Genomic DNA, 115,343 nt, shown 5'->3' with positions numbered 1-115,343 from the left:
TGTATGTTGATTTTGTCATCGCCATTGTTGTTTCCTTACTTGCTTTCACCGTGCGTCATTGCGGTGTAGAACACCCAGCTCACCAATAGGATGATCAGGAAGTAGATGATCGAGAATGCCGCAGCCGGACCAATATCAAACTGACCAATCGCCATTTTGGTGAGTGTCTGACTGAGGAATGTGGTTGAGTTACCAGGGCCACCGCCAGTTAAAACAAACGGTTCGGTGTAAATCATGAAGCTGTCCATAAATCGGATCAGAATGCCGATCAGAAGAACGCTCTTTAACTTAGGTAGCTGAATGTAACGGATGATTGACCATGTCGAGGCTCGGTCGATATTCGCAGCTTGATAGTACGCATCCGGAATCGCGCGCAGCCCCGAATAACACAGGAGTGCTATCAATGAAGTCCAGTGCCAGACATCCATCAGAATCACGGTCAACCACGCATCAATTGGATTGCCTGCGTAGTTGTAATCCACCCCCATACCATTGAGAGCCCAACCAAACAGACCGATGTCTGCACGGCCAAAGATCTGCCAAATGGTCCCTACCACGTTAAGCGGGATCAGCAGAGGAATGGCCAGCACAATTAAGCAAAAAGCAGACCAGCGACCTTTGGTTGGCATGGTCAAAGCAACGATGATACCTAGCGGTACTTCGATGAGCAGAATGGTAAAAGTGAATCCAAACTGGCGCAAAAGTGCACCGTGCAACCTTTCATCATTGAGAATCTCACGATACCACTCCGTGCCGACGAAATAAGCCGTATTGGCGTCAAAGATATCTTGTAGCGAGTAGTTCACTACGGTCATAAGAGGAACAATGGCACTGAAAGCCACCAGCGCAAACACTGGCAGGACAAGAAACCATGCTTTATTGTTTGAAACCTTATCCATTACTCTTCCCCTACATTGACTAAAAATTCATCGACATACAGCATGGTCCATTGCTCTGGGAAGCTGATATAAGCGTGTTTATCAGGCACTGGCTGATCTTCTTGTAAGCGTGCTTTGATCTGCTTAGAACCCAATTGCAAGGTGACGATTTTGTAGGTACCAAGATCTTCGACATGGAGCACTTCACAGCTCAACGCCGACTCATTACCTTTCTCCCATACGTGGACAAACTCAGGTCGAATGCCGATTTTGATGTTATCGCTCCCTGCCTGAGAGATAGCGTGGCGGTAAGATTCAGATAGTGGCACTTCTACATCATCAAACCGAACGCCATTTCCCGTTGGAGTGACTTCCATTAAGTTCATCCCCGGGCTACCAATGAAGTAACCAACGAAGGTGTGATTTGGTCGTTCAAACAACTCACGCGGCGTTCCAAACTGAACAATCTGACCGTTGTACATCACGGCAATTTCATCAGCGAAAGTGGACGCCTCAAGTTGGTCATGAGTCACGTAGACCATGGTGATATTGAACTGCTGATGAATCTGTTTGAGCTTGCGGCGCAGCTTCCATTTCAGTTGTGGATCGATAACCGTTAACGGTTCATCAAACAGAATCGCCGAAACATCATCTCGAACTAAACCACGCCCCATAGAGACTTTCTGTTTTTCATCCGCCGTGAGATGCTGGGCTTTTTTAGACAACACATTAGTCAGCTCCAGAATCTCTGCGATTTCAGTCACCTTGGAATGTATTTTGGCTTTATGAACCTTCATATTGCGCAGTGGGAATGCAAGGTTGTCGTACACCGTCATGGTGTCGTAAATCACCGGAAACTGAAAAACCTGAGCAATATTGCGATCTTGAGGACGAAGTTCGTTCACCCTCACATCATCAAACATCACATCCCCTTGAGATGGGCTCATTAAGCCAGAAATGATGTTGAGCAAAGTGGATTTACCACAACCAGAAGGCCCTAGTAACGCGTAGGCTCCTCCTTGTTTCCAAACATGGTTCATCTCTTTGATGGCATAAGTCGAAGAAGACGTGGGCTTCTTATCATAGGTGTGAGCCAGTGAATTAAGTGTAATTTGAACCATGAACGCTATCCCCTAACATCACGAATCGGGGCATGGATGAGATTGTTATCCATACCGAAGACATAAAATTTGTGGATTGGAATGTAGATTTTGATCGTCTCATCAACGTCGTAGCTATGAACGCCCGGTAAATGCAGTACCATATCGAGATGAACGTTGCGCACGTGAAGGAAGGTTTCAGAGCCACTGATTTCCGCCACTTCAACCTGAACGGTGAGCTCAACATCATCATCATTTTTAGGCAGCAAGCTCAGATGACTTGGCCGAATCCCAAACTGGTAATGACCCATTTCCAATTTACTTAGTGACTGATTTAACGGGAAATGTGCACTTTGATCGAACGTCACTTCGTTCGAGGTTATTTCCCCAGCAATAAGATTGATCGGCGGTTCACTAAATAGGGTCGCGGAGTCCACATTGTCTGGGTGATGGTAAACAGAAGCGGTTGGACCAGACTGAATCACTTTTCCTTCATGAAGAATGGTCGTCGTACCTCCTAGTGCTAGTGCCTCGTTCGGTTCGGTCGTCGCGTAGATAGCAATCGTATGTCTGGTCTGAAATAGCTCGCGCATCTCCTGACGTAACTCTTCACGCAATTTGTAGTCAAGATTTACTAATGGCTCATCGAACAGAATGATCTCTGCATCTTTTACCAAAGCTCTTGCCATAGCCGTACGCTGTTGCTGACCACCTGATAGCTCTAGTGGGTACTTGTTTAAGTGTTCAGTTATGCGCAACATTTCTGCTGTCGCATAAACGCGTTCCTGAATCTCTTTATCTGCCATCCCTGCAAGTCTTAGAGGCGAAGCCACGTTCTCAAACACAGTCAGGTTGGGATAATTAATAAACTGTTGGTAAACCATTGAGATGTTACGGTCGCGTACCGACACGCCCGTCACATCAATACCATTGACTAAAATCTTCCCAGAAGTCGGACGATCCAGCCCTGCAATGAGCCTCATTAAAGAGGTCTTACCCGCTAACGTACGTCCGAGCAACACGTTAAACGAGCCCGGCTCAAAAGTGAGGTTGACATCAGAGATATGCATATCTCCGTCAACATATTTGCTTACCTGCTCAAGTGTTAATGACACTAAAAACTCCTTACCATTCGAACAACAATCTTTTTCGATATTGCTCACTACAGCGAGAGTCGTGCCAACTTAAACAAATAAGCAACAAAAAATTCACATATCGTCTTACAGCCCTTTAAACATAAAGATATTTTGATGAACAAGTCAGTAAGGCACTTGGTTTATTAGCAATTTCGCATATGAGACCCCTGTAACATTTGTTAATAAAATGTGTTCAGTTGATGTTCAATGTGTTCATGGAAGTGATATGTTAGATGAGCGTTTGTGATCATTAACGTTCACATACGAACAATTAGAATAATGACTTAATTCAGGCCAATTTAACGCTGCAAGTGGTCAAGACTATGGACAAAACACATCTATCTATGATTGAGCGATCCTGGCAAAGGTGCCGGGAGGCGGGGCTCGTTCACAATAGTCATCCAATAATTGAAATGGAGACCGGTCAGGCCTTTAGCCATACCCTTGAAGAGCATTCAGGGCTATTAACCACTACCCAGCAAAAGGTATTGCCCTTCTATGACAGCTTACTCGCCAACAGCAACTGCCTGATCACATTAGCGAACACCAATGGACAAGTGTTGAACAGTTGGGGTGAACAGCGTTTCTTCTCGCAACGGCAGCCTCAAGTCTTTCAGAATGGCGTTAACTGGCAGGAAAACCTGATTGGCACCAACGCAATTGGTACAGCACTAGAGACAGGTTCCATTGTTCAAGTGTTTCACGATGAACACTTCTTAACGTCTAACCGCTTTATGACGGGCTCCGCTGCCCCATTATTTGATGCAGACAGAAAAATGGCCGGAGTGCTCTCGATATCCAGTGACGCCTACATGCCAACCGCTCACACTCTAGGTATGGTAAAGCTGATGTCACAGGCGATTGAAAATCAACTAATTGCGTCCAAGTTTCAAGCAGAACACTATCTTTTGTGGTTTAACACTTCAGCGGAAAATATTGATAGCCAGTGGTCTTCCCTCTTGGTGTTCAATGAACAAGGTGTGATCATTTCTGCCAACCGTCGAGCCGAAGTGGTCTTAGGGCAAGATCTGGCACTTCAGCGTTTAGATCAGATCTTTGATATAAGACTGGAGCAGTTACTATCCCACCCGCCTTTTAATCCAGCAGCAATCACAACCCACTCTCGCTTTAGCTTTTTTGGCATTATTACACCGCCTAAAGTGCCTAAAGGACGTCAACTCGATTATCGTAAATCGGCTGCCAAAAGCGATCTTAAAAACGCCAAAGCACCTCTAGACTTAGAGCGACTCAACATGGGCGATCCAAGGCTGGCGAAAGCCATCGCTCAATCGAGCCGTATTCTCAATACCGACATCCCTATCTTGATTCATGGCGAAACGGGCGTCGGCAAAGAAGTATTCGTCAATGCGCTTCACTTATCCAGCGAACGTAAACATGCTCCGATGATTGCAGTTAACTGTGCCGCAATTCCTGCCGAGTTAGTCGAATCAGAACTGTTTGGCTATGAGAAAGGCGCCTTCACGGGAGCGAACAATAAGGGCTATATAGGCCTGATCCGCAAAGCGGATAAAGGGACACTGTTTTTAGATGAGTTGGGCGATATGCCTATGAATGTTCAGGCGCGCCTGTTGCGGGTTCTTCAAGAGCGTAAGGTAACACCTCTTGGTTCTACGACCTCTTATCCTGTCGACTTCAAACTGGTCTCTGCCACTAACCGCAACCTCAAACAAGATGTTGAAAGAGGCACTTTCCGACAAGATCTCTACTACCGAGTCACCGGATTGAACCTCTCATTGCCTTCACTAAGAGAGCGAACAGACAAAGAAGCCCTAGTGAAGTTTTTACTGGCTAAATACGCCCTAGATGGTGAGGCACCTAACATCAGTCTCGAAGTGTTGTCGATGTTCAAATCCCACCCTTGGCCAGGAAATATTCGCCAGATGGTTAGTGTCATTCAGATTGCGCTGGCGATGGCTGGCGATGAAACCATTAGCGTAGAACATCTTCCTGATGATTTCTTACAAGATTTGCAACCGTCTCAGCCCGAAGTATTTTCTCCACCAGACCATCACATCGGTCTGCCTTCTAGTCGCAGCCAAGAAACCATAATCAGCGAAGATTGGATGGCGGTTTATGAACAAAACGGTCGCAATGTCTCTGCGACCGCTAAGGATTTGAACATTAGCCGCAATACTTTGTATAAGCGGCTAAGAGAGCAAGGAGTACGTTAATCAGTGGGAGACCAAACCTAATGCGTGACTCACTGGTTTGTAGAAAGCGAGGTATCTTAGTGCAACATAGCCAACGACAACTGTTGCAACCACCAGCTCTAAACCCGCAAGCCAGTGAATTTGGGCAACATACTCACTGGCGATACCGACGCTCTCCATCCACACACTGAGTTTAAATAGAGCGGTAGAACCAATCACCATTGGGAAGGTGAACGCGGCATAACCTGGACTAAATGGCAGTCTAAGTAGTTTGATAAATGCCAGATAGATAATCGCTGTCATCAAGACTGCAATACCAAACAAAAGACCAATGATAACGGGTGATGGCTCAGCCGTGACCGTCAAGTAACCCGCAAGTGAAAGGCTGGCAGGTGCTGCCATAATCGCCATGGTTGGTTTCGCAGCATCAGGAATTTCATGCGTGAACATCAAACGATAGATCATTAGAGGTAGCATAATCGCATATGCCAACATACCAAAGATAAGCGCACCCATAGCAATTTGAGTCAATGCTGGATTGCCCGAAAAAGAGACATCAGCAACGATGATTCCCACGGGTGGAACGAACCAGCTTGGTACCATATGGTGAAGCTCAAAATCCTGCATGCGATGGTAAGCAAAGCTGGTAAGAAACACGATATGTAGCCCTACTGCAAATAGCCATAACATGTCGCCCGCTAGTGGAATAAAATGCCCCAAAGAGTTCGATACCACCATAGTCGCCATCGCGAAGGTAGGTACCACACTGCCCACAACTGGGTGAGCAAGATCTTCACGTAATAGGTGGCGATGAAACAAGAATTTTACCGCGAGGACCAACAACAATACGCTGGCAATTAAGGCTCCAGACCACTGCGCGTAACCGTTAAAAGGGGCGGCATTTTCCCAACACCAACCTAAACTGGCAATCCCTAGAGCTAAGCCCGCCATAGGAGTAGGCGCACCCATCACTTTTGCTTTTGCTGCTTTAATCATTCTTGCCTCACAATCTCTTTAATTCGAGGTCAGTTTACGCTTGCCAAATGTTCGAAACTATCTAATTATTTAGAACACACGTTCAGATAAACTAAACACAAAATTATGGCCGCTAACATCTCTCTGAAACAACTAAAGGTCTTCATCGCCATCACTCAGCATGACACCCTGACGGCAGCATCTGAAGCGCTGTTTTTGTCTAAAGCGGCCGTAAGCATGGCACTCTCTGAACTTGAAAAACAGATCGGTCATTCACTATTTGATCGAGTAAATAATCGACTTATCCTCAATCAAGAGGGGCAGAAACTACTGCCTTTAGCGGATGAAATCATTGAGCGTGCGCAAGATATTGAACAGCTGTTCGATAATAATCAGGCATTGTCAGGCCAATTAAGAATTGGAGCCAGTGACACCATAGGCAACCAACTTGCCCCGTATCTACTCAGCGACTTTCGCCGCGAAACCCATCACCTTGCACAAAGCCTATTTATCTCCAACTCAGCACTCATCTGTGAAAAACTGGTCGACTATGAACTCGATCTGGCACTGATTGAAGGGAAAACACTGCATCCTCAGTTAATTTCAACTCAGTTCAGCGACGATGAAATGTGCGTCATTTGTGCACCGAATATGCCTTTTGCACAGCAAGGAGTCATTACCGTTGGTGAGCTAGAGAATAGCCATTGGATCCTACGCGAGCCAGGATCCGGTTCCCGTGAGTTTTTTCTACGAGCCATCGCCCCAAGAATTGAACATTGGCAGGAATCATTCCAACTCAACACCACAGAAGCCTTGATCAATAGCGTCTCTGCTGGATTGGGATTAGGTTGCCTCTCCAAACTGGCTGCAGAGCCAGCATTAAAAGATGGTCGCGTGGTGGAACTCCAGTTACCTCTCGATATGAAGCGCCGCTTCTGGCTACTGGTTCACAAAGAAAAATACCAAAGTCCCCTGCTGAAAACCTTTATTGAGTATTGTCATCAATGGCGCAAAGACTAGCCACTTGGATCTCAGAATTGGTCAGTAACCTAGACTTAATCGGTTAAAAACTGTATAAACAGACAGTAAATATTTTCAATAATTTGAGTTAGAGGACCAACCATGGCTGTAATCGTCAAGTACGTGGTAGAACGCAACGGAGAAGAGAAAATGACTTTTACCTCTAAAGCGGAAGCTGACGCATATGACAAGATGCTCGATATGGCTGATGAGCTTTTTGAGCTATTGGGTAAAAGTGAACTGCTAGAAGATGATGGCAAGCAAGAAGACTTGGCCATGTTCCTAGCACAAAACAAAGAAGAAGTGCTCTATGCACTTGGTGCAAAGCGTAAACCAACACCAAAGCAATCAAAAAAGATTGAAGCTGTTGAAGATAGCGAAGAAGCGCAAGACGACGCAGCGTAACCAAGCAATTCCGATTTGAAACCTCAGCCTCAAGCTGGGGTTTTGTTTTTTAAGGGGAAGTAAAAACTTCCACGTTTACCCTAATATGTTGCAATGGCACTGCTAAAATGACCTTACCTTTCCAAATGAGCAACAGCCATGAAATACCATATCGAAGTCTGCATTGATAATTTAGAATCCCTCCATTACGCCATCAATGGCGGTGCTACCCGCATTGAGCTCTGCTCATCACTCGCTTTGGGTGGTCTCACGCCTAGTTTCGGCCTGATGAATAAAGCGGCTCAAATAGCCTCGATTCCGGTTTACGCTATGATTCGCCCTCGACAAGGAGACTTTGTTTACGAGCAAGATGATATTGACTCTATGTTGCTGGATATCGAAGCCGCCGCAGAAGCAGGATTACAAGGAGTGGTTCTTGGAGTCCTAACTCCTGAAGGCAAGATCGATATGCTCGCGGCTCAGCAATTAACCGACAAAGCGAAAATCTATGGGCTCGGAATCACTTTCCATCGTGCTATCGACCAATGCGTTGATTGGCAACAAGCGATAGAAGACATTGTTTCACTAGGCTGTGAACGTATTCTCACCTCAGGTTTGGCAGCCAATGCCGAACTTGGAATCGACGTTTTAAAACAGATGGTAACCCTGGCTGATGGGCGTATTTCCATCATGGCTGGCGCTGGGCTAAACGCAGAAAATGCGCAATCCATCGTAATGCAAACCCGAGTTAGAGAAGTCCACCTATCCGGAAAAGCGACTCGCCCTAGCAAAATGCAAACCCAGAACAATCAGACCAAAATGGGCAATCAAGATACCGATGATTACCTTATTCCCGTCACAAGTAGCGAAGCTATTGAAAAGGTAGTGAAAGTTCTCAGTTCTTAGCCATATCACTCTCATCCAGATAAAACTAATGCTAACCTTTTGATAACAAAGGAGTGCATTATGGGCGACGGTAAACTAACTAAAAAATACTACGAGAACGAACTTCAACGATTGCAAATCGAGTTAGTCAAACTGCAAGAGTGGGTTAAGCAGGAAGGACTCAAGGTCGTGGTTATCTTTGAAGGTCGAGATGCTGCAGGGAAAGGCGGCGTGATAAAACGCATCACTGAGAAACTCAATCCTAGGGTATGTCGGGTTGTCGCCCTACCGGCCCCTACAGAAAAGGAAAAAACTCAGTGGTATTTTCAACGCTACGTTGCCCATCTGCCAGCGGCAGGCGAAATCACTCTGTTTGATCGAAGCTGGTACAACCGAGCGGGGGTTGAAAAGGTGATGGGGTTTTGTACTCCCGAGCAGTATGAAGAGTTTCTAAGATCTTGCCCTGAGTTTGAACGCATGCTGCAACGTTCGGGCATTATTCTACTCAAATACTGGTTCTCTGTTTCCGATGAAGAGCAAGAGAAACGCTTTTTAGGACGTATAAATACGCCTATCAAACGCTGGAAATTTAGTCCAATGGATCTCGAGTCTCGCAATCGATGGGCAGAGTATTCAGAAGCAAAGGATCAGATGTTCGCTTACACTGATACCAAGCAGTGCCCTTGGTGGGTAGTCCCTTCAGATGATAAGAAGCGAGCGCGACTTAACTGTATCAGCCACTTGCTTGAACAAATTGAGTATCAGGAAATTTCCTACCCAAAAGTCGAACTACCAGAACTCAACAAAGAAGGCTATATTCGAGCTCCACTTGAAGAGCAAACCTTCGTTCCACAGAAATACTAGGGCAGAAAATGGCAAAGGATCTGTTTTACAGCTTAGATTTAAACCTGTTACGGACATTTCTAGTTCTTTCTCAAGAACTCAACATGCGTAAAGCTTCACAACGCCTGTTTGTCTCCCAGCCTGCCATCAGTCAAGCCCTGCAAAAACTACGTAACCATTTTGATGATGAGCTGTTTGTCAAAGTCCCTAAAGGGCTGGAGCCGACACCATTTGCCCATCAGTTGGCAAACTCAATCACTCCACATCTTGATGGACTGGCAAAGGCGCTTAATCAGGTCGATACGTTTGATCCCAAAACGCTCTCTGGTTCCATTAAAATTGCCGTAGCGCCTATTGTATTAACTTGCCTCTCTGGTGCGCTGTTTCTACGTTTGAGAGAGCAAGCTCCCAATTGCACTATTGAATTGATCGGCTGGCAACGCTCTACTTTTGAAGAAATTATAAAGGGTGAAATACTGCTCGGAGTCAATCTCGAAAGCGAAGCGCAACAAAATATACATCAACAAAAACTGGTTGAACTAACAGGAAAAATCATCGTTCGAAAAGACCACCCAGTAACCAAAAAACAAGTCACGTCACATGACATGGCTCCCTACCCTATCGCTTCAGTTATCACCCCTGGTTGGAACGACAATTTTGTTTATGCCGCTGAGCTGATGAAACAAGAAGGGGTAGCTCCTGAAGTCGGATTCCGATCAGAATTTGTCATGGCGGTGGTAGACGTCATTCAACATAGTGACTTTTTCTTGCCTCACTCTAACTTATTTCCGATACAAAGCTACCCAACCCTCAAAGCGCTTGATGTCACAGTGCAAGGCCAGCCCTATCTTCACAATGTATACAGTTTTTACCACTGTAAATACCGCCAAACACCATTGATTGAGTGGCTCCACCAGCAAATTCAACATGTGCTTAACCAGCAACTCGCCAACCCGATATAATGAAAAGCCTCGATCATAATCTGTCTATCACGCTCTATTCTCCTTCATTACTCCATCTCACTTCGAAAAACGTCATTCAAATTTTTATTGGCCACAAGTAAGAAGCAATGCTTATCAGATTAATAAGAGATACTAATTAGTACCTATCTGGCTTAGTGCTTAACATTTCCTCACTAGAGCAAAGATACCAAGGATGGACAAGCATTACTGCGCTTCAGTTTTAGAGGCCATTGCTCCAAATTACGGCAAAATCTTTGGTACCTATCATGAAAAAACAACTGTTAACTCTGGCTCTCTTGGCTCCGATGACGGCTAGTGCGACTGGCTTACATATATCACCTGAAATAAAAATGGGTCCCTACCTTGCGGCGGGGATCTCTGGAGGAGGACTGCAGCTCGGATTAACTGATATCGTAGGGCTTGATGCCTTGTATCTCAGCTATTCACATACCTCAGCGGAGATTTTGCTCGATAAAGATCGTTTCAAGACCTACCGCGTCGGCGGCCAATATCAATTTATCGATCACCCAATGAAGATGGCGCTGCAACTTGAAGGGGGAGTTGTTGAGTATCAAGGCACTCGTGATTACATCTGGTCGAGTGAAGCTAAGTATAAAGAGGCCACTGGAGCCACTGTTTCAGCAGCTTGGGTAGTATTTGTTAATGACAATATCGGCTTTAGAGTTGGCAGTGACGTCCACTATATTGATCAGAGCAAAACACTGTTGGGGACGCACTGGTCAGCCACTTTTTCCACTGGGGTCGTTTTACACTTTTAACGCAATGCGTCATCAATGCTTTGTTCGCCCAAGTGGCGAACATCTTTGCCTTTCACAAAGTAAATAATGTATTCACAGATGTTCTGGCATCGATCGCCAACCCGTTCTATTGCACGCGCAGACCACATAACTTGCAAAATGCTTGGAATATTTTTGGGGTCTTCCATCATGTAAGTCATTAACTGACGAATGACCGCTTCATATTCCGCGTCAAGTTTATCATCGAGCTTGTACACTTCTGCTGCCGCATCAACGTCCATACGGGCGAAAGCATCCAACACTTGGTGCAACATACTAATTGCGTGGCGGCAAAGAGGTTCTAATGAGACATGAAACTGACGTTCTTTCGTCGTTGGCGATTTAATGGCCGCATGCGCAATTTTAGCCGCTACGTCACCGATACGTTCGAGATCTGTAATGGTTTTGATGATCGCCATAACAAGACGCAAATCTTTCGCGGTTGGCTGGCGCTTAGCAATGATGCGAGTACAAGCTTCATCAATCGACACTTCCATCGCATTAACTTTGTGATCATCTCGAACCACTTGTCTTGCGAGTTCAATATCATCTTTGTACAGAGCTTGCATAGCAAAAGAGAGCTGCTGCTCAACCAAGCCGCCCATAGTTAAAACATGAGTTCGGATCGATTCTAACTCGACATTAAACTGACCTGAAATATGACGTCCAAAATTCATAGAATCTCCGTTAAAACTGCTTAACCATATCGACCAGTAATGTAGTCTTCGGTCTGTTTTTTCAATGGTGAAGTGAAGATAGAATCCGTATCAGAATACTCAATCAATTTTCCCATATGAATAAATGCGGTGTGATCACTCACTCGCGCGGCTTGTTGCATGTTATGTGTGACGATGACAACGGTATATTGAGTTTTCAGCTCGTTAATCAACTCCTCTATCGTCAACGTAGAGATGGGATCGAGCGCCGATGTCGGCTCATCAAGTAGCAATACTTCCGGTTCAATCGCAATGGCTCTAGCAATCACCAGTCGCTGCTGCTGACCACCAGATAGTCCAAATGCATTCTCGTGTAAACGATCTTTCACTTCATCCCAAAGCGCTGATGCTCTAAGAGCTCTTTCTACCGCATCATCAAGTGAGCGGCTATTTTTAACACCTTGCAGACGCAGACCGTAAACCACATTCTCGTATATTGATTTAGGAAATGGGTTGGGTCTTTGGAAAACCATCCCTACACGGCGACGTAAGGTTGCAACGTCTACATCTGGATCATAGACGTTTTTTCCATGAAGTCTGACTTGCCCCTGCACTTGGCAGCCTTCAACCAAGTCATTCATTCGGTTTATACAGCGCAGAAGCGTGGATTTCCCACATCCTGACGGACCTATGAATGCAGTGACTTGCCCCTTTGGGATTCGCATCGAGACACCACTCAATGCCTGCGAACTCTTGTAGAACAAGTTTAAATCCTCGATCGCAATCGCCGTTTGCTCATCGCTCAAATTGTTCACATCTAACGGCGCGTGGTAGCCGAGTGTTTGATTGACAGAAAACATGTTTAATCTTGTCCTAATGTTCGATATTTTTCGCGCAAATTATTACGAATACTAATCGCAGTGAGGTTCAGCCCTACAATCACTGTTACTAATAAAAAAGAGGTCGCATAAACCAGCGGTCTTGCACTTTCAATATTTGTGGTCTGAAAGCCAACGTCATAAATGTGAAAACCTAAGTGCATGAATTTACGTTCTAAATGCAAAAATGGGAACTGATTATCAACCGGCAAACTCGAAGCTAGTTTCACGACCCCGACTAACATCAAAGGAGCGACTTCTCCTGCCGCCCGCGCCACCGCCAGAATCAGACCTGTGATGATTGCGGGACTCGCCATCGGCAATACAATTCGCCACATGGTTTCAAATTGCGTTGCGCCTAACGCCAATGAACCATGACGAACTGAGTTCGGAATTCGAGTTAAACCTTCTTCCGTTGCAACAATCACAACCGGTAGCGTTAACACGGCCAAGGTCAGTGCAGACCATAGTAGCCCAGGCGTACCAAATGTCGGTGCTGGCAAACGCTCTTGGTAAAAGAGTGCGTCTATTGAACCACCTAAGCTATAAACAAAGAACCCAAGGCCAAAAACACCATACACAATGGATGGTACCCCAGCGAGGTTAATCACCGCGACTCGAATCAAGCGAGTGAAGGCATTGTTCTTAGCATACTCATGAAGGTATATCGCTGCAATGACACCAAGCGGCATAACGATAACAGACATGATCAGTACCAATAACACGGTTCCGAACATTGCGGGAAAAACCCCTCCTTCCGAGTTTGAATCACGAGGGTCTTCTGACAAGAACTTCCATACCTGCTTAGCCCAACGAGCTAGCTTTTCCAAAGTACTCATCTGATTCGGATACCAAATATCTAAGACTTGGTTCAGCGGTATCATCACTTGTTGTCCGGTCATGTCTTCGACAATCATCCCCTGATTTGCCAACTGACCGCGCAAGTAATCGAGTTTATTTTCTGCTGCCGCTAGAGCTTCAACATAACGACCACTCTGAGTTTCATAAAGCGCTTCAAACTCATCATCTAGCTTTCCATTCAGAGTGCGTTTGCGCTTTTCAAGTCTCAGTCTCTCCGCTTGAGCACTGATCACTCGGACATCGCCTTCAATTAGACGTTCAATCTCTTCGCGTAACTCATTGGCAAAATCCAAGCGGTCGCGAATCTCACTGGTTAAATCCGTTGATATTGTTCCATCTGGGTATAGATAGCCGATAGGATTCGCATAAAAATCACCATCGCGAACTCTCTCGATGACAGCCCACTTAGCGGGTGTTGTTGGCTCTTCAAGATCAATAGAAAGCAACGAAACAAAATCCGCATCGTAGAGATCGCGGTTAGCCACCTTAATGTTCAAGCGCTTCACCAACCCCTTATCGATCGCTTCCTGGGGCAGTGTAACGTTCATCTCGGTTAAGTGACTAACTGGCACATATTCAGTCGCATAGATTTGCCCAACTAGAGTATTCCCCTGTGAAGTCTGCCACTGATACAAAGGCGCAGGCCAGAAATAGGAAAGTCCTTTCCAACCAATCAGCAGCAATAGCCCTAACACAGAAAGCAGGCTGACGCTAACTGCACCACCTGTTAACCATATCCATGGAGAGCCTGATTTAAACCACTTAATCACGTTGAACACTTCCTAAATTTTGACCGTTAAAGTGAGCGATACTTTTCACGTAAACGTTGACGAACATATTCTGCTAAAGAGTTCACCGCAAAGGTAAATACCAACAATATCAGCGCAGCTAAGAACAACAAGCGATAGTGCGAACTACCGACTTCAGACTCCGGCATCTCAACGGCAATTGTTGCTGATAACGTACGCATCCCTTCTAAAATATTCCAATCCATGATTGGCGTATTACCTGTCGCCATCAACACAATCATGGTTTCACCTACCGCGCGCCCTAGCCCCATCATAATGGCAGAAAAAATACCTGGGCTGGCGGTCAATAACACAACATATATCAGTGTTTGCCATGATGTCGCCCCCAGTGCCAAAGAGCCATCGGATAGATGTTTAGGTACAGAGAAAATCGCATCTTCCGCAATAGTAAATATGGTCGGAATCACCGCAAAACCCATCGCGAATCCCACCACGAGTGCATTTCGCTGGTCAAAATCGATTCCATGCTCGGCAAGATAAACTCTGACATCACCAGAAAACAGTAACGCCTCGATGCTGCCACTTTGAGACAGAATAACCGCAGTAACGATAACAATCGCGGGCATTAAAATTGCGGCATGCCATCCATTAGAGAATCGTCCAGTCAACGCTTTGGGAAGACCATGCCAGACCAAACCAATCACTACCGTCGATAGCGGTAAGAAAAGCATCAGGGCAACGACTGCGGCTAAGTGACTTTCGACAATAGGAGCAAACCACAAGCCAGCAAGGAAACCGATAATAACCGTCGGCAATGCTTCCATCAGTTCGATCGACGGCTTAACGACTCTACGCATTCTAGGTGTCATGAAATACGCAGTATAGATGGCCCCTAATACTGCAATCGGCACAGCAAATAGCATCGCAAAAGCGGCGGCCTTCAGCGTCCCAAATGCAATCGGAACCAGACTAAATTTCGCTTCAAACTCTTCACTCGCCGACGTGGTTTGCCAAACAAACTCCGGTTGCGCATAACTTTCATACCAGACTTGCTGCCAAAGTGACGATAACGAAATTTCAGGATAAGGATTATCCACTACCGCAAGATCTAATGAACCGTCTGTCAGCGCAATGAGATAAGTCTCATTGTTTGACATCGCTGCTATTTGCGGAGCTTTTTGATATGCACGCTCAAACATCACGAGCTTTTCGCTGGTCGTGTAGTGGCTCTGAACCGTGCCGTTTATATAGAAGCTATAAAACCCTTTGCGATAACTGTCTGGCAGAAGAAATTGCAATTCTGAGGCAAGATTGAACTGACGAATAAAGGTAAGTGAACGCTTACCTTCATTGATAACGTCAAACCATTGAGAGACCAAGCCATCGCGGTAAGTAACCAGCAACGAGTATGCCCCAGAAAGTAAGTCAATATTCATTACTGAATGTTGGGGATTTCCCTGACTCAAGTCGACCACTTCACGCACGGCAAAATTTTGTGACTGACGAACCGCCACAATCAATTCGGAGCCAGAACGGAGGTAAAGAGTTTTACCATCTGGCGTTAGTATCAACTGTTCAAGGCTGGATATAGGCGATAGAAACGTAAACGACTTAACCTCGCTGCCATCTTGCCATCGGACCATAACCGTTTGGTCATCGTACCAACCCGCCAAGGTAAGGTCGTCACTATTGGCGAAGGCAAACTTTTTAAGATCATTCCCTTCGCGGTAAAGATTGAAGGGTAGAGACAACTCCGTCACGCTTGGTGAGAATTTACGGTTACCTTTTTGCAGCTCAAAATCTAAGTTAGGCTTGAACAGAGTCACTTCCCCTTGCTGGGAAGCATAAGCAAACCACCCAAGCACAGGGATGGTTTTAGCAAACAGATCACCCGAACGACCAAGTTGTTCCGATAGCACAGGCTTGCGTTCAGGATCGGTTAACGACCAGAAATTGAGCTTACCTTGTGACGACAGGACAAAAGCATTTTCACCATAATCATCGACACCCGCCGCAAGAGCTTGCGTTGCTTGTATCTTTATCGAACGTACATTAGGTGTGAATTTTGCGTCACTAAACAGTGGCAAAACCATCATGGCGAGATAGACAAAAATCAACACCAACGCGGCAAGAACACCAACGCCACCAGCAGATACAGTGAAACGAACCAATCGATCTTTTATCAATCGCTTTCGATCACGTTCTCGCAAAGAAAATTCTGCCTGTGTCATTCCTGTCTCTTACCTATTTTTGCCCTAGGGTATAATATTTCTATAAGGTGACAATTATATTACAGTTCCCATTAAACAACTGAAAACAATGCAATAAAATTTGCAATAAAAATGTCATATAAACCCCTTAAGTTGCTATCCAAAGTGAGTGAGGAGGAGCTTCACTCGAGTCCGTCAAGTAGGTCATAGGGTAAGATCATGAGCACAGAGAAGCTGTATATTGAAAAGGAATTAAGTTGGCTTTCTTTTAACGAACGGGTCTTGCAAGAGGCGGCCGACAAACATGTCCCACTGATCGAACGAATTCGATTTCTTGGTATATTTTCCAATAACTTAGATGAGTTCTATAAAGTACGATTTGCCGATGTCAAACGCCGAATTTTGATCAACCAAGAACGTGGTGGCAATGACAACTCCAAACATCTATTGACCAAAATGCAAACCAAAGCGCTGCGCCTTAATGAGCGCTTTGATGAGCTCTACGCGGACTTGATTCGTGATATGGCCCGAAGACGCATATTTCTTGTTAACGAAACCCAACTCAGTGAAGCGCAGCAAGTTTGGGTACGAAAATATTTTCGTCATCAGGTTCTGCCCCACATCACGCCCTTGATGCTTCGTGATGATATTGACGTTTTGCAGTTTCTCAAAGATGAATATGCCTATATCGCCGTTGAACTCGAACAACAGGAGTTCAACCAATACGCACTGATCGAAATCCCAACCGATCACCTGCCACGTTTTGTGATGGTACCTGAGCAGAAAGGAAAACGACGTAAAACAATCATCTTGCTCGATAACATCATCCGATATTGTCTAGATGAGCTTTTTAGCGGATTTTTTGAATATCAGAGCCTAAATGGCTACGCGATGAAAATGACACGCGATGCAGAGTACGACTTGAGTCACGAGGTTGAATACAGCCTACTTGAACAGATGTCAGAAGGCGTAAGCCAACGTTTAACCGCTATGCCTGTGCGCTTCGTTTACGAAAGAGAGATGCCTAAGGAAATGCTCGATTTCTTATGCGAAAAGCTCAAAATATCAAACTACGACAGTTTGATTCCTGGTGGTCGTTATCACAACTTTAAAGACTTTATTGCTTTTCCTAACGTCGGCCGAGACTACTTAGAAAACAAGCCGTTACCGCCAATGGAGTGTGCGGACTTTGAAGGGTACGCCAACAAATTTGACGCCATCAAGGCGCAAGATATTTTGCTCCACTACCCTTACCATACCTTTGAACATATCAGTGAATTGGTACGTCAAGCATCGTTCGACCCGAAAGTGCTAAGTATAAAAATCAATATTTATCGCGTCGCCAAAGACTCGCGTTTAATGAACTCACTTATCGACGCCGTACACAATGGAAAAAGCGTTACGGTAGTCGTCGAACTTCAAGCACGTTTTGATGAAGAAGCGAATATCGAATGGTCACGCGTTTTGACGGAAGCTGGCGTAGAAGTGCTCTTTGGTGTTCCAGGCCTTAAAATTCACTCCAAACTGCTACTGATAAGTCGTCGAGAAGAGGACGACATTGTGCGTTATGCGCATATTGGTACGGGTAACTTTCACGAGAAAACCGCACGAATCTACACCGATTTTTCGCTATTAACCGCTGATCCAGAACTCACCAATGAAGTGAGTAAAGTCTTTGGCTACATTGAGAACCCCTACCGACCTATTAGGTTTAATCACCTCATCGTTTCGCCAAGGAACTCCCGTAAACAGCTCTATCGCCTCATTGATACCGAGATAACCAACGCTCAAGAGGGCAAAAAGGCTGCGATTACGCTCAAAGTCAACAATCTGGTAGACAAAGGCTTAGTCAATAGACTCTACGAAGCCAGTTCAGCAGGCGTTGAAATTAAAATGATCATCCGCGGAATGTGTTCACTTGTTCCTGGTGTCGAAGGAGTCAGCGACAATATCAAAATCATTAGTATCGTTGATCGATTCCTTGAGCACCCTCGAGTGCTGATCACCCATAACGCTGGTGATCCTCAGGTCTATATCTCATCCGCTGACTGGATGACGCGAAATATTGATTATCGTATAGAGGTCACAGCGCCAGTCCGTGACCAACGACTTAAACAGCGCATTATTGATATCATTAACATCCATTTTACCGATACAGTAAAAGCGAGATGGATCGATAAAGAGATGAGCAATCACTATGTGCCGCGTGGAAACCGCAAGAAAGTACGCTCGCAGATTGCCATTTACGACTATCTTAAACAGGTAGAAAGACAAACTAGGAATCAGAAACGCAAAGCACAGTTACATACCCAACTTGAGCAGTAGCTTTGCTGATGTTGGTAAGGGTCCCATCACTCTATACACGCAGTGAAGGGGGTAAGCGCCAAGTGTGTACGCGACTTATTTAGGTTGGAATAGAATGACTCAGAATCCGGAAATACGAGATGTTGCTGCCATTGACTTAGGCTCAAACAGCTTTCATATGGTCGTGGCAAGAGTAGTTGAACAGGATTTGCAATTAGTCAGCCGCCACAAGCAAAGAGTTAGACTTGCAGCTGGGTTAGACGCACTTAAAAACTTAGATAACGCCTCAATGCAACGCGGATTAGAATGCCTCGCAATGTTCTCTGAACGTATCCAAGGCTTTGATCCTGATAACGTTCGAATTGCCGCCACTCATACTCTGCGCCAAGCCAACAACGCACATATTTTTCTTCAACGAGCTCGAGATGTTCTGCCCTTCCCAATTGAGATCATTCCTGGTGTTGAAGAAGCGCGTTTGATTTATCTGGGGGTGGCTCACACTCAACCAGAATCAGACTCCAAACTCGTGGTTGATATTGGTGGTGGCAGTACAGAGTTGGTTATTGGTAAGGGGTTTGAACCCGAACTGATCAACAGTAAACAAATGGGCTGCGTCAGCTATACCAAACGCTTTTTCACAGATGATAAGTTATCCAGTAGCAATTTCACCAAAGCGACGCTGTTGGCTGAGCAAAAGCTTGAATCTATCGCTCATCGTTACCGCCGCACGGGCTGGGAAGTCGCGTTCGGATCTTCAGGAACCATCAAAGCGATCAAAGAGGTTCTGATTGGTCTTGGTCATGAAGATGGCATCATTACCAGCAAGCGTCTATCAAAACTGACTGAAACATTGTGCCAGTGGGAAACCATCGAAGAGATCGAACTATCAGGGTTAACACCTGAAAGAAAACCCGTTTTCGCCGCAGGTGTGGCAATACTTAGCGCTGTCTTCCAAAGTCTGAAGATCAATGAAATGCACTTCTCAGAGGGTGCACTACGTGAAGGTTTGCTCTTTGAGATGGAAGATAGTTTTAAACGCTCAGATATTCGCATGCGCACAACGGAAAATCTCGCCAGTAAACATCTGGTTGATCTCGAACACGCGGCTAAAATTAAAGGCCACGCGAGTGAGTTTCTCCAGCAAGTACACAAACAGCTCGGCATAAAGAAAAGCAGCGAGTTGTTTGACCTACTCCAATGGAGCGCACTACTGCATGAAGTGGGATTAAGCATCAGCCTACAAGCTTTTCATCGTCACTCAGCATACATTCTACGCAACACTTACATGCCTGGTTTCAACCAAGAACAGCAGCGTGTTCTCGCCACTCTGGTACGTTTTCAGCGTAAATCGCTCAAGCTAAATGAGATGGAAGAGTTCACTCTGTTTAAGAAAAAGCACATTGTAGGTCTGATTCGTATCCTCCGTCTCGCCATTTTGCTCAATGGTCAACGAAACGACGATCCCCTGCCGAACCTTTCGATCACGATTGATGGAGAGCAATGGAAAATTTCTTCCACTAATGATCAATGGCTTGAAGAGAATAAACTGCTACACGCGGATTTACTGACCGAACAAGATTATTGGACGAGTGCAGGATGGGAACTAGTTTTCTAAACCTACTTTAGCAAGCTCTTTTTTGGCTATCTGTGGTGAAATCGGCACATAGCCTTCTTTTTCAACTAAAGCTTGCCCCTGACTGGAGAACATGAAACGAACAAATTCTCGTTCAATGGGGCTCAACGGTTTGAAAGGGTGCTTGTTTACATATACATAGAGGTAGCGCGAAAGTGGGTACTTACCAGAAAGAATGTTTTCTTGGCTCGCCTCTATGTAGTTGTCACCCGATTTAGCGATCGGTAATAGTTTCACACGCGAGACTTTGTAACCCACTCCCGAGTAACCAATGGTATTGATTGCCGAGCCGACAGACTGTACTACCGATGCCGAACCGGGTTGCTCGTTGACGCTATTTTTAAAATCGCCACCACACAAAGCATTCTTTTTGAAATATCCATAAGTCCCTGATACAGAGTTACGTCCAAACATCTGCATCCCTCGCTTACTCCACTGGTAATCCAGTCCTAAGTCAGCCCAAGTTGAGACCGACTCAGTCGCCCCACAGCGCAGCGTGGCAGAAAAAATACTATCGAGCTGATAAAAGTTCAGCCCTTTGATTGGGTTGTCACGATGAACAAAGATGCCGATGGCATCGATCGCGACTCTCAGTTCTGTTGGCTTATAACCATTTTCACGTTCGAAGGCCTCGATTTCCCGCTTTAACATCGGTCGACTCATCGGGCCAAACTGAGCAATGCGCTCTGTCAATGCTGGAGGGGCAGTTGAAGAGCCGGATGCCTGCACCTGACCATTGACACTGGGGTAGAGCGATTTAAATTCTTCAACCCATGACGTGGTCATTCCGGCCAAAGTATCAGAGCCAACCGTCGTCAGTTCACCGGTAATTCCAGCCACCTTATTGTAATTAGGTAAAGCCGTACTCCCAGCCCAGCTAGGTACTGAACTGAGTAATGAAAGCCATGCAACGACAAGTAAGCTTCTCATCGTTTAACCACTAAACGCGATGGCAGAGTGAAAGAAAACTTACTGCCAACCCCAACCTCACTGCTGATTTCCAAATGCGAATCATGGTGGCTCAAGGCATGCTTCACAATCGCAAGGCCAAGACCACTGCCGCCAGTATCACGTGACCGCGCCTTATCTACTCGATAGAAACGTTCAGTCAATCGGTGTAAATGTTGAGGTTCGATACCATCTCCACTGTCTTCAACTTCAAGGTGAGCTCCTTGAGATGTCTTGTACCAACGAACATGAATATCCGCGCCCGCGGGGGTATACTTGACGGCGTTGTAGACCAAGTTAGAGATGGCACTGCGTAGCTGATCATCGTCACCAAGCACGTGTAATTCACTGTCAACGTCAAAAGAGAGCTTATGCCCGAGGTCACCGCTTAAACTAGCGGCCTCTTTTTCTAGAACTTCCAGCATCGCCGGAACGTTGACCACATCTTCAAGTTCAAGTGTCGAAGAGGCTTCAATTTTTGACAGAGTCAGTAACTGATTAACAAGAGTATTCATCCGATTCAACTGCTCAGTCATAACTCCATGGGCTTTGCTCCACATAGGACCGGCAACAATATCCGGATCTTCCGTCATTTCCAGATAGCCCTGTAGCACTGTCATCGGGGTACGCAACTCATGGGAAACATTAGCAAAAAAGTTGCGACGCATACCTTCTAACTGCTGCAACTGAGTAATGTCACGCACCACCATCAGATGCTCCCCTTCCATATATGGCACGATACGTAGTTCGATCATACGATCCACATTAAGCGGTGAGCGCATCTCTAATGGTTCAGAATAATCTTGCTTGTTAAGATAATGAATGAAGTCTGGTGTTCGGACTAAGTTAGAAATGGGTTGTCCTGAATCATCAGGCCAACGAAAACCAAGTAAATGTTGTGCAAGCTTGTTGCACCATACAATGTTGCCTTCACTACGAAAAACAACTACCGCATCAGGTAATGACTCAGCACCATTACGGAAACGACGGATTAATTTGGTCAGCTCTTTACGCTTTTTACGCTGCCGCTGTTGTAAGCGATAGATGCCGTTAAACAAAGATTCCCAGTTGCCTGTACCGGAGGGCGGTGTCAGACGTTTTTCATCCCACAGCCATGCCGATAAACGCATTTGATTGTTTAAATGCCATACAAGCTGCAAAACCGTGGCTGCAAAAAGCAACCACGGCATATAACCGAAAATCCAGCCGACAATCACCCAAGGGGTGTAAAGGAAAACCAACTGCCAAGCTAATTTTTTCCACGTTAACCGTTCTACCACCTACATCTCCACCGGTATTGTATTTTACGCCTTAGTCGAGAATCGATAGCCAGCGCCACGTACTGTCTGAATCAACTTGTCATGCCCTGCACTTTCCAAAGCTTTACGCAGTCTACGGATATGAACATCAACGGTACGGTCTTCAACGTAGACATTGGTACCCCATACGTTATTAAGTAGCTGTTCACGGCTGTAAACTCGCTCTTGATGGGTCATAAAGAAGTGCAGCATCTTAAACTCGGTAGGCCCCATATCAAGCGCTTGATCGTTAGCCATAACACGGTGGGATACGGGATCCAATTTCAGACCTTGGACATCAATAACATCTTCAAGCGCCGTCGGCGTAACACGTCGAATTACCGCTTTCAGTCTGGCAACCAACTCTTTAGGTGAGAATGGCTTAGTGATGTAATCATCGGCTCCAACTTCTAGACCACGCACCTTATCTTCTTCTTCACCGCGCGCTGTCAGCATCACCACAGGAATATTACGCGTTAACTCTTCACGCTTCATATGCTTGATGAAGTTGATGCCGCTGCCGCCTGGAAGCATCCAGTCAAGCAGGACGAGATCTGGGAAGGGTTCTGCTAGTTTAGTTACCGCAGTTTCGTAATCTTGCGCTTCGACTGTTTGGTAACCTTTCTGTTCAAGGACAAAGCAGAGCATTTCACGGATCGGTGCTTCATCTTCGACAACTAGAATCCTTCTAGACATAACTGTATAACCTTATATTAGTTGAGCTTTCTCAATAAGTAAGGCAGTGAAACCGCCTTCTGATGCATAGGCATTATTACTAGCAATTATGACACTTTTGTGACCTTTGAAAACTAATTTTCATATAACTTTCATTCCACTATTGCGTGTTTGCTGTAAGACAAACAAAGCAAAAGTCTTTATGATGAGCCGTCAAATTTAGGTATAGAGAAAAAGTATGTGGTTTAAGAACTGTCTAGTTTACCGATTTAATCGTGAAATCGAATTCAACGCTGACCAACTAGAGAAACAACTTCAAGAGTTTCGCTTTACTCCATGTGGCAGTCAGGACAAAACCAAATTTGGTTGGGTTACTGCGATGGGTAAACATGGCGATATGATGACGCATGTCTCTGAAAACCGTATTCTTATCTGCGCAAAGAAAGAAGAGAAAATGCTGCCAGCTTCTGTGATTAAAGATTCACTGAATGCCAAAATTGAAGCAATGGAAGCTCAGGAAGGCCGCCCTCTCAAGAAGAAAGAAAAGGATAACCTCAAGGAAGACATCGTCATAGATTTGCTACCGCGCGCTTTCAGTCGCAGCAACTATACCAATGTCGTTATTTTGCCTAATGAAGGTTTTATTCTTGTTGATGCTAGTAGCTACAAAAAAGCAGAAGATGTCCTTGCTCTATTGCGTAAAACGATGGGCAGCTTACCTGTCGTCCCAGCCATTCCTGAGACCGCAGTAGAAACGACGTTAACAGAGTGGGTAAAAACAGGTAACACTCCAGCTGGCATTCAGATGCTGGATGAGGCCGAGCTTAAATCTGTGCTTGAAGAAGGCGGTGTCATTCGCTGTAAGAAGCAAGAACTTACCGCAGATGAAATTCGCAGCCATATCGATGCTGGTAAGGTAGTAACCAAACTGGCTTTATGGTGGCAAGAGCGCCTTGAATTCATTTTAGCGGAAGATGGCAGCATCAAACGCCTCAAGTTCTCAGATGAGCTAAAAGACCAAAACGACGATATTCCTCGTGAAGATCAAGCGGCACGTTTCGATGCCGATTTTTCACTGATGTGCGGCGAGCTAAGCGCTTTCCTACCCAACCTCTATGAATGCTTAGGTGGCTTACCTCACCCTAACGCATAACGTACTTTCTATAAACGCCCGACTCACAGGGCGTTTTTTAATTGCCTTTCTGAAAGCTTTTCCTAGTCACAAGTCACGTTTTGACGTAAAATTTGCGCCCCTTTACTTCCACTAGGTGGGAGTAACCTGACTTGAGATCAGACTAGAGAAAAAGACAATGACTACTGAGAAAGCATTCGTACCAGAGCTACTGTCACCAGCAGGCAGCCTAAAAAACATGCGCTACGCATTTGCCTATGGCGCAGACGCAGTGTATGCAGGTCAACCTCGCTACAGCCTTCGTGTACGTAACAACGAATTCAACCACGAGAACCTAAAAATAGGTATCGATGAAGCCCATGCCCTAGGCAAAAAGCTTTACGTGGTATGTAACATCCAACCGCACAACTCTAAGCTAAAAACCTTCATCCGCGACCTTAAACCAGTGGTCGAAATGGGCCCTGACGCACTTATCATGTCAGACCCTGGCCTAATCATGATGGTTCGTGAAGCCTTCCCTGAAATGCCAATTCACCTGTCTGTACAGGCGAACGCAGTAAACTGGGCAACAGTTAAATTCTGGGCGGCGAACGGCGTTGAGCGTGTGATTGTTTCTCGTGAGCTTTCTCTAGAAGAGATCGAAGAGATCCGCGAACACTGTCCTGAAACGGAACTAGAAGTTTTCGTTCACGGTGCACTGTGTATGGCTTACTCTGGCCGCTGCCTACTGTCTGGCTACATCAACAAACGTGATCCTAACCAAGGTACATGTACGAACGCATGTCGTTGGGAATACAAGGTTGAGCAAGGCAAAGAGAACGACACTGGCGATATCGTTGAGAAGTTCGACCCTGCTCAAGCACAAGCGGTTGAAGTCCAAGACGAGCGTCCAGAAACGACCATTGGTCGTGGCAAACCAACCGATGAAGTTGTGTTACTGTCTGAAGCGCACCGTCCAGAAGAAAAGATGGCCGCGTATGAAGATGAGCACGGCACTTACATCATGAACTCGAAAGACCTACGTGCGGTTCAACACGTAGAGCGTCTGACGAAGATGGGTGTTCACTCACTTAAAATCGAAGGTCGTACTAAGTCTTTCTACTACTGTGCACGTACTGCTCAGGTTTACCGCAAAGCGATCGATGACGCTGTTGCTGGCAAACCATTTGATGAGAGCCTAATGGGTACACTAGAGAGCTTGGCACACCGTGGTTACACAGAAGGCTTCCTACGTCGTCACACTCATGATGCATACCAAAACTATGACTACGGTTACTCGGTATCTGACGCTCAGCAGTTCGTGGGAGAGTTCACAGGTAAACGTCGTGGTGACCTTGCAGAAGTAGAAGTGAAGAACAAATTCGTTGTTGGTGACAGCTTAGAGCTAATGACACCAAAAGGTAACGTTATCTTCACGCTTGAAGCGATGGAAAACCGTAAATCCGAGCAAATCGAAGACGCAAAAGGAAATGGCCATTTCGTATTCATTCCAGTTCCACAAGATATGGATTTGGAATACGGCCTGTTAATGCGTAACCTAAATGCAGGTCAGGATACCCGTAACCCAACGGGTAAGTAATCATGGCGTTGCTCATTACTGACAAGTGCATTAACTGCGATATGTGTGACCCTGAGTGCCCAAATGGTGCTATTTCTATGGGTGACTCTATCTTTGAAATCGATCCTGATTTATGTACTGAATGTAAAGGCCACTACGAAAAGCCTACGTGTCAGTCAGTATGCCCGATAACAAAGTGTATCATTACTGACCCTAATCATGTTGAAACCGAAGAAGAGTTACTAGAGAAATTCGTGATTATTCAAGGTTTAGCTTAATTAGAAACGCCGCTCACTGAGCGGCGTTTTCATTTCTGGTCGATTATTTATAGCTCAGCTCTGTCGCTTTACCTTTAAAGATCCGATAGACCGCAAAGGTGTAGAGTAAAATCATCGGCATAACGATCATCACACCATACCCGACAATCATCAAAGTAGCGGGCGACGAAGCCGCCTCCTTCGCGGTCATGACACCTGGAACCACTTCAGGGAAAAAGCTGTACGCCAAACCAAGGAAACTAAGGGCGAAAATCAGCGTAACACCAAAGAAGGGCCAGCGAACACCAAGGTCATTTACCATAGGTACTTGACGCAAATAACGGTCGACAAGAAAGATGGTCGCTAATACCACAAGTGGAATCGGAGCAAGCAGCAGCACCTCAGGGAAGCTAAACCATCGCAAAGCGACTTGTTCACTCACCACTGGATTGACAACACTCACCACTAAAATCCCTAGAGCAGCAAGCCAACCCGCACGTCTCGACCAACGAGCCGATCGGATCTGTAACTCCCCTTCCGTTTTAAGTACCAACCAAGCTCCACCAATGTACACGTAGGCTGCGGTTACACATAATGCGCTTAACCATGCAAAACCCAACGCTTCTGTGCTTTGTTCAAAGCCCATAATGTAACGGCCGACCATATAACCTTGGGTCAGCGAAGTCACCAATGAGCCAATCCTAAAACACCAATCCCAACGACTTTTGTGGTCAGCATTGGCTTTGGCTCTAAAGTCAAACGAAACGCCACGCATGATAAGAGCAATCAACATGATCGCTGTTGGCAAATAGAGCTCGGTAAGAATCAAACTGTGAGCGGCAGGGAACGCGATCAACAAAATACCGACCGCTAGCACCAACCATGTTTCATTGGCATCCCAAAATGGCCCTATTGATGCAATCATACGATCGCGTTGAACTTCATTATCGCTCGGCAGAAGAATCCCAACGCCTAAATCGTAGCCATCTAATACAGCATACATAAAGACTGAAAAACCCAGCAACAAAAGATAAATTTCCGGTAAATAGTCGAGCATGATTAAGCCTCTTTAGCCGTGAGTGATACTTGGTGTGCTGCCACATCTTTACGTGCCAGATAAAACAGAGTATGAATGTACGCGACCAGCAATAACGCATAGATCACCAAGTACATTGCCAGTGAGATCATGACACTACTACTTTCAACCGTCGTGACCGCTTCGGATGTTCGCAACACACCACTCACTAACCAAGGCTGTCTGCCAATCTCAGTCACGTACCAACCTGCCAATGTGGCAATCCAACCGGAAAATGTCATCGCTAGCACGGTAAACAAATAAGGTTTCGGCAGCGCTTTTTTTCGCACCAGTTTGACCGTTCCAAACCAACTAACCAGCAACATAAGAACGCCGACACCAACCATGATTCTAAAACCAAAGAACAATGGTTGGACGGGAGGATGATCAGGAGCAAACTCATTGAGGCCGACGATTTCCCCATCTAAATCGTGGGTCAATATCAGGCTGGCAAGCTTAGGAATCCCGACAGCAAAATCATTGCTTCGCGTCTCTTCATTTGGCATCGCAAACAGCAGCAAAGGCGCGCCTTTTTCGGTTTCCCAAACACCTTCCATCGCAGCTATCTTGGCAGGTTGGTGCTCTAGGGTATTGAGCCCATGGAGATCGCCAACCAATATTTGCAGTGGAATGAAGCCTGCTGCTGCAAACAGAGACACTTTCAAGCCCAACTTGGCCGCTCGATGGTTCGGCTGCTTTAGCACTTGGTAAGCAGAAATGCCTGCGATGAGGAAACTGGCGGTCAATGCTGAAGCAAGCAAAGTATGCGCAAAACGGTAAGGCAATGAAGGATTGAGGATCACTTCTTTCCAACTGGTGACATGCACAATGCCATCAATCACTTCATAGCCACTTGGCGTGTGCATCCAACTGTTCAGGACAAGAATCCAAAATGCTGACATGCTGGTTCCTATCGCAACTAAAACCGTTGCAAGTGTGTGGAACCAATCAGGGACTCGACCACGACCAAACAACATCACACCGAGGAAGGTCGCCTCCATAAAGAACGCTGTCATCACTTCATAGCCAAGCAGCGGCCCTGCAACATTGCCAACTCGCTCCATAAATCCAGGCCAGTTGGTACCAAACTGGAAGCTCATCGTGATGCCTGACACAACGCCTAATGCAAACGTCAAGGCAAAGACCTTAACCCAGAAGTAATAGACATCCAGCCAAACGGGGGCCTGAGTGCGGTTATAGCGCCACTTAAAAAACACCAGCATCCAAGCTAGAGCAATCGTGATGGTGGGAAAAAGAATATGAAAACTGATATTTGCTGCGAACTGGATTCGAGACAGCATGAGGGTATCTAACATCTTGGGTCCTCAAAGACTCGTCGTACATTTTAGAGTATTAAGCTGTAATTTAATTACGTAAAAATCGACGAATTGGATTCATTCAAAGAGAAAAGCCGTGAAATGGCCCATCTCTGACAATGATTTATATCAAGTTGAGGAAGGAAATGAGTGGAGTAAATTATCTCAAAAGTCGACAAAAAGCCGCTAAAGGTATCAATAAGAAAGCAAATGTAACCATTGGGATGAGTGAAAGTGGACTCTTCGAGTATTCCTAACTTTGACTATGGTATATGTGAAATAAAATTACAAAAACTAGATAAAATATAGGGTTATTAATATGTCAGCTCCCTATACTTTCCAACAGCTCAACACACTGACTGGGAAGCACCTTAGGTTTCTTCTCTTTGGGTTTGCTACTGCTCACTTTAGGGGCTGCGGGTTTAGGCTGCGGCTTCCAACTCATTAGCTCGGCACCACAACCATCACCTTTAGGCGGCTCAGCTTGAGGTTTGCAGTTCTGGCTCCCTTCAGGACAGTTCAAGCGTACGTGCATATGGTAATGATGCCCCCACCATGGACGAACTTTTCGCAGCCACTCTCGCTCGCTGCTTTGTTCAGTTGCGCATAATTTCTCTTTGATCACTGGATGGACAAAGATACGCGCTACCTGCTCATCGCTGGCAGCAAACTTCACTAATTCGAAATGACGTTCATCCCAGTTGTGTTTGAGTAGTTGATACTGCTCTAAGTTGACTACGCTGTGAGGCGTCGGCTTCGCTAACTGTGGCTCAGAAAGTGGCGTATCCGCAAACTTAAGCCAAATATCGATATCTAACCCAGTTTGGTGGCTAGAATGCCCTGATGAAAAACGCCCACCTTGTGGCAAGGAGATATCACCGATCAAGATATTAGTTTTTAGCTCATTACGTGACAGTTCAGCTAAACGCTCAATAAAACCGATCGCATTAGGGTGACCATAGTAACGCTCACGTTGACTACGGATAACTTGATAGCCCTCCCCTTGTAGCGGTAAAGCTGCGCCACCGGACAAACAGCCATTGGCGTAGCTGCCAATGGCTTGAGGTGAACCATTTGAAGGGGCGTCTATATTCTCCCACGGCGTCGCGGCTACCGAGGAAGCAAAAGGTAAAGAAGAGCATAACAAAAGCAGTTTACGCCATGTGTCTAGACTAACCTGCATTGTTTTCTCCTCTTACTTGAAATGATTAATTGAGCGAATTAGTAATGCTCGCCATTGTCGTAATAGCCTTTGGCGTCAAGCGCTGTAAAAATCACCGCGACATCGACATCTTCACCAATCACACCACGAATCTGCGACGTCACCGCTTTAGCGACGGCATCCTGAACTTCTTGGCCACGATCAAACCACAACACCTCAACAAACGGATAAGCACTGCTCACCTCCCCTTCGTGGAAGAATGTTGAATAGATATATTCAAAGGTAAAATCTTCACGAGGGCAGTCCATCAAAGGCTGAAGCTCATCAATTAGCGGCTTAGATAGCGTTTGTACTGTCTGCGGCTCTACTGCTCGAAAACGTAAGTGTGGCATAATTTGCTTCCTATTGATTATTTTCACTCATCATAGCAAGTTATTACTCTAAGTCTGTAGCCTCTATTTTAAGTGTGCGACAAGATCGCACAATATTCACCTAATACCTTTACTCTGCTCAATCACGAGACATAAAACGCAATGAAATGATCTCACCATCACTGATTAACTCAGCACTCCACAGCGAAGATTGCCATACCAGTTTCCTCGGTGCGTTTTGAGGGTAACGATTGATAAATTGTACTAACGCTGCGTTGACCTCGCTAACTGAAGGTTGAGAGCTCTGTTGCGAGATATCAAAGCGTTCGCCCATGATGTCTACGCTCAGTAAAGAAAAGCCATCACTACGCAGGTTGAGTTGCAGCTGAGATAACTGGTGAGTAGAGAATTCACTAAATAGCTCAATCTCAAGCTCAGACTGCGACACTACCGCCTCGGCAAAGTAACTTCCTCGATAATAAGCGAGCTTATCCTCACACCACGTTTGCTCATCACACTCTTGCCATGAGTCGCGAATGTTTTGTGCAAGGGTATTGGGATGACTGGATAGCGTTAAAGTATTTGCTGATACATTAAGGACAACCAAGGCAATAAAAGCCGTAAACCATCGCATTCATAACTCCGTTAAAACAACAAAGCCGCTGAATAACAGCGGCTTTGATTAAGATCTTTGACTCAATACCTTATGGCATCTCATCAAACTCTGCACCCTCTTTTTCTACTTGAGGTGGCATTAAGTGTTCTTTGGTAATACCCAGTTTCAATGCCAGCGCCGAAGCAACGTAGATTGAAGAGTAAGTACCAACCGTAATACCTAGTAGAAGAGCGGTTGCGAAACCGTGGATCATAGCCCCACCCTGTACAAACAGAGCGATAACTACAAAGAGTGTAGTACCAGAGGTAATCAAGGTACGGCTCAATGTTTGTGTAATTGAGCTGTTCATGATCTCTGATGGTTCACCCTTACGTATCTTGCGGAAGTTTTCACGGATACGGTCGAATACAACGATAGTATCGTTGAGCGAGTAACCGACAACCGTCAGCAAGGCTGCAACGATAGTCAGGTCAACCTCGATCTGCATCATCGAGAATACGCCAAGGGTAATGATAACGTCATGAGCCAGTGCCATTACCGCACCAGCAGCGAGACGCCATTCAAAACGCACTGAAACGTAAATCAGGATACAGATAAGCGAAACTAAAATCGCCAGACCACCAGCTTCCGTGAGTTCATCACCCACGTTTGGACCAACGAATTCGATACGACGCATCTCAACGTCTTCGCCAGTGCCCTGCTTGATCGCAGAGATAATCTGGTTGCCCAGAGTCTCACCTGCCATATCATCACGAGGACGTAAACGAACCATAACGTCACGTGCACTACCAAAGTTCTGAACCGTTGCATCGCCAAAGCCTTTTGCTTCCAGCGCACTGCGGATATCTTCAAGGTTCGCAGGCTGTTCAAAACCTACTTCGATTAGAGTACCGCCCGTAAAATCTAGACCCCAGTTCAACCATTTGGTTGATAGAGTGAAGATTGAAGCACCAATCATCAAAATAGAGAACAAGAATGCGAATTTTGACCAACGCATAAAGTCGATCGTTTTCTCTGCTTTTAGAATCTGAAACATACTAATTCCCAGCCTTAGATCGACAGTTTGTTGATACGTTTACCACCGTAAGCCAGATTCACGATACAACGTGTTCCAACAATGGCTGTAAACATAGAAGTTAAGATACCGATAGACAGAGTCACAGCGAAACCTTTGATTGCGCCGGTACCGACAGCAAACAGAATAATCGCAGTAATCAAGGTCGTGATGTTCGCATCGGCAATCGTACTGAATGCGTTAGCGTAACCTTGGTGAATCGCTTGCTGCGGGCTGCGACCATCACGTAACTCTTCGCGAATACGCTCAAAGATCAGTACGTTCGCATCGACGGCCATACCGACAGTCAGAACGATACCGGCAATACCTGGTAAGGTCATGGTTGCACCTGGGATCATCGACATAACGCCGATAATCAACACAAGGTTTGCCATTAAAGCGACGTTAGCAATCAGACCAAACTTACGGTAGTACATCAGAGTAAAGAGCATAACTGCCACCATACCCCAAATCATTGCTTGGATACCCATGTCGATGTTCTGCTGACCCATTGAAGGACCAATAGTACGCTCTTCGACAATAGAAATAGGCGCGATTAGGGCACCCGCACGTAGTAATAGTGCTAGGTTATGTGCTTCAGCCGCAGAATCAATACCAGTAATACGGAAGTTACGGCCTAGCGCAGATTGAATCGTCGCTTGGTTAATCACTTCTTCATACTTAGTCAGAATCACTTTGCCTTCAGGAGTACGACGACCACTGTCTTTGTACTCAGCAAACACGGTCGCCATTAGCTTACCAATGTTCTGACGAGAGAAAGCCGACATCTTGTTACCACCTTCGCTATCTAGCGAGATGTTAACCTGAGGGCGACCGTACTCATCAACACTTGAGCTTGCATCCGTGATGCTCGAACCGCCTAAGATGACGCGTTTCTTCAGCACCACAGGACGGCCGTCACGATCTTGTTTGATTTCACTGCCTGCTGGCGCGCGACCACTAGCCGCCGCAGCCAAATCAGCTTTAGCATCAACTTCACGGAACTCTAACGTTGCCGTCGCACCAAGAATCTCTTTCGCTCGAGCTGTATCTTGAACACCTGGAAGCTCAACAACGATGCGGCTTGCACCTTGACGTTGAACCAATGGCTCTGCAACACCAAGTTCGTTAACACGGTTACGCAGAATCGTGATGTTCTGCTCGACAGCGTAGTTGCGAATTTCAGTTAGGCGTTGCTCAGTAAAAGTAGCAATGAGAGCAAAACGACCCTCAGACACGGAATCAGTAAAGAGCATGTCTGGGTGGTTTTGCTCAAGAATGCGCTGAGCTTCGGCTAGTTGTTCTTCATTGCGCAGTAGTACTTCAACCGCGTTCTTGCCTGAAGGGCGAATCGAACGATAGCGTACTTTTTCTTCGCGAAGTTCACTGCGGAAGGCTTCTTCCTGCTGACCAATCAGCTTTTCCATCGCAGCGTCCATATCCACTTCCATCAAGAAGTGAACACCACCACGTAGGTCAAGGCCTAGCTTCATCGGCGCAGCGCCAATGGATTCAAGCCAGTCTGGCGTTGCAGGAGCGAGGTTAAGAGCAACAATTATATCGTTGCCCATCGCTTCGCTGATAACATCACGAGCACTAATTTGTGTGTCAGTGTTATTGAAGCGAACAAGGATGGATCCATTTTCTAGAGCAATGGATTTATGAGATAAGCCCTGTTTATCAAGAGCTTGAGTGACAGAATCCAGCGTCGACATATCTACAGAGGCGCCACGCGCCCCTGTAACTTGAATTGCCGGATCTTCACCGTAGATATTCGGAAGTGCATACAATGCTGCGATAGCGATGGTAAACACCACCATCAGGTACTTCCACAACGGATAGCGGTTAAGCACAGCGAGGATCCTTAAGCTGTTTTATAGAGATTTCAGCGTACCTTTTGGTAGCACTGCTGTAACGAAGTCTTTTTTGATAACAACTTCGTTATTGGTGTTTAGCTCGATCGAGATGTAGTCGTTGTCTTCAGCGATCTTAGTAATTTTACCGACTAGACCACCGCTGGTTAGAACTTCATCACCTTTACCCATCGACGCCATTAGGCTTTTATGCTCTTTTACACGCTTAGCTTGTGGACGGTAGATCATGAAGTAGAAGATCACCGCAAACATACCTAGCATGATTAGCATTTCAAAACCGCCACCTGCTGGTGCACCTTCAGCTGCTGCGTGAGCTTGAGAAATAAACATTAAAATATCCTCTATTATTATTTATTAATATCCAAGTTGGGCATTCGCGATTTAGTTTCAAGTCTGAGAGTAACCAATAGCGATCACTCTCTCAAAAATAGCTTGCGTTTGCCTACTTTATTAGCAAAAGCCTCTGGCGTAATGCCAAAGGCTTTAATTCATTAAATCTGTCGATTACTGCTCTTTTGCTAGTGGCGGAACTTCACGGCCACGACGCTCATAGAACTCTTTCACGAACTCATCAAAACGATCTTCATCAATCGCGTTACGGATGCTTTCCATCAGACGCTGGTAGTAACGAAGGTTGTGGATCGTGTTTAGACGCGCACCCAGAATTTCGTTACAACGCTCTAGGTGGTGAAGGTACGACTTAGAGTAATTCTGACAAGTGTAACAGTCACAGTGCGGATCTAACGCAGTTGTATCTGTTTTGTGTTTCGCATTACGGATCTTGATCACACCGCCAGTCACAAATAGGTGACCATTACGTGCGTTACGCGTTGGCATTACACAGTCAAACATATCGATACCACGGCGCACACCTTCAACTAAGTCTTCCGGTTTACCTACACCCATCAGGTAACGAGGCTTGTCTTCTGGTAGTTGAGGACATGTGTGCTCAAGAATACGGTGCATGTCTTCTTTAGGTTCACCTACTGCCAAACCGCCTACTGCATAACCATCAAAACCGATTTCAGTCAGGCCTTTAACCGACACATCACGTAGGTCTTCGTAAACACCGCCCTGAACGATACCAAACAGGTTGTTCGGGTTCTCTAGTTTATCGAAGTGATCACGTGAACGTTGTGCCCAGCGTAGCGACATTTCCATCGACTTTTTCGCTTCGTCATGTGTCGCTGGGTATGGCGTACACTCGTCGAAGATCATAACAATGTCTGAACCTAGGTCTTTTTGGATTTCCATCGACTTTTCAGCGTCCATGAAAATCTTGTCACCGTTTACTGGGTTACGGAAGTGAACACCTTGCTCAGTGATGGTACGCATCTTACCTAAGCTGAATACTTGGAAACCGCCTGAATCAGTAAGAATAGGACCTTGCCAGTTCATAAAATCGTGCAGATCGCCGTGCATTTTCATCACTTCCTGACCAGGACGTAGCCATAGGTGGAAAGTGTTACCTAGCAGGATTTCAGCACCAGTGCCTTTTACTTCTTCCGGCGTCATACCTTTAACAGTACCGTAAGTACCTACTGGCATAAATGCAGGTGTTTGAACTGTGCCACGTTCAAAGGTCAGTTGACCACGACGCGCAACACCGTCTTTCTTTTTAAGATCGAATTTTAACTTCACGAAGCCTCCGGTTGTCAGAGAAACAGTCTGACATTAAGTTCAGAGCATTAAGCTCTATGAGGAGCGGTCGCCTTCCATGCGAGAGACAAAGCATCCTTCTGCTTTGCTTCCTAGCTTACTGCTAGCACTCGTAAATTGTTTAAGTCTCTAGATTTCAGTTTCTAGCGACTAGGAACTCGTAGCTAGTTTCTTTTTTATAAACATCGAATCACCGTAAGAGAAGAAGCGATACTTGTTCTCCACCGCGTGCTTATAAGCGTTCATTGTATTCTCGTAACCTGCGAACGCACTGACCAACATAATCAGTGTCGACTCTGGCAGGTGGAAGTTAGTAATTAAACAATCAACTAACTGATATTGGTAACCTGGATAAATAAAAATCTCAGTATCACCGAAGAAAGGAACCAGTTCAGTACCATTCTTAAGTGCATCTTGCGCCGCGCTTTCTAGTGAACGAACCGATGTCGTACCTACCGCAATAATTCGACCACCACGAGCTTTAGCTGCATTGATCGCATCAACCACTTCTTGCGGTACTTCAACGTACTCCGCATGCATGTGGTGATCATGAATATCATCAACTTTCACTGGCTGGAATGTACCTGCGCCCACATGGAGAGTCACGTAAGCAAACTCCGCACCTTTCGCTTTGATTCTATCCAGCAATGGTTGATCGAAATGCAGACCCGCCGTTGGCGCGGCTACAGCCCCCGGCTTTTGGTTATAAACCGTCTGGTAACGCTCTTTGTCAGAGTCTTCATCTGGGCGATCGATATAAGGAGGAAGAGGCATATGACCAATCTCTTCCAATACCGCTAGAACATTTTGCTCTGAATTGAACTTCAACTCAAACAACGCATCATGACGCGCGACCATCTGCGCTGAAAACTCATCATTCTCACCAACAAAAATAGTACTTCCCGGCTTCGGTGACTTTGAACAACGCACATGAGCCAGAATGCTTTTCTCATCGATAACCCGTTCAACCAACACCTCAAGCTTGCCACCTGATTCTTTGCGGCCAAACATGCGCGCAGGAATCACTCGAGTGTTGTTGAAAACCACTAAATCACCAGGTAGTACTTGCTCCAGTACATCGGTAAATGTGCCATCAACAAGCTCACCCGTATTACCATCCATTTGTAGTAAACGGCTCGCAGTGCGTTCTGGCTGAGGATAACGAGCAATAAGCTCATCCGGTAAGTCAAAATGGAAATCTGATACTTGCATGTTACTAATCTTTTGTCGTGGGTTCTTTATGTGAGTCGAACTGATTCTGTCACAAACAGACGACGAGTTTTTCGCAGCCGAATAGTATATTCCGCATCAGAGCAATATCAAGAAAAGAGATGTGAATTATTGTAATCATTTACGTAATTACAGCTTCTGAGAGTGTTATTTTCGTGCTGAGTTATTCAATAATTGATTTACCACAAAAAAAGCAAGGTTATGACAATAAAGCGCGATTAGCTCTCATACTCACAGCGAGAAAATTACTATATTTATAAGGTAAAGAACAACTTCAGGAGGCAGCCATGATTAAAGTAGAAGACATGATGACGCGTAGTCCCCATACGCTTCTTCGCTCACATAATCTTGCTGATGCTAAAAGCATGATGGAAGCACTTGATATTCGTCATATCCCCATCATAGACGCAGACAGAAAACTACTCGGAGTCATCTCTCAACGTGACGTGCTCGCCGCTCAAGAATCCAGCTTGCAACAGATTCCAGAAAATCAGTCATTCACTCTTAACACACCACTTTACGAAGTCATGAAAACCGGTGTGATGACCGTTGCGCCACAAGCGGGATTAAAAGAGAGCGCTATCTACATGCAAAAACACAAAGTGGGCTGTTTACCCGTGGTAGAAAAAGGTCAACTAGTCGGAATTATCACCGACAGTGACTTTGTCGCTATCGCAATTAACTTACTTGAATTACAAGAAGAAGTTGAACCTGAAGAGATGGAATAATCGCCCTTTATGCTCAACACTTTCCGGTGCTTACTCTCTGAGAGTAGGCACCTGATGCTACATCCTCTTTGGCTTACCGCTAATTCAGAGCAGGCTACATCTATCTGCCATTGAAAAACACCACATTCACAAACTGAAACTGACTTGTGCAGCACCGCTATACAGGGTTCGAAAAAGGGTACTTGAAACGAGGAATGTAGAAATTACAGGCAAAAAAAAGAGCGGTCTGCACCGCTCAAAAGCATGTCAAAGTTTATGCCTAAACAGAATATCTATACCCAAAGGCTAGTGAGTCAAAGCCTGCATTTCTGACTCACTAGGCTGGGTATTAATGGCTAAGGGATTAAAATTGGTCTTCTTCTGTTGAACCTGTCAATGCTGTTACAGAAGAATTACCACCTTGAATTGTGTTGGTCATCTTATCGAAGTAGCCTGTACCCACTTCTTGTTGGTGAGCCACGAATGTGTAGCCTTTCTCAGCAGCTTGGAACTCTGGACGCTGTACTTTCTCAACGTAGTGACGCATGCCTTCGCCTTTCGCGTAGTCGTGAGCAAGTTCGAACATGTTGAACCACATGTTGTGAATACCTGCCAGCGTAATGAACTGGTACTTGTAGCCCATGTCAGAAAGCTCTTGCTGGAATTTCGCAATGGTTTCTGCATCTAGGTTCTTCTCCCAGTTGAACGATGGAGAACAGTTGTACGCAAGTAGCTGCTCTGGGTACTCAGCATGAATCGCTTCTGCGAACTTACGCGCTTCTTCTAGACATGGCGTTGCTGTTTCACACCAAATTAAGTCTGCGTATGGCGCGTAAGCTAGACCACGAGAAATCGCTTGGTCAATCCCTGCACGTACACGGTAGAAACCTTCCTGAGTACGCTCACCAACGATAAAGTCTTTGTCGTATGAATCACAGTCAGACGTTAGTAGGTCAGCAGCGTTCGCATCTGTACGAGCGATAACGAGTGTTGTTGTACCAGCAACGTCTGCCGCTAGACGAGCCGCAACCAGTTTTTGAACCGCTTCTTGAGTAGGAACAAGAACTTTACCGCCCATGTGACCACATTTCTTAACAGAAGCAAGTTGGTCTTCAAAGTGAACACCCGCAGCGCCCGCTTCGATCATCGACTTCATCAGTTCGTATGCGTTTAATACGCCACCAAAGCCCGCTTCTGCGTCAGCAACGATTGGTAGGAAGTAATCAACAGCACCTTCATCGGCTGGTGATTTACCGTTAGACCATTGGATTTGGTCCGCACGACGGAATGAGTTGTTAATACGCTTAACGACTGATGGTACAGAGTCTACTGGGTATAGCGATTGGTCTGGGTACATTGTTGATGCAGTGTTGTTGTCTGCAGCAACCTGCCAGCCTGAAAGGTAAATCGCTTCAATACCTGCTTTCGCTTGCTGAACGGCTTGACCGCCAGTCAGTGCGCCCAGACAGTTTACGTAACCCTTCTTAGCATCACCGTTCACCAGTGACCATAGTTTGTCAGCACCACGCTGGGCGATGGTATTTGCAGGTACCATTGAGCCACGTAGTTCAACAACCTCTTCAGCAGTGTAAGGACGTTTTACGTTTTTCCAGCGTGGATTGGTTGCCCAATCTTTTTCTAGAGCTTCAATTTGTTGGCGGCGAGTTAAGTTAGTCATCGGTCTATCCCTCTATTGATGAGCGCTTCTTATGTTGAGTTAACGGGCGCTGTGTTTTCCTTTTTCTTTGGCAGTACATCCATCTCTGCCTTAGAACATTCACGTTATTGTTGTGGAGTTTGTTTCTAATCCAGGTAGTCGTAACCTGGAATGGTTAAGAAATTGGTTAGTTGGTCACTGGTTGTGAGCTCAGTCATCAAGTCCGCAGCTTCTTCGAAGCGACCCGCTTGGTAACGCTCCTCACCCACTTCTTGTTTAACAACGTCAATCTCTTCACTCAGATACTGTTTGAACAGCTCGTTGGTGACGGTTTGCCCGTTGTCCAGCGATTTACCATGTTGAATCCATTGCCAAATCGAAGCACGCGAGATTTCTGCGGTCGCGGCATCTTCCATCAATCCGTAGATAGGCACACAACCGTTACCTGAGATCCACGCTTCGATGTACTGCAAAGCAACACGAATGTTATGGCGCATACCTTGTTCTGTGATGTCACCTTCACACGGTGCAAGAAGGTCTGCCGCTGTCACTGGTGCATCTTGTTCACGAGATACATTGAGCTGATTTGTTCTTGGTCCCAATGCTTGGTCAAATACAGCCAATGCCGTGTCAGCTAATCCAGGGTGTGCAACCCAAGTACCGTCATGACCATTGTTGGCTTCTAGTGATTTGTCGTTATAGACCTTATCCAGCACTTGCTGATTAGTTTGTGGGTCTTTCGCTGGGATAAAGGCGGCCATACCTCCCATAGCGAAAGCACCACGTTTATGACAAGTACGGACAAGTAAACGGGAGTAAGCGTTTAGGAACGGCTTGTCCATTGTCACTACCTGACGGTCAGGAAGAACGCGGTCAGGGTGTTTTTTCAGTGTTTTGATGTAGCTGAAGATGTAGTCCCAGCGACCGCAGTTAAGACCAACGATATGTTCTTTTAGTGAAAATAGAATTTCATCCATCTCGAACACAGCGGGTAACGTCTCGATAAGTACGGTTGCCTTGATAGTTCCAGTGTCGAGACCGAAGTATTCTTCCGTAAAGTGGAACACTTCACTCCACCATTTTGCTTCCGTGTGAGACTGAAGCTTTGGAATGTAAAAATAAGGGCCGCTGCCTTTTCTCAACAGACTGGTATAGTTGTTGTAAAAGTAAAGCGCAAAGTCAAACAGGGCCCCAGGGATAATCTGACCGTTGAAAGTAACGTGCTTTTCTTTGAGATGTAGTCCACGTACACGGCAGATAAGAACCGCAGGATCGTCTTCCAACTGGTAGAGCTTGCCATTAACTGGATTGGTGTAGCTAATATCACCATTTACCGCATCACGTAAGTTGACTTGGCCATCAAGCACTTTGTCCCACGCTGGAGCTAATGAGTCTTCAAAGTCAGCCATAAACACTTTTACGTTAGCGTTTAGAGCGTTTATCACCATTTTTCGGTCTGTAGGACCTGTGATTTCAACGCGGCGGTCTTGAAGATCTTTAGGGATCCCTTGGATTTTCCAGCTTCCTTCTCTGATATCTTGCGTATCTGTTAGGAAGTCCGGCAGTTCACCAGCGTCAATGCGTGCCTGCTTCTCCTCACGAGCAGCGAGCAGTTCATCAACTCGACCAGCGAACTTTTCACACAGTAGAGATAAGAAGGTTTGGGCTTCAACAGGGAAAATCGCCTGATGCTCTGGTGAAAGGGTACCAGCGACATCAAGCATGCCTTCTTTTAGTAGGGTTTCTTGGGCTTCTACTGTTGTTTTATCTCTTTCTGGTGTGTTGGCAAGCATAATTTCTTCCTTAATATCCTGCTGTATATGAAACCGTCACTGGTTAGCAGCACTTATCTGACACTGCGAACACTTCTGCCGAGCTCGTCACTGTCATTGCCAGCCCACCTCTGTATCGGGTCATTTCGATTCACGAACGCCCCAATTACATTTGTAACTATCAAACAACAATCAAACTTCCTAACTGATCATTCTCTGAAGAGGTTTCTTGTTCTGTTGGCTGTTAGATTGAATCAGTAAAACATTCATTTCAATCTAGACATAAGTCTTACTGAGCCTTTATTTAACCTATACCAAACATGACTAGAGTAAAAGTACTAAAGTAAACAAAACGTTAAATTCGAAGTTTTATTCCGCACGCACAAAAGTGGTGTTCGCACTCACAAAAACGTAACCAGTTACGTAATTTAATTACAGTGAAATTAACGATGTAAAATCGTTTCAAACGCGCGTTTAATTCTATGCAGTGGGGATAAATCCTTTTTATCACTAGAGGTGAAGGGAATATGCAATCGGATTATCAAACAATGGAAAATCGTAGGGTTGTAAAATTCACACTGTGAAATTTCACAATTTAATGAAAGCTTCATCAAAATTTACTTGTAAAATTTTACAAGATAAAGTTTACCGGCAGGATAAAATGCTAAAAAGCACACCAAAACCAGTGTGCTTTTTGATAGGAAATCGATTTCTTCAACTAATACTTATCGCTAAAGTAGCTCTGACACTACATCCGCTAATTGTTTAAAAGTATTTACCCGGGATGAACTTGGTCGCCAAACCAGACCTATATCACGATGAGCTTGCTGCCCGGGGGCATCAATCACAACTAAGTTCTGGTTATCTATCAAACCATGATCAATCGCCATTTGAGGTATAAAGGTCGTTCCCATCCCATTGGCAACCATCTGTACCAAGGTATGCAAACTTGTGGCGGAGAAAGGGTTAATCTTCTCTTTGTCTGTTAACTGACAGGCAGAAACCGCGTGCTCGGTTAAACAATGCTCTTTCTCTAAAAGAAAGACAAACTCATTGGGTAAGTCCGCATACTTAATTGGCGTTTGAATCGCATCAGCTTGATTGCGACTAATGATCATACGGAATGGATCACTCCCCACAATGCGGCTTTCCATACCTAATATGTCGACTGGCAAAGCTAAAATCAGCACATCCAATTCTCCATGGCGCAACGCATCGAGCAAATTGGTCGTCGTATCTTCTCTTAATAACAGATTCAGTTGAGGAAAGCGGCGATTCACCTCCTGAACCAAATCACACAATAAGAAGGGAGCGATAGTAGGGATGCAACCAAGGCGCAGTTGCCCTTCCATTTCTCCACCTTGGCACAAACGCCCAAGTTCAACGAGATCTTGTCCTTTTGCCAATAACTCTCGCCCCTGCTGCACCACTTGCTCGCCAGCCAAGGTAAAAACCAAAGGGCTTTTCTTGTCTTTCTTTTCGTATAAAGGGCACCCAATCAGCTCTTCGAGATTCTGGATACCTTTACTTAAGGTAGATTGACTGACAAAGCACTTTTCAGCGGCATCGCTAAAATGACGTGTTTCGTGCAAGGTAATTAGATAGTGTAACTGTTTGAGGCTGGGCCACTTATTCATAGATTTATCTATAACTTCCGACTGGATATTGACCAAGTTAATAAAATCAAACTTATCGCTTTTTTCGATTAACTTAATCTATTTAATTCGCTTTTTTACATACTACAATGTGTACTATAGTTTGTCCCGTACAAACACGGACCAAAGCGGAACAGACGTTTTGCATTGGAACTAACCAAATATTTTAGGAGCAAAAAAATGGTACTAGTAGGTCGTCAAGCCCCAGATTTTACTGCTGCAGCTGTTCTAGGTAACGGTGAAATCGTTGATAACTTCAACTTTGCAGAGTTCACCAAAGGTAAGAAAGCAGTTGTTTTCTTCTACCCACTAGATTTCACTTTCGTTTGCCCATCAGAGCTAATCGCTTTTGACAACCGTTTTGAAGATTTCAAAGCTAAAGGCGTTGAAGTTATCGGTGTTTCTATCGATTCTCAATTCTCTCACAACGCATGGCGTAACACTGCGATCGAAAACGGCGGTATCGGTCAAGTAAAATACCCTCTAATTGCTGACGTTAAGCACGAAATCTGTAAAGCTTACGACGTTGAGCACCCAGAAGCAGGTGTTGCGTTCCGTGGTTCTTTCCTAATCGACGAAGACGGTCTTGTACGTCACCAAGTTGTTAACGACCTACCTCTAGGCCGTAACATCGATGAAATGCTACGCATGGTTGACGCACTAAACTTCCACCAAAAACACGGTGAAGTATGTCCTGCACAGTGGGAAGAAGGTAAAGCAGGTATGGACGCATCTCCTAAGGGTGTTGCAGCGTTCCTATCTGAGCACGCAGACGACCTAAGCAAGTAATTGCTTACTATACCCAAGCTCAACGGGTATATGGTTGGTAAGTATATAAAAGCACATAGCGCATAAGCGCAACGCCAATCAGTTCTAAGTAAAGTCTTAATCAAAGCCCGAAGCACTGCTTCGGGCTTTTTTATTTCACTACCAACGTCGAAATATTGATAAAAAGACAATATATCGCTAAAGAGACAAAAAATATCGTCTTACAGACTTTCTCGGATTCAGCCCTTTAAAGTCTGCATAGCTCTCTTTATGATGAATTTAACTTAATTTGAGACTGAGCATCATTGCTCTTTCTGGATGAATATAAACATGGAGATTTAAAATGGCTTACTTTTCTCTAGCCTTTGGTACAGCAACTAAAAACCGCGATGGAAAAATCATTGAAGCATTTTTTCCAAACCCAGTTCTAAACCCATCAGATGCACTGGTTGAAGCCGTTGCTAAAGTTGCAGGTTATGAGCAAGGTAACCAAGCTATCGAAATCTCTGCAGCTCAAAGTGCTGAGTTAGTTAGTGCCTTTGAAGCAAACGGGGATACAGCGAATGCTTCTTTCGCTGCAAAAGCGGCAGAGTCTTCTCAACCTCTGGTTGTTGTGGTTCTAGCAACAGATGAGAAACCTGAGTCCGTTGCTGAAGGTTTCCTTAAACTGCAACTTATCTCTAACCGCCTAGTTCAACCACACGGTACTGTCCTAGATGGTATCTTCGGTCTGCTGCATAACATTGCATGGACTAACGAAGGTCCAATCGACTTGCCTGAGCTGGCTGACCGTCAAATTGAAGCGCGTCTTGCTGGCCGCTCACTGTCTGTTGACTGTGTCGACAAATTTCCAAAAATGGTCGATTACGTTGTTCCAGCTGGTATTCGTATTGCTGATACATCTCGCGTGCGCCTTGGTGCTCATGTGGGTGAAGGCACCACAGTTATGCACGAAGGTTTCATCAACTTCAACGCTGGTACTACAGGCGTGAGCATGGTTGAAGGTCGTATCTCTGCGGGTGTTGTTGTCGGCAATGGCTCTGACATCGGTGGTGGCGCTTCTATCATGGGTACACTATCAGGCGGCGGTACAGTAGTGGTATCAATTGGTGAAAACTCACTACTAGGTGCGAATGCGGGTCTTGGTTTCCCTCTAGGCGATCGTTGTACTGTTGAATCTGGTCTATATGTGACGGCAGGTTCTAAAGTACGCATGTTAGATTCATCTGGCCAAGAAGTTGAAGTAGTGAAAGCTCGCGATCTAGCTGGTGTATCTGATCTACTGTTCCGTCGCAACTCAGTGACAGGCCAAATCGAATGTCTTGCAAACAAGTCTGCGGTAGAGCTGAACTCAGAGCTACACAGCAACAACTAAGCCAAGGCGAGTTGATAAAGCCGAGTTTCAATGCTCGGCTTTTTTGTTTTCACCTGATGACCTTTCTGCTCGTTTTATCGCGCTGCGGACGCTCGCTAATGCAATCACTTTGTGAAAAGGAACAATCACCAGTAGATAACCGTAGCCTATCCAGGTGTGGGGATTGACCAAAGTCGATAAGGTAAACTGGCCTTCCCCGCTTTTGAGTACCGACAAGCTCACCTGCATGTGCCTGTCCTGCGTAGTGCAGATTATTTCCTCATCTGATAGCCACTCGACCTGATGAAGTCCGTCCGATGTCCCTTGCTCCAACAGTTCTACGCTCAGCACCTCTGGCTCAGACGAAACGGCAAAGCCTAACGGCCGTACAAGCCGGTTTCTTAACGCCATCATAGCGGTAACAGCAGCTGGTAACTGACCAAATATATTCACATACACTTGCGCTGGGCTCAGATTCGGATCGTCAAGTGAAAAGCTCAGGCTGTCGCTAAAGCTTCTTTTGCTTAGGCGACCACTGAGTTGGCTATGGGCAGGCACTCCTCCACAAACCACCTTACTCATATCAGCTCCTTGATCATCTGTTTTAGTGCACTTCGTACTTCTTTACCGCCAATAACGGCTAAAAAGGCCAATGCGCCGGGAATCAAGATCATCATAAGCAACGGCCGTAACAAGTAAGAGAAACAAAAAAGCCCGGGGATAAATACCAGCCAACGACATAACTGAATGATGGGAGTTCGAATTATACTTTCCATAGCAGACCTTAACATTCACAAAAATAAATGAGCACGCTCAATTTTATAAATGAGCATGCTCAGTTTGTCAAATTATCTGCCAAAGCGTATGATTCACAGGTAAGGTTTAAAGCTGAGATAATGATGAGTAAACGAGAGCAAACAAGACAAAAGATTCTCACCGCAGCATGGCAACTATTTGAAAAGCAAGGTTATCAAGAAACATCCACTCGTCAGATAGCTCGGCATGCAGGGGTGGCTGACGGCACAGTATTTAGTCACTTTGACACCAAACTCGCTATTCTGCGTGAAGGAATGTTGAGCCAACTCGCAGAGCTTTCACAACAAACATTAAGCTCACCTTCTCAGGATGCTCTTGAGCTAGGTATGCAGTTTGCGCGAACTTACTACGGCTATTACTTTGCGAATATCAATCTCAGCCGAGCATTACTTAAAGAAGTAATCTGGGACATGGGTTACTACCAATCTTTCAATCTGTCTCTGTTCGAGACCACCATCCTTCCCGCTTCAGTGATCAATAAAATGCCAGTTATCCTAGATTGTTACTTCATGACTCTAATCAGTCACTTAAGCAAAGAGGTGCCTGATATGGAGCTTGCGCTGGAAGAGCTTGAGTACAAATATCGAGTGTTACTGGGCGAGTCTTAACAATCCATAATCGGCTTTCGAACGAACAGTTTTTTCCGTTTCGCAGCGAGATACTTCACACCGACTCGCTGTTTCAGATAACATTTCATTGACATTTTTATGCTCAAACACTCATTTTTAGTGCTCGTTTATTTTCGAATTCGCCTATTTATGCAAAATTACTCTGCGTAAATAGGGAATACACCAATCTGCTGCTGCCACACATCGAACTCGCTCAAACGATAAGCAAGCCAAGATTAGCTAAAATAGTAATAATAAGACAAAAGGATTCTTACCATGACTGAGCAAAAGTACATTGTTGCCCTAGACCAAGGCACAACAAGCTCTCGCGCGGTGATACTGGACCACGATGCCAATATTGTTAGCATCTCTCAACGTGAGTTCACCCAAATTTACCCTCAGTCTGGGTGGGTCGAGCACGATCCTCTTGAAATTTGGGCGACACAAAGTTCAACTCTCATCGAAACTCTCGCCAAGTCAGGAATCAGTAGCGACCAGCTTGCGGCCATTGGTATCACCAACCAACGTGAAACCACCATTGTATGGAACAAAGAAACTGGCAAACCTGTCTACAACGCCATTGTGTGGCAATGTCGTCGCACTGCAGAAATTTGTGAAGAGCTCAAAGCACGTGGCCTAGAAGAGTATGTCCGCGAAAACACCGGATTAGTACTCGACCCATACTTTTCCGGCACTAAGATTAAGTGGATTCTGGATAATGTCGAAGGCGCACGTGAAGACGCAGAAGCAGGCAAATTGTTGTTTGGTACTGTCGATACTTGGCTGGTATGGAAAATGACCCAAGGCCGAGTACACGTCACAGACTATACCAATGCTTCTCGCACCATGCTCTTCAATATCAATAATTTAAGCTGGGATCAAAAACTGCTCGACGAACTAGGAATCCCAGCCTCAATGATGCCTGAAGTGAAGCGTTCTTCGGAAGTTTACGGTCAGACCAACATCGGTGGTAAAGGCGGTACTCGTATTCCTATCGCAGGTATTGCCGGAGACCAACAAGCTGCGCTTTACGGTCAAATGTGTGTTGAGGCTGGACAAGCGAAAAACACCTATGGCACAGGTTGCTTCTTACTTATGAACACCGGCCAAGAGAAAGTAACATCAACTCACGGTCTTTTGACCACGCTAGCCTGTGGTCCAAATGGCGAGCCTGCCTATGCACTAGAAGGCGCGGTATTTATGGGAGGCGCTTCAATTCAATGGCTACGCGATGAGATGAAGCTACTCGCAGATGCCAAAGACTCAGAGTACTTTGCGACCAAAGTTGACTCTTCCAACGGTGTTTACGTTGTACCTGCCTTTACTGGCCTTGGTGCTCCTTATTGGGATGCTTGGGCGCGTGGGACCATTGTCGGTCTGACGCGTGGCGTCAGCTCAAACCACATTATCCGAGCCACGCTTGAAGGTATTGCCTACCAAACTCGCGACGTTTTGGATGCAATGCAAGCGGACTCCAACATTAACTTGGCTAGCTTAAGAGTCGACGGTGGAGCGGTGGCAAACAATTTCTTAATGCAGTTCCAATCTGATGTTCTAGATACAGAAGTTCACCGCCCTAAAGTCACGGAAGTTACCGCCTTAGGTGCAGCCTACCTAGCAGGTCTTGCCGTTGGGTACTGGAATAGTATTGATGAGCTGAAAGACAAAGCCGAGCTCGATCGCACCTTCCTACCTCATCATGATGAAGAAAAACGTAATCGCCGCTACAAGGGATGGAAGCGCGCCGTTAAGTGTGCGCAGGTTTGGGCAGAAATGCATAACGAGGAAGATTAAAGTCACAAACTCCTATTCAAGAGCGCCGATTATGGCGCTCTTTTTGCGTTATATCCCCTATTCCTTACATCGTTCTCTTCTCACAATGCGCTAATTCGAGCACAATAACGCGAGTTATTATTTTCGAAAATCAGTGTAATGAGCATATTGGCTCAATGCACAGGGAGCTGCCCGTGAAACAAATTCCAAGACATCAGCAAATAATTGCGTTGGTTCAAAAGCAAGGCTATGTCAGCACCGATGAGCTGGTAGAGAAATTTAATGTCAGTCCACAGACCATCAGACGCGATCTCAACGAACTTGCCGATGACAATAAAATTCGCCGTTACCATGGTGGTGCAACCATTCCACTGAGTTCAGAAAACACCTCGTACACCGCGCGCAAGAGCATGAATTTCAACGAGAAGGATGTTATTGCAGAAGAAGTGGTTAAACACATTCCCGATGGGGCGACCTTGTTTATTGATATTGGTACCACTCCAGAGGCCATTGCACGAGCACTAAACAAAAATCACAAGCAACTACGTGTGGTTACTAACAATATTAATGTCGCAACCATCTTGCTGCAAAACCCAGAGTTTAAAGTCATCCTTGCTGGTGGAGAAGTACGCAACCGTGATGGCGGTATCGTCGGTGAAGCCACTCTTGATTTCGTGAAACAGTTCCGACTTGATTTCGGCATCTTGGGGATTAGCGGTATCGACTATGACGGTTCACTGCTTGACTTCGACTACCATGAGGTTCGTGTAAAGCAAGCCATTATCGAGAATAGCCGGAGTGTTTTTCTTGCTGTTGATCACTCTAAATTTGGCCGTAATGCGATGGTCAAGCTGGGCAATATCTCTCAACTCCATATGCTGTTTACTGACAAACAACCGCCAAAAGAAATACTGTCTATCCTCAAAGAACACTCAATTCCACTTGAAGTAATTAACGACAGTAAATAGTCACAGTAATTTCAATCAAATTTAACCTTCAAGAAACCTTTATTCCCTAATAAAGGTTTTTTTGTGCATAAATCACACAAACGAGCGCAAACGAAAATAAATAATGATCTAAAACGAAAGCTGCGTTAGGATTCTTTTATGGTCAAAAATGCTCGTTCGCTCAACAAAAGGTTAAATTCATGAGTATTTCAGCTAATGCTGCACAATCAGACAAAACGTTAGACATAATCATAGTTGGTGGTGGCATTAATGGTGCAGGCATCGCTGCTGATGCTGCTGGCCGAGGCTTATCTGTCGGTTTATATGAAGCCCAAGACTTCGCCTCTGCAACCTCATCTGCCAGCTCAAAACTCATTCACGGTGGGTTGCGCTATCTCGAACACTATGAGTTTCGCTTAGTTTCGGAAGCGCTCGCTGAACGTGAGGTGCTGCTGAAAAAAGCGCCACATATCGCGCAACCAATGCGCTTTCGACTCCCACACCGCCCTTTCTTACGTCCAGCATGGATGATTCGCTGCGGTTTATTCCTCTACGACAACCTAGGCAAAAGAACGACGCTGCCGGCAAGTGAAAGCATCGACTTGGCTCAATCTGGCTTGCTCAAACCGGAAATGAAAAAAGGCTTCGAGTACTCTGATTGTTGGGTAGATGATGCGCGATTAGTATTGCTAAACGTGTTGGCTGCAAAAGAAAATAATGCTGAAATTCGTAACTACTGCCATGTAGAAGGCGCAATACGCGAAGGCGATATCTGGCGCGTGACCATTCGCGATGTCATGACAGGAGAAACCTTTGAGCGTAAATCGAAAGCGCTAGTGAACGCCGCAGGGCCTTGGGTCAAGCAGTTCTTTGATCAAGGGTTAGAAAACCTTTCACCACGTAATATACGTCTAATCAAAGGATCTCATATTGTGATTCCTCGCATTCACGATGAGCCACAAGCATATATCCTGCAAAACAAAGATCATCGAATCGTGTTTATGATCCCTTATTTGGATCAGTTTTCGATAATAGGTACGACCGATGTTGAATATAAAGGAGATCCAAGAGAAGTGGCGATCTCAGATCAAGAGGTGGATTATCTGATCGATATCGTCAATCAGCACTTTGTCCAGCAACTTTCACGTGAGGATGTCATCTGGAGTTATAGTGGCGTGCGACCTCTTTGTGATGATGAATCTGACTCTCCACAAGCCATCACACGAGACTACACTCTGGAACTTGAATCTGAGTACGATCAAGCTCCTCTGCTATCAATTTTTGGCGGAAAATTAACCACATACCGTAAACTTGGTGAAGCGGCATTGGCAAAGCTCGCCCCATATTTACCTAATATGGGGACACCATGGACAGCCAACCACGCCCTGCCAGGTGGTAACTTTAGTTGCACCAGGGAACAACTGGCTGCAACGATCCATGCTCAGTACCCTTGGCTATCACAAGCGTTGCTACTGCGCTATGTCACTCAGTTTGGTACTTATACGTGGAAGCTACTTCAAGGGGTAACAAGTATTGAAGGTATGGGTGTCCCATTCTCTGACTCTGCGCAAGGCGTTTATCAGCAAGAGATTGATTATCTAATTGAACATGAAATGGCTCTCACAGCCGATGATCTGCTGTGGCGTCGAACCAAACTTGGTCTCTACCTCAATCAGGACGAGATTGAAGCTGTCACCAAGTACATTTCAGGGAAACAACCTCAGCAGGTGATCAGCCTGTCTGAAGCTGGCTAACCACCTAAGTAAGGCAATTTATCATTAAAAGGCTTGGTTACGACACCAAGCCTTTTTAGCTCTAATCGAAACTGGCAATCAACCAGGATGACCATCGACCCTTGGGGTGACTAGCATTTTTCCAAACAGACCGACATACATGACAAAAGCGAATATCCACAACGCTGCACTGATGTTTAGCGCAGAAATCAGATACTGAGGGAAGAACGCCCCCCCTATCCCACGTACAATTGCAGCCAATACCAAAGCACCGAAAGCTAGGTTCATATTTGGACCTTGGTAAATCGCACGACCAGTATGCCCCATTGTCACGCGAGCGATCATCGCCAAAATCACACCGCCAATGGCCCCAATCGCAAATAAATGCAACATGTTGTGGCTGGCAAATGGATTATCCAGCAAACCACGTAATAGCAAGCTCACTGGGATGCACAGGTAAGTAGCATGCAGTGACCAAACCAAAGGTTCGCTCAAAGTAAGCCACGGTTTCCAGCGTATGATTCGGATCAGATGCGCCACACCGGCTAACAACATCAATGGTTGACCAAGTTGAGCAAAGGTCATCGGGAAAAAGCTTAGTATAAATAAGCCGACCAGAGGTAGGTTTGCTAACCAGTCCAACCAGACTATTGGCTGAGGTTTTTCAAAGTTAAAACGACGAGCGGTAAAAAATGGGATAACACGGCTGCCCATAACAGAGAGCAGCAAAGTAAACCACCAAAGCATCGCCTGCCAAACCGCTGAAGCGGGAAATGGCGGCATACCTTTTACCGCCGCATAACTGGCAAAATTAGCCACGATAGCCAACAAAAATAACGGAATAAAAAACAGATTACGCCAACCTTTCGCTTTGACAACTCGGCTGCCGACTTCGTAGGCGACAAAAGCTAAAAACAAGGCTTCAAGGCTAGAAACCAGCCAAAGCGGCGTTGGAGTCCATAGCAACAATCGCGGCAACAGCCACAGTGCCACTATCGCAGCTAAACGGTGATGCTTTGTACCATTAATTCCCGTCCAGTTCTGAACCGCGGTTAAGACAAATCCAGCCACAATCGCCATGGCAAAACCAAACAACATCTCATGGACGTGCCACCATAATGCAGGCACTTGAAGCATCGCGGGTTGTCCGCTTTGGAACATCCAAACCCATAAGCCAATAGCAATAACCGCGTAGATGGATCCTAATAGGAAGAAAGGTCTAAAACCTAAACGTAAAACGGCTGGGATCGCTTCTTCTACTTTTTTATCAGTAATATTGAGCACTAAGTGACTCCTAAAAGTTATAAAAAACTGAAATCTTCCTAGGCTATCGCAAGAAATGTTCCAACCCTTGTAACTCCTTTATCTCAAAGGCTTAGTGATATTAACAAGCCAAAAAAGAAGTCAAATTAACCCAATTTAAAAATGTCAAAAAGACACGATAGATACGATATGAACGACTTTCAATTCTCAGTGAAACTGGTTAGTTTAACGAATACTCCTATTTCACATCCAAGATGAGGTGACAACAGTGGCAAACTATATCTTCGGTTATGGCAGTCTGATGAATTCCGCATCACGCCAATTAACAGGGCAAACTTCGGCGGCAACCACCGCAACCGTAGAGGGGTTTAAACGCTATTGGGGCAAAGTGGATGAGAGTTATACGCTCTCACCCTTGGTGGTCGATAAAGGACACGGGTACGTTAATGGTGTTTTACTCGAAGTAAGTCAATGCGGTCTTAAAGAATTCGATATTCGTGAACGAGGCTACCATCGCGTTCAAGTCCAAGTGAATCAAGTTGAGTCACAGTTGCCACTTAGCGACAACGATCAAGTTTGGGTTTACATCAAAGACAATCCTGAGCCACCTTGTACACTCAGTCCAATAATGCAAACTTATGTGGATACTGTTCTCGTTGGGTGTCTAGAAATATCGGAACAGTTTGCCAAACAGTTTATTGAGCAAACGATAGGCTGGCATTTTCCGCTCGAAAATGATCGCCATGAACCAAAATATGGCAACCTAGCAGGAGTAAAACCAGAGCACCACAAGCAAATTGATGCTCTGGTGGCTGAAGTAAGAGCCTGAAAACCCTCAGCCAAAAAGAGATAAGTTAAATGGAGCACCAAGCCTTCGAGCTTGGTGTCTACCTTTAGACAATACGAATACCAGCTGGCATCGAACGCTCAGGAGTCAGCAGTACACTTTCCGATTCATCATCTGTTTCTGCACACAGCAGCATGCACTCTGATGTTTCACCGCGCATCTTGGCTTTTTCCAGATTGCACAGCACAACCACCTCTTTCCCCATCAGCTGTTGTTCTGTGTAATAAGGCACAAGGCTGGTCACAGTTTGTAGTGTTTTATCACCAACATCAATTTGCACAATGTATAGCTTATCCGCGTTCTCATGGCGGACAACCTCGATGATTTTTCCTGTACGAATTTCCAATTTAGCGAAATCTGAATAAGCGACTTTTTCCATGTTAAGATACCAGTAAAATTTTACTAAAAGACAACGTTTACACTATCAGCAATCACTTATATTGCAAGTGGTAAAGATCTCAATTTAAAAATGTATTCATAACAGTATTTGCCTTATTTACATCAACAAGGTTAAATAACTCCATTCGTATTTTTCGAGGTCAAATATGGCAACCATAAAAGATGTCGCCAAGGAAGCTGGCGTATCGATTGCTACAGTATCCAGAGTGATCAATAAGTCTCCTAAAGCGAGCAAAGCATCGATAGAATCGGTCTCAAAAGCGATGGCAAAACTAGGCTACCGACCCAATGCCGCCGCCAAAGCGCTTGTTAGCCAGAGCAGCAATACCGTTGGCGTATTGGTTGGTGATGTGTCCGATCCCTTTTTCGGAGCCCTCGTCAAAGCAGTGGACAATGTCGCTCACGAGCATGGTAAACATATACTGATCGGAAATGGTTACCATGATGCTGAAGAAGAACGCAAAGCGATTGAACTGCTTATCAACAATCGCTGTGAGGCTCTGGTCATCCACTCAAAAGGCTTATCTGATCAAGAGCTCATCGGCTACGCGAAAGAAGTCAAAGGTCTGGTGCTCATAAACCGATTTATTGAAGAAATTGCGGAACGCTGCATCGCACTCGATAACTTCAAAGGGGCTTATCTAGCGACTGAATACCTGATCCGTCATGGACACACTAAAATTGCTTGTGTAGCGTCAGCTCACGAAATAGAAGACTCTTCGCAACGAGTTGCAGGGTATCTCGCGGCGCTAAAAGACAACAATATTGAACTGCCTAGCAGCTATATCGAACGTGGTGAGCCAAACAACGATGGAGGTGAAGTTGCTATGACCACCTTACTCACCAAATCACTCGATATCACTGGTGTGGTCGCCTATAACGATTACATGGCTGCGGGAGCACTGTCTGTACTCGATGAAAATGGCATCAAAGTGCCAGATCAAATCTCTATGATGGGATTCGATGACGGTCTGATTGCTCGTTACATCAGCCCTCGATTGACGACGATTCGTTACCCTATCGCTATGATGGCAGAGCGCGCTGCGCGACTAGCATTGAATCTCGCCAAACAAGAAGCAACTAACAACGAAGCCATCATGTTTACACCAACGTTAGTACGTCGTAACTCGGTTGCAAAAATTGCCAAGTAGCCAATAAGCGTAACGGTATTTAGGGGGCTCAAACTAGAGCCCTCTTTTGATACAGGTAGTTACGCGACACCATGACCTTTCGATGCAACCCAGATGCGGTACCACTGTTCATGTGTCAACTCCAGCTGTAATGCGCCAACCGCTGTCTTCACGCGCTGGATGTTACCGCTACCAATGATAGGAACTGGGCGCGCAGGCATTCTCATCACCCAAGCAAAAATGACTTGGTCAATACAGTCGGCTCCAATTTCTTGGCCAACTTCAGATAATGTGTCACGTAGACGGCATGCCTGTTCACTGCTATCGCTAAATATTCGACCACCAGCAAGACATGACCAAGCCATCGGCTGAACTCGCAGCTTTTGTAACTGCTCCAGCGTACCATCTTCCGTCACTTGTAAGTTCACCGGATTAATTTCAATCTGATTGGTGATAAGTGGTACATCAAGGCGAGATTGAAGTAACGCGAACTGAGCTGGGGTAAAGTTAGACACACCAAAATGCTTTACTTTACCAGCACTGTTTAACTGTGCGAACGCTTCGGCGGCTTCATCGGCATCCATCAGCAGATCTGGACGGTGCAATAGCAAGACGTCGAGATGATCGGTATTCAAACGGCGAAGAGATTGTTCAGTCGATTCGATAATCGCAGCCTTGCTACTGTTGTAGTGATTGACCTGCTTGCCTTCACCACGGTAAATACCACATTTTGAAACGATCTGAATCTGGTCACGCAAGCGACTATCGAGTGCCAGCACCTGACCAAACATTTTCTCACATGCAGAGTCTGGTCCATACACTGGAGCATGATCAACCGTGGTGATACCCAACTCAAGATGTTGCTGTACAAACGCATGCTGTTGCTGAGTATTCATACCCCACTCTGCCATGCGCCAGTAACCTTGGATCATCGGTGAAAAAACCGGGTGTGACTTGTTCATATTTGTCCCCTGAAAGATGCAATTTATCAGCGATACTTGCGCTGTTCTGGATTCAGTATACTGCCAGCCAGCAGGACGATTAAGACCATAAAGACGAAAAGATAATTCGGTATAACGCACAATTAACTTACTTTAATTTTCTATATTGAACGATATAATCAACAACAGATTTCGAATTATAGGTTTGTGTTGATGCATAAAATGCACAAGCGTTTCGAGCGCTACGCACTATTTGGCGAGGTAGCCAAACAACTTAGCTTTTCTAAAGCCGCAGATAATCTCGGCATTTCGAGGAGCTATCTCTCATCGCAAATACTCCAGCTAGAGCAGGAGCTAGAAACCAGCTTATTAATCCGCTCTACGCGCAGTGTTCGCTTAACAGCCGCAGGGGAAAAGATTCTAGCAAAAATGCAAGGTATCAATGCGTCAATCCTTGAGTTAGAAAAGGAACTCGATCACACCAAGAGTACCGTCGGCGGACTGCTACGAATTACCGCCCCCACCATTTTCAGCCACCGCTTTCTGATCGAGATTTGCCATCAATTTCAACTGCTGCACCCTGACATCGAATTTGACTTAGACATTGGCTATACCAGAGAAGACCTCACCAAAAGCAACTTCGACCTAGCCATCCGTGCGACCAATACCCCACCAGAGAATATGGTGGCGAAAAAACTGATGCCGTACCAACACATTTGCTGCGCCTCACCAGACTATTTGGCTCAAAACGGCATCCCGACTCATCCGCAAGATCTCACTAAACACAACTGTTTATCTGATCCAAATCTACGTAAATGGCCATTTTCCACAAACGATAATCAGATGATTGAAGTGGCAACAGATGGCGATATGCTCATCAACGATAACCTTCTACTGCTTGATGCGGCGTTGAAAGGCAAAGGGGTGATCAAGATGCCCTGTTATTTAGTCAAGCCCGCGCTGGATAGCGGCAAACTGTTGCAAGTCTTACCTGACTATGTAATGACTCAAAGCAACATCTACCTGATCTTCCCTCCTCAGCTTCGTCGTAGCACCAAGCTGTCAGCCTTCATCGATTTTGTCCAACATTGGTTTGAGGAACACTAAGGCATGTTGTCCATCACTCTCAACAGTTTCGTCCACCGTGTTGCAGACAAAACAACGGTGATCAAGTGTGCCAACCAGCATGGTTGTCAGTTAAAGCGAATTCGACGTTCAAGGCATTGGCAGTTGAGCGGACACGAACAGCAATTGCGCTCATTGATAGAGACTCTAAAAGATGAGGATCAACAGTGGATAGTTGCAGCGATTGGCAAATCCTTGCCCGAACCTGACGTCGATTTGTCTCAAATACTGCTCAGCAATCCCACCATGACCGTTAGTCAACTCGTGCAAGAAACAGGTTGCTCGATGAGTGAAGCTCGCGTTGCAATTGACCAGCATGAAGGATTCTAAACGGCGTAGCTGACGCTTCCTTAAATAATAAAAAGCCAGTCGTGTGACTGGCTTTTTCTATCTGGCGATTATCGCGAGCGGGAGAATTGGAATGTCGTTTGATAACGATATTCCTCTCCCGGACGTAGAATGACACCTGACTGCGGCCATTGTGGGTGATTGGGCGAGTCCGGCAAAAACTGCGTTTCTAGGGCTAATCCCGCATAATCTGCATACTCTTTTCCCGCTCTCGCTGGCGTACCCGCTAACCAATTGCCGCAATAAAGTTGCATCGCGGGTTTGTCAGTTATCACCGAAAGAGACACTTGCTGATCCTGACTGGTCAACGTCGCTACAGGCACACTGGTATCACGTTGTGGATCAAACCAGTAGCTGTGATCATATCCCTTAGCGGCTTGTTGTTGCTCATCCGCTAATAAGTCTTGAGCGACACTTTTGACGCTACGGAAATCAAAACCAGTACCTTGGACACTGACCAAATCGTCAAGTGGGATACCATTCTCATTTGTCGGCAAGTAGTAATCCGCTTCGATTTGCAGTTGATGTGAACGGGCATCCAACTCACTCTCTGTACCATTGAGATTAAAATAAGCATGATTGGTCAAATTTATCGGCGTCGCTTTGTCACAATGAGCGATGTATTCAATATCGAATCGTCCATCATCATGGAGCTGATAGCGCAGTTGAACATCAAGATTCCCAGGGAAACCTTGATCCCCATCGGCTGAACTCAAGCCAAAAATAATGGTATTGGTTTGCTGTTCGACCACTTGCCAGCGCCGCTTATCAAAACCCGAGATGCCACCATGCAAGCAGTTACCAGCCTGGTTCACAGACAACTGATATGACTGCCCATCAAGCGTAAAAAGCCCATTGGCAATGCGGTTCGCATAGCGGCCAACCGTTACCCCCATGTAACTAGGCTGACGCTCAAAGTCTGCCATGGTCCCTACACCTAACAAAACTTCGCGCAGCTCACCACACGCCAAAGGCAAACGACAACTGAGCCATGTTGCTCCGATGTCCATCAACACAATGCGAACCCCACTCACATTGGTTAATTCAAATAACTGAGCGGGCTGACCGTCATAGGCAAGCTGCTCAGTCATGGTGCGAAAGAGAGAATTTTCCATCAACAGTCCTTAGCACATTTCAATCAGGCCGGCGCCATCTTTGGCCTGACAAACGTAGATAGACTCTTTTAATCCGGTTGCGACTTGATATTGCTCAGCAACAGCTGCTTTGACTGGCTCGACAAGTTCAGGCGGCATTACTGCAACAATACAACCACCAAAGCCGCCCCCCGTCATACGTACACCGCCTTGCTCGCCGATAACCGCTTTAACAATATCCACTAAGGTGTCAATCTCTTTGACGGTAATTTCAAAATCGTCACGCATAGAAATGTGCGATTGTGCCATTAACTGCCCCATACGCTTGAGATCGTTTGCACGCAATGCTTGAGCGGCTGCAAGTGTTCGCTCATTTTCGGTGATTACGTGACGAGCACGCTTAGCGACCACTTCATCAAGCTGATCTGCTTTCGCTTCAAATTCAGTCATAGTGACATCACGTAACGCTTTAACACCAAAGAGACTGGCCGCTTGCTCGCATTGTTGACGGCGAGTGTTGTACTCACTGTCCACCAGACCGCGTTTTTTATTGGAGTTGATGATCACAACGGACATATCAGCAGGCATAGAGACAGATTCGGTTTCCAAGCTTCGACAATCTAGCAACATTGCATGATTTTCTTTGCCTTCAGCGGAAATCATCTGATCCATAATGCCGCAATTACAGCCAACAAATTCGTTTTCTGCCTGTTGACCATTGAGCGCAATCTCCGCCTGAGAAATCTCTAGCTGATAAAGCACTTTAAAAGTTTGACCTATCACGACTTCTAGCGCAGCAGAAGAACTCAAGCCCGCGCCTTGCGGTACGTTACCACTCACAGAAATATCTGCACCGCCAAACTCATAGCCTCGGGCGAGCAAGCACTTGACCACACCGCGGATGTAGTTGGCCCACATTTTATCCTTAACAAAAGTGATCTCTTGGCTGATATCAAACTCATCGGTTTGGTTTTCGTAATCAACGGCAACAACTCGCACAATACTATCGTTACGTTTCGCCGCAGCAACGACCGTTTGATAGTCGATCGCACATGGCAATACAAAACCATCGTTGTAGTCGGTGTGTTCACCAATAAGATTGACGCGCCCTGGAGCCTGAATGATATGGCTCGCTGCGTAGCCAAGTACTTGGCTAAATGATGCTTTCACACTGTTGATTAGTTCTGACATAAAGCCCTCTAGAATTCTGTTAAATTTTTCATGCCAGCGCTTGCACTGCATTGCTGGCTAAAATGGTTGGTTACTTCTGTTCTTTGTAATGAACATCACTCAAGTCACGAAGACGTTGTGCAGCTTGTTCTGCGGTGAGATCACGTTGGCTTTCGGCCAACATTTCGTAACCAACCATAAATTTTCGTACTGTGGCACTGCGCAAAAGTGGTGGATAGAACAGTGCATGAAGCTGCCAATGTTCAATATCCGTCCCCTGTTCAAAGAAGGGGGCATAATGCCAGCCCATTGAGTAAGGGAATGAGCATTGGAACAAGTTGTCATAACGGCTGGTCAACTTCTTGATCGCCACGGCAAGATCATCGCGTTGTTCGTCAGTCAATTCACTCATACGGCGAATATGCGTTTTAGGCAGTAACAGGGTTTCAAATGGCCATGCCGCCCAATATGGCACCAAAGCTACCCAATGCTCGGTTTCCACCACAACTCGTGAACCGTCTTTCAATTCAGCATTCACATAGTCCACCAGCAAATTGCTGCCGTGTTGTTGGTAGTAGGCTTTAAGATTCTGCTCTTTGCGTTCGATTTCATTCGGTAGGAAACTGTTCGCCCAAATCTGACCGTGTGGGTGAGGCTGAGAACAGCCCATGGTTTCCCCCTTATTTTCGAATGCCTGAACCCAGATGTAGTGCTCACCTAACTCTTCGATCTGACGGTTCCAAGTATCTATTACACCGCGGATCTGAGTCACAGAGAGTTCTGGCAAGGTTTTGCTGTGATCAGGAGAAAAACAGATAACTCGACTCAGCCCTCGAACGCCTTGTGTTTTGAACAATGGATTGTCTGATTCAGGTGCATCTGGTGAATCTGGCATTAATGCAGCAAAGTCATTACTAAACACATAAGTGCCCTGATAATCTGGGTTCACATCCCCCGAAATACGTTGGTTTGTTGGACATAGAAAACAATCTGCTTGATATTCAGGTAGTTCATCTACAGCCGCTTTCTCATCAGCGCCACTCCAAGGTCGCTTGGCTCGATGTGGCGATACAAGAATCCACTGCCCAGTTAATGGGTTGAATCGGCGGTGTGGATGATCCACAGGGTTAAACTCAATCTTCGACATCGTACTTACTCAACTACTTAAACTATTTTCAAATCAAATATGGTGTTAGGCGGAATAACCCTGAGGGTTGTTTGACTGCCAATTCCAAGTATCGGCTGTCATTTCATCGATACTGCGCAGCGCGCGCCATCCCAACTCTTTTTCAGCCTTTTCAGTGCTTGCCCAGCACTCAGCAATATCACCAGCTCTACGAGGGCATATTTGGTAAGGAACGGCATGTCCACAGGCACGACTAAACGCCTCCACCATCTGCAATACACTCGATCCTTTCCCCGTACCTAGGTTGTAGACATGCAAACCATGTTGACTCCCCACAGAGTTCAGTGCCGCGATATGCCCGTCAGCGAGATCCATGACATGTATATAGTCGCGGATACCGGTACCATCTTGTGTAGGATAATCGTCACCAAAAATAGACAAGCGCTCACGTCTCCCAACAGCAACCTGAGCAATGAATGGCATCAAGTTATTTGGAATACCTTGGGGATCTTCCCCCATCGTTCCAGAAGGGTGTGCTCCAACAGGATTAAAGTAGCGTAACAACGTGATGCTCCAGTCCTGCTCAGCAGCAAACAGATCACTGAGGCACTGTTCAACCATATATTTGCTGCGACCATAAGGGTTTGTCGTCGCTCCAGTTGGCGACTCTTCGGTGATAGGAACTTGTTGAGGATCGCCATAAACAGTGGCAGAAGAGCTGAAAACAAGGCTTTTGACACCCGCTTTACGCATCGAACGAGCAAGAACCACTGTGCCATTAACATTGTTGTCATAGTATTCGAGGGGCTTTTCAACAGATTCACCAACCGCTTTTAGCCCAGCAAAGTGGATCACCGACGTGATGTCATGTTTCGAAAATACAGAATCGAGAAATGCTTCATCACGGATGTCACCGACGTAAAACGTCGGTGTTTTACCAGTCAGAGCATCGATACGAGTAAGCACCTCTTCTTTGGCGTTGCAAAGATTATCTACAATAATGGGGTCAATACCTGCTTCAATCATCTGCACACAAGTATGACTGCCTATGTATCCCATACCGCCGGTAACAAGAACTTTCACTATTCGATCTCCATCAATCGGTGAGCAATACCATGCTCAAATCTCTTCGATGGCAAAAGTCTATCAATCAACGACGTCCAAGATCCGTGATCAATTTCGCGTTATGTAAACGTTTCCACAAAATTAACCATAAATGACCTTCAAGATTAGTGTGATAAATGGTTTAGTTAATCAAAGTTGATGACCGATTGGCCGTAGTAAACAAGATTTCCGTTGAAGCTTTTTCCATTCAGCATTCGAATAGATAACAATGTTTGCTATTTTTTACTAAAAATCGGTACTTGATCGGTGTGATTGTTTACAATACTTGGCATAGTTAGATTGCCTACGTAAGCGCAACAAGTAATAAAGGGACGTAATAATTAATGGCAACATTGAAAGATATTGCGACGGAAGCGGGGGTTTCCTTAGCTACCGTATCAAGGGTACTTAACGACGATCCAACATTAAGTGTTAAAGAAGAGACTAAGCACCGCATTTTTGAGATCGCAGAAAAGCTAGAGTATAAAACCAGTAGCTCCAAGAAAGCGGCGCTAGCTAGAAAACAAAATCATCACTTTATGGCGGTATACAACTACCCTCAGGAAGCGGAAGTCAACGACCCCTATTACCTTTCTATCCGCCACGGCATCGAAACTCAATGCGATAAACTAAACATTGAGCTAACAAATTGTTATAACAATGAAATCGTCGCAGCAAGCAATAAGATAACGGGTGTTCTTTTGGTTGGACGAAGCAATCCGACCACCTTAGCCCAGTTGACTAAGATGACTGACAATATTTGCTATGTCGACTTCAGTGACTGTGACTCTGAATTCGATTCTGTCGACATTGACCTCAAACGAATCAGCAAACAAATCACCGATTTTTTCATCGACCAGGGCTTTAAACGTATTGGTTTTATTGGGGGTCAGGATAAACCCAATTGTGCCGACATTCGTGAAATTGCCTTCGCTGAATATGGGCAACTTAAAGGCGTAGTGTCACTTGATGATATCTATCGTGGCGAGTTCACCAGCTCATCTGGGTATAAGCTTGCTAAAGAAATGCTGGCAAAACCGGACTTCCCTAGAGCGTTATTTATTGCCTCGGATTCAATTGCGATTGGGGTGTTAAGAGCCATTCATGAGCACGGGCTTAATATCCCTGAAGACATTTCGCTTATTAGTGTGAACGATATTCCTACCGCAAAGTTTACGTTCCCATCCCTGTCTACGGTGCGAATTCACTCAGAGATGATGGGAATTCAAGGCGTTAACCTTCTCATTGAAAAAGTTCGTGATGGTCGCGCCCTACCATTACAGGTTTATGTTCCGAGCAAGCTAAAACTAAGAGGCACCACTCAATGACTCCAGAGCAGTGGCTAGCCATTCTCACTCCGCATCTTGAACAACGATTCAAATAAAATCAATCAAACAGCATCTCTAAGGCACTGAATTTCAGTGCCTTTTTTATTACTTAAAACTCAAATCCATGCTGCTACTCCCCCCTCACCCAGCAATAAAATGTGGTTAAACATTATTCTTTAATCGTGATCACAGCTTTCACCTACCGACTCGAATAAATCGTGATCCAGTTAAAGTAAAACGTTTTCACTAATTTATTTTAGTAAAAGTTTTACTAATATCTTTCCCATAAGCTCACTGAGCATTTTTTAACAGAACGTCGGCAGTCATCGGACGCTTTAAGCCGAGGGAGAGCAATCGTGAACAATTGGGAAAACTTCCTACACTTACATGAGAACCGCATGGCACCACGTGCCTATTTTTTCTCATACGACTCCGTCAACAGCGCACAAACTTTTCAACGCGAGCTCAGCAACCACTTTATGCTGCTAAGCGGACAGTGGCGTTTTAACTACTTCACAAACCCGCTCTTGGTTCCTGAGGAGTTTTACACTGACAAGATGGAACAGTGGGGCCAGATTACGGTTCCAAATATGTGGCAAATGGAAGGCCATGGCGATCTTCAATACACTGATGAAGGTTTTCCTTTCCCAATTGATGTTCCTTTTGTGCCAAGCGATAACCCAACTGGCGCTTATCAGCGTAATTTCACTCTGAGCGAGAGTTGGAATGATCAACAAACCATCATCAAATTTGATGGTGTGGAAACCTACTTTGAAGTCTATGTAAATGGTCAATATGTCGGTTTTAGCAAAGGGAGCAGACTTACCGCCGAATTCGACATTTCAAAATACGTAGTACAAGGCGATAACCTTCTGTCAGTGCGCGTGATGCAGTGGGCTGACTCTACCTACATCGAAGATCAGGATATGTGGTGGACCGCCGGCATCTTCCGTGATGTTTACCTTGTGGGTAGACCACAAACCCATGTGCAAGATTTTACCGTCCGCACTGACTTTGCCGACGACTACGTCGCAGCAACGCTCTCTTGTCAGGTGGAACTTGAGAACCTTAGTAACCAGCAAGCGCATGGCTACTCACTAGACTACGCTCTGATGGATAAAGGTCAGGTTATTGCTCAAGGCTCATGCAGTAACCTGACTATCGACCAATCTGCTCAGGCTCGCTTTAACATCGAGATGACCCACCCAGTTCACTGGACCGCTGAAAATCCTTACCTTTATCAACTTCTGATCACTCTGCGTGATAATCAAGGCAACATCTTGGAAGTGATCCCACAACGAGTTGGCTTCCGTGACATTAAAGTGCGTGATGGCCTGTTTTACATCAACAATCAATATGTAATGCTCCACGGGGTTAACCGTCACGACAACGATCATCTAAAGGGTCGCGCTGTGGGAATGGATCGCGTCGAGAAAGACATCGTGTTGATGAAGCAACACAATATTAACTCTGTGCGTACAGCTCACTACCCTAATGACCCTCGCTTCTATGAACTGTGTGATATCTATGGTCTGTTCGTTATGGCGGAAACCGATGTAGAAACTCATGGTTTTGCCAACGTGGGAGATTTGAGCCGAATCACGAATGATGCCGCGTGGGAAGCTGTGTTTGTCGAGCGCGCCGAACGCCACATCCACGCACAAAAAAACCATCCATCCATCATCATGTGGTCGATGGGCAACGAATCAGGCTACGGCTGTAACATCCGCGCGATGTGCGCGGCAACCAAAGCGATTGATGACACTCGTCTCGTCCACTATGAAGAAGACCGTGACGCGGAGGTTGTTGATGTCATTTCAACCATGTACTCACGTGCACAATTTATGAACTATTTCGGCGAGTTCCCGCACGAAAAACCGCGCATCATCTGTGAATACGCCCACGCTATGGGTAATGGCCCAGGTGGTCTGACTGAATATCAAAATGTGTTCTACAAACATGATCACATCCAAGGTCATTATGTTTGGGAATGGTGTGACCATGGCATTTTAGCCCACGATGAGAAAGGTGAGTCTTTCTACAAATACGGTGGTGACTATGGCGACTACCCTAACAACTACAACTTCTGTATGGATGGTTTGATCTACCCTGACCAAACTCCAGGCCCAGGCTTGAAAGAGTACAAGCAGGTGATCGCGCCAGTAAAAATCCGCGCTATCGACCCACAAATGGGTAAGTTTACCGTTGAAAACAAGCTGTGGTTCTCAGACATCAACGATTACACCATTACCGCAGATATTCGCGCCGAAGGTGAGACTTTACGCACCGTTCAATTCAAAGTAGCTGACTTAGCCGCCAACTCTGAACGAGACATTGAGATTGCGATCCCGGAATTGGATCAACGTGAAGTCTTCGTCAACTTTACCGTGCGTAAAGATAGCTGCACTCTCTACAGCGCGGCTAACCACGACATTGCGGTTTACCAATACCCAATCAAAGCAAATACGGCAACCACTACAACTTATAGTAACGCCAACGCAACCAGGTTAAATATCGAAGAGAGCCGTCTTGGTTATTTGATTGAGGGCCATAACTTTGCAATTAACTTCTCGAAAGTCAATGGCAAGCTAACCTCCTGGTTGGTCAATGGTGAGGAGCTGATCAAATCTGAACCGAAGCTCAACTTCTTCAAACCAATGATCGACAACCACAAGCAAGAGCATGAAGGATTGTGGCAACCTGCCCACCTTCAAATCATGCAAGAGCACTTCCGCACCCTCAATGTTGAGCTGATTGATGGCAAAGTCGAAATCACCACGACCAGTATCATCGCGCCACCAGTATTCGATTTCGGGATGCGTTGCAGCTACCGCTACCAGATCAACGCTGAAGGACAACTCAACCTAGAACTGAGCGGCGAACGCTATGGCAATTACCCGCATGTCATTCCTGTGATCGGTTTAGATCTTGGGATCAATGGTGAGTTCGAACAGGTCAAATACTATGGTCGTGGCCCAGAAGAAAACTACCAAGACAGCAAGCAAGCCAACATGATTGATGTTTACCAGACAACCGTCGCTGATATGTTTGAGAACTACCCATTCCCTCAAAATAACGGCAACCGTCAAAACGTTCGCTGGGCAGCTTTGACTAATCGCAATGGCACCGGTTTGTTAGTAAAGCCTCAGCAAGAGATCAACTTCAGTGCTTGGTTCTACACCAACCAAAATCTACATCAAGCTCAGCACACAATTGAGCTTGAGAAAAGTGGTTACATCACTCTGAATCTCGACCACAAATTGATGGGACTTGGTTCCAATTCTTGGGGCAGTGAAGTGCTCGATTCATACCGTGTCTACATGGATGAGTTTTGCTATGGCCTGACACTAATGCCACTGCAAGCGGGTGACTGTAACGCCCAAGCACTGGCTGCACACAACTTTGGTGACGCCTTCTTTAAGAACAAGCGTGTCACAACAACTGATGTAAACGAGGCATAACCCATGATCGTGTTAGAAAGCTTAGAGCAATTCAAACAAGTGTACCGCAATGGTCGTAAATGGAACCGCTGTGTTGAGGCGATTGAAAACTGCGTCAACATCAAAGATGGCGTAATGCACTCCATTGGCGACTCACTGGTGTACATGATTGAAGATGGCATTTCACTGAACAATGACACTTTTATCGGTAACCGCCGCTACTTTGATGTGCACTACTATCTGGAAGGCAAAGAATCAGTAGAATTTGCGGATAAGTCTCAGCTACAACAGCTTGAGGCGTATAGCGATGAAACGGATCGTGAATACCTGATAGGTAAAGGGCAAGTACGTGAACTGAGCGCAGGTCAGTTGGCCATTTTTGACAATAGCCAAGGCTATCGTTTCTTAGGTGACAACCGAGTGCGCAAAGTGGTGCTGAAAGTAACCATCGAAGATGGCTACTTCCTCAACAAGTAACCAAGACATTCATACCAATAACAACGAGGGGCGATGCCTGTCGCATCAGCCTCTCGATAAAACCCTACAAACACGTGACTCTTCGGAGATATAACAAATGTCTGATACCAAACGTAACACCATAGGCAAGTTTGGCTTGCTGTCCTTAACCTTTGCTGCCGTATTCAGTTTCAACAACGTCATTAACAACAATATTGAAATCGGTCTAGCATCGGCACCAATGTTCTTCTTAGCGACCATCTTTTATTTCATCCCTTTCTGCTTAATCATCGCTGAGTTCGTTTCTCTCAACAAAGATTCAGAAGCTGGGGTTTATGCTTGGGTTAAAAGCTCACTCGGTGGTCGCTGGGCATTTATTTCTGCTTACACTTACTGGTTCGTAAACCTGTTCTTCTTTACCTCACTACTGCCACGCGTTATCGCCTACGCTTCCTATGCTTTCCTTGGCTATGAGTACATTCTGACACCATTCGCGACCACTGCTCTCAGTATGATCCTGTTTGCGTTCGCAACTTATGTGTCTACCAACGGCGCAAAAATGCTGGGGCCAATTACTTCCGTCACTTCATCATTAATGCTGTTACTGACTATCTCGTACATCTTGCTTTCTGGCGCTGCGCTACTTGGCGGCGTAGAACCGGCTGACCCAGTAACTGTTGAAGCAATGATCCCTGATTTCAGTTGGGCATTCCTTGGCATTACTACATGGATCTTTATGGCTGCGGGCGGTGCTGAGTCTGTCGCGGTTTACGTCAACGACGTTAAAGGTGGTTCTAAGTCTTTTGTAAAAGTGATCATTATTGCAGGTATCTTTATTGGTGCGCTTTACTCTGTCTCTTCTGTACTCATCAACGTATTTGTCTCTAGCTCAGAGCTAAAATACACAGGTGGCTCAGTTCAGGTATTTGAAGGGCTAGCAAGTTACTTTGGCCTACCTGAAATCCTGATGAACCGTTTCGTGGGCTTGGTTTCATTCACAGCCATGTTTGGCTCTCTACTAATGTGGACTGCAACACCTGTAAAAATCTTCTTCTCAGAAATTCCTGAAGGTATCTTTGGTAAGAAAACGGTAGAGCTTAATGAAAATGGCGTTCCAGCACGTGCAGCTTGGGTACAGTACGCCATCGTATTCCCACTAATGATTATCCCAACCTTAGGCTCAAATACAGCTCAGGATCTTATGAATACGGTGATCAATATGACCGCAGCGGCTTCAATGCTCCCACCGCTGTTCATTATGCTGGCTTACCTAAACTTGCGCCTAAAACTGGATCATCTAGAGCGTGATTTCAAAATGGGTTCACGCATGACAGGGATTGCCGTGGTTTCGATTCTGATCGGTATCTTCACTGTGGGCTTCCTAGCGTCAACGTTCCCAACAGGCGCAGACATCATGACCATCATTTTCTACAACGTTGGCGGCATTGTTATCTTCCTAGGTTTTGCTTGGTGGAAGTACAGCCAATACGAAAAGTCACTCAATGATCAAGAGCGCTTACAAGAGGCCGCGCCTGCCGTTGCCCTAAAATAATAATGACAACCCCTTTTGGGCACCTAGTGGTGCCCTTTTTTGTTTTGTCTATCACTGTCAACTACGACCTTCACGAACAGAAAAGCGTCTTTTCGGATCATTTATCCAGCTCAAGACCAGATATAGTGATCAGCAAGGTGCGCGGCCGCCACTTGCATGTTCTGTCATATCAACAATAAGGTTAATCACAATGACTAAACTCAATACCATAGCACCCGTGTTATTTCTGGTGATGTGGAGTAGTGGTGCGGTGATCGTTAAGCTCGGCTTGCAGTTCTCTTCACAGTGGAGTTTTCTAGCCCTGCGGGCTCTGATTTCTCTGCTCTGTATCTCGGTAATTTTTCTCATCGCGAGACGTTTCAACAAGGCAACATTTTCTAAGCCAACCCGAAGTGATGTCGCCTCAATACTGACGGTCGGCTTACTGTTACAAGTTCTCTACCTCACTTTCTATATTTTGGCGATTGATAGTGGGATGTCACCGGGGCTGGTCACTTTAGTACTGGGAATTCAGCCACTCATCACCCCGTTACTTTGTCAGCAAAAAATTGACCGCATCAAAGTGTTGTTGTTAGTTTTAGGCTTCACTGGCCTATGCATCGCCATAGCTGGCGCGCAAACTCTGACTGAAATAGGTTGGTCTGGATTATTGTCTGCCGTGCTCGCGCTATTAGCACTCACGTTTGGCACCATCAAACAGACAAAAGTCACCATCCAACCAGTTCAAGCGATGTGGTATCAATGTCTACTATCAAGCACGATATTTACGCTTGTTAGCCTGTATGTTGGATGGGAGATTAATTGGACTGGTGAGCTTGTTTTCTCTGCGCTATGGATGAGCATTGTTGTCTCTGTAGGCGCCTTGCTATTGCTGATGTATATGGTCAACAAAGAGAGCTCGGACAAAGTCAGCGTATTGTTTTATGCAGTTCCGGTACTGACTTACCTGTTTGACCACTTGCTGTTTGGCACGACATTAAGCAGTACGACCTTGTTCGGTATGACTTTGGTTGCGTTTAGCGTTCTTATCTACCGTCGCCAGACATCCACTAATCATGACTACGAAAGCTCTTCGGTGATAAGCCAAAATAGCCGCTAAAGCTTCGCGTAAACGAAGATGGATTACTAAATCCTACTTCCTCTGAAATTCTGCTGATTGGCATATCGGTGTTGGTCAGCAGAGTGCGCGCTTTTTCCATTCTTAGTTTGGCGAGATACTTGAGAGGCGTGAGTTGCATCTCTTTGCCAAACAAATGCTTGAACTGAGTAGGGCTTAAACAAGCCACCTTAGATAACTCTTCGATAGTGTAATTCGCAGCAATATCTTGATTAATATATTGGATCACCTGCTTGATTCGGTTGTCCATTTTACTTGTCGAACATTGACGTGAAAGCAGCTCAAAGAGTAACCCAAGCATGCTCTCTTCTAGCTCATCCTCAATATTGTGTTCCAACTGTTTTTCAATAAAGCGGACATACTGATGGGTCGCTTCATCAAGTAAAAGAATTGGCTGTTCCAGTGTGAGCAATGATTGTGGAAGTTGCTCTACATCGATCACCAAAAAACGGAAATCTTCACGAGCACGAAATTCATGGTAACAGCCAGACAAAATGACAACGCAGTCTCCATAAGAGACACTGGCAGCACGGCCATCCAATGTCAGATCAATGTAGCCCCGAAGAGGAAGCAGTACCTGATGATGATCATGAGTGTGTCCATCTGAGCTGCGACTGTATGCTCTGACTGTAATTTTTCCGCTCAATGTTTCGTCCTGAATCCATTCACTATCAAAGCACCACTTTATCACACAAAGAAAAGTCCACAGCTTAGTGATTTTCCCAGTAAGTAAGAAAACTCATATCCACACTTTCTTTGTGATTATATAATTATCGGTTCCACTTCATTTGTTAAGACCCCTATGTCGAATTCAGCAAGTTCTATCGATAAACGTATGAATATCGTCGCCCTGACATGGCCTCTATTCGTCGAAATTTTGCTAAGGACAGCACTCAATACCAGTGATGTATTCATGCTAAGTGGATACTCAGACAAAGCCGTTTCTGCCGTAGGCGTCATTTCTCAGCTATCGTTCTTTCTTATCATTGTATCTTCAATGGTTAGCAGTGGGACTGGGATCCTTATTGCTCAATACAATGGTTCCAACCGTACTTTGGAATCTGCGTATGTTGGTATCGCAAGTATTGCCCTTTCCGCGCTCGTCGGAATTTCGTTAAGCGTGATCGCAGTGATCGGCGCTTATCATTTTTTACCGCTGTACGGGCTTGAAGCACAGGTAGAGCAATATGCTCATGAGTACTTAGTCATCAGTGGAGCGTTGACGTTTAACATTACACTCGGCATTGTCCTGACGACTATTTTGCGCAGTAATGGCTATTCACGCGCACCAATGGTCGTCAACCTGATTAGTGGTGTCATCAATATTGTCGGCAACTACATCGCCCTTTACCAACCTTTCGGCTTACCCGTATATGGCGTGGAAGGTGTCGCGATTGCTACTGTCATCAGCCAAGTTATCGGCACTCTGATTTTAGCGGTGGTCATTCGACGTAGTGATATTTCGCTACCGTTTGGTCAATTTAAGCAGATTCCGAAGACGATTTATTCTCGCATCGTAAAGATAGGTGTTATGAATGCAGGTGAGGTCCTGTCATACAATATGGCTCAAATATGCATCACCTTTTTTATCGTTCAGATGGGCACCGCCTCACTCGCCGCCTTTACCTACGCACAAAATATTGCGCGTCTGTCATTCGCCTTTGCCCTTGCATTAGGGCAAGGCAGCCAGATACAAGCAGGCTACTATATTGGGCGTGGTTGGATCGATTCGATTCTCAAGCTGGTACAACGCTACTTTGTGATTGGCTTTGTTGTTTCGACACTGGTGACTATTGCTATCTATTTACTGCGCGACAACATTATTCCGCTGTTCACCGCCGATCCCGAGATTTCAGCACTCACAGCCAGTCTCATTGCAGGGTCAATTATCTTAGAAGCTGGTCGGGTGTTTAATTTGATCTTTATCTCGGCACTAAAAGCCGCAGGAGATATTAAATTCCCAGTCCAAATGGGCATTCTCAGTATGTGGGGACTAGGCGTAGCCATGAGTTACCTATTTGGTGTGCATTGGGGCTTTGGTGTTATCGGTGCTTGGATGGCGATTGCACTCGATGAGTGGTTCCGAGGTTTAATCATGGCGAGGCGCTGGCGTTCAAAAGTCTGGACGCGCTTCACCTTGAGTTAAGTTTAAGGGCGCACAATGCGCCCTTAACTATTTATATCGCCTCAATGCTAAGCAATAAGCAAGCTTCAGGGTCAAGGATAGGCAGACTGAGACCAACTGTGGCTAACCACTCACCTTTGAGTGTAATCTCTCCCTCATGCCACCAGGTTTCACCCTCTTTCATCAACTGAGCGCTGGATTGGGGGTAATCCACCAGACGAACTATATAGCACTTTTGTGGTTCCAAATGTTCAATCAATAAAGGTTCCGGCAGGGCATAGTCTGGCATCGCTTTTTGACATACTGTAATCAGGGTTTGCTGAGCTTTTGTCACCCCATAGGCCAAACGGGTCTGGTCACTGCTGTCGAGATAAAAACTGTCACCGCTATGCAGCAGCTCTCGATACTGTTTATGCAACGCAATATACTTGGCAAAAGCCTGTTTCTCTTGTTCACTCTCTTTAACCGGGTCAAGTTCAACCCCCATATGACCATTGAGAGCTGTCAGACCACGCAGGTTAATATCATGACTGCGTCTTGTGGTATGGCTGTGGGACGGCCCGATATGCGCCCCCATCACCTCGGGTGGAAAAAAGATCCCCATGTGCTTTTGGATAGTTTGCCGTTCAAGTGCATCGTTGCAGTCGGATGTCCAGAAACGACAGGTTCGTTTAAGGATTTCATAATCAACCCGACCACCACCTGAGCTACACGACTCAATTTCAACATTAGGATGAGCGGAAACCAGCTGGTCAATAAGTCGATACAGAGCTTTGGTCTGACCATGTACTGCTCCACTCCCCTGATGAGTCGCCTGAACCAGCTCGCGGTTCATGTCCCACTTAACATAGCCAATGTTATGCTCACTGAGCAGGGCATCCAGACTGTTAAATAAATACTGAAAACAGTCACTGTTTTGCAGATTCAGGACATATTGATAACGCCCGGTCGGCTGCTGATACCCCTCGGCTCCAAGCAACCAGTCTGGATGCTGGCGAAACAGGTCAGAATCTGGGTTAACCATCTCTGGCTCAACCCAAATACCAAACTCCATGCCCAAAGAGTTAACATGTTCAATCACTGGCTCCAGACCATTTGGGTACTTGCTTGCATCCAATATCCAGTCTCCCAATGAAGACTTGTCATTGTTACGGCCTTTAAACCAGCCATCGTCAATGATGAAACGTTCAACCCCCATCTGAGCTGCTTGAGTCGCCATTTGGCATATATAATCAGGGTCATGGTCGAAGTAAATCCCTTCCCACGTGTTAAGGTGGACGGGGCGCAACTTGTGACTTTCAAAAGGTAAAATCTGCTGCCGAACGTAGCTATGGTTTGCTTTGCGAATACCATTGATACCTTTTGGACTATAGGTAGCCAAAAGCTCTGGAGTGGTGTAACCCTGCCCTTGTTTAAGAATCACTTCCCCGGGAATAAGCCACTCACCTGCCTGCAGTAATCGACGGCCATCACTTTTCACATCTGCGCGCCAATGATGATTACCACTCCATGCTAAATGAAATCCCCACACTTCACCGGCTTGATCAGAAAACCCTACTGTACCCAGCAGGCAACCGGGAAAGTATTCATGGGAAGTGCGACCTCGACGGTTTTCCACCAACCAGGAACCGTGGTTGATGGTCTGGCGCTGAGACTGAAACTCCCGACTCCAGCGACCATGATAACTTTCCAACTCCGAAGCTCTGAATGGTAGCGGAAGTGTCAGCGCCAGTTTGTTTAACGTGTACTCCTGTTGGCTGACGTTGCTCAGGGTCATCTGTTTACTCAACACACCTGTACTATCGAGCTTAAGGCAGATTGTTAAGATAAGTTGGGCCAACTCATCCTGACAAACAATCTCAACCTCATTGCCAGATTGAGTGTGACTGAGATAATCAAGTCGAGGCATGCTCGCCAGACCATTGCGATGCCCTTCAATCGCCGAAGAGCCAAAACTGCCCCGCCCTAACTCAGGACAAAGAGTTAAAGGAACATCATGATCCAAACGTGCCTGAGGCACCGCACGCAACTGACTTTGTGCCAGAGAATCAAACTGCTGAGCATCTAAGCAATTAATAGACATCCCCCAATAGAGCACTTCTGGAGCAGGGCTAAGTTTGATCACCAGTGACACATTATCACTGTGTAGTTGTACGAACTGATTCATCAATCGCTCCTTAAATGACAAAGCTTAGCGTGAGCTGATAGCGATAACGCTTTTCAAGTAACTGGTAATGCTGATGGACACTTGGCGTCCATGAATCATCACCACCAACCCCCATATGGAAACCATCAAGGCGGACATAAATGCTATCTTGCTTGACCAGTTCATTGGTGTGTTTGGCTGTAGCCAGATTCTCCTGACTAAACTCACTGACCGCAAAATGGAAATTGCCTCGTATAAAGAGTTCCCCCACCTGCGCTTGGCTAACATCACAACGTAAGCCATTCTCTGACGGGAAAATGTAGTCGGTATGCATCAGCTCTACAGAAGAGTGATAACGGCCAAAATGGGCGGAAAGCTTTCTGTCAGGATAGTTCTCATGCGGACCACGACCAAACCAACTCACAGGTTGCTGATGTTCACTCACACCATGGTCATACAGCGCCAGCTCCATACCTATCCTTGGTAATGGGGGCAGTCCATTAGCCAGCTCGACATCGACATCTATCGAAACATCACCACTTTGCGAAATCTGATAGCGCCAGGTAGAAAGTATTAAAACTTTACCCGCTTGCAGATAGGTCGCTTTAGCCACAACCTGCACACCTGCCTTGTTTTCACTCCATTCAAAATCAATCGATTGACGCTCAAGAGAGGCCAAGCCAATAGCCTGCCAACGAGCGAACCAAGAGTTGGGGTCGAGTCGATCCGCTTCGCTAGTACCAATATCATTGTCTAACGGGGCGCGATAGAAGTTATCCAAAACAGGCTGAGTCAGTTTTTCGTTGTCGTTTACTTTCCAACTGCAGATAGCACCGAGCTGCTTATCGAACTCAATAGCAAAAAGATCACTGTAGACCAACAGCTTTTCAGGACTATCAGAGACATTAGCCAGCCATGCTGGATTGGCGCCTGGTAGTACTAACTGAGCGTCGACCGATAATTCAAACTGTTCACTAGCCGTGATATGTCCAACCTCCGCCCATGGTGTTGCCTGGTTAAGCACTACATCAAGATTAAGGTGATAACGAGCGCCTGCTTTGTCGCGTGCAGCGCTGTTTTCCAGTACCAGTTCAACGCTTTGCTGACGGTCAATCACCAGCTCAATCTGACCACAATCAACCACAACCCCATCCTCTAACACTTGCCATTGAAGTGTTTCTCCTAGTGAGGAGGTAAATAGTTTTTCGCTGCTAATGCGCAGGGTAAGCGGTGCCTGATCGATTAGATTAAACTGATAAAACTGCTGTGCTTTCTTCACTTCGAACAGCGTCGGATGAAGGGTTCGATCCGGGAAAATAAGACCATTGATACAGAACTGGCGGTCATTGATTTCATCACCAAAGTCACCTCCGTATGCCCAGTATTGATTGCCCTGCTCATCAACCTTAGTCAAACCCTGATCGACCCAATCCCAGATAAAGCCCCCTTGCAGACGAGGATGATCGCGAAAGGCCTTCCAATAATGACTGAAACTGCCTAAGCTGTTGCCCATCGCATGAGCGTATTCACACAGAATCAAAGGCCGTTGTTCGTCAGGTAAGGCAATGGACTTTTTGATTCCTACTCGCGGTGTCACATGTGGCTGGTGAGCAACAACAGGTAGATCCCAGTCCACACGGGCATACATAGGGCAGATAATATCTGTCGCAGCGGTCATTGCACCGCCCCCTTCGTACTGTACTGGTCGTGACGGATCACGCCGCTTAACCCATTGATACATAGCATGATGGTTGCTGCCAATGCCAGACTCATTACCTAACGACCAGATAATCACTGATGGATGGTTCTTGTCACGCTCGACTAAACGCGTCATACGACGCATATAGGCATTGAGCCACTCACTATCGTCAGACAAGCGGCACATAGGAAACTGACCGTGAGTTTCGATATTGGCTTCATCGACTAAATAGAGACCATACTCATCACACAGTTGGTACCACAACGGATGGTTAGGGTAATGAGCGGTGCGCACTGCATTGAAGTTGTTTTGTTTAAGCAACTTGATGTCGCGAAGCATATCTTCACGCGTCATCACATGACCTAATTCAGGATGGTGCTCATGGCGGTTCACACCACGAATCAACAACGGCTGCCCGTTGACCTTGAGCTGCCCCTGACTGATCTCAACCTGCCTAAAGCCAACGTCATAGCTTTCGCAGTCCACTAACTTACCCTGCTCATCCAACAAACTAATCACCACTCGATACAGGGTCGGTGATTCTGCGCTCCATAACTGTGGGGCATTGATATTTAAGCTATGGTTGACTTTGTCACACCATGGGCCTTTTTCGTCGACAAACTCGACTCCAGCACTGGCATCCTGAGTAATGACTAACTGCTGTTGAGCATCATAAAGACTAACTCTAACCACATGCGGTAGATTCTTTTTTGACAAGGTCGTCACGACCTTCAGTCTGGCATCGCGGTAACTGTCGTCTAGCTCAGTCACTACCTCGACATCTTTAATATGAATGGCAGGTTTACTCAGTAAGGTGACGTCTCGAAAGATACCGCTAAGCCACCACATGTCCTGATCTTCGAGATAGGAGCCATCGCTCCACCTCAACACCATCACGGTAATTTGGTTGTCACCATCAACAAGCAAGTGTGACAAATCGAACTCTGCCGCCAGTCTTGAGTCTTGCGAGTATCCGACCCAATGACCGTTACACCACAAATGAAAGGCACTATTCACTCCGTCAAACGTAATGGTGGTTTGCGCTTCACGGGCGGAAAAATCAAAATGGCAGCGATAAACACCGGTGGGATTGTGCTGTGGCACCAACGGAGGCGTGTCAGCAAACGGATATTTCACATTGGTATATATAGGTTTATCAAAACCTTGCAGCTGCCAGTTTCCCGGCACCGTTATTTCACTCCATTCACTATGATCAAAACTCTTATCAACACACTCAGCGGGCACATCTTCCGGCCTTTCGAACAGCTCAAAGTGCCAACAACCATTGAGGCTAAGCTGCTTCTCCGATTGAGACTTGGTTAAAGCGTTCTGTTCGCTTGAATAAGCATGAAGAGGAGCGTGCGCGGGTAGAACATTATGGTGAACCACATGCTGGTTCTCCCATTCTCGCGCCGCTATGATTTGGCTAAAAGTTCTCATCACAGCACCCTAAAGATAAGAGAAAAGAGAGCACCCCCATTTGGCAAGGCAGTGCTCTGAAGGTAACACCACCCCAAATAGAGTGGTGCCATCCTCTACTTGCTACTAACCAGTAAATAGGGAACGTCAGTAGCAAGTAAGGGAAGATTTATTGCTGAATTACTTAAACGTACGCTGACGTACTTTTTCTAGTTTTTTCAGAATATTGTCGATACGTTCAGGTTTAACCATAAACTCCTGGAAACCCTTCATACCTTCTTTAGCCATCGCTGGATCGGTATCGCGATCGTAGAACTGAGCCGTACCCTGAGCGCCAGCAAGCATCTGAACACCTTTGTTGAGGAACTCATCATCCGCTGCTTTAGCTTTGTTGTTGGTCGGGATTTGTAGGATAGATTCATTGATCAATTGCTGAATTTCAGCCTGTGCGACAAACTCTAAGAACTTACGTGCGTCCTCTTTGTTCTTCGCTTTGGTAGGGATATGAATAGTATCCATTGGCGCATCTTCTGCTACAGGAACTGAAGCATCAATAATTGGGAACTGGAAGAAACCCATTTTACCTTGCATATTTTCAGGGAAGTTTGGCGTAATGAAGTTACCAATCAGGTACATAGCAGCTTGACCGTTGTATAGGAATGGCTGCGCTTCTTGCCATGAGTAAGATGCATGGTTATCAAGGAAGTAGCCCGGCTCAACCAGTTCAGCCCAGTTGGCAAAAGTTTTCTTCACACGCTCATCAGTGTAAGGGATCTTGCCGTCCATAAGGTCAATGTGGAAATCAAGACCGTTAGTACGCAAGTTGATGTAATCGAACCAGCCAGCTGCTGTCCATAAGTACTTAGTACCGATAGCAAAAGGAGCAACATTGTTCTGTTTCAGCGTTGCTGAGGCGGCTTTCAGCTCCTCCCAAGTTTTAGGTTCTGCAATGCCATACTGCTCGAAAATATCTTTACGGTAGTAAACACCCCACTGGTAATAGGTGTAAGGCACACCGTATTGCTTGCCGTTAACCGTCATTGCCGGAGCTGCAGCCGCAAAGTCCTGCTTCATATTTTTATCAGCCCAGATATCGCTTACATCTTCAAACAGGCCACGATCAACAAAAGTTTTCATACGGTTACCCGCATACCAGAACACCACATCTGGTGGTGATGTCACCAGCCAGTTACGAATCGTGGTTTTGTAGGCTTCTTTATCATACAGGTTGTACTCAACCTTGATGTCTGGGTTTGCTGCTTCAAAGCGTTTAACAATCTCTTGCCAGGCGGCTTTGGGTGCAGGGTCAGCCTGATCTGAGTTAATCACTAGAGTTCCGGCCCAAGCGGTGGTCGAGAGTGTTGCCCCGAGAACTGCAGAGGCAGCAAGATGTTTCACGTATTTCATATTCAGGTCCTTGTTTGTGAGCAGATGCTCATGGGTCCAATAGTTATATTTATTAACGACATAAAAGAGCTGACCAGCCAGAGAAGAGTGACTGACAAGCTGTGAAAACTAACCTTTGGTCGCACCAAGAGTTAAACCAGCGATAAAGTGACGCTGCATAGTAAAGAACAGCACCACGGGAGGAATTGCAGCAACAATGGCGCCAGCAGAGATAAACTGCCACGATGCCAGCCACTGACCTTTAAGTGAACTTAAGCCTGCGGTAACAGGTCGCACTTCGTCGCTTTGCACCAGCACCAGAGCCCAGAAGTAATCATTCCAGATAAAGGTAAATACCAGCACAGCCAATGCCGCCAAAGCAGGGCGAACCAATGGCAAAACAACATGCCAGAATATTTTCCACTCGCTGACCCCTTCAACTCGTGCCGCCTCAATCAATGCATCCGGAATACCGACAATAAAGTTGCGCATAAACAGCGTGCAGAAGCCGGCTTGGAAGGCGATGTGGAACAGAATCAATGCCCAGTGAGTATCGTATAGGCCAAAGCTAATGGTCAGGTCACGAACTGGGATCATCAGGATTTGGAAAGGGACAAAGTTACCGGCGATAAACAGCGCAAAGATCCAGACATTGGCTTTGAACTTGTACTTAGCCAAAGCGAAACCAGCCAAGGTAGACAGAGCAACCGCACCCGCTACCGCAGGTAGAGTGATCAATAAACTGTTAAACAGATACTGACCCATCGACGTTGAGGTAAATACCTGAGTGTAGTTCTCGACCAACTGGAACTCACTTGGCCATCCCCAGTAGTTACCAGTATTGATGTCTTCGATGCCACGAATAGAGGTCATCATCACTGCGATAAGAGGCAGTAGCCACATCACTATCGCAATAGGTAGCGCGACGCGGTAGCTGATATTGGCAAAGCGTCCCGCTTTTTGAATCGGTTGTGGGTACATTATTTTTCACTCCTCAACATACGCCATAAGAAGTAAGCGATATACACATCCATGATGAGGAACAACACAACAGAAACAGATGCGCCATATCCCATTCGGTAGTTGAAGATCGACTCTTCATACATTTGGTACGCCAGAACTGTCGAACTGCCCCACGGACCACCAGCGGTCATAGTGGCAACTAAGTCAAATGAGCGCAGCGCGCCAATGACAGTCACGACAATAGCAATAAAGGTAGCTGGACGAAGTTGAGGGATAACCACATACCAAAGCATGCGCCATTTCTTCGCTCCATCAAGACGAGCTGCTTCAATTTGTTCTGGGTCGAGATTGTTTAAACCTGTCAGATACAAAATCATGCAGTAGGAGATTTGTGGCCATAGGCCTGCTGCGATAATGCCGTAGGTGACATAATCTTCATCAGCAAGAATTGAAATAGGTTCTATGCCAAACGCGCCAAGCACCATATTGAACAGACCAAACGACGGATCATAGAACCATGCAAACACCAAACCCACGACCACTTGAGAAATAACAAATGGGAAAAAGAACAACGACTTAACTACGCGAATCCCTTTTACCTGTTGATTAAGGAACAGTGCAATTGCCAAGCCGATGGGTGGCGCCAGCATAAAAAACACCAGCCACATAGTATTGTTCTTTAGAGAGGTATAAAACGCTTCAGAGTCAAACAACTCACGGTAGTTATCTAAGCCAACCCAAACTTTGTCCCCCAGACCATCCCACTCATAGAAGCTAAGCCAGATACTATCTAAAATTGGATAGATAACGTAAATAGCAAAAATAGCCATTGCTGGGGCTAAAAACAGCCATGGTGAAAGCTTTGCGCTTACCCTTGCTTTACGTCTTGCGGAAGGAAGACGATTTTCGGGGTATATCGTTTTCACAGATTGCTCCATTTCGTGTGACTCCTTGTCACATCCTTTAGTTATATCCACTTCAGTAAACGCTATTAAAAGTAGACAGGAAGTTACTAAAGGATGAAGTTTTATCTAATCTACAATTACATATTAATAACTATGATGATTAAATACATACCGAGAAATCATTTTTGTAAACGTTTCCACAAAAATGCTCATTTTCCACTAAATAACCATGATCACGATCAACTATTTCCCTTTACAAGGTAACAAAAATCTATCAAGCGAGTATGTTTTATACATCAGGCGATATTTGTGCTGTTTTAACGCACATGATTCGCTCACTAGAAAAGTATTTTGAGCCATAAGGCAAGGAGTAACTATGGCTGACATCAGCTTAAAACAGGTCATCAAACGCTATGGGGATGTGCAGACCATTCATGGTGTTGATCTGGAAATAGAGAACGGTGAGTTTGTTGTCTTCGTTGGGCCATCAGGTTGTGGCAAATCGACACTTTTACGTCTTGTTGCTGGACTAGAGGAGATCTCAGGTGGAGAGATCCATATAGATAACCAACTGGTCAATGATGTAGATCCCGCCGAACGCGGTGTTGCCATGGTGTTTCAGTCCTACGCTCTCTACCCGCATATGACAGTGGAAGAGAACATGGGCTTTGGCCTCAAAATGAACGGTCAGCCAAAAGCGATGATCGATAAACAGGTTCAAAGCGCAGCGAAAACTCTACAACTTGATCATTTACTTAAGCGCAAACCAAAAGAACTTTCTGGTGGTCAGCGTCAACGTGTTGCTATTGGTCGCGCCATTGTCCGCAACCCGAAAGTCTTCCTGTTTGATGAGCCACTCTCAAATCTGGATGCCGAGCTACGCGTCGACATGCGCTTGCAAATTGCCAAGCTGCATCAAGATTTGCAAAACACTATGATCTACGTAACTCATGATCAGATTGAAGCCATGACTCTGGCCGATAAGATCGTGGTATTGCGTGACGGACGTGTAGAACAGGTTGGCTCTCCACTTGAGCTATACCATAAACCACAGAATGAGTTTGTTGCCGGGTTTATTGGTTCTCCTAAGATGAACTTTATCCCAACCAAGGTTGAGTCTTCTAGTGGTCAAGGTTTACAACTGGTTAGTGAGGATGGTTCCCTGTTCACCTTGCCAGCAGTACAGCGCTCTTTGTCTGCAGGTGACAGCATTACATTAGGCATTCGTCCGGAACATCTGGAAATTGAACTGTCTGAGGATGTTCATTTTAACTTCCAGAGTGAAGTGGTAGAAAGGCTTGGCAACAGTACCTATATGTTTGGTCAGGCTTGCGGTGTTGATGGCTTTAAGGTCCATCTGCCTGGCGATCAGGAAGTGACAAAATTCCAGACAATGGACTTAAGCTGTAAACATTCAGATTGCCATCTTTTTGATCAACAAGGTCTGCGGGTGGTCTAGGGTCTTAACAGAATAAAAGTGGCTGACAGAGTGTCAGCCACTAACTCACCACCGAAGCCACAACGCTTCTAATCCAGATACTTTTCTCTTCGTACTGATTCGCCTTCAGAAACAACAGGCGAATATCAAAATCAGGGATCTCAATCGGGCTAGTGATCGCTTGCAGATCATGTGAATACATTTCCATTTCAGCAAAACGTTTCGGCACAATACACAGTAATTTCCGACCTAGTAACAAGCGTCTGATAGTAAGAAAGTTGCGTGATGCCACACCTACCCTTCTGGTATATCCGAGCTTATACAATGATTTATCAACTTGAGTTTGCAAACTACCATCAGGGCTAACTAAGGCATGTTCTACTGCTACAAACTCCTCAATCGACATCGTATCACCTGCTTCAACCGTATTAGGATCGAATAAGCACAAGTGTTGCTCTGTATAGAGCAGCTCAGACAGAAAACGTCGATTAAGGTTTTCGATACTTCCAATCACGATATCCAGCGCTTCGCTGTCAACGATATCTACATAATTGCTGCGATTGACGTTAAAAAAACTGACCTGTGAATTTGGTGATTGGTGTTTGATCGCGTCGTACAACGCTGGCGCAAAAAGCTGCTCAGCGTAATCCGTTAGTCCTATTTTCCATACGCCAGTATAGCTTTGCGGAACAAAGTGCTTCTTAACCAATAAGTCATTCTTAATGCTACCAAGCAGCTTATCGATCACTGGAGCTATGTCTTGAGCGTGCCGAGTCGGCTGCATCGTCGCCCCCACTCGTTCGAATAAAGGATCATCAAATAGCGCTCGCATTCTCTGCAACGTATGACTCATAGCAGACTGACTGACAAAGCACTGCTCTGCAGCCGCGCTGACACTGTTAGTCTGAAACAAGGCTTGAAAAGCCACCAGCAAATTGAGGTCGACCCCTTTCCAATTAAACTCTTTCACTCATCCCGTCCCATTTTATTCATAGTCTGTATTGGGACTATCAATTTGAATCATTTTATTTCATTGCGTACATTATTGGCAGTATTAAAGGTCTCTTGACCTAGCAAAAGAGTAACGTAACCATGCTGTCGATTTTCAAAACCTTCTTTATGCTTGGCTGGATTAGCTTTGGCGGTCCTGCGGCACATATTGGCTATTTCAGAAATACCTTTGTTGAAAAACTCAACTGGCTAGATGATAAAGAGTACGCGCAAATTGTTGCACTTAGCCAGTTCTTACCCGGTCCCGGTTCAAGCCAGGTGGGCTTTGCTCTAGGTTACAAACGAGGTGGCCTTGGCGGCGCGTGTATGGCGTTTATCGGCTTTACCCTACCTTCTATCATCATTATGCTGGCGCTCGCGGTGCTTAGTAGCCAACTCACTGAAGCGAGCGCTTTCCAAAACATTGTGCATGGATTAAAGCTGCTAGCAGTCGTGGTGGTTGCCGATGCAACTTGGGGGATGTACAAAAACTTCTGCAAAGAGAAGCTATCGGTGGCACTTTGTTTGATAACGGCTGTCGCCCTCTTACTTTTACCTGGTATTGCGACCCAAATGGGTGTCCTGATTGTGGCTGCTTTGATCGGTGTAAAATATTTAGGTAATGACGACGCGCTCAGCACCAGCAAGTTTGAGCCTTCTATTGCGCCTCTTGCCCTGTTTGTTGCTTTGCTTGTTGGACTGCCGTTTGCGGCGCAAGTATTACCCGCACTAGGTTTATTCAGCGACTTTTTCCAAGCAGGTAGTTTGGTCTTCGGTGGCGGCCATGTGGTTCTTCCACTGCTACAAAACATTGTCGGTGATCAGCTAAGCCAAGATGCCTTCCTAACAGGCTATGCGGCAGCACAAGCGGTTCCTGGGCCTATGTTTACCTTTGCAACTTACATAGGTTATGAGTTGATGCCTTCAGCCCCAATTACGGGTGCGTTAATGGCGACTTTAGCGGTTTTCTTACCGGGCTTTTTATTGCTACTTGGAGTACTAAAGAACTGGCAATCACTGGCTAGAAATCACAAAGTTTCTGGCGCCGTCAACGGAGTAAATGCTGCGGTTGTGGGGTTACTGGTCGCCGCTTTATACCAACCGGTATTTACCAGCGCAGTGATGAATCCACTTGATATCTCGCTGGTTCTCGTTGGCTTCTATTTACATAAGCAACAGAAACTGCCGATTGTTTGGATGGTCGCATTCTTTATGCTGGCGGGGTTCGCTACTGGCTATATCGCTTAACAAGAATGCGGGTAGAGAAAAGGGGGAGCGTGCTCTCCCTTTTCTATTGATCTTGTGTAGCTTTCTCCTCCCTAACCATAGCAAGGGCTTTTTCTAGATTCTCATTCGCGACTTTGTAGTAAGTCGATTTGGTGTTAATCGCTTGTTGAAGATACGGAATCGCCTTATCGGGTTTACCTTGCAATGTAAGAAAATAACCGACATTGTTTAACGCCTCAGACTTATCCATATGCTGCGAGAAAACATTGAGCGCTCGATTAATTTCACCTTTTGCTAAATAAATCAGTGCTAGGTTGTTGAGCGCTTTTTCGTTATCGGGAGCAAGATCGAGCGCCTGTAATACAAAGCGCTGCGCCTTACGATAGTCTCCAGACATGTAGAATGAATAGCCAACATTCGTTAGGGTTTTGACCGACTCCGGCTCAATGCTTAAAGCCTGTTTATAAAACGCCTGTGCTAACTCATGCTGCTTATCTAAATCTGCCGCGACCCCTAATCCCATAAATGCATACTCTGGCGAATGCTGGTCAACCTTAAGCTTCACAACCGATTTCACCGTCACTAAATCTTCACTTTCTAGCGTGTCACCGTTGTTGAACCTTAATTGGTCAGCATTAACTGCACGTAGGAAGTAACTGCGACCTTGCTCGATATCACCATTACGAGTGTAAAGAATACCAAGTTGCTCAAGTACCTTGATGTTGTTTGGATTCTCTTCGATAGCAATCAAGTAGGCCTTTTCTGCCAAAGCTAAGTTATTCCGCGACTGATGAATACGGCCAATATTAAACAGTGCTCTGTCTCGGTATTGCCCATTTTCAAACGCAAGTGAGCGAATATATTCATACAATGCGAGATCTGAATTGCCCGAACTCAATGAAATATCACCACGCTGAATCGCTTCTTTTTCCGTTTTTGGCGGTTCCTCTAATGATAGAGTATCAATTGGCCGCCCATCATAAAGTGAAGTATCGAGCTGCGGCTCTTTACTCGCACAAGCTGTCAGCAGTAATAGTCCCATTAACATCAAGAAGTAACGAATTCCTTTCATAACAAATCCTTAATTGCCTAAGGTCGAAGTCAACGACAGCATTGAAGGGCCTATTGCTACAATAAAGAAGCAAGGCCAGATGAAAATGAGCAGCGGGAAGATCATTTTAGTCGGTATTTTAGCCGCAATCTCTTCCACCTCTTGATTACGCTTGTCACGAAAGTCTTCCGTATACTCGCGCAAAGTTTGCGACAAGCTACCGCCAATTCGAGAAGCATGCGACAACATGGTGACAAGACCCGCTATCTCTTTTACCCCTGTGCGCTCGACCAAATCATTAAAAGCATCCGACATCTCTACCCCTGCTTTGATTTTTGCGCAGACCGTATCAAGCTCGTCGGCAAAATCGGGGTGAGAGATCATTAGTTCATCAGCCACTCTGCGCAAAGCAGCGTTAAACCCTAAGCCTGATTCTGTACAAACCACAAGCAGATCCAGTGCATCCGGCACCCCGCCGCGGATTAGAGACTGGCGTTTATCAACCATGTAGTTAAGCGCAATATTGGGGGTATAAAGACCAATAGCGACACTGACTATCATCAATAAGTTTAGCTGTGTTACTTCTGGCAAGAAAAAGAAAAGAAATGCAGCAACAGCCAAACCAAAAATGATTGATAACCCTTTAATAGCGTAGAATATCGTAATCGCGCTCGCATCATGGTATCCAGCATGCATTAGCTTACTGCGGATGCTCTGGCTTTCCTTACTATTAGAAGGTTGCATCACAGGTGCCAACGATTCGAGCGTGTGGTCTAAACGACGGCTCTTCTTAAGCTTTTCGCTACCTGTGCTTTTACGGATCTCCTCTAGTTTTTGAGCGATAGGAGATTTCGAGCCCAACACCAGCAAAAATAACGTAAAAATAATAACAACTGTCGCAATCAGGATGAAAACTAAAAAAAGCGTTTGTTCATCAATCTTAAAGTTGTAGAGTTGATTTATGAGGTTTTCCATGATTACACCTCAAAGTTAATAATTTTTCTAATCCACATAGAGCCAATAAATAGACTCACTATGCCACCACTCACAAGATCTAATCCTCGCGGATCTCTGTACAATGGCTCTACGTATTCAGGGTTTATAAACGACATAAAGATAAATAGGATAAATGGAGAAAGAACGAGTATCCAAGCCGATAAGCGACTTTCTGCCGACAGCGTTTTAATCTTGCGCTGTAGCTTGAACCGAGAACGTAGCACCTTAGATACTTTCTCTAAGTTCTCTGAAAGATTCCCCCCAGTCTCCTTTTGCAGAAGTACAGCACTCGAGAAAGCAAGCATGGAAACAGTAGGTGTACGTTCAGCCATTTGCATAATCGCCATTCGCATGTCGTAACCGTAGTTGAGTAAGTTAAAGGTATTCTTAAACTCAACCCCGATTGGCGCTGGCATTTCGTTACCAACCTCATTAAATGCCTGAGTGACTGGCTGACCAGCCTGAAGCATTCGGCGCATGATATCGAGCGCTTCAGGAAGCATCTCCTCGAATGCCGCTAAACGATCTGAAATCTTTTTATTCAACCAGAAGTAGAGCATGAACCAAATACCAACAGCGGCGACAAGCCCAATGTAAATCGGTTGTTTGAATATCAAGGTCGTGATGAAGACTATCGTCGAAAATAAAAAAGTAACAGTAAGCGTTTGAGTCAGGCTCCAGTCGTAACCTGACAGCTCTATCATTTTCTTTAATGAAGAGAAAGTCTCAATCTTAACCAGCTTTCTATCAAGCGGAGTTAAGCTTTTAACGTAGTGCTCGTGTAACAAAGAGCGCGCTTCCTCATCTAGGCCGGCTTGAGACTCTTTCAGTCGCTGAGACAGCTCTTTGTGCTTGGCTTTGCTACCAGCAGCAGGAAGTATCAATGCCTGTGAAATAAATACTACTGCAAAGAAGAGTAAAATAAAGAATAACGTCGCATCCTGCTGCATAACGCCCCCTTATAAGAATGTCTCATTAAAAATCTCGAATGGAAGGTGCATACCTTTCTTCGATAGCTGGTCATGACATTGAGGCACGACTCCAGTCGCTGTGTAATAACCTCGAACATTACCTTCTTCATCCATCCCTTGGCGATTAAAGCGGAACAGTTCAGACATGGTAATAATCTCGCCTTCCATGCCATTAATTTCACAAATACTGACCATTCGCCGTTTACCATCTTCCTGACGCTCCATCTGAACCACCAGATGAATCGCCGATGCGATTTGTGAACGTAGGTTTTTAGCAGTCATGTTCCAGCCCGCCATCGCGAACATATTCTCTACCCGAGAGAGAGCATCGCGCGGCGTATTGGCATGTATTGTCGCTAACGAACCATCGTGGCCAGTGTTCATCGCAGCTAACATATCAACCGCCTCAGCACCACGCACCTCACCAAGTACAATTCTGTCGGGGCGCATACGCAGAGAGTTTTTCACCAAATCTCGCTGCGTGATCTCCCCTTTGCCTTCAAGGTTTGCTGGACGAGTCTCTAGACGGACTACATGCGGTTGTTGCAGTTGTAGTTCCGCCGAGTCTTCAATCGTCACAATACGATCATCAGAAGGAATAAAGTTCGAGAAGATATTAAGTGTGGTGGTTTTTCCTGAACCGGTACCACCAGAGATAAGCACGTTTAACGCCCCACGCACCGCTGCTTCAACAAACTGAGCCATTTCGGGAGACAGAGAGTTATAGTTGAGCAGGTTATCCATATTCAACTTCTCTACCGCAAAGCGGCGAATCGACACCGATGAACCATCTAGTGCTAACGGCGGGATGATGGCATTGACACGTGAACCATCCGCAAGACGCGCATCGACCATAGGCGAGGCTTCATCGATACGACGCCCCACCTGACTCACGATACGATCGATAATATTACGTAAGTGCCTCTCATCGAGGAAAGTGTAAGGGGTGAGTTCAAGCTTACCGCGTCTTTCAACAAACACATGCTTAGGCCCATTAACCAAAATATCAGAAACTGTCGCATCGTGAAGTAATGGCTCCAAAGGCCCGAGGCCAAAAACTTCGTCTTCGATTTGTTGGATCACACGTTTCCGACCCTCAGCACTTAACGCATGTGTCTGGTCCTCAGCCATCAACTGAACGATGGCATCATGTAGATCCGCTTTTGCTCTTTCTGGTTCTAAACTTGCTAAAAGTCCAAGGTCTAACGTCTCAAGCAGTCTTTGGTGGTAATAACGCTTCACTTCCTGTTCAAGCGTCAATTGCTTACGAGTTTCTTCTATGACCTTTTCTTTCGCTTCTTTTTCTAACATTTTCTGTTCTTTGAAAGAGTTAGATGGAGAAGAGTTAGCGCCTGTCTGTGCATTTGAATCTGACATTTTCGAAAGATTATCTTGCTGTTGCTCTACTGCATTCACTTTTTCTTGCAACTCAGGATTCAGATTTTTTCTTTTAAAAAACATAATCGCTCTCTGTCACTGTAAGTGAAAAGTTATGAGAATAACCGCTTAAACCAACCTTTCTTCTCTTCAGTCTGTGGAGAAATAGACTCTACAAAGCGGCTAATTGATTTCGAAATCGAACTGTTTTTTTTGGCTTCAATGAATGGACGACCTAAATTGGCACTTTCTAATGCCACTTTGAACTCATTCGGGATGACATGGACCGATATATCACCAACAGTTCCTTTAATATCTTTAAGGCCAATCGACTGGTGTTTTTCATAACGATTGATCACAATTTCGAGCTGCTCTTTACTAATGCCAAACTCAAATGAAAGCAACTTAATCATCTGTGTCGTGTTCTTGATGGCGACAAGGTTTTGCTGGGCAATTAAGAAAACTTTGGTAGCAGGGGCAAGCACAGGAGCAAATAGTCGATCTACCCCTCGAGAAAGGTCAACAATCACATAAGGGTAATGTTCTCGAAGTAGAGGCATCAACTTATTTAAATACTTAGCTTTCTCGTAGTTTTCATGACTATTTTCACGCTTAAACGACAGAATATGGAGACCACTTGAATGCTTAGTGACAAACGTGCTCAAAGAGACTTCATCAAGATCAGACACATTCGCTAACGCATCTGTAATACTGTAAGAAGGGTTAATACTCAGATAGTCATTAATCACACCAAACTGAAGATCTAAATCGAGCAATAAAACTTGGTCTGGGTTCTGGTTAGCGATTTTTATTGCAGAGTTAAGCGCTATGATAGAAGCTCCAGAGCCACCTTTGGTATTCATAAACACCAGCAGCTCCCCTAAATTTCGACTTGCGACCTTTTCTTCGGCAACATTTTTAAGTAGCGGAATGAGCTCTTCAATTTGAGCGACATTGGACACAAAATCGGCAGCACCAATACGCAAAGAAATCTTTAATGCACCATTATCGTTTTCATTGCCAAACACAATCAGTGAAGCTTCGTGGTTTTCGTTGTTGGATTCAGGCGCTTCATAATTCTGCAGCTCGACTATTTTCTGCGCCCAGTTAGGACCCGTTTCAACGAAAATTAAATCTGGCGGTGAAAAATGCGATAAGTTGGCAACGTTCAAACCGTGGAAAGAGATCATTTCGTAGCTAATACTTTGGCATTTAGATAGCTCGTGACTGATATGTAAATGAAAAGAGTCAGACGAATAAAACACCCAAATCGTGAGATTGGTTTTTAGTCTTAACGGAGCGCTTCCATGTGGCGTTATCTTCACAGCCTCTCCCATATTTGCCTCCTAGCAATCTGAACTACTACTGCTACCGTCCGATGTCCGATGATGACCTAAGTTTTCTCTCGGTCGAATCGTTTCAAACGCAGGAACAGCCAACAACCCTGTTAAGTTGACGAAGCTTAATAACCCTGTGTATTGATAATTAAAATTCACCACTCTAGCCCTTACATAACTAATTGTAGGAAACACATCATCATCTGTCAGAGTTCCTGCCACAACATTTCCAGAATCATCCAAATAATCGATAACGATGTTGGCAGTAGTTAAGCCCCCAGGGGCATAATCAGGAAGGACTAATGCGGGAATATCATTGCGATCCTCAACCCGACATACTGCTGCCAGTCTTGCAGCTACTCTAGTGACATCGTTGATAACCTGTAAGGAATAAACATACCGCCCAACCTCTATCACCGAAAAAATCACCAACAGGAGTGCTGTCGATACAATGGTAAATTCTATAATGCTAATACCGGCTTGTCGTTTCATGGTGCAGTCCTCATCATTGCTGAGGAATTCAGTGGTACAGTAAAATTAAAGTCCGGATTAAATGCCATCATCATCGGAGTATATTCGTGAGAGATAGTAACAGTGACGTAACCATTGCTGTGACTTACAGTCACATCAGCAGTAGAAACATCTTCAACCATAGGTGTTGAACTTTCTCCCACTGATGAGTGACCATAAATCACAATATTCTTTATTTCGCCAACATCGGCAATTTGATCGTAACTCGCAGAGCCTGAAATATTAGTTGTCGCGTATCGGACTCCGTTTTGCGCCATTTTGTTTAGAGTGTTGTAACGAATAAAAGCGCTACCAAATTCAGTAATTGCCATCATTACAAGCAACAACACTGGTATGGAGATAATCATCTCTACCGCAGCTAGCCCTTGCTGTTTTTTACATACTGGAGTTAAGTGGTTCATGACTCACCTCCATTAGGGTCTTTGTAAAGCACGATTCGATAAGGCCCATCACTATCTGAATTTTGCCCTGGAGGCCCACTCAGAACAGAGCAATCTTCAATAAACTCTCCATACACAGGTTCTTTGCTACCGTTATTGGTCGGTGCCTGCTGCAGCAAAAAGAAACAAGCTAGGGCAGTAACATCTAAGCTCGTTGTCCCTCCCTTAGCTCCCGTACAGTCAACAACAGGAAGAACTAAAACTCTGCGGTTAACCTGCCCCCCCGATGAAATTCGGCAGTCACTATCTCCTGTGCAATCAGGTAAAGCACTGAGATAGTCACTATATCCCCATGGTTGACCACCAGCACCACTCGTATCTTCATAGGTAACGTTACCGTCGTTGTCTGTAGTCGGTGAGGTAACTGGCTCACGCACGTAAACATCCGAAGGGTAATCAACTGCGGATAAACCTCCACCACTGTATGAACCAAAACGGGTATTAAGCCCCTGCCCGACAGGACCGACTGTATTACCTGGTTTAGTCGTGACCGTACTACCCACGCCAATGGAGCCGTAGGTTTGCTGATATTGCTCTATAGAGTCGGGATTACCTGCCAATGCTTCACGCACAGTTGAGGCGCCGGAGCCAAAATCGAGCAATTGATAGTTACCCGCCCCCATATCACTGTTCATGTGACTAGCGACTTTAATCGGATAGACTTCACCAGGGTTATAACCATTGGTTCCACCATCTTCACCTTCACAGACAGCGATTGGGACAATGTTTGTGGTCGAGCTAAGCGAAGGACTCGGTCCGGCGACAGCTGAAGAGTCTAAATTCTTATCAACGTTAAAAACGTGGGCAAAGAAGTTATCTAATTCAAAACCTGTGACGGACACTCGAACATATGTATCTTCAGCCGGGTTAAAACTACCATCCGGAAATACGTCCGCATCATTGGAGAACTGCACTGCTACTGTCGCAGTAGAAAAGTCCATTTCATCATTGCCAGTCGCATTAGCGACATTGGTCAGTGTCGTATTGGCTGCGATGGTTGCTTCAGCTGTCGTTCCGCCGTTATCAACGACGATTGCTGCTGCAAGCGCTGCGGCATCAAGACTGTTTTGCAGTCGAGTTTTATTAAGCATTGCATGGTTTACATCAATAGATAATGCCGCAACGCCTATTAGCGACAACATTGCCGCTGTCACAAGTACTAACGCTAAGCCTTTTTGCTTACTCACCATCCGAGTGTTTGTTCGCCGACACATAGCTGGCTCCTTAGAGGCTAATCCGAGCCCCCTTCCAAAAATTGACTCTCAGTCCCTTTCAATTCTTTACCTTGTTTTCCTGTATAGACTTGATAAGCACCTTCCATTCGTTCACCACTACCTGACGGAATAACCCCTAAATTGTCCTGAGTTGCATTAAGGTTGTACGTTTGTTGTGTTTTTAACTTCGCCACATGGCCACCCAACTGCTCTGCATTATTGACACACCCAAAGAGCAACAAGGATAGAACAATGACACCAGTAATTACTTTTGTATGTTTCATATTGCCCCCCTATAGACTGTGTCCAAATGTGCCTTCCGTACCACCTTTGGTATGGTCGATATATTCTTGTTCAGTGTTATCGCTTGGCTTAGCCGCGTTTGCAGGTGCTATGTAAGCACCACGCCCAAGTAGGTAATATTCAAAATCATTCGGCTCAACAAATGAATCGGTCGGAAGAGTCACGCGACGACGATCGACAGGTTTAGCTAATCGCGGAGTCACCAGAATAACTAATTCTGTTTCACCCGAAATGTACTCCTGACTATTGAACATCTGACCAAGGATAGGGATATCACTAAAACCAGGCATTTCATTAACGATGTCACGAACGTTTTCACTGATTAATCCAGCAATACCAATGGTCTGACCATCAGCCATTTCAAGTGTCGAAGACGCACTACGACGGGTAATAGGTGGAATAATATAGGTACTATTAGTAAAGTTGGGGTCTAATACCAGAGATGAAGTATTGGCGATTTCACTCACATCAATGGCCAAGTTAAGATTAATTTTCTGATCGCTTAGCACGGTTGGGATAAACTTGAGACCAACACCATACTCCTTATAAGCTATAGTAATTCCATCCTTATCTGGTACAGGTATTGGGAACTCCCCCCCCGCCAAGAATTCAGCTTTAGATCCACTTAGTGCCGTCAAATTAGGCTCTGCCAATACCTTGGCTGTCCCGTTTTGTTTAGCGATATCCAACGCAAAAGAGAAGAGCGTATTGCTATCGATAAAAGATCCCAACAAACCTGTTGTATCTATAGCGGGTGAGTTAAATACGGGTGTCACAGAGCCTGGACTTCCTGATAACGTCGGTAATAAACCACCTGCTGACGTCCCACCCCAAGAAAAATTGCCGCTTTGCTGCAAAAACTGAAAGTTTGCATCAAATTTACGCACTAAGCTTCTTTGCACTTCAGCAACGGTAACTTCAAGTAGAACTTGTTGCGCACCACCGATTGTCATTAAGTTGATCACGCCAGTTTGAGTCGTCTGCTCACTCAGGGACTCTTTCGTTTCATCAGCCTCTTGCCCAACGGCGTAAGTCTCTGCTACTCGCAATGCGATATTCATTGCAGCTTGGTTACTGATTTGCCCACTTAGGATCAAACGATTCTGAGCACTGTGAACTTCGATTTGCTCACTAGGCAAAAACTCGTATAACTTGGCTTTTAAGCTGTTTAAATCATGAGTGACTTCAATATTGATGGATTCAATCAGTTGACCACGGCTATCCCAAGCCATCAGGTTGGTCGAGCCAAGCTTCTTGCCAATCAAAAACAGCTCATCGGATTTGAGCATTACGATATCAAGTACTTCAGGATCACCCAATGAAACACGCTTTGCTTTGCCAGCTAACGTTACGTGTGTGGATTTATGGTGGGGAACTTTGACCACTTTCCCTGATTGTGAAGCCGCAAAGGTAACACCACTGCACAGCAGCAAGATAAAAAACAGTGTTATTATTTTATTCATAGCTCACCTCAGTCCCTGACACGGATATTGCTGGATTCGGTGCCCTTAATAATAGTGACACTAGGGGCAACATATGTTTTGACCACTTTTTCCTCTTCATGAGGATTACGTAATGCTAACTGTATGTCTCCACGACTTTGGGCAGACAACAACTTTTCGGCCTGACTAGGTGTCACCTCTAACGTCACAGCCCTTACGATAATTGGTTTGTTTTCTTTGGTTCTCGCCGTTTGGTCAACAGCTAATACTTTGATTTCTTTGAGCACTGTTACGGTATTAGCCGAGTTTTTTCCGTATTTAATCGTGTTTAACACATCCACCTTATTGCCCGGCAGCAAGAAGCCCGCAACACCAATAACATCGTTTACCCGAATGGTCACAGCACGTTTATTCTCTGGGATTAGAGATGCTAACGTTGAGCCCTCTCCCTGATTGGCTAGACGGCTAACATGGATTATCTCGCCCGGATAAACATTGCTCGCAACAACTTGCCCGATCAACTCTTCAGCCGATGTAAATTGAGATTCAGAGCGCCACGCTTTTTCTAGCAACTTGTTGGTAATGTGTTGCTCCTCAATAACCGTCCCTGCGAGTATTTCCTGAGAGGCAATGATCACCGGCTCTCGCTCGACCACCTCTACTTCAGTTTGAGGCTGCAATTGGTTGTCCATCCACTGTTTGGCGAAAAACACGGCTCCTAAACCAAACGCAATGGAGAGTAAAAAGAGTAATATGACTTGATTTCGACTCATCGAGCACCTCCTCCTTTGCCATCAGCTGTAAAGTACACTTCCCACGCACGGCTTACGATTTCAGAGGAGATAACAGGTTCAACTTCTTCAAATACGATGATATCTCGGCTGATCCCTACAATGTCTTTTGGTAAACAAGGATAAAAGCCCACGTCATGCTGACGATGTAAGTCAAATAAAGTTTCAAAACACCCTTGGGTAAGGGTCAGATTTTTAGATTTCGCAATAATGCCCCACAGTTCGCGATACTCTTCTTCGAGTAGAGGACCAAACTGAATCTTGTAGCCAAGTCGACGTAAAAAAGCCGGGTCACTGATCTTTTCCGGATCTAGGTTCGTAGAAAAGGCAAGAGTAAGGATAAAAGGTATTGAGATCTGTTGACCATTGGGCAAGTTCAGATAGTCGTAGAAATATTCCATCGGTACGATCCATCGGTTCAGCAATGTATCAACTGGCATCGGCTGGCGACCCAAATCGTCGATAATAAAAATTCCGTTGTTCGCCATCATCTGTAACGGAGCCATCCATACCTTGTTGTGATCGCTGTGGTTGACCTCCAGCATGTTCATGGTTAATTCCCCACCGACTTGGATACTGGGTCGTTCACAAAGGCACCAGCGGCGGTCAAATTGTTCTTTAAACGTGATGGACTGAATATCTGAGCTGGATACCCTCTTGTGATGCTGAGGCGAAAAGACTTTGATGATGTTACCCGCGGCGAAGACAGCGTGAGGGATGTAAACCGACGTGTTGAGTGAGTTGAGAATTTTTGTCGCGACAAAGGTTTTACCTGAACCTGCACTGCCGTAAAGCAACAACGCCCGACCAGAATTAATCGCAGGCCCCAAAACCCCGACCATACGATGAGCGCCCAGCACATCTGAGAGTGCATATTCGACATCGGCTCTATTAACCATTTGAGCTCGAACGTCCTGCGCCTTGACCATTTCGCAATATTGATTCAAAGAGACGGGTACTGGGCCTAAATAGGCATCTTTTACAAAAGCGGTATCGGCTTCCTGCATGCCTGATTCTGACAAACCATAGCGCACATGTCCGGTAGATTGAGTGGAAAAGGTTGAGGAAGCAGCTTGAAAAACCTCGACCATTGACTTTGCTCTTAGGCCTGCGATGACATCCTCAATCATATGACTATTGACACATAACAACTTGGTCAATTGGAGAATGTCAGACTTGGGATAGGCGGCAATATGTTTAATGACCAGATTTTCGACCACCGCTTTGGGTATTCCTAAGTCGTCGAAGCTTGTTGGCACAGGGGGTTGCGGAGCTTGCGGCGTCAACTCTGTTCGATGTTGAACCTTGGACATTGCCTGAACCATAAACGCTCCTTGTGATTAATTCAGAAAATAGAAATAAAGTGCGACTCCAACAACAACGACTGGCGCAAAAGGCATTTGATATCGTCCTCTGCTACCGTTTGGGCTGGTTAAAGCTTTACTGCCCGAAGAACCATACATGACATAGATCGAGTATTTGTTTAGTAACGATTTAAATTGGTTAGGTGATTCTGCGAGGCGAAGAAAGGCATAGAAGAGGCCAATAATCACGCTTGCAACTGCAATCCAATAAACCGCTCCCAAAATATGCCCACTGCCAAGCCAAAAACCCACGACACCCAAAAGTTTTACATCACCGGGAGCCATCACTTTTAAAAAATAAAAAACTAAAGCAACGCCAAAACATGTAATTCCACTAACGGATGACCAGAGTAGGAAATTATAGTCTTGAAGAACAACAGCCTTATTAATAAAGCTAACAAAAAGAACAACTAATAATAATGAATTAGGTATTCGGTGCTCTTTTGCATCAGAAACGGCTATGGCAAATAAGACGACCCAAACTAATACATCCATTTAACCGCTCCGTAACACAACTTTATTAGTTAAATATAGTCGAAAATTCGGCAGTGAGTATTCCTCTAAACGCAACAAATAAACCAGCAAAGCCCACAACGAGCAACCCAGCCCCCACGACATACTCAACGACGGTAAGTCCTTCTTCATCCTTAAGAAAATCTGACATAGACACAAAAACCTCCTTATTTTCCCTAATACAAAGAACCCATAGTGGCTTCACTATGGGTCATAAACTATCGATTGAGAGGCGATATTTTCACCTTATACTCTCAGCTATTCATCAGCAAATACAGTGCCAAGCTCATTTTCTAGGGTTGTACTGAAGGTGCCAAAAATACCCGCTAATCCTGCCACGAGCAGACCTGCACCTACAACGTATTCAACAACCGTCAACCCTTCTTCGTCTTTCATAAATGCTGTGATGTTTTTGATAAGCTTGCTCATGATATGTCTCCTTCCAAAGTTCATTAAGCTATTTCGCTTACTGATAATTTAGGTTTATTTGAGTAAGAACCGTTAGGATTATTTTGGCTATCTTTGGTACTTATTTGCCATTAACTATCAGAGAAAATAAGCACATTTGCTCGTCAAATAAGCAAATTCTAAAATTAGGCTATTTATTCAAAAAATAGTCCTTCATATATTTTCTTTTTAATTTAATGCACTTACAAAGCACTTTTTAGTTACTACTATATAGCCACTCAACCAAAATCACCCATTCTCACTTTTGACACTTGACAGAAAGCTGAACACCGCATTTAAGTGATGTCAATCACATTAAAACACCAACTAATCATTCAATCGCTCAATAAGTGGCTTGGTTAATATCAATTAACATACTAAGCTAATTGGTATAGTTCGCGTGATTAAAACTAAAACAAAATAAGGGCTTTACACAGTGGATGTGTTGTACAAAGGTTACTGGCTCGGACAATCGGTGACGTACGTCGCCAAAGATATAATTCGAGATCTGGAAAGATACTTTCATATTCTCGACTATGGGTATGATGTGTCTGTCCTTAGTGAATCTGAAATACATTTCTGTTTTTTCTGTTACGAAGCCTCTTTTCACTCACTGTTTCTGACTGCCGCAAAGCTTTGTCAAAACCTAGATAAAAATCTAATCGTGGTATACGACAATGGACTCCCCCAAGAAATTGCTGAATTGGATGTGGTTTATTCAACCTTTAACCTCAATCACGATGACTCTCGGGCTTGGAGTGATGAACTCAATAAGCAGGTCTACTACCAGTTTTCAAAACACCAAGAAATCCTTAATATCCATAAGTTAGTAGAGAACCATCAACAAAAACATATCAACAAAGATCTGGTTGAAATGCTGAGGTATATCGATAAGAACCTCTCAAGAACGATTAGAGAAGAGGACGTAGCAGAATACTGTCACTACTCAGTGACGTATTTTTCTAAGTTTTTTCACAAAACGATTGGAGTCAGTTTCCGGGATTACCTGACACTCAAAAGAATCAATCTCGCTAAGCAGCTGCTAACCAATGAGCGCAAAGAGAAAATATCTTTTATCGCTTTCCAGTGCGGCTATAACGATGTCTCTTACTTCTCCCGCATTTTCAAAAAAAAGACGGGGATTAGCCCTGCAGTCTATCGTCAACTTCACTAATCACGCGCTGGTCACAAGAAACTCCTAAACTTACTCTTAGTGCTTTCCTCCTATTTATTTACCATGCTAGAGTTAACAATCTATTAACAACAAAAATAACCATAATTTTGCCAATAACACGGAGTTAGAGAATGATTCAGCCTAACGAGTTAAGCAAACCAACCTGTGCTCTCCCACCACCCAACGAGATGATCCTAAAATGGGCAGCGGAGCGCCCTAATGAGGTTTATCTTAAACAAATTATCAACCGCCAGTTTATCGAGTTCACCTACGCGGAAGTTGCCGATCAAGCACTAAAGCTAGTCACAGCACTCAATAATTTGGGTATCCAGCCAGGTGACAAAGTTGCACTGGTATCAAAAAACTGTGCCGAATGGTTTATCTGTGATTTAGCCATGACGCTTGGTGACTTTGTCAGCGTGCCGATCTTCCCAACCGCTGGTGCTGATACCATCGAATACTGTCTGACGCACAGTGAAAGTAAAGCGCTGATTGGCGGTAAGCTTGATGATGCAGCAGCAACACAGCAAGTGATCGACACGATGCCTGACCTTATCACCATCGCTCTGCCGTATGACTCTGCACCAAGTTGCCAATACCAATTTAAACAGTTGATCGCTGATTGTGAACCAAGCCAGTATCGTCCTGAGCATTACGACGATAAATTGATGTCGTTAGTTTATACTTCCGGCACTTCGGGGGTACCTAAAGGCGCAATGCTCACTTATGGCGCGTTTAGTTGGTCGGTCCAACAACTCATCAATCACATCGGTATTCAAGAGAATGATCGTCTGTTCTCCTATTTACCACTCGCCCATATTACAGAGCGAGTCTATATTTTCGGTTCTTCGATCATGGGGGGAGTTCAGACAGCCTTCCCTGAGTCTCTCGATACTTTTATCGAAGATGTAAAAATGCAAAGACCCACATTGTTTATCTCAGTGCCTCGACTATGGACCCTGTTCCAACAGCGTATTCAAGATAAACTGCCGCAGAAAAAACTGAACATCTTGCTCAAAATTCCATTTGTTAACTCTTTGATTAAGAAGAAACTCGCAGATGGACTCGGTCTGGACAAAGCTCGCGTGCTAGGTTGTGGTTCTGCCCCTGTGTCTCCGGCGTTACTTGAGTGGTACCACAGCGTCGGCCTGAACATCACAGAAGCTTGGGGGATGACTGAGTCGTTTGCCTACAGCACACTTAACTACCCATTCCGTGCAGACAAAATCGGTAGTGTTGGTAATGCAGGGCCCGGTATTGAACTGAAAATTGCCGAAGACAATGAAATCATGGTCCGAGGAAAAGGTTTATTCTCCGGCTATTATAAGAACGACATCGCGACTCAAGAGTCATTTGACTCGGAAGGGTGGCTACACACTGGTGATATTGGTTCTATAGACAGCGAAGGATACTTAAACATTCAGGGACGTAAAAAAGATACCTTTAAAACAGCTAAAGGTAAGTTTGTCGCCCCTGTTCCAATTGAGAAAAAACTGTTCGAGTACAGCCGTATAGAAATGATGTGTCTGATTGGTCTGGGACTTCCAGCGCCAATTTTGCTTGTGGTTCCTCATGATTTCCCTAATTTTGATCGTGCCCGTTATGAGCGTACGACGAAAAAAGTCATCAAGAGAATGAACGCCGAGCTAGAGTCTCACGAACAGATAAAAGGCGTCTTAATGATCAAAGATCCGTGGAGCATTGAGAATGGTATCTTGACTCCGACTTTGAAAATTAAACGTCATGTTCTTGAGCAAAAATACCACGAGATTGGGCACAACTGGCCTAAAGGTCAGCTCGTCGTGTGGGAAGAGTAGTTTTGTACTGATATTTAAAAGGAGAGCCTACGCTCTCCTTTTTACTTTTCGGCATAAAGTAAAGCGATTATGATGCTCACTTGCCACAAGAATACATAGGGACAGTATATGGATGCTAGGTTGCATCACCTGCCAGGATTGCGCTACTTTGAAGTCGCGGCAAGGCTCAATAGTTATAGCCGAGCAGCCGAAGAGCTTTTTATTAGTCAGGCTGCTGTGAGCCAAAAAATTCGCCAATTAGAGGATGGGTTAGGCTGTAAGCTATTTGTCCGTGATGGCCGAGAAATGCGTTTAACCGAACAAGGAAAAATCTTGTTTAAACATGTTTCTCAAGGCTTTGAAACTATTATCAGTGGTCTGAATCAAATCCAGAGCGAGCCTGTTGAAGGCTTGCTGTGCGTTAGTTCAACGCCGTCATTTGCGTCTCGTTGGTTACTACCGCGATTATGGAAATTCTCTACTCAATACCCAAGTATCCCTATTCGTATCATTACCAGTTGCGACGCTCCCAAACTAAAACAGGGTGATGCCGACCTAGCTATATGGCAAGGCGATACTCTCGACGTCAGTGACAACCACAAGCTACATAAAGAGTTTCTATTTGAAGAAACGATCTACCCGTTTTGTTCTCCCCACCTAGCGAAAACAATCAACTTATCGACGCCCGAACAGCTACTTGGTTGCTGGTTGATTCACTATGAATCAGGAGGTTACCCATGGCGAGCTTGGTTTGCCGAAGCCGGTGTTGAGATGAACAAAGAGTCGGTGAGATGGATGGATGTCAGTACCTTCGATCATGCGATGAATGCGGTTATGGCTGGTCATGGCGCTTGTTTAGCCTCAGACTCACTCGCCGCCGACTATGTAGAGAGAGGGTTACTCATTAAGCCATTTGATATTGGTATGACCCCAGGCATCCAATTCAACCTGTTCTACAATGATGAGTCCCCTCGACGAAATCGAATCGCTGCTTTTGCAAACTGGCTACATAGCGAAATAGCAGGCTAAGCAACAAAAAGAGAGCCATTCGTTAGGTTTTGGCATCATTGATAGCCGTAGCCCAAGGTAGGCTGGGAAACTAAGCGCTAGGAGCACGTTACCCTATATAAAAAAGCCCCAGTCTTACGACTGGGGCTTTAAAGTTATTTAGCTAACAATAAGAATTACTTCTTAGCGTTACGCTCTTTAACTTCTGCGATTACTTGCTCAGCAACGTTTGATGGACAAGCTGCGTAACGTGCGAACTCCATAGAGAACTGACCACGACCAGAAGTCATTGTACGTAGCGTACCGATGTAGCCGAACATTTCTGATAGAGGAACGTCAGCTTTGATACGAACGCCAGTAGCACCAGCTTGTTGGTCTTTGATCATACCACGACGACGGTTAAGGTCACCGATAACATCACCAACGTGGTCATCTGGAGTAAATACGTCAACGTTCATGATTGGCTCAAGAAGCTGTGCACCTGCTTTAGGCATTGATTGACGGAATGCGCCTTTCGCTGCGATTTCAAATGCGATTGCAGATGAGTCAACTGCGTGGAAGCCACCGTCGAATAGCTCAACTTCAACGTCTAGCGTAGGGAAGCCAGCTAGAACACCAGTTTGCATCATGCCTTCGAAGCCTTTCTCTACTGCAGGCCAGAATTCCTTAGGAACGTTACCACCTACAACAGTTGACTTGAACGTGAAGCCAGAGTTTGGCTCACCTGGTTTGATGCGGTAATCGATCTTACCGAACTGACCAGAACCACCAGACTGCTTCTTGTGCGTGTAGCTATCTTCAACTGCTTGAGTGATAGTTTCACGGTAAGCTACCTGTGGAGCACCTACTTCTAGCTCAACGCCGTAAGTACGCTTAAGGATGTCTACCTTAATGTCTAGGTGAAGTTCACCCATACCTTTAAGGATAGTTTCGCCTGAATCTTCGTCAGTCTCAACTTGGAATGATGGATCTTCTGCAACCATCTTACCAATAGCGATACCCATCTTCTCAGTAGAACCTTTGTCTTTCGGAGAAACAGCGATAGAGATTACTGGCTCTGGGAAGATCATTGGTTCTAGAGTACATTCGTGCTTAGGATCACATAGAGTGTGACCTGTTTGAACGTTCTTCATACCTACAACAGCGATGATGTCACCAGCTTGAGCTTCAGTGATCTCTGTGCGGTCATTCGCTTGCATCTCAACCATACGGCCGATACGCTCAGTCTTACCTGTCGCAGCGTTAAGGATAGTGTCACCCTTCTTCATGCGGCCAGAGTAGATACGAATAAATGTTAGTGCACCAAAACGGTCATCCATGATCTTGAATGCTAGCGCTTTTAGTGGCTGATCAGCATCAACGATTGCTTTTTCGCCAGTTGGTTCACCTGTTTCAGGATCAGTTAGATCTTGAGGTTCAACTTCTGTTGGGCTTGGTAGGTAATCTACTACAGCGTCAAGAACAAGTTGCATACCTTTGTTCTTAAATGCAGAACCACAGAATGTTGGGAAGAACGCTAGGTCACGAGTACCTTTACGGATACAAGCTTTGATTTGCTCGATAGTTGGCTCTTCGCCTTCCATGTAAGCTTCCATTAGCTCGTCATCTTGCTCAACAGCAGTTTCAATCATTTCTTCACGGTATTGTTCTACATCGTCAACCATGTCTGCTGGAACATCTAGAACTTCGTAGTTTTCTGGAAGACCAGTTTCGTCCCAAACGTACGCTTTACGAGTTAGAATGTCTACAACACCAACGAAATCATCTTCACGACCGATTGGCAGAGTCATAACTAGTGGGTTAGCACCTAGTACTTTCTTAACTTGCTCAACAACGTTGAAGAAGTCTGCACCCATACGGTCAAGTTTGTTTACGAAAATGATACGTGATACTTCAGATTCGTTAGCGTAACGCCAGTTAGTTTCTGACTGAGGCTCAACACCGCCAGAACCACAGAATACACCGATACCACCATCTAGTACTTTAAGTGAACGGTATACTTCAACTGTAAAGTCAACGTGTCCCGGAGTATCGATAACGTTTAGACGGTGGTTTTTCCACTCACACGTTACAGCTGCTGACTGGATTGTGATACCACGCTCAGCTTCTTGCTCCATGAAGTCAGTAGTAGACTCACCGTCATGTACTTCACCAGTTTTGTGGATTTTACCAGTAAGCTTCAGGATACGCTCAGTGGTGGTAGTTTTACCCGCATCAACGTGCGCGAAAATACCAATGTTTCTGTATTTCGATAAATCTGCCATTGTCTTACTCTGTTAATAAGGTATAAATTGCGCGCAGAGTATATCACAATCTGTCAAGACTGATACCCTTGCGTGCGCTGTATGTAAAAAAAACTTGTCTCACCAATATTAGCAGTTAATTCACCAACTAAATGGTAAATTTGCTGGTATTGATTAAGCTTTCTCAGAATAAAAATGCTGCTCATTCGGTAACAAGCAGCACCTCATATTTTGCTATTGTCCTTAGCTTAGCGAGGACAAATCTCCGACTCTGGGAAGAAGAACTCGATTTCGCGAGCTGCTGATTCCGGACTATCTGAACCGTGAACAGAATTATAGCGCATGCTGACAGCGTAATCAGCACGAATGGTGCCACATGCTGCTTCTTCTGGGTTAGTTTTACCCATAAGTTCACGGTAGCGTGCAATCGCATTTTCGCCTTCAAGTACTTGAACCATGATTGGTCCAGAAGTCATAAATTCTTTCAGTGCAGGGAAAAACGCTTTGCCTTCATGTTCTGCATAAAAGCCACTCGCCTGCTCTTCAGTTAGACGAACCATTTTAGCTGCAATGATCTGTAGACCTGCTTTTTCAATGCGGTGATAAATTTCACCAATGAGATTGCGTTCTACTGCATCGGGCTTAACGATAGAAAAAGTTCTTTCAAGAGCCATAAGGTATCCTTTCGTTTTATCTTTGTTTTAATAGAAGAGGCTCTGCGGCCTCTTAATGTTATTTGCTCGCTTGCTGCATGAGCAAAGCAGCCAAACTACGTACGCCTACGCCTGTTGCACCTGCGGCCCACTTATCTGTTGCCGCTTTACGATACGTTGCAGCGCAGTCGAAATGTAACCAGCCTTTCTTGTAATCTTGCACAAAATAAGACAGGAATGCCGCCGCTGTGCTAGCACCTGGTGAGTAGTCTCCACTACAGATGTTTGACAGGTCAGCAAAGTTAGATGGCAACATGCTTCGGTGAAACTCTGCAAGCGGCAGTGGCCACAAACCTTCGTTCTCTTCACGAGCAGCTGTGAGTGCCTGATGAGACAGTTCGTCATCAAAGCTCATTAGCGCATGGTAATCATTACCTAAAGCGTTTTTCGCAGCTCCAGTTAGGGTTGCGCAGTCAATGATCAGTTGCGGGTTCTGTTCACTCGCGTAGATTAGTCCATCCGCAAGCACAAGGCGACCTTCAGCATCAGTATTCATGATCTCAACAGTCTTACCGTTTTTGTAAGTGATGATATCGCCAAGTTTAAGCGCACGACCAGAGATCATGTTCTCTGCACAACAAAGAATGAGTTTTACACGTTTGTTTAGGCCACGCATGATGGCTAAGCCTAAAGCACCTGTGATGGTACCAGAACCGCCCATATCCGCTTTCATCGCAGTCATAAAACCCGATGGTTTGATACTATAACCGCCTGAATCAAACGTAATCCCTTTACCGACTAAACAAGCAAATACAGGGGCGTTTTCATCACCTGTTGGGTTAAAGTCAAGTTGAAGCATTGCAGAGGTTCGCTCAGAACCGCGTCCGACCGCATAAATACCTTGCCAACCTTCCGCTAGCAGATCTTTATCTTTTACGATACGAGCCGTGACTGTACCTTCTGGAGCAACAGATTTAATAAACTCAGCAGCCATAGTCGCTAACTGACGAGGCGCCACTTCTTCCGCAGTCTTGTTGATAATATCACGCGTAAAATCGGTCGCTTTGATACGCGCTTCTAGCTCTACTTTATCCGCCTGTGCAAGTTCTTGCCATGCAAGCTGGTTAATTTTTTTAGGGCCGCGGTAACCTTGGTGAAACGTCCAAACGTTTTCCAAGTTCCAACCTTCACCAGCGAGAGTTAAAGACGCCACGCCTTGAGCATCAAGTTTACGAGCCGCCTTTTGAATCGTGCCAAGATCGTCTTCTTCAACGAGGTGGATAGTCGCACCGTGATCAGAAAATGAAACGATCGCGTTAGCTCCCCATTGAGGGCCTGCAGCTTCTTGGCTTAGAAATACTGACATCTGTCTAGACATGGTTTCTCCTTGTCTTTACTGGCGTTGTCTACGCCTTCTTCTATTTACCACTGGATGTTAACACTTTAATGTGAAATTGATAAAAAAACGGACCATAAGGTCCGCTTTTTTTAGTAAATTTTGTTAACTGAAAGGGGTTTACCGCTAGGGTTAATCCATTTCATCCATCCAACATAGGATCACAGCTTCCAGTATCTTCTCATTCGAACGGTTTGGTTCATCATCAAAGTCATCAAGTTCCATGATCCACTGGTGCAAATCCGTAAAACGAACGGTTTTAGGATCTGTATCAGGAAACTTATCACATAACTCAATAGCAATATCGCGAGAATCTGTCCATTTCATTACTTACCTTCCTTACTATAGCGTTACGATGGGTGGTCGGGTTGAGACGATTAATGGTCTTCCGATGCGTGGTTTAGTGTGTATTTAGGAATCTCAACAACTAAATCTTCATCAGCGACTTTTGCCTGACAACCTAAGCGCGACTCAGGCTCAAGACCCCATGCTTTATCTAGCATGTCGTCTTCAAGCTCATCACTCTCTTCTAAAGAGTCAAAACCTTCACGAATAACAATATGACATGTAGTACAAGCACATGATTTTTCACACGCATGTTCAATACCGATGCCGTTTTTTAGCGCAACATCAAGGACCGTTTCACCTGTCTTGGCTTCTAAAACCGCGCCCTCTGGGCACAAATCTTCATGCGGTAATACGATAATCTTAGGCATAACTCTATCTCTTAAATATCATCTACTGATTGACCTGACAGTGCAGCTCGAATCGATTTATCCATACGGCGAGAAGCGAAGTCTTGGCTCGCCTTGTCAGTATCTTTGATACCTTGTTCTATTGCATCAGCACTGCCGCTATTTCGCAGCTCAATGAGTGTCTCAATCGCTTGAAGCAGTACTTGTCGTTCTTGCTCAGAAAGGAGTTCATCACCATCCGCCTGCATTGCAACAATCAAACCTTCAATCACGCGGTCAGCTTCAACACGCTGCTCTGCTAAAGCACGAGCCTGCATGTCTTCTTTCGCATAAGTCATTGAGTCTCGTAGCATGGTGGCGACTTCATCATCACTCAATCCATAAGAGGGTTTCACTTGGATTTCCGACTGAACACCGGTGCTTTTCTCCATGGCGGTAACCGAGAGTAAGCCATCTGCATCAACTTGATAGGTAACACGAATATGCGCAGCACCTGCTGCCATTGGCGGAATACCTTTCAAAGAGAAACGTGCAAGTGAACGACAATCATCGACCATTTCGCGCTCACCTTGTACAACATGAACACTCATAGCAGTTTGACCATCTTTGAAGGTCGTAAACTCTTGTGCTCGTGCAACAGGAATGGTGGTATTACGTGGAACAATTTTCTCAACCAATCCACCCATTGTTTCAATGCCTAACGATAGTGGAATAACATCCAGCAATAGCATTTCTGAATCAGGTTTGTTACCCGCGAGAATGTCCGCTTGAATACCAGCACCAATCGCTACAACTTCATCAGGGTTAATGCTTGTCAATGGCGAACGACCAAAGAACTCACCCACCATCTCACGAACCAGCAATGCGCGAGTAGATCCGCCAACCATCACCACTTCCAGAACATCATCGCTATCGACTTCTGCATCCTTTAATGCACGACGGCATGACATCAGCGTTTTCTTAACTAACGGCTGAATCAGAGCTTCAAATTCTTGACGACTAACCGTCCCAGTCCACCCCAGCACTTCAACATCAACACTTTCTCGTGCAGAGAAATCGATCTTTGCTTGAGTCGCTACGTTTAACACAATACGGTTGTGCTCGGCAGATAAAGGGGTCGTCAAACCTGCTTTTTCGATGAGGTAGTCAGCAAACAAGTGGTCAAAATCATCACCGCCCAACGCCGAATCACCACCCGTAGCTAAAACCTCAAAGACACCTTTTGATAAACGAAGAATCGAGATATCAAACGTACCACCACCAAGGTCATAAACCGCAATAACACCTTCTTGTCCTGAATCAAGACCGTAAGCGATCGCAGCTGCTGTTGGTTCGTTAAGCAGTCGAAGGACGTGTAAGCCAGCGAGCTTAGCCGCGTCTTTGGTACCCGCTCTCTGAGCATCATCAAAGTAGGCTGGAACAGTAATAACCACACCCGCAAGCTCGCCACCTAATGTTTGCTCAGCTCGCTGACCTAAGGTTCTTAGAATGTCAGCAGAAACTTCTATTGGATTTTTGTCGCCGCTCGCGGTTTGAATGATAGGTAAACCACTGTCACTCGCTTTAAACTGGTACGGAGAACTTGGGTAACGATTTTTAATATCTTCTAGAGAGCGACCCAGTAAGCGTTTTACGGAGATGATAGTGTTTACAGGGTCCACTTCTGCTTTCGCTTTAGCTGCATAACCCACTTGAGGTGTATCTCCAGAATAGTTCACTACCGAAGGTAAGATACTCTGGCCATGTTCATCTTTTAATGTTGCAGCATCACCACTACGCACAGAAGCAACTAGCGAGTTAGTCGTACCTAAGTCGATACCAGCTGCCAGTTTATGCTCATGGGGTGCCGAGCTTTGACCCGGTTCTGCAATTTGAAGTAGTGCCATGGGTGGTCCTTTTTTTCACTAGCCGAGGAGTTTGTCTTCCACTAGTCCTATTTCGTTTTGAAGTTTGGCAATAAATTTTAACTTTCGGACTCGGTCAGCCGCTTGCTGCCAGTCTGAGTCATTAAGCTCCTGCTCTACAGCTGTAAGCTGCTGCTTAAACATTTTGCTCACTTTAGATTCAAAGTCGAACAGGGCTTCTTCAGGATCCGAGCTTACTGAAATCTCTTCAAGTTCCTCACGCAATTCCATTTGTTCCATAAGAAACATAGGATCTTGCAGTGTTTGTTGTTCACCTCGAATCTCAACACCATTCTCCGCCAACAAGTACTCAGCGCGTGAGATTGGCTTTTTTAGCACTTGGTACGCATCGTTAATTTCAGCCGCTTTTTGTACCGCCATGAGACGGTCTCGTTCTGAAGCCGTGGCAAAATTATCGGGATGGAACTGTTTTTGAAGTTCACGGAACTGTGAAGAAAGAAGGCTACCATCCAGTTGAAACTGACTTGGTAGCCCAAATAATTCAAAGTAATTCATGGAGAGTTCGGTCCTTGGCAATAACCCTGTGGACCTGAACGCCCACAGGGACTATCAATTAAACGTTGAAGCTTTCACCACAACCGCATTCGCTTTTCGCATTTGGGTTATTAAATTCAAACCCTTCATTCAAGCCTTCTTTAACGTAATCCAATTCAGTGCCATCTAAATACACTAGGCTTTTTTGATCGATTATCACTTTTACGCCGTCGTGCTCAAAGACTGAATCTTCTTCGTTAAGCTCATCAACAAACTCCAGTACATACGCCATTCCAGAACAGCCTGTCGTCTTCACACCCAAGCGTAAACCAATGCCTTTGCCTCGGTTTTCTAAGAATGTTTTAACGCGACTCGCCGCGGTTTCTGTCATTGTGATGGCCATACTGCACCCTAGTTTGTCTATATTGCGAATGGAATAGGAGGATGAACCTCCTATTATATACCGATTACTTATTGTTGGTGTTTTTTCTTGTAGTCAGCTACCGCTGCTTTAATTGCGTCTTCCGCTAGGATTGAGCAGTGTACTTTCACCGGTGGAAGTTCTAGCTCTTCTGCAATTTCAGCATTTTTAATCGCCGCAGCTTCATCAATGCTCTTACCTTTAACCCACTCAGTAACCAGTGAGCTAGATGCAATCGCACTACCACAACCGTATGTTTTAAACTTCGCATCTTCAATAATACCTTCAGGTGTTACTTTGATTTGAAGCTTCATTACGTCGCCACACGCAGGAGCACCAACCATGCCGCTACCTACCGATGGGTCTTCTTTGTCAAATGAACCAACGTTACGTGGGTTCTCGTAGTGATCAATTACTTTTTCGCTGTATGCCATGATAATTTACCTCGAATCCTCTATCTATTTCCTGGGAATAACCTGCGATTAGTGGTGTGCCCACTCAACCGTATCTAGGTCAATTCCTTCCTTGTACATATCCCATAGAGGAGACATGTCGCGCAGTTTAATCACTGCAGTACGAATCTGTTCAATTGCGTAGTCAATTTCTTCTTCTGTCGTAAAACGACCAAATGAGAAACGAACTGAACTGTGTGCTAACTCATCGTTTAGGCCAAGAGCACGTAGTACATATGATGGCTCTAGGCTTGCTGATGTACATGCGCTGCCAGAAGAAACCGCTAGGTCTTTTAGCGACATAAGCAGTGACTCGCCTTCAACGAATGCGAAACTCACATTTAGGTTATGTGGTACACGTTGCTCTAAGTCACCGTTAACCGTTACAGCTTCAAGATCTTTTACGCCATCAAGTAGACGATTACGTAGCGCTAGTGCATGGTCAAAATCTTTCTGCATGTCTTCTTTAGCAATGCGGAACGCTTCACCCATACCAACGATTTGGTGAGTAGGAAGTGTGCCTGAACGGAAACCTCGCTCATGACCACCGCCGTGCATTTGAGCTTCCAAACGAATGCGAGGCTTACGGCGTACGTATAGTGCGCCAATACCTTTAGGGCCGTAGATTTTATGCGCCGACATAGAGATAAGGTCAACCTTCATCTCTTGCACATCAATAGGTAACTTACCCGCAGATTGAGCAGCATCTACATGGAAAATGATCTTACGCTCACGGCATAGTTCACCGATTGACGCGATGTCTTGAATCACACCAATCTCGTTGTTTACATGCATGATAGAAACAAGAACCGTGTCTTCGCGCATTGCTGCTGCTAGCTTTTTAAGATCGATAAGGCCGTTTGATTCAGGCTCTAGGTAAGTAACCTCAAAACCTTCACGCTCAAGTTGACGGCATGGATCTAGAACCGCTTTATGCTCTGTCTTACAAGTAATGACATGCTTGCCTTTCTTCGAATAGAAATGAGCAGCACCTTTGATAGCAAGGTTATCTGACTCAGTAGCGCCCGAAGTAAATACGATTTCACGTGGATCTGCATTTAGTAGATCAGCGACTTGTTCGCGAGCTGTATCTACCGCTTCTTCTGCCTGCCAGCCGTAACGGTGTGAACGTGATGCTGGGTTGCCAAACGTACCGTCCATAGTCATGTACTGAACCATTTTTTCAGCTACACGAGGATCAACAGGACAGGTCGCTGAATAATCTAAATAAATAGGCAGTTTCATTCTCTACTCCAATGTAACAGGCAAACCGCTTAAGAGCGGACGTTAACACCGATGGGTGCGGTGTTTGTATTTTTAGTAGCAAACCCATGATTAACGGCAAGATCGAGATCTTGTCGATCTGAAATTTCGATGACTTCGTTGTCTTTCATCAACTCACCTAACGTGATGTTGTTTAAGAAGTCACTGATACGTGAACTTAAATCTCGCCACAAGGTATGGGTAAGACAGCGTGAACCGCCTTGGCAATCTCCCTTACCATTACATTTGGTAGCATCAACAGATTCGTCCACTGCTGCGATCACTGTACCAATCGCAATCGAATGTGCATCTTCACCTAAGCGGTAACCACCACCTGGTCCACGCACACTCGCAACTAAACCAGCTTTACGTAACTTTGAGAAAAGCTGCTCTAGATAAGATAATGAAATACCCTGACGCTCTGAAATATCAGCCAGAGGCACTGGGTTTTGCTGTGAGTGCAGAGCCACATCTAACATGGCTGTCACTGCGTATCTTCCTTTAGATGTAAGTCTCATATAACACCATATCCACACCGTTTATGTGGTATGAATTCTTTCATACCTGAGTAAAATGGTCAAGTATTTAATTGACTAAATTACTCAAGTATTTATCCATGGTCATACTGTGGTTATAGACTACTGAGAGATACGCTTCTCTATCGCGGTAAGCACACCACGGAGAATATTCAATTCTTGTGCTTCCGGCCTTGCGCGGTTGAACAAACGTCGTAGTTTATTCATTACTTTGCCTGGCTGTTCTTCACTGATAAATTGGGTATCCTTTGCCACTTTTTCAAGGTGTGCAAAAAACAATTCCAGCTCTTTGTGTCTTGGGTACTCTAACTCTTCTTGCTTGGCGAACTGACTTTGCTCACGCTCTAAATACGCCATACGTATTTCATAGCTTAACGTCTGAACTGCCATTGCTAAGTTGAGTGAACTGTATTCAGGGTTGGCGGGAATACACACGTGATAATGACAAGTTTGAAGTTCATCATTTGTCAGCCCTGTACGTTCGCGACCAAATACCAGTGCAACGGGTGAGTTTTGACCTTCAGAGACAAATTTTTCACCGCATTCTCTAGGTTCAAGCATCGGCCACTCTAACGTGCGCGAACGTGCGCTAGAACCGACAACTAATGCACAATCAGCAACCGCTTCATTTAAGTCATCTACAATTGTGGCATTTTGTGCAATATCGGCTGCCCCTGCGGCCAAAGCAATAGCCTGTTCATCAACGCTACACTGAGGATCAACGAGAACCAGATTCGATAAGCCCATAACCTTCATTGCACGAGCAGCTGAACCGATGTTGCCAGAGTGAGATGTCCCAACGAGGACAACTTTTACGTTGTTGAGCATTAATGATTTCCAAGAGTAAAATTCGAGCCGCAAGATAGTACCATATACCTGAGTAAAATGGTCAGACCCTTTTCGCGATTAAAACTGAAAGTACAAAAACTAACCACTTCCATTTGGCTATTTATCTGGTATACTGCTGCCCGTTTTTCTGTTCTTTAACATCCGTTGGGAAATTAGTATGCATCCAATGCTTAATATCGCTATTCGTGCTGCACGAAAAGCTGGCAATCATATTGCTAAATCTTTAGAAAATGTTGAGAAGATCGAATCTACTCAAAAAGGCACGAATGACTTTGTTACTAACGTAGACAAAGAAGCGGAAACTATGATCATCGATACAATCAAGGCTTCGTACCCTGATCACAGTATCGTTGCTGAAGAAAATGGCGTCATCGAAGGTAAAGACCAAGACGTTCAATGGATCATCGACCCACTGGATGGCACAACAAACTTTGTAAAAGGTTTACCTCATTTTTCTGTATCTATCGCTGTTCGCATTAAAGGCAAAACAGAAGTAGCGTGTGTATACGACCCGATGCTAAACGAACTATTCACCGCTCAACGTGGTGCTGGTGCTCAGCTAAACAACGCTCGTATCCGTGTTAAGCAACTTAAAGACCTTCAAGGCACAGTTCTGGCAACTGGTTTCCCGTACAAACAGAAGCAACACTCTGAATCTTACCTAAAGATCATGTCTGCTCTATTCGTAGACTGCGCTGACTTCCGTCGCACTGGTTCTGCTGCTCTAGACCTATGTTACCTAGCTGCTGGCCGCGTTGATGGCTTCTTTGAGCTTGGCCTAAAGCCATGGGACATCGCTGCGGGTGAATTGATTGCTCGCGAAGCTGGCGCTATCGTTACTGACTTTGCTGGCGGTACTGACTACATGAAATCTGGTAACGTAGTTGCGTCAAGCGCGCGCGGCGTTAAAGGCATGCTTAAACACATCCGTGAAAACGGCAATGAAGCAATCCTGAAGTAATTATCTGTACAGCTGATATTTTAAAAACCACTCAATAGAGTGGTTTTTTTATATCTACAATAACCTGCTGAGTTCCATCGATTAACGGAATAATCACAGCAGTGGTGGAGAGATTCGAACTCCCAACACGCGGACTTGGAAAACCGCCTAACAAAACAACACTTAGCATAGTCAAAAATAGACAAGCAACGTTATATGCACGTTAAATGGCTTTGTTTGGCGCTATTAAGACGATAAAAAAGGCGACTTAAGTTAATTAAGTCGCCCTTAGAAAGGTGCATAAATATATTGAATTTATACAAAATTAGTAAAAGTATCTTGAACGTTTGTTATACACTTTCTGTACCTTGGATTAAATTTAGTTGAACATTATGAACGACTTCGACAACCATTGGCTCAAGATTATCACCTAGTTTGAGTTCTAGTTTCGGAGAGGATGTGTATGTAGAAAGAGCTTGTTTAATAGCGGGATAGTTATCTTCAACGACCATTTGTAACTGCTTGACAGTTAAATATAGAAAGTCAGACTGCATTATGGCATGAGTAGGGTGTTTACTTGAAGAGTAGCCACCTCCCATGGGTAGATATTCCGTACCATCATTCACAATTACAGTATTAGTAGCTGCTTTCTTCCTTAACGTTCTTCTTTCGTCAGTTGTTAAAATTGGAGAATTAGAGTTTGTTTTTAAAATATATGGTCGTAACACATTCGGCCAGTTGTCATGCATTACTTGAATTAAGTCAGTATTCGTCCAAGTGACTACCGAACCATCTGCTTTCTCATGTTGTAATATGTCGATCAAATAAGCGTCACTGCCACTAAAGTAAATAAAAAGTAACTCGTCACTTCTATTCTCTTCAAAATGTAAGTGATGTATTCCCCATTCAGCCAAAAGTAAGTCTGCAAATTTGGATTGATTCAATTTCAGAACTCGATTACTGAGTAGAGCATTTACATCATCGCCTCTTGACAGTTTACTGGCAAGCTCGACAATTTTATTAGAGTTCGATAACTTATCTGATATGTGGATATTCCACTTCTGTACGGGCACACGCCTAGAGTATACGGTAAAGAAATGGTTCAGGAGATTGTGTAGATCATAATGCTCGATTTTTTCTTTTAACTCCTCAGAACGCCTATCTTGTTGACGTAATTGTTCTGGAGATGGAACGATTAATCCGGATTCTCTCAATGCTACTTGTAACTCTCCAGACAAATCTGATAGAAAATCTATATTCATTTTATTCTCCAAATCCCAAAAAGCGTATAATGCCCAATTAAGGGGGGGAACAACGCCTCCCCCCCAAAAAAACCTAAAGCATTGTGCCATAAACACTAAATTTGAAGTAGAAGCAAAAGTACCAAGCGTTGTGAATCCCTCTTAAATTGCTTGTTATGAAACAGCCCCGACTTTAGGACACAACCCTACCTGCAGCCAAAATCTGTAAATAAGTACCAACTGTTAAACCCACTATTCCCATATAGAAGTGTATTGTCTCGACTTTTTCAAACTTATTGTAATGGCTAATTTCTTGGTACAACGGCTCTTGCTTACTTTTTAAGTCATCTTCCGCAATTTTGGCATTTCTTTCATCATAAATGTAATACTTAGAGTGTTCATGGTGTCGCACTGCCGAGGTATCTAGTTTATAAATATCTTCAAGCCTTTTGTTGTAACCATTAAGCCACAGATAGCGGACAACCATTGATAGCGCAGATGCCAAATTTAAATACATTCCTATTTGACTGCACTTCCTTGCCATTTCCTCTGACATCCCAACCATTTTGATATCCAGAAAGATAAACCAAAAGATCGGAACCCCAACTAACATAAGCAATGTAAGTAACACCGATTTTCTCAAACTAGGAATTTTTTCTGGGGACATATTGCACCTTTGTTTCATAAAGCTTATTAGACGACAAACTGTCACCTAACACGATAATGCTGATTTAACGGATTTAGCTCTAACGCTTCTTCTAGATGGTCAGGGGCTAAATGTGCGTATCTCATTGTTGTTGTGATCTCACTATGGCCAAGCGTATCCCTTAGCTTGACGATGTTTCCCCCTCGAATCACGTAGTGACTCGCAAAGGTATGGCGTAGAACGTGCGTCATTTGGCCTTTGGGTAGCTCGATATTGCTGCGTGTAATGGCCTTGCGAAATGCCGATAAACTGCTTAGAAATAGCTTGTTATATAAGAACGCAAAAAGGTGACTTACGTTAATTAAGCCGCCCTTAACAAGACACATAAATATATTGAATTTATACAAAACTAGTAAAAGTATCTTGAGCATTTGTTATAAGCGGGCTTCTGACCAAACTGCGAACTCATTACCACTTGGTTCTAAAAAATGAAAACGGCAACCGCCAGGAAATTCAAATATAGGGCGAATGATGTCACCACCACTTTGAGCGACTTTATCTAGAGTACCTTCAATGTCAGAGCTGTAGAATACTAAAAGTGCTCCACCGGTATTAGTTTGGTTGCAGCAATCAGCTTTGAAGAAACCACCGTCTAATCCCTGATTTGAAAAAGCTGTATATTCAGGTCCGTAGTCGACAAACTCCCAACCGAAAACTGAAGAGAAGAATGATTTTGTCGATTCTAAGTCTTTTGCGCCAAACTCAACATAATTAAGTTTTTCATGCTGATTCATTTCCTTGCTCCTTTTTGATTATCCTGATAAGCGTATTACACCAAATTAAGTGAGCAACGCCTCCATCTGACCTAAATCATTGTGCCGTAAACACTAAAGCTGATTCAAACTAAGAGTGCCAAGCGTTGTGAATCTGCTTAAATTTATTGTTATTTGAATTTACTTTTTAGTTAGATGATTTAAAGGAGCCCATGCAAACTCGCCTCCTTCACCTAACTTTGAGCACCAGATCCAACCACTGAGTTCGTACTCCCTAATTAAGGTTTCGCCCACTGAAAGCATATGCTCTTTAGCAACATAGTCCTTAAGAACTGTCACTTGTTCACTATCGATAATTAGAATTTGCTTTGGAACCCAACCTTCTTTACTTGTTCCACGGCAAAAGACCCAATTTGGCCAATCACTCTCCGGATTTGATTCTTCCACAAACTGCAATTGTTCACCTTTTACTACATGAATAGGTGACTCTGGAGCATCTTGATATGCTTTAACGACTTGGTATTCCATTTGTTATATTGACCCCATTCACATAACACTTATTAGACGACAAACTATCGCCTTTTGCCTATTTATAATTCAACATTAACCATATCAGTTCAAATAACAATCAATAAGTCTGAATGAAAGTCAATAAGTTAAGTCAGTAAAAGAAGGTGACTTGCAAAGGTATGGCGTAGAACGAGCGTCATTTGGCCTTTGGGTAGCTCGATATTGCTGCGTGCAACGACCTTTCGAAATGCCGATAAACTGCTTAGGAATAGCTTGTTATCTAAGAATGCAAAAAGGCTCTAGTCTTTCGACTAGAGCCTTCTTAATTATGGCAGGGGTGGAGAGATTCGAACTCCCAACACGCGCGTTTTTTTGG

106 protein-coding genes and 1 pseudogene (1 of these 107 running past the window's edge) are annotated in these 115,343 nt (G+C 45.1%); 35 read left to right on the top strand and 72 right to left on the bottom strand.

Features of this window, described 5'->3' with window-relative positions; genetic code table 11:
- The 4 genes in view from ACQEXT_RS05755 to ACQEXT_RS05740 are tightly spaced (at most 16 nt apart) and all read right to left on the bottom strand, a layout consistent with a single transcriptional unit that may run on beyond the window.
- A protein-coding gene (locus tag ACQEXT_RS05755) for a carbohydrate ABC transporter permease (protein ID WP_138970507.1) crosses the window boundary here: on the bottom strand, nucleotides 1-19 show its start. It extends 800 nt beyond the left edge of the window; 19 of the gene's 819 nt are visible here — the first part of the coding sequence; its start codon is at nucleotides 17-19; its stop codon lies off the left edge, out of view.
- A 16-nt stretch (nucleotides 20-35) separates the two neighbouring features.
- Complete coding sequence (locus ACQEXT_RS05750; RefSeq protein ID WP_138970481.1) at nucleotides 36-899, bottom strand: carbohydrate ABC transporter permease; 864 nt, start codon at nucleotides 897-899, stop codon at nucleotides 36-38.
- A complete protein-coding gene (locus ACQEXT_RS05745) occupies nucleotides 899-1,999 on the bottom strand; it encodes an ABC transporter ATP-binding protein (RefSeq protein WP_426951020.1) in 1,101 nt (366 codons plus the stop codon). Before ACQEXT_RS05745 ends, ACQEXT_RS05750 begins: the two co-directional genes overlap by 1 nt.
- A gap of 5 nt (nucleotides 2,000-2,004) precedes the next feature.
- Complete coding sequence (locus ACQEXT_RS05740) at nucleotides 2,005-3,093, bottom strand: ABC transporter ATP-binding protein (RefSeq protein WP_426951018.1); 1,089 nt, start codon at nucleotides 3,091-3,093, stop codon at nucleotides 2,005-2,007.
- 344 nt (nucleotides 3,094-3,437) lie between these two features.
- On the opposite strand from ACQEXT_RS05740, the gene ACQEXT_RS05735 reads away from it, so the two are divergent.
- Nucleotides 3,438-5,306 (top strand): sigma-54-dependent Fis family transcriptional regulator, encoded by a 1,869-nt coding sequence (locus ACQEXT_RS05735; RefSeq protein ID WP_426951016.1) that lies wholly within the window; start codon nucleotides 3,438-3,440, stop codon nucleotides 5,304-5,306.
- Here ACQEXT_RS05735 and ACQEXT_RS05730 read toward each other — a convergent pair whose 3' ends face one another.
- On the bottom strand, nucleotides 5,307-6,281 hold the full coding sequence (locus ACQEXT_RS05730; protein WP_426951014.1) for a TDT family transporter: 975 nt from the start codon (nucleotides 6,279-6,281) through the stop codon (nucleotides 5,307-5,309). It abuts the gene before it with no gap.
- Nucleotides 6,282-6,386: 105 nt separating this feature from the next.
- Here ACQEXT_RS05730 and ACQEXT_RS05725 point away from each other — a divergent pair, with 105 nt between their 5' ends.
- The 6 genes from ACQEXT_RS05725 to ACQEXT_RS05700 all read left to right on the top strand — a co-directional run bounded on the left by ACQEXT_RS05725 (nucleotide 6,387) and on the right by ACQEXT_RS05700 (nucleotide 11,133).
- Nucleotides 6,387-7,280 (top strand): LysR family transcriptional regulator, encoded by an 894-nt coding sequence (locus tag ACQEXT_RS05725; RefSeq protein ID WP_331416522.1) that lies wholly within the window; start codon nucleotides 6,387-6,389, stop codon nucleotides 7,278-7,280.
- Between the two features lie 102 nt (nucleotides 7,281-7,382).
- Nucleotides 7,383-7,685, top strand: a complete 303-nt coding sequence (locus tag ACQEXT_RS05720) for a YebG family protein (RefSeq protein ID WP_331426669.1) — start codon at nucleotides 7,383-7,385, stop codon at nucleotides 7,683-7,685.
- Between the two features lie 138 nt (nucleotides 7,686-7,823).
- Nucleotides 7,824-8,570, top strand: a complete 747-nt coding sequence (locus ACQEXT_RS05715; protein WP_426951012.1) for a copper homeostasis protein CutC — start codon at nucleotides 7,824-7,826, stop codon at nucleotides 8,568-8,570.
- Between the two features lie 60 nt (nucleotides 8,571-8,630).
- A complete protein-coding gene (ppk2, locus tag ACQEXT_RS05710; protein WP_426951010.1) occupies nucleotides 8,631-9,413 on the top strand; it encodes a polyphosphate kinase 2 in 783 nt (260 codons plus the stop codon).
- An 8-nt stretch (nucleotides 9,414-9,421) separates the two neighbouring features.
- Nucleotides 9,422-10,354 (top strand): LysR family transcriptional regulator, encoded by a 933-nt coding sequence (locus ACQEXT_RS05705; protein WP_426951009.1) that lies wholly within the window; start codon nucleotides 9,422-9,424, stop codon nucleotides 10,352-10,354.
- A 266-nt stretch (nucleotides 10,355-10,620) separates the two neighbouring features.
- The gene (locus ACQEXT_RS05700; RefSeq protein ID WP_426951008.1) at nucleotides 10,621-11,133 is read left to right on the top strand and encodes a hypothetical protein; all 513 of its coding nucleotides are present in this window, start codon (nucleotides 10,621-10,623) and stop codon (nucleotides 11,131-11,133) included.
- Here ACQEXT_RS05700 and phoU read toward each other — a convergent pair.
- From phoU to ACQEXT_RS05680, 4 genes are read right to left on the bottom strand one after another with little or no spacing between them, the layout of a single operon-like run.
- Entirely contained in the window at nucleotides 11,130-11,828 is a 699-nt protein-coding gene (gene phoU, locus ACQEXT_RS05695; RefSeq protein WP_426951006.1) for a phosphate signaling complex protein PhoU, read from the bottom strand. The genes ACQEXT_RS05700 and phoU overlap by 4 nt on opposite strands.
- Nucleotides 11,829-11,848: 20 nt before the next feature.
- Entirely contained in the window at nucleotides 11,849-12,667 is an 819-nt protein-coding gene (gene pstB, locus ACQEXT_RS05690; RefSeq protein WP_269377649.1) for a phosphate ABC transporter ATP-binding protein PstB, read from the bottom strand.
- A gap of 2 nt (nucleotides 12,668-12,669) precedes the next feature.
- Nucleotides 12,670-14,316, bottom strand: a complete 1,647-nt coding sequence (gene pstA, locus ACQEXT_RS05685) for a phosphate ABC transporter permease PstA (RefSeq protein WP_426951005.1) — start codon at nucleotides 14,314-14,316, stop codon at nucleotides 12,670-12,672.
- 26 nt (nucleotides 14,317-14,342) lie between these two features.
- Entirely contained in the window at nucleotides 14,343-16,526 is a 2,184-nt protein-coding gene (locus tag ACQEXT_RS05680) for an ABC transporter permease subunit (RefSeq protein ID WP_426951004.1), read from the bottom strand.
- A 198-nt stretch (nucleotides 16,527-16,724) separates the two neighbouring features.
- Here ACQEXT_RS05680 and ppk1 point away from each other — a divergent pair, with 198 nt between their 5' ends.
- Together ppk1 and ppx are read left to right on the top strand one after the other, a co-directional pair.
- Nucleotides 16,725-18,830, top strand: coding sequence for a polyphosphate kinase 1 (ppk1, locus tag ACQEXT_RS05675; RefSeq protein ID WP_426951002.1), 2,106 nt, complete (start codon nucleotides 16,725-16,727; stop codon nucleotides 18,828-18,830).
- Between the two features lie 94 nt (nucleotides 18,831-18,924).
- Nucleotides 18,925-20,424 (top strand): exopolyphosphatase, encoded by a 1,500-nt coding sequence (gene ppx / locus ACQEXT_RS05670; RefSeq protein WP_426951001.1) that lies wholly within the window; start codon nucleotides 18,925-18,927, stop codon nucleotides 20,422-20,424.
- On the opposite strand, the gene ACQEXT_RS05665 is transcribed toward ppx, so the two are convergent.
- From ACQEXT_RS05665 to phoB, 3 genes are read right to left on the bottom strand one after another with little or no spacing between them, the layout of a single operon-like run.
- Nucleotides 20,413-21,372: a PstS family phosphate ABC transporter substrate-binding protein gene (locus ACQEXT_RS05665; protein ID WP_426950999.1), complete on the bottom strand. Its 960-nt coding sequence runs from the start codon at nucleotides 21,370-21,372 to the stop codon at nucleotides 20,413-20,415. The genes ppx and ACQEXT_RS05665 overlap by 12 nt on opposite strands.
- A complete protein-coding gene (gene phoR, locus ACQEXT_RS05660) occupies nucleotides 21,369-22,670 on the bottom strand; it encodes a phosphate regulon sensor histidine kinase PhoR (RefSeq protein WP_138970465.1) in 1,302 nt (433 codons plus the stop codon). The genes ACQEXT_RS05665 and phoR overlap by 4 nt, the downstream gene beginning before the upstream one ends.
- 24 nt (nucleotides 22,671-22,694) lie before the next feature.
- Nucleotides 22,695-23,384 carry a phosphate regulon transcriptional regulator PhoB gene (gene phoB / locus ACQEXT_RS05655; protein WP_138970464.1) on the bottom strand — a complete coding sequence of 230 codons (690 nt, stop codon included), beginning with the start codon at nucleotides 23,382-23,384 and terminating at the stop codon, nucleotides 22,695-22,697.
- A 217-nt stretch (nucleotides 23,385-23,601) separates the two neighbouring features.
- Between phoB and rdgC the strand changes: the two genes are divergently transcribed.
- From rdgC to ACQEXT_RS05640, 3 genes are all read left to right on the top strand, one after another.
- On the top strand, nucleotides 23,602-24,516 hold the full coding sequence (gene rdgC, locus ACQEXT_RS05650; protein WP_138970463.1) for a recombination-associated protein RdgC: 915 nt from the start codon (nucleotides 23,602-23,604) through the stop codon (nucleotides 24,514-24,516).
- Between the two features lie 157 nt (nucleotides 24,517-24,673).
- A complete protein-coding gene (gene yegQ / locus ACQEXT_RS05645) occupies nucleotides 24,674-26,074 on the top strand; it encodes a tRNA 5-hydroxyuridine modification protein YegQ (protein WP_269377660.1) in 1,401 nt (466 codons plus the stop codon).
- Nucleotides 26,075-26,076: 2 nt separating this feature from the next.
- A complete protein-coding gene (locus ACQEXT_RS05640) occupies nucleotides 26,077-26,331 on the top strand; it encodes a YfhL family 4Fe-4S dicluster ferredoxin (protein ID WP_045953980.1) in 255 nt (84 codons plus the stop codon).
- A gap of 43 nt (nucleotides 26,332-26,374) precedes the next feature.
- Here ACQEXT_RS05640 and ACQEXT_RS05635 read toward each other — a convergent pair whose 3' ends face one another.
- From ACQEXT_RS05635 to queA, 10 genes are all read right to left on the bottom strand, one after another.
- Nucleotides 26,375-27,367, bottom strand: coding sequence for a cytochrome d ubiquinol oxidase subunit II (locus ACQEXT_RS05635; protein WP_426950996.1), 993 nt, complete (start codon nucleotides 27,365-27,367; stop codon nucleotides 26,375-26,377).
- Nucleotides 27,368-27,369: 2 nt separating this feature from the next.
- Nucleotides 27,370-28,701 (bottom strand): cytochrome ubiquinol oxidase subunit I, encoded by a 1,332-nt coding sequence (locus ACQEXT_RS05630; protein WP_426950995.1) that lies wholly within the window; start codon nucleotides 28,699-28,701, stop codon nucleotides 27,370-27,372.
- A gap of 322 nt (nucleotides 28,702-29,023) precedes the next feature.
- A complete protein-coding gene (mepA, locus tag ACQEXT_RS05625; RefSeq protein ID WP_426950994.1) occupies nucleotides 29,024-29,884 on the bottom strand; it encodes a penicillin-insensitive murein endopeptidase in 861 nt (286 codons plus the stop codon).
- 38 nt (nucleotides 29,885-29,922) lie between these two features.
- Entirely contained in the window at nucleotides 29,923-30,255 is a 333-nt protein-coding gene (locus ACQEXT_RS05620; RefSeq protein WP_426950992.1) for a DUF1904 domain-containing protein, read from the bottom strand.
- A 118-nt stretch (nucleotides 30,256-30,373) separates the two neighbouring features.
- Nucleotides 30,374-30,868, bottom strand: a complete 495-nt coding sequence (locus ACQEXT_RS05615; RefSeq protein WP_426950991.1) for a hypothetical protein — start codon at nucleotides 30,866-30,868, stop codon at nucleotides 30,374-30,376.
- A 70-nt stretch (nucleotides 30,869-30,938) separates the two neighbouring features.
- The gene (secF, locus tag ACQEXT_RS05610; protein WP_426950990.1) at nucleotides 30,939-31,886 is read right to left on the bottom strand and encodes a protein translocase subunit SecF; all 948 of its coding nucleotides are present in this window, start codon (nucleotides 31,884-31,886) and stop codon (nucleotides 30,939-30,941) included.
- A gap of 14 nt (nucleotides 31,887-31,900) precedes the next feature.
- Nucleotides 31,901-33,757 (bottom strand): protein translocase subunit SecD, encoded by a 1,857-nt coding sequence (gene secD / locus ACQEXT_RS05605; RefSeq protein WP_426950989.1) that lies wholly within the window; start codon nucleotides 33,755-33,757, stop codon nucleotides 31,901-31,903.
- Between the two features lie 21 nt (nucleotides 33,758-33,778).
- The gene (gene yajC / locus ACQEXT_RS05600; RefSeq protein ID WP_138970454.1) at nucleotides 33,779-34,108 is read right to left on the bottom strand and encodes a preprotein translocase subunit YajC; all 330 of its coding nucleotides are present in this window, start codon (nucleotides 34,106-34,108) and stop codon (nucleotides 33,779-33,781) included.
- Nucleotides 34,109-34,282: 174 nt separating this feature from the next.
- A complete protein-coding gene (gene tgt, locus ACQEXT_RS05595) occupies nucleotides 34,283-35,419 on the bottom strand; it encodes a tRNA guanosine(34) transglycosylase Tgt (RefSeq protein WP_006877883.1) in 1,137 nt (378 codons plus the stop codon).
- Nucleotides 35,420-35,587: 168 nt separating this feature from the next.
- A complete protein-coding gene (gene queA, locus ACQEXT_RS05590; protein WP_331416506.1) occupies nucleotides 35,588-36,649 on the bottom strand; it encodes a tRNA preQ1(34) S-adenosylmethionine ribosyltransferase-isomerase QueA in 1,062 nt (353 codons plus the stop codon).
- 305 nt (nucleotides 36,650-36,954) lie between these two features.
- On the opposite strand from queA, the gene ACQEXT_RS05585 reads away from it, so the two are divergent.
- Nucleotides 36,955-37,395 (top strand): CBS domain-containing protein, encoded by a 441-nt coding sequence (locus tag ACQEXT_RS05585; RefSeq protein ID WP_331426679.1) that lies wholly within the window; start codon nucleotides 36,955-36,957, stop codon nucleotides 37,393-37,395.
- Between the two features lie 343 nt (nucleotides 37,396-37,738).
- Here the strand turns inward: ACQEXT_RS05585 and aceA are convergent, their stop codons facing one another.
- The 3 genes from aceA to ACQEXT_RS05570 all read right to left on the bottom strand — a co-directional run bounded on the left by aceA (nucleotide 37,739) and on the right by ACQEXT_RS05570 (nucleotide 42,440).
- Nucleotides 37,739-39,052 (bottom strand): isocitrate lyase, encoded by a 1,314-nt coding sequence (gene aceA / locus ACQEXT_RS05580; RefSeq protein WP_138970451.1) that lies wholly within the window; start codon nucleotides 39,050-39,052, stop codon nucleotides 37,739-37,741.
- Between the two features lie 125 nt (nucleotides 39,053-39,177).
- Nucleotides 39,178-40,824, bottom strand: a complete 1,647-nt coding sequence (gene aceB / locus ACQEXT_RS05575; protein WP_331426681.1) for a malate synthase A — start codon at nucleotides 40,822-40,824, stop codon at nucleotides 39,178-39,180.
- Nucleotides 40,825-41,534: 710 nt separating this feature from the next.
- Nucleotides 41,535-42,440 (bottom strand): hydrogen peroxide-inducible genes activator, encoded by a 906-nt coding sequence (locus tag ACQEXT_RS05570; RefSeq protein ID WP_269377676.1) that lies wholly within the window; start codon nucleotides 42,438-42,440, stop codon nucleotides 41,535-41,537.
- 198 nt (nucleotides 42,441-42,638) lie between these two features.
- On the opposite strand from ACQEXT_RS05570, the gene ACQEXT_RS05565 reads away from it, so the two are divergent.
- Nucleotides 42,639-43,247 carry a peroxiredoxin C gene (locus ACQEXT_RS05565; protein ID WP_269377677.1) on the top strand — a complete coding sequence of 203 codons (609 nt, stop codon included), beginning with the start codon at nucleotides 42,639-42,641 and terminating at the stop codon, nucleotides 43,245-43,247.
- Between the two features lie 322 nt (nucleotides 43,248-43,569).
- Nucleotides 43,570-44,601: a 2,3,4,5-tetrahydropyridine-2,6-dicarboxylate N-succinyltransferase gene (gene dapD, locus ACQEXT_RS05560; protein WP_138970447.1), complete on the top strand. Its 1,032-nt coding sequence runs from the start codon at nucleotides 43,570-43,572 to the stop codon at nucleotides 44,599-44,601.
- Between the two features lie 27 nt (nucleotides 44,602-44,628).
- Here the strand turns inward: dapD and ACQEXT_RS05555 are convergent, their stop codons facing one another.
- Complete coding sequence (locus ACQEXT_RS05555; RefSeq protein ID WP_426950988.1) at nucleotides 44,629-45,162, bottom strand: DUF2867 domain-containing protein; 534 nt, start codon at nucleotides 45,160-45,162, stop codon at nucleotides 44,629-44,631.
- A 317-nt stretch (nucleotides 45,163-45,479) separates the two neighbouring features.
- Between ACQEXT_RS05555 and ACQEXT_RS05550 the strand changes: the two genes are divergently transcribed.
- The 4 genes from ACQEXT_RS05550 (at nucleotide 45,480) to glpD (ending at nucleotide 50,478) form a co-directional block, all read left to right on the top strand.
- On the top strand, nucleotides 45,480-46,004 hold the full coding sequence (locus tag ACQEXT_RS05550; RefSeq protein ID WP_426951065.1) for a TetR/AcrR family transcriptional regulator: 525 nt from the start codon (nucleotides 45,480-45,482) through the stop codon (nucleotides 46,002-46,004).
- Nucleotides 46,005-46,280: 276 nt separating this feature from the next.
- Nucleotides 46,281-47,798, top strand: coding sequence for a glycerol kinase GlpK (gene glpK, locus ACQEXT_RS05545; protein ID WP_138970446.1), 1,518 nt, complete (start codon nucleotides 46,281-46,283; stop codon nucleotides 47,796-47,798).
- Between the two features lie 173 nt (nucleotides 47,799-47,971).
- Nucleotides 47,972-48,745: a DeoR/GlpR family transcriptional regulator gene (locus ACQEXT_RS05540; RefSeq protein WP_426950987.1), complete on the top strand. Its 774-nt coding sequence runs from the start codon at nucleotides 47,972-47,974 to the stop codon at nucleotides 48,743-48,745.
- A gap of 179 nt (nucleotides 48,746-48,924) precedes the next feature.
- Nucleotides 48,925-50,478 (top strand): glycerol-3-phosphate dehydrogenase, encoded by a 1,554-nt coding sequence (glpD, locus tag ACQEXT_RS05535; protein ID WP_331416501.1) that lies wholly within the window; start codon nucleotides 48,925-48,927, stop codon nucleotides 50,476-50,478.
- Between the two features lie 78 nt (nucleotides 50,479-50,556).
- On the opposite strand, the gene ACQEXT_RS05530 is transcribed toward glpD, so the two are convergent.
- Nucleotides 50,557-51,741, bottom strand: coding sequence for an NnrS family protein (locus ACQEXT_RS05530; RefSeq protein WP_426950986.1), 1,185 nt, complete (start codon nucleotides 51,739-51,741; stop codon nucleotides 50,557-50,559).
- A 247-nt stretch (nucleotides 51,742-51,988) separates the two neighbouring features.
- On the opposite strand from ACQEXT_RS05530, the gene ACQEXT_RS05525 reads away from it, so the two are divergent.
- Entirely contained in the window at nucleotides 51,989-52,549 is a 561-nt protein-coding gene (locus ACQEXT_RS05525; RefSeq protein WP_426950984.1) for a gamma-glutamylcyclotransferase family protein, read from the top strand.
- A 64-nt stretch (nucleotides 52,550-52,613) separates the two neighbouring features.
- Here ACQEXT_RS05525 and ACQEXT_RS05520 read toward each other — a convergent pair whose 3' ends face one another.
- Nucleotides 52,614-52,946 (bottom strand): tRNA-binding protein, encoded by a 333-nt coding sequence (locus ACQEXT_RS05520; RefSeq protein WP_138970441.1) that lies wholly within the window; start codon nucleotides 52,944-52,946, stop codon nucleotides 52,614-52,616.
- A gap of 166 nt (nucleotides 52,947-53,112) precedes the next feature.
- Here ACQEXT_RS05520 and ACQEXT_RS05515 point away from each other — a divergent pair, with 166 nt between their 5' ends.
- Nucleotides 53,113-54,117, top strand: a complete 1,005-nt coding sequence (locus ACQEXT_RS05515; protein WP_138970440.1) for a substrate-binding domain-containing protein — start codon at nucleotides 53,113-53,115, stop codon at nucleotides 54,115-54,117.
- Between the two features lie 59 nt (nucleotides 54,118-54,176).
- Here ACQEXT_RS05515 and ACQEXT_RS05510 read toward each other — a convergent pair whose 3' ends face one another.
- A complete protein-coding gene (locus ACQEXT_RS05510) occupies nucleotides 54,177-55,058 on the bottom strand; it encodes an aldo/keto reductase (protein ID WP_426950982.1) in 882 nt (293 codons plus the stop codon).
- Nucleotides 55,059-55,250: 192 nt separating this feature from the next.
- Here ACQEXT_RS05510 and ACQEXT_RS05505 point away from each other — a divergent pair, with 192 nt between their 5' ends.
- Both ACQEXT_RS05505 and ACQEXT_RS05500 read left to right on the top strand, forming a co-directional pair.
- On the top strand, nucleotides 55,251-56,144 hold the full coding sequence (locus tag ACQEXT_RS05505) for a LysR substrate-binding domain-containing protein (RefSeq protein WP_426950981.1): 894 nt from the start codon (nucleotides 55,251-55,253) through the stop codon (nucleotides 56,142-56,144).
- 3 nt (nucleotides 56,145-56,147) lie between these two features.
- Nucleotides 56,148-56,492 carry a ribosome recycling factor family protein gene (locus ACQEXT_RS05500; RefSeq protein ID WP_426950980.1) on the top strand — a complete coding sequence of 115 codons (345 nt, stop codon included), beginning with the start codon at nucleotides 56,148-56,150 and terminating at the stop codon, nucleotides 56,490-56,492.
- 68 nt (nucleotides 56,493-56,560) lie between these two features.
- Here ACQEXT_RS05500 and galM read toward each other — a convergent pair whose 3' ends face one another.
- The 4 genes from galM to galE form a co-directional block, all read right to left on the bottom strand.
- Nucleotides 56,561-57,625 (bottom strand): galactose-1-epimerase, encoded by a 1,065-nt coding sequence (gene galM, locus ACQEXT_RS05495; protein WP_426950978.1) that lies wholly within the window; start codon nucleotides 57,623-57,625, stop codon nucleotides 56,561-56,563.
- A 9-nt stretch (nucleotides 57,626-57,634) separates the two neighbouring features.
- On the bottom strand, nucleotides 57,635-58,795 hold the full coding sequence (galK, locus tag ACQEXT_RS05490) for a galactokinase (RefSeq protein WP_426950977.1): 1,161 nt from the start codon (nucleotides 58,793-58,795) through the stop codon (nucleotides 57,635-57,637).
- 70 nt (nucleotides 58,796-58,865) lie between these two features.
- A complete protein-coding gene (locus tag ACQEXT_RS05485; protein WP_331416493.1) occupies nucleotides 58,866-59,921 on the bottom strand; it encodes a UDP-glucose--hexose-1-phosphate uridylyltransferase in 1,056 nt (351 codons plus the stop codon).
- 45 nt (nucleotides 59,922-59,966) lie between these two features.
- A complete protein-coding gene (gene galE, locus ACQEXT_RS05480) occupies nucleotides 59,967-60,983 on the bottom strand; it encodes a UDP-glucose 4-epimerase GalE (protein ID WP_331426690.1) in 1,017 nt (338 codons plus the stop codon).
- Between the two features lie 365 nt (nucleotides 60,984-61,348).
- On the opposite strand from galE, the gene ebgR reads away from it, so the two are divergent.
- From ebgR to ACQEXT_RS05455, 5 genes are all read left to right on the top strand, one after another.
- The gene (gene ebgR / locus ACQEXT_RS05475) at nucleotides 61,349-62,332 is read left to right on the top strand and encodes a transcriptional regulator EbgR (protein ID WP_426950976.1); all 984 of its coding nucleotides are present in this window, start codon (nucleotides 61,349-61,351) and stop codon (nucleotides 62,330-62,332) included.
- Nucleotides 62,333-62,688: 356 nt separating this feature from the next.
- Complete coding sequence (gene ebgA, locus ACQEXT_RS05470) at nucleotides 62,689-65,793, top strand: beta-galactosidase subunit alpha (RefSeq protein ID WP_426950975.1); 3,105 nt, start codon at nucleotides 62,689-62,691, stop codon at nucleotides 65,791-65,793.
- Between the two features lie 3 nt (nucleotides 65,794-65,796).
- Complete coding sequence (locus tag ACQEXT_RS05465) at nucleotides 65,797-66,249, top strand: beta-galactosidase subunit beta (RefSeq protein ID WP_138970430.1); 453 nt, start codon at nucleotides 65,797-65,799, stop codon at nucleotides 66,247-66,249.
- Nucleotides 66,250-66,346: 97 nt separating this feature from the next.
- Complete coding sequence (locus tag ACQEXT_RS05460; RefSeq protein ID WP_426950974.1) at nucleotides 66,347-67,780, top strand: amino acid permease; 1,434 nt, start codon at nucleotides 66,347-66,349, stop codon at nucleotides 67,778-67,780.
- A 190-nt stretch (nucleotides 67,781-67,970) separates the two neighbouring features.
- On the top strand, nucleotides 67,971-68,879 hold the full coding sequence (locus tag ACQEXT_RS05455; protein WP_426950973.1) for a DMT family transporter: 909 nt from the start codon (nucleotides 67,971-67,973) through the stop codon (nucleotides 68,877-68,879).
- Here the strand turns inward: ACQEXT_RS05455 and ACQEXT_RS05450 are convergent.
- Nucleotides 68,830-69,588 carry a helix-turn-helix domain-containing protein gene (locus ACQEXT_RS05450; protein WP_426950972.1) on the bottom strand — a complete coding sequence of 253 codons (759 nt, stop codon included), beginning with the start codon at nucleotides 69,586-69,588 and terminating at the stop codon, nucleotides 68,830-68,832. The two genes, ACQEXT_RS05455 and ACQEXT_RS05450, sit on opposite strands and share 50 nt — an antisense overlap.
- Before the next feature lie 111 nt (nucleotides 69,589-69,699).
- Between ACQEXT_RS05450 and ACQEXT_RS05445 the strand changes: the two genes are divergently transcribed.
- Nucleotides 69,700-71,043 (top strand): MATE family efflux transporter, encoded by a 1,344-nt coding sequence (locus ACQEXT_RS05445; RefSeq protein ID WP_426950971.1) that lies wholly within the window; start codon nucleotides 69,700-69,702, stop codon nucleotides 71,041-71,043.
- 31 nt (nucleotides 71,044-71,074) lie between these two features.
- On the opposite strand, the gene ACQEXT_RS05440 is transcribed toward ACQEXT_RS05445, so the two are convergent.
- The 5 genes from ACQEXT_RS05440 to ACQEXT_RS05420 all read right to left on the bottom strand — a co-directional run bounded on the left by ACQEXT_RS05440 (nucleotide 71,075) and on the right by ACQEXT_RS05420 (nucleotide 79,573).
- Nucleotides 71,075-73,189: an alpha-galactosidase gene (locus ACQEXT_RS05440; RefSeq protein WP_426950970.1), complete on the bottom strand. Its 2,115-nt coding sequence runs from the start codon at nucleotides 73,187-73,189 to the stop codon at nucleotides 71,075-71,077.
- Between the two features lie 10 nt (nucleotides 73,190-73,199).
- Nucleotides 73,200-76,307, bottom strand: coding sequence for a beta-galactosidase (locus ACQEXT_RS05435; RefSeq protein WP_426950969.1), 3,108 nt, complete (start codon nucleotides 76,305-76,307; stop codon nucleotides 73,200-73,202).
- A gap of 159 nt (nucleotides 76,308-76,466) precedes the next feature.
- Nucleotides 76,467-77,693 carry an ABC transporter substrate-binding protein gene (locus ACQEXT_RS05430; protein WP_331416485.1) on the bottom strand — a complete coding sequence of 409 codons (1,227 nt, stop codon included), beginning with the start codon at nucleotides 77,691-77,693 and terminating at the stop codon, nucleotides 76,467-76,469.
- A 108-nt stretch (nucleotides 77,694-77,801) separates the two neighbouring features.
- Complete coding sequence (locus tag ACQEXT_RS05425) at nucleotides 77,802-78,653, bottom strand: carbohydrate ABC transporter permease (protein ID WP_331416484.1); 852 nt, start codon at nucleotides 78,651-78,653, stop codon at nucleotides 77,802-77,804.
- Nucleotides 78,653-79,573 carry a sugar ABC transporter permease gene (locus ACQEXT_RS05420; RefSeq protein ID WP_331416483.1) on the bottom strand — a complete coding sequence of 307 codons (921 nt, stop codon included), beginning with the start codon at nucleotides 79,571-79,573 and terminating at the stop codon, nucleotides 78,653-78,655. Before ACQEXT_RS05420 ends, ACQEXT_RS05425 begins: the two co-directional genes overlap by 1 nt.
- 343 nt (nucleotides 79,574-79,916) lie before the next feature.
- Here ACQEXT_RS05420 and ACQEXT_RS05415 point away from each other — a divergent pair, with 343 nt between their 5' ends.
- Nucleotides 79,917-80,999: an ABC transporter ATP-binding protein gene (locus ACQEXT_RS05415; RefSeq protein WP_426950968.1), complete on the top strand. Its 1,083-nt coding sequence runs from the start codon at nucleotides 79,917-79,919 to the stop codon at nucleotides 80,997-80,999.
- Between the two features lie 40 nt (nucleotides 81,000-81,039).
- On the opposite strand, the gene ACQEXT_RS05410 is transcribed toward ACQEXT_RS05415, so the two are convergent.
- Nucleotides 81,040-81,948, bottom strand: a complete 909-nt coding sequence (locus tag ACQEXT_RS05410) for a LysR family transcriptional regulator (RefSeq protein ID WP_426950966.1) — start codon at nucleotides 81,946-81,948, stop codon at nucleotides 81,040-81,042.
- Nucleotides 81,949-82,070: 122 nt separating this feature from the next.
- On the opposite strand from ACQEXT_RS05410, the gene chrA reads away from it, so the two are divergent.
- Complete coding sequence (gene chrA / locus ACQEXT_RS05405; protein ID WP_426950965.1) at nucleotides 82,071-83,216, top strand: chromate efflux transporter; 1,146 nt, start codon at nucleotides 82,071-82,073, stop codon at nucleotides 83,214-83,216.
- 43 nt (nucleotides 83,217-83,259) lie between these two features.
- Here the strand turns inward: chrA and ACQEXT_RS05400 are convergent, their stop codons facing one another.
- The 15 genes from ACQEXT_RS05400 to ACQEXT_RS05330 all read right to left on the bottom strand — a co-directional run bounded on the left by ACQEXT_RS05400 (nucleotide 83,260) and on the right by ACQEXT_RS05330 (nucleotide 95,954).
- Entirely contained in the window at nucleotides 83,260-84,267 is a 1,008-nt protein-coding gene (locus ACQEXT_RS05400; protein ID WP_426950964.1) for a tetratricopeptide repeat protein, read from the bottom strand.
- Nucleotides 84,268-84,276: 9 nt separating this feature from the next.
- Complete coding sequence (locus tag ACQEXT_RS05395; RefSeq protein WP_426950962.1) at nucleotides 84,277-85,221, bottom strand: type II secretion system F family protein; 945 nt, start codon at nucleotides 85,219-85,221, stop codon at nucleotides 84,277-84,279.
- 2 nt (nucleotides 85,222-85,223) lie between these two features.
- Complete coding sequence (locus tag ACQEXT_RS05390) at nucleotides 85,224-86,192, bottom strand: type II secretion system F family protein (RefSeq protein WP_426950960.1); 969 nt, start codon at nucleotides 86,190-86,192, stop codon at nucleotides 85,224-85,226.
- 9 nt (nucleotides 86,193-86,201) lie between these two features.
- Complete coding sequence (locus ACQEXT_RS05385; RefSeq protein WP_426950958.1) at nucleotides 86,202-87,674, bottom strand: CpaF family protein; 1,473 nt, start codon at nucleotides 87,672-87,674, stop codon at nucleotides 86,202-86,204.
- A 29-nt stretch (nucleotides 87,675-87,703) separates the two neighbouring features.
- Nucleotides 87,704-88,927 carry an AAA family ATPase gene (locus ACQEXT_RS05380; RefSeq protein ID WP_426950957.1) on the bottom strand — a complete coding sequence of 408 codons (1,224 nt, stop codon included), beginning with the start codon at nucleotides 88,925-88,927 and terminating at the stop codon, nucleotides 87,704-87,706.
- 9 nt (nucleotides 88,928-88,936) lie between these two features.
- Nucleotides 88,937-89,419, bottom strand: a complete 483-nt coding sequence (locus ACQEXT_RS05375) for a TadE/TadG family type IV pilus assembly protein (RefSeq protein ID WP_426950955.1) — start codon at nucleotides 89,417-89,419, stop codon at nucleotides 88,937-88,939.
- Nucleotides 89,416-89,859, bottom strand: a complete 444-nt coding sequence (locus ACQEXT_RS05370) for a TadE/TadG family type IV pilus assembly protein (RefSeq protein ID WP_426950954.1) — start codon at nucleotides 89,857-89,859, stop codon at nucleotides 89,416-89,418. Before ACQEXT_RS05370 ends, ACQEXT_RS05375 begins: the two co-directional genes overlap by 4 nt.
- Nucleotides 89,856-91,112 carry a Tad domain-containing protein gene (locus ACQEXT_RS05365; RefSeq protein ID WP_426950952.1) on the bottom strand — a complete coding sequence of 419 codons (1,257 nt, stop codon included), beginning with the start codon at nucleotides 91,110-91,112 and terminating at the stop codon, nucleotides 89,856-89,858. Before ACQEXT_RS05365 ends, ACQEXT_RS05370 begins: the two co-directional genes overlap by 4 nt.
- A gap of 17 nt (nucleotides 91,113-91,129) precedes the next feature.
- The gene (locus tag ACQEXT_RS05360; protein WP_426950950.1) at nucleotides 91,130-91,396 is read right to left on the bottom strand and encodes a hypothetical protein; all 267 of its coding nucleotides are present in this window, start codon (nucleotides 91,394-91,396) and stop codon (nucleotides 91,130-91,132) included.
- Between the two features lie 9 nt (nucleotides 91,397-91,405).
- Nucleotides 91,406-92,878 (bottom strand): type II and III secretion system protein family protein, encoded by a 1,473-nt coding sequence (locus ACQEXT_RS05355; protein WP_426950949.1) that lies wholly within the window; start codon nucleotides 92,876-92,878, stop codon nucleotides 91,406-91,408.
- A gap of 8 nt (nucleotides 92,879-92,886) precedes the next feature.
- Nucleotides 92,887-93,630 (bottom strand): Flp pilus assembly protein CpaB, encoded by a 744-nt coding sequence (gene cpaB / locus ACQEXT_RS05350; RefSeq protein WP_426950948.1) that lies wholly within the window; start codon nucleotides 93,628-93,630, stop codon nucleotides 92,887-92,889.
- Entirely contained in the window at nucleotides 93,627-94,973 is a 1,347-nt protein-coding gene (locus ACQEXT_RS05345) for an AAA family ATPase (RefSeq protein ID WP_426950947.1), read from the bottom strand. The genes cpaB and ACQEXT_RS05345 overlap by 4 nt, the downstream gene beginning before the upstream one ends.
- A 15-nt stretch (nucleotides 94,974-94,988) precedes the next feature.
- On the bottom strand, nucleotides 94,989-95,507 hold the full coding sequence (locus tag ACQEXT_RS05340) for an A24 family peptidase (RefSeq protein WP_426950945.1): 519 nt from the start codon (nucleotides 95,505-95,507) through the stop codon (nucleotides 94,989-94,991).
- A 25-nt stretch (nucleotides 95,508-95,532) separates the two neighbouring features.
- Complete coding sequence (locus ACQEXT_RS05335) at nucleotides 95,533-95,682, bottom strand: Flp family type IVb pilin (RefSeq protein ID WP_426950944.1); 150 nt, start codon at nucleotides 95,680-95,682, stop codon at nucleotides 95,533-95,535.
- A 101-nt stretch (nucleotides 95,683-95,783) separates the two neighbouring features.
- Complete coding sequence (locus ACQEXT_RS05330; protein ID WP_426950943.1) at nucleotides 95,784-95,954, bottom strand: Flp family type IVb pilin; 171 nt, start codon at nucleotides 95,952-95,954, stop codon at nucleotides 95,784-95,786.
- A gap of 454 nt (nucleotides 95,955-96,408) precedes the next feature.
- On the opposite strand from ACQEXT_RS05330, the gene ACQEXT_RS05325 reads away from it, so the two are divergent.
- The 3 genes from ACQEXT_RS05325 to ACQEXT_RS05315 all read left to right on the top strand — a co-directional run bounded on the left by ACQEXT_RS05325 (nucleotide 96,409) and on the right by ACQEXT_RS05315 (nucleotide 99,971).
- On the top strand, nucleotides 96,409-97,146 hold the full coding sequence (locus tag ACQEXT_RS05325; RefSeq protein WP_426950941.1) for a helix-turn-helix domain-containing protein: 738 nt from the start codon (nucleotides 96,409-96,411) through the stop codon (nucleotides 97,144-97,146).
- A gap of 131 nt (nucleotides 97,147-97,277) precedes the next feature.
- Nucleotides 97,278-98,963 (top strand): AMP-binding protein, encoded by a 1,686-nt coding sequence (locus ACQEXT_RS05320; RefSeq protein ID WP_331426703.1) that lies wholly within the window; start codon nucleotides 97,278-97,280, stop codon nucleotides 98,961-98,963.
- A gap of 108 nt (nucleotides 98,964-99,071) precedes the next feature.
- Nucleotides 99,072-99,971: a LysR substrate-binding domain-containing protein gene (locus ACQEXT_RS05315; RefSeq protein ID WP_269377729.1), complete on the top strand. Its 900-nt coding sequence runs from the start codon at nucleotides 99,072-99,074 to the stop codon at nucleotides 99,969-99,971.
- A 155-nt stretch (nucleotides 99,972-100,126) separates the two neighbouring features.
- Here ACQEXT_RS05315 and fusA read toward each other — a convergent pair whose 3' ends face one another.
- From fusA to trmJ, 12 genes are all read right to left on the bottom strand, one after another.
- Nucleotides 100,127-102,214 (bottom strand): elongation factor G, encoded by a 2,088-nt coding sequence (gene fusA / locus ACQEXT_RS05310; RefSeq protein ID WP_331426704.1) that lies wholly within the window; start codon nucleotides 102,212-102,214, stop codon nucleotides 100,127-100,129.
- 227 nt (nucleotides 102,215-102,441) lie between these two features.
- The gene (gene ndk, locus ACQEXT_RS05305) at nucleotides 102,442-102,867 is read right to left on the bottom strand and encodes a nucleoside-diphosphate kinase (RefSeq protein WP_331416466.1); all 426 of its coding nucleotides are present in this window, start codon (nucleotides 102,865-102,867) and stop codon (nucleotides 102,442-102,444) included.
- A gap of 58 nt (nucleotides 102,868-102,925) precedes the next feature.
- Nucleotides 102,926-104,224 carry an aminopeptidase PepB gene (gene pepB / locus ACQEXT_RS05300; RefSeq protein ID WP_426950940.1) on the bottom strand — a complete coding sequence of 433 codons (1,299 nt, stop codon included), beginning with the start codon at nucleotides 104,222-104,224 and terminating at the stop codon, nucleotides 102,926-102,928.
- A 150-nt stretch (nucleotides 104,225-104,374) separates the two neighbouring features.
- Nucleotides 104,375-104,569, bottom strand: coding sequence for a Fe-S cluster assembly protein IscX (gene iscX / locus ACQEXT_RS05295; protein ID WP_138970405.1), 195 nt, complete (start codon nucleotides 104,567-104,569; stop codon nucleotides 104,375-104,377).
- A 50-nt stretch (nucleotides 104,570-104,619) separates the two neighbouring features.
- Nucleotides 104,620-104,958: an ISC system 2Fe-2S type ferredoxin gene (gene fdx, locus ACQEXT_RS05290; RefSeq protein ID WP_269377734.1), complete on the bottom strand. Its 339-nt coding sequence runs from the start codon at nucleotides 104,956-104,958 to the stop codon at nucleotides 104,620-104,622.
- An 11-nt stretch (nucleotides 104,959-104,969) separates the two neighbouring features.
- Nucleotides 104,970-106,823: a Fe-S protein assembly chaperone HscA gene (gene hscA, locus ACQEXT_RS05285; protein ID WP_426950938.1), complete on the bottom strand. Its 1,854-nt coding sequence runs from the start codon at nucleotides 106,821-106,823 to the stop codon at nucleotides 104,970-104,972.
- Between the two features lie 18 nt (nucleotides 106,824-106,841).
- The gene (gene hscB, locus ACQEXT_RS05280; protein ID WP_331416463.1) at nucleotides 106,842-107,357 is read right to left on the bottom strand and encodes a co-chaperone HscB; all 516 of its coding nucleotides are present in this window, start codon (nucleotides 107,355-107,357) and stop codon (nucleotides 106,842-106,844) included.
- 58 nt (nucleotides 107,358-107,415) lie between these two features.
- Nucleotides 107,416-107,739, bottom strand: a complete 324-nt coding sequence (gene iscA, locus ACQEXT_RS05275; protein WP_038139847.1) for an iron-sulfur cluster assembly protein IscA — start codon at nucleotides 107,737-107,739, stop codon at nucleotides 107,416-107,418.
- A 68-nt stretch (nucleotides 107,740-107,807) separates the two neighbouring features.
- Nucleotides 107,808-108,191, bottom strand: coding sequence for a Fe-S cluster assembly scaffold IscU (iscU, locus tag ACQEXT_RS05270; protein WP_138970401.1), 384 nt, complete (start codon nucleotides 108,189-108,191; stop codon nucleotides 107,808-107,810).
- Nucleotides 108,192-108,239: 48 nt separating this feature from the next.
- Nucleotides 108,240-109,454: an IscS subfamily cysteine desulfurase gene (locus tag ACQEXT_RS05265; RefSeq protein WP_331416462.1), complete on the bottom strand. Its 1,215-nt coding sequence runs from the start codon at nucleotides 109,452-109,454 to the stop codon at nucleotides 108,240-108,242.
- A 29-nt stretch (nucleotides 109,455-109,483) separates the two neighbouring features.
- On the bottom strand, nucleotides 109,484-109,990 hold the full coding sequence (gene iscR, locus ACQEXT_RS05260; RefSeq protein ID WP_331416461.1) for a Fe-S cluster assembly transcriptional regulator IscR: 507 nt from the start codon (nucleotides 109,988-109,990) through the stop codon (nucleotides 109,484-109,486).
- A 120-nt stretch (nucleotides 109,991-110,110) separates the two neighbouring features.
- Nucleotides 110,111-110,836: a tRNA (cytosine(32)/uridine(32)-2'-O)-methyltransferase TrmJ gene (gene trmJ, locus ACQEXT_RS05255; protein ID WP_426950937.1), complete on the bottom strand. Its 726-nt coding sequence runs from the start codon at nucleotides 110,834-110,836 to the stop codon at nucleotides 110,111-110,113.
- A gap of 178 nt (nucleotides 110,837-111,014) precedes the next feature.
- Between trmJ and suhB the strand changes: the two genes are divergently transcribed.
- Entirely contained in the window at nucleotides 111,015-111,818 is an 804-nt protein-coding gene (gene suhB, locus ACQEXT_RS05250) for an inositol-1-monophosphatase (RefSeq protein WP_331416459.1), read from the top strand.
- A 329-nt stretch (nucleotides 111,819-112,147) separates the two neighbouring features.
- Here the strand turns inward: suhB and ACQEXT_RS05245 are convergent, their stop codons facing one another.
- The 5 genes and pseudogenes from ACQEXT_RS05245 to ACQEXT_RS05225 all read right to left on the bottom strand — a co-directional run bounded on the left by ACQEXT_RS05245 (nucleotide 112,148) and on the right by ACQEXT_RS05225 (nucleotide 114,985).
- Nucleotides 112,148-113,059 carry a hypothetical protein gene (locus tag ACQEXT_RS05245; protein WP_426950936.1) on the bottom strand — a complete coding sequence of 304 codons (912 nt, stop codon included), beginning with the start codon at nucleotides 113,057-113,059 and terminating at the stop codon, nucleotides 112,148-112,150.
- 172 nt (nucleotides 113,060-113,231) lie between these two features.
- On the bottom strand, nucleotides 113,232-113,705 hold the full coding sequence (locus ACQEXT_RS05240; RefSeq protein ID WP_331426711.1) for a hypothetical protein: 474 nt from the start codon (nucleotides 113,703-113,705) through the stop codon (nucleotides 113,232-113,234).
- 41 nt (nucleotides 113,706-113,746) lie between these two features.
- A pseudogene (locus tag ACQEXT_RS05235) lies at nucleotides 113,747-113,995 on the bottom strand (tyrosine-type recombinase/integrase); the annotation flags it as partial.
- A gap of 123 nt (nucleotides 113,996-114,118) precedes the next feature.
- Nucleotides 114,119-114,478 carry a VOC family protein gene (locus tag ACQEXT_RS05230; RefSeq protein WP_426950934.1) on the bottom strand — a complete coding sequence of 120 codons (360 nt, stop codon included), beginning with the start codon at nucleotides 114,476-114,478 and terminating at the stop codon, nucleotides 114,119-114,121.
- A 159-nt stretch (nucleotides 114,479-114,637) separates the two neighbouring features.
- The gene (locus tag ACQEXT_RS05225; protein ID WP_426950933.1) at nucleotides 114,638-114,985 is read right to left on the bottom strand and encodes an SH3 domain-containing protein; all 348 of its coding nucleotides are present in this window, start codon (nucleotides 114,983-114,985) and stop codon (nucleotides 114,638-114,640) included.
- Nucleotides 114,986-115,343: the final 358 nt, after the last annotated feature.

Origin of the sequence: Vibrio sp. TRT 29B02 (genome assembly GCF_050113655.1) — a bacterium.
Lineage (GTDB): Bacteria > Pseudomonadota > Gammaproteobacteria > Enterobacterales > Vibrionaceae > Vibrio.
The sequence above is the reverse complement of the archived record's forward strand: the minus strand, read 5'-3'. Positions and strand labels throughout refer to the sequence as shown.

Bases quoted from the DNA above. Each gene is read 5' to 3' on its own strand.
- ACQEXT_RS05390 (WP_426950960.1), bottom strand. From the start codon at position 86,192: ATGCAGCAGGATGCGACGTTATTCTTTATTTTACTCTTCTTTGCAGTA.
- iscA (WP_038139847.1), bottom strand. From the start codon at position 107,739: ATGGCCATCACAATGACAGAAACCGCGGCGAGTCGCGTTAAAACATTC.
- ACQEXT_RS05550 (WP_426951065.1), top strand. From the start codon at position 45,480: ATGAGTAAACGAGAGCAAACAAGACAAAAGATTCTCACCGCAGCATGG.
- ACQEXT_RS05570 (WP_269377676.1), bottom strand. From the start codon at position 42,440: ATGAATAAGTGGCCCAGCCTCAAACAGTTACACTATCTAATTACCTTG.
- ACQEXT_RS05225 (WP_426950933.1), bottom strand. From the start codon at position 114,985: ATGGAATACCAAGTCGTTAAAGCATATCAAGATGCTCCAGAGTCACCT.
- ACQEXT_RS05380 (WP_426950957.1), bottom strand. From the start codon at position 88,927: ATGGGAGAGGCTGTGAAGATAACGCCACATGGAAGCGCTCCGTTAAGA.
- yegQ (WP_269377660.1), top strand. From the start codon at position 24,674: ATGACTACTGAGAAAGCATTCGTACCAGAGCTACTGTCACCAGCAGGC.
- glpD (WP_331416501.1), top strand. From the start codon at position 48,925: ATGAGTATTTCAGCTAATGCTGCACAATCAGACAAAACGTTAGACATA.
- ACQEXT_RS05460 (WP_426950974.1), top strand. From the start codon at position 66,347: ATGTCTGATACCAAACGTAACACCATAGGCAAGTTTGGCTTGCTGTCC.
- ACQEXT_RS05385 (WP_426950958.1), bottom strand. From the start codon at position 87,674: ATGTTTTTTAAAAGAAAAAATCTGAATCCTGAGTTGCAAGAAAAAGTG.
- trmJ (WP_426950937.1), bottom strand. From the start codon at position 110,836: ATGCTCAACAACGTAAAAGTTGTCCTCGTTGGGACATCTCACTCTGGC.
- ACQEXT_RS05520 (WP_138970441.1), bottom strand. From the start codon at position 52,946: ATGGAAAAAGTCGCTTATTCAGATTTCGCTAAATTGGAAATTCGTACA.
- ACQEXT_RS05465 (WP_138970430.1), top strand. From the start codon at position 65,797: ATGATCGTGTTAGAAAGCTTAGAGCAATTCAAACAAGTGTACCGCAAT.
- ACQEXT_RS05750 (WP_138970481.1), bottom strand. From the start codon at position 899: ATGGATAAGGTTTCAAACAATAAAGCATGGTTTCTTGTCCTGCCAGTG.
- ACQEXT_RS05345 (WP_426950947.1), bottom strand. From the start codon at position 94,973: ATGGTTCAGGCAATGTCCAAGGTTCAACATCGAACAGAGTTGACGCCG.
- ACQEXT_RS05565 (WP_269377677.1), top strand. From the start codon at position 42,639: ATGGTACTAGTAGGTCGTCAAGCCCCAGATTTTACTGCTGCAGCTGTT.
- ACQEXT_RS05515 (WP_138970440.1), top strand. From the start codon at position 53,113: ATGGCAACCATAAAAGATGTCGCCAAGGAAGCTGGCGTATCGATTGCT.
- rdgC (WP_138970463.1), top strand. From the start codon at position 23,602: ATGTGGTTTAAGAACTGTCTAGTTTACCGATTTAATCGTGAAATCGAA.
- phoB (WP_138970464.1), bottom strand. From the start codon at position 23,384: ATGTCTAGAAGGATTCTAGTTGTCGAAGATGAAGCACCGATCCGTGAA.
- ACQEXT_RS05705 (WP_426951009.1), top strand. From the start codon at position 9,422: ATGGCAAAGGATCTGTTTTACAGCTTAGATTTAAACCTGTTACGGACA.
- fusA (WP_331426704.1), bottom strand. From the start codon at position 102,214: ATGGCAGATTTATCGAAATACAGAAACATTGGTATTTTCGCGCACGTT.
- ACQEXT_RS05330 (WP_426950943.1), bottom strand. From the start codon at position 95,954: ATGAGCAAGCTTATCAAAAACATCACAGCATTTATGAAAGACGAAGAA.
- ACQEXT_RS05505 (WP_426950981.1), top strand. From the start codon at position 55,251: ATGCATAAAATGCACAAGCGTTTCGAGCGCTACGCACTATTTGGCGAG.
- galM (WP_426950978.1), bottom strand. From the start codon at position 57,625: ATGGAAAATTCTCTCTTTCGCACCATGACTGAGCAGCTTGCCTATGAC.
- ACQEXT_RS05630 (WP_426950995.1), bottom strand. From the start codon at position 28,701: ATGTTAGATACCCTCATGCTGTCTCGAATCCAGTTCGCAGCAAATATC.
- aceB (WP_331426681.1), bottom strand. From the start codon at position 40,824: ATGCTTGCCAACACACCAGAAAGAGATAAAACAACAGTAGAAGCCCAA.
- ACQEXT_RS05455 (WP_426950973.1), top strand. From the start codon at position 67,971: ATGACTAAACTCAATACCATAGCACCCGTGTTATTTCTGGTGATGTGG.
- queA (WP_331416506.1), bottom strand. From the start codon at position 36,649: ATGCAAGTATCAGATTTCCATTTTGACTTACCGGATGAGCTTATTGCT.
- ACQEXT_RS05355 (WP_426950949.1), bottom strand. From the start codon at position 92,878: ATGAATAAAATAATAACACTGTTTTTTATCTTGCTGCTGTGCAGTGGT.
- ACQEXT_RS05370 (WP_426950954.1), bottom strand. From the start codon at position 89,859: ATGAACCACTTAACTCCAGTATGTAAAAAACAGCAAGGGCTAGCTGCG.
- ACQEXT_RS05440 (WP_426950970.1), bottom strand. From the start codon at position 73,189: ATGAATCAGTTCGTACAACTACACAGTGATAATGTGTCACTGGTGATC.
- glpK (WP_138970446.1), top strand. From the start codon at position 46,281: ATGACTGAGCAAAAGTACATTGTTGCCCTAGACCAAGGCACAACAAGC.
- ACQEXT_RS05425 (WP_331416484.1), bottom strand. From the start codon at position 78,653: ATGTACCCACAACCGATTCAAAAAGCGGGACGCTTTGCCAATATCAGC.
- ACQEXT_RS05400 (WP_426950964.1), bottom strand. From the start codon at position 84,267: ATGAAAGGAATTCGTTACTTCTTGATGTTAATGGGACTATTACTGCTG.
- ACQEXT_RS05395 (WP_426950962.1), bottom strand. From the start codon at position 85,221: ATGGAAAACCTCATAAATCAACTCTACAACTTTAAGATTGATGAACAA.
- iscR (WP_331416461.1), bottom strand. From the start codon at position 109,990: ATGAGACTTACATCTAAAGGAAGATACGCAGTGACAGCCATGTTAGAT.
- ACQEXT_RS05635 (WP_426950996.1), bottom strand. From the start codon at position 27,367: ATGCTCGACTATTTACCGGAAATTTATCTTTTGTTGCTGGGTTTTTCA.
- ACQEXT_RS05745 (WP_426951020.1), bottom strand. From the start codon at position 1,999: ATGGTTCAAATTACACTTAATTCACTGGCTCACACCTATGATAAGAAG.
- ACQEXT_RS05240 (WP_331426711.1), bottom strand. From the start codon at position 113,705: ATGTCCCCAGAAAAAATTCCTAGTTTGAGAAAATCGGTGTTACTTACA.
- pepB (WP_426950940.1), bottom strand. From the start codon at position 104,224: ATGTCTAGACAGATGTCAGTATTTCTAAGCCAAGAAGCTGCAGGCCCT.
- iscX (WP_138970405.1), bottom strand. From the start codon at position 104,569: ATGAAATGGACAGATTCTCGCGATATTGCTATTGAGTTATGTGATAAG.
- ACQEXT_RS05435 (WP_426950969.1), bottom strand. From the start codon at position 76,307: ATGAGAACTTTTAGCCAAATCATAGCGGCGCGAGAATGGGAGAACCAG.
- ACQEXT_RS05500 (WP_426950980.1), top strand. From the start codon at position 56,148: ATGTTGTCCATCACTCTCAACAGTTTCGTCCACCGTGTTGCAGACAAA.
- ACQEXT_RS05585 (WP_331426679.1), top strand. From the start codon at position 36,955: ATGATTAAAGTAGAAGACATGATGACGCGTAGTCCCCATACGCTTCTT.
- dapD (WP_138970447.1), top strand. From the start codon at position 43,570: ATGGCTTACTTTTCTCTAGCCTTTGGTACAGCAACTAAAAACCGCGAT.
- suhB (WP_331416459.1), top strand. From the start codon at position 111,015: ATGCATCCAATGCTTAATATCGCTATTCGTGCTGCACGAAAAGCTGGC.
- ACQEXT_RS05375 (WP_426950955.1), bottom strand. From the start codon at position 89,419: ATGAAACGACAAGCCGGTATTAGCATTATAGAATTTACCATTGTATCG.
- ACQEXT_RS05320 (WP_331426703.1), top strand. From the start codon at position 97,278: ATGATTCAGCCTAACGAGTTAAGCAAACCAACCTGTGCTCTCCCACCA.
- ACQEXT_RS05420 (WP_331416483.1), bottom strand. From the start codon at position 79,573: ATGGAGCAATCTGTGAAAACGATATACCCCGAAAATCGTCTTCCTTCC.
- ACQEXT_RS05445 (WP_426950971.1), top strand. From the start codon at position 69,700: ATGTCGAATTCAGCAAGTTCTATCGATAAACGTATGAATATCGTCGCC.
- chrA (WP_426950965.1), top strand. From the start codon at position 82,071: ATGCTGTCGATTTTCAAAACCTTCTTTATGCTTGGCTGGATTAGCTTT.
- ACQEXT_RS05700 (WP_426951008.1), top strand. From the start codon at position 10,621: ATGAAAAAACAACTGTTAACTCTGGCTCTCTTGGCTCCGATGACGGCT.
- ACQEXT_RS05715 (WP_426951012.1), top strand. From the start codon at position 7,824: ATGAAATACCATATCGAAGTCTGCATTGATAATTTAGAATCCCTCCAT.
- hscA (WP_426950938.1), bottom strand. From the start codon at position 106,823: ATGGCACTACTTCAAATTGCAGAACCGGGTCAAAGCTCGGCACCCCAT.
- secF (WP_426950990.1), bottom strand. From the start codon at position 31,886: ATGTTTCAGATTCTAAAAGCAGAGAAAACGATCGACTTTATGCGTTGG.
- yajC (WP_138970454.1), bottom strand. From the start codon at position 34,108: ATGTTTATTTCTCAAGCTCACGCAGCAGCTGAAGGTGCACCAGCAGGT.
- phoU (WP_426951006.1), bottom strand. From the start codon at position 11,828: ATGAATTTTGGACGTCATATTTCAGGTCAGTTTAATGTCGAGTTAGAA.
- ACQEXT_RS05365 (WP_426950952.1), bottom strand. From the start codon at position 91,112: ATGTGTCGGCGAACAAACACTCGGATGGTGAGTAAGCAAAAAGGCTTA.
- ACQEXT_RS05340 (WP_426950945.1), bottom strand. From the start codon at position 95,507: ATGGATGTATTAGTTTGGGTCGTCTTATTTGCCATAGCCGTTTCTGAT.
- ACQEXT_RS05265 (WP_331416462.1), bottom strand. From the start codon at position 109,454: ATGAAACTGCCTATTTATTTAGATTATTCAGCGACCTGTCCTGTTGAT.
- fdx (WP_269377734.1), bottom strand. From the start codon at position 104,958: ATGCCTAAGATTATCGTATTACCGCATGAAGATTTGTGCCCAGAGGGC.
- ACQEXT_RS05620 (WP_426950992.1), bottom strand. From the start codon at position 30,255: ATGCCACACTTACGTTTTCGAGCAGTAGAGCCGCAGACAGTACAAACG.
- ppk2 (WP_426951010.1), top strand. From the start codon at position 8,631: ATGGGCGACGGTAAACTAACTAAAAAATACTACGAGAACGAACTTCAA.
- ACQEXT_RS05730 (WP_426951014.1), bottom strand. From the start codon at position 6,281: ATGATTAAAGCAGCAAAAGCAAAAGTGATGGGTGCGCCTACTCCTATG.
- ACQEXT_RS05430 (WP_331416485.1), bottom strand. From the start codon at position 77,693: ATGAAATACGTGAAACATCTTGCTGCCTCTGCAGTTCTCGGGGCAACA.
- ACQEXT_RS05485 (WP_331416493.1), bottom strand. From the start codon at position 59,921: ATGTCGAAGATTGAGTTTAACCCTGTGGATCATCCACACCGCCGATTC.
- ACQEXT_RS05665 (WP_426950999.1), bottom strand. From the start codon at position 21,372: ATGAGAAGCTTACTTGTCGTTGCATGGCTTTCATTACTCAGTTCAGTA.
- aceA (WP_138970451.1), bottom strand. From the start codon at position 39,052: ATGACTAACTTAACTCGCCGCCAACAAATTGAAGCTCTAGAAAAAGAT.
- ppk1 (WP_426951002.1), top strand. From the start codon at position 16,725: ATGAGCACAGAGAAGCTGTATATTGAAAAGGAATTAAGTTGGCTTTCT.
- galK (WP_426950977.1), bottom strand. From the start codon at position 58,795: ATGTCAGAACTAATCAACAGTGTGAAAGCATCATTTAGCCAAGTACTT.
- ACQEXT_RS05230 (WP_426950934.1), bottom strand. From the start codon at position 114,478: ATGAATCAGCATGAAAAACTTAATTATGTTGAGTTTGGCGCAAAAGAC.
- ppx (WP_426951001.1), top strand. From the start codon at position 18,925: ATGACTCAGAATCCGGAAATACGAGATGTTGCTGCCATTGACTTAGGC.
- ACQEXT_RS05315 (WP_269377729.1), top strand. From the start codon at position 99,072: ATGGATGCTAGGTTGCATCACCTGCCAGGATTGCGCTACTTTGAAGTC.
- ACQEXT_RS05510 (WP_426950982.1), bottom strand. From the start codon at position 55,058: ATGAACAAGTCACACCCGGTTTTTTCACCGATGATCCAAGGTTACTGG.
- pstB (WP_269377649.1), bottom strand. From the start codon at position 12,667: ATGTTTTCTGTCAATCAAACACTCGGCTACCACGCGCCGTTAGATGTG.
- ndk (WP_331416466.1), bottom strand. From the start codon at position 102,867: ATGGCTCTTGAAAGAACTTTTTCTATCGTTAAGCCCGATGCAGTAGAA.
- ACQEXT_RS05245 (WP_426950936.1), bottom strand. From the start codon at position 113,059: ATGAATATAGATTTTCTATCAGATTTGTCTGGAGAGTTACAAGTAGCA.
- ACQEXT_RS05680 (WP_426951004.1), bottom strand. From the start codon at position 16,526: ATGACACAGGCAGAATTTTCTTTGCGAGAACGTGATCGAAAGCGATTG.
- ACQEXT_RS05725 (WP_331416522.1), top strand. From the start codon at position 6,387: ATGGCCGCTAACATCTCTCTGAAACAACTAAAGGTCTTCATCGCCATC.
- ACQEXT_RS05720 (WP_331426669.1), top strand. From the start codon at position 7,383: ATGGCTGTAATCGTCAAGTACGTGGTAGAACGCAACGGAGAAGAGAAA.
- ACQEXT_RS05555 (WP_426950988.1), bottom strand. From the start codon at position 45,162: ATGAGTAAGGTGGTTTGTGGAGGAGTGCCTGCCCATAGCCAACTCAGT.
- ACQEXT_RS05735 (WP_426951016.1), top strand. From the start codon at position 3,438: ATGGACAAAACACATCTATCTATGATTGAGCGATCCTGGCAAAGGTGC.
- ebgR (WP_426950976.1), top strand. From the start codon at position 61,349: ATGGCAACATTGAAAGATATTGCGACGGAAGCGGGGGTTTCCTTAGCT.
- iscU (WP_138970401.1), bottom strand. From the start codon at position 108,191: ATGGCATACAGCGAAAAAGTAATTGATCACTACGAGAACCCACGTAAC.
- ACQEXT_RS05415 (WP_426950968.1), top strand. From the start codon at position 79,917: ATGGCTGACATCAGCTTAAAACAGGTCATCAAACGCTATGGGGATGTG.
- hscB (WP_331416463.1), bottom strand. From the start codon at position 107,357: ATGAATTACTTTGAATTATTTGGGCTACCAAGTCAGTTTCAACTGGAT.
- cpaB (WP_426950948.1), bottom strand. From the start codon at position 93,630: ATGAGTCGAAATCAAGTCATATTACTCTTTTTACTCTCCATTGCGTTT.
- ACQEXT_RS05615 (WP_426950991.1), bottom strand. From the start codon at position 30,868: ATGCGATGGTTTACGGCTTTTATTGCCTTGGTTGTCCTTAATGTATCA.
- ACQEXT_RS05360 (WP_426950950.1), bottom strand. From the start codon at position 91,396: ATGAAACATACAAAAGTAATTACTGGTGTCATTGTTCTATCCTTGTTG.
- mepA (WP_426950994.1), bottom strand. From the start codon at position 29,884: ATGCAGGTTAGTCTAGACACATGGCGTAAACTGCTTTTGTTATGCTCT.
- ACQEXT_RS05640 (WP_045953980.1), top strand. From the start codon at position 26,077: ATGGCGTTGCTCATTACTGACAAGTGCATTAACTGCGATATGTGTGAC.